The organism is Pseudomonas sp. GWSMS-1, from assembly GCF_049847425.1.
Taxonomy (GTDB): Bacteria; Pseudomonadota; Gammaproteobacteria; order Pseudomonadales; family Pseudomonadaceae; genus Aquipseudomonas.
In genome coordinates this window covers 2,393,336-2,508,287 of sequence record NZ_JBMHHV010000005.1, presented here as the reverse complement: position 1 = coordinate 2,508,287, position 114,952 = coordinate 2,393,336, and the positions used below count along the sequence as shown (strand labels likewise).

At 58.3% G+C, this 114,952-nt stretch carries 101 protein-coding genes and 8 pseudogenes (2 of these 109 cut by a window edge); 82 read left to right on the top strand and 27 right to left on the bottom strand.

Annotated elements, in window-relative coordinates; translation table 11 throughout:
* From bamA to ispD, 15 genes are all read left to right on the top strand, one after another.
* Positions 1-351: the end of an outer membrane protein assembly factor BamA gene (gene bamA, locus ACEPAJ_RS15400; protein ID WP_425915882.1), read on the top strand. 1,998 nt of this gene lie to the left of the window's left edge; 351 of the gene's 2,349 nt are visible here — the last part of the coding sequence; the start codon falls outside the window, past its left edge; its stop codon occupies positions 349-351.
* Positions 352-394: 43 nt separating this feature from the next.
* Entirely contained in the window at positions 395-898 is a 504-nt protein-coding gene (locus tag ACEPAJ_RS15395; protein WP_090238860.1) for an OmpH family outer membrane protein, read from the top strand.
* Positions 898-1,959, top strand: a complete 1,062-nt coding sequence (gene lpxD / locus ACEPAJ_RS15390; protein ID WP_425918060.1) for a UDP-3-O-(3-hydroxymyristoyl)glucosamine N-acyltransferase — start codon at positions 898-900, stop codon at positions 1,957-1,959. Before ACEPAJ_RS15395 ends, lpxD begins: the two co-directional genes overlap by 1 nt.
* 48 nt (positions 1,960-2,007) lie before the next feature.
* Positions 2,008-2,448 carry a 3-hydroxyacyl-ACP dehydratase FabZ gene (fabZ, locus tag ACEPAJ_RS15385; protein ID WP_425915880.1) on the top strand — a complete coding sequence of 147 codons (441 nt, stop codon included), beginning with the start codon at positions 2,008-2,010 and terminating at the stop codon, positions 2,446-2,448.
* Positions 2,445-3,221 (top strand): acyl-ACP--UDP-N-acetylglucosamine O-acyltransferase, encoded by a 777-nt coding sequence (gene lpxA / locus ACEPAJ_RS15380; protein WP_425915878.1) that lies wholly within the window; start codon positions 2,445-2,447, stop codon positions 3,219-3,221. The genes fabZ and lpxA overlap by 4 nt, the downstream gene beginning before the upstream one ends.
* Positions 3,222-3,224: 3 nt before the next feature.
* Positions 3,225-4,358, top strand: coding sequence for a lipid-A-disaccharide synthase (lpxB, locus tag ACEPAJ_RS15375; protein WP_425915876.1), 1,134 nt, complete (start codon positions 3,225-3,227; stop codon positions 4,356-4,358).
* Positions 4,358-4,954, top strand: a complete 597-nt coding sequence (gene rnhB / locus ACEPAJ_RS15370; RefSeq protein ID WP_425915874.1) for a ribonuclease HII — start codon at positions 4,358-4,360, stop codon at positions 4,952-4,954. The genes lpxB and rnhB overlap by 1 nt, the downstream gene beginning before the upstream one ends.
* Before the next feature lie 157 nt (positions 4,955-5,111).
* Positions 5,112-8,633, top strand: coding sequence for a DNA polymerase III subunit alpha (gene dnaE / locus ACEPAJ_RS15365; protein WP_425915872.1), 3,522 nt, complete (start codon positions 5,112-5,114; stop codon positions 8,631-8,633).
* Positions 8,634-8,801: 168 nt separating this feature from the next.
* Entirely contained in the window at positions 8,802-9,752 is a 951-nt protein-coding gene (locus ACEPAJ_RS15360) for an acetyl-CoA carboxylase carboxyltransferase subunit alpha (RefSeq protein WP_425915870.1), read from the top strand.
* Positions 9,753-11,066 (top strand): tRNA lysidine(34) synthetase TilS, encoded by a 1,314-nt coding sequence (gene tilS / locus ACEPAJ_RS15355; protein WP_425915868.1) that lies wholly within the window; start codon positions 9,753-9,755, stop codon positions 11,064-11,066.
* A 167-nt stretch (positions 11,067-11,233) separates the two neighbouring features.
* Positions 11,234-12,865, top strand: coding sequence for a CTP synthase (locus tag ACEPAJ_RS15350; protein ID WP_274086784.1), 1,632 nt, complete (start codon positions 11,234-11,236; stop codon positions 12,863-12,865).
* Between the two features lie 4 nt (positions 12,866-12,869).
* A complete protein-coding gene (gene kdsA, locus ACEPAJ_RS15345) occupies positions 12,870-13,715 on the top strand; it encodes a 3-deoxy-8-phosphooctulonate synthase (RefSeq protein ID WP_425915865.1) in 846 nt (281 codons plus the stop codon).
* Between the two features lie 145 nt (positions 13,716-13,860).
* Positions 13,861-15,150 carry a phosphopyruvate hydratase gene (eno, locus tag ACEPAJ_RS15340; RefSeq protein WP_425915863.1) on the top strand — a complete coding sequence of 430 codons (1,290 nt, stop codon included), beginning with the start codon at positions 13,861-13,863 and terminating at the stop codon, positions 15,148-15,150.
* Positions 15,151-15,334: 184 nt separating this feature from the next.
* Positions 15,335-15,616, top strand: coding sequence for a cell division protein FtsB (gene ftsB, locus ACEPAJ_RS15335; RefSeq protein WP_090238823.1), 282 nt, complete (start codon positions 15,335-15,337; stop codon positions 15,614-15,616).
* Positions 15,613-16,323: a 2-C-methyl-D-erythritol 4-phosphate cytidylyltransferase gene (gene ispD, locus ACEPAJ_RS15330; protein WP_425915861.1), complete on the top strand. Its 711-nt coding sequence runs from the start codon at positions 15,613-15,615 to the stop codon at positions 16,321-16,323. The genes ftsB and ispD overlap by 4 nt, the downstream gene beginning before the upstream one ends.
* A 1-nt stretch (position 16,324) precedes the next feature.
* On the opposite strand, the pseudogene ACEPAJ_RS15325 reads toward ispD, so the two are convergent.
* Positions 16,325-17,217, bottom strand: a pseudogene (locus ACEPAJ_RS15325) (LysR family transcriptional regulator).
* Positions 17,218-17,347: 130 nt separating this feature from the next.
* Between ACEPAJ_RS15325 and ACEPAJ_RS15320 the strand changes: the two are divergent.
* The 9 genes from ACEPAJ_RS15320 (at position 17,348) to rpoS (ending at position 25,362) form a co-directional block, all read left to right on the top strand.
* Positions 17,348-18,460, top strand: coding sequence for an S-(hydroxymethyl)glutathione dehydrogenase/class III alcohol dehydrogenase (locus ACEPAJ_RS15320; protein WP_274086779.1), 1,113 nt, complete (start codon positions 17,348-17,350; stop codon positions 18,458-18,460).
* Between the two features lie 39 nt (positions 18,461-18,499).
* Positions 18,500-19,345 (top strand): S-formylglutathione hydrolase, encoded by an 846-nt coding sequence (fghA, locus tag ACEPAJ_RS15315; protein WP_425915859.1) that lies wholly within the window; start codon positions 18,500-18,502, stop codon positions 19,343-19,345.
* 99 nt (positions 19,346-19,444) lie between these two features.
* Positions 19,445-19,918: a 2-C-methyl-D-erythritol 2,4-cyclodiphosphate synthase gene (gene ispF, locus ACEPAJ_RS15310; RefSeq protein ID WP_274086777.1), complete on the top strand. Its 474-nt coding sequence runs from the start codon at positions 19,445-19,447 to the stop codon at positions 19,916-19,918.
* Positions 19,915-20,973, top strand: coding sequence for a tRNA pseudouridine(13) synthase TruD (truD, locus tag ACEPAJ_RS15305; protein WP_425915857.1), 1,059 nt, complete (start codon positions 19,915-19,917; stop codon positions 20,971-20,973). The genes ispF and truD overlap by 4 nt, the downstream gene beginning before the upstream one ends.
* The gene (gene surE, locus ACEPAJ_RS15300) at positions 20,961-21,710 is read left to right on the top strand and encodes a 5'/3'-nucleotidase SurE (RefSeq protein WP_425915855.1); all 750 of its coding nucleotides are present in this window, start codon (positions 20,961-20,963) and stop codon (positions 21,708-21,710) included. The genes truD and surE overlap by 13 nt, the downstream gene beginning before the upstream one ends.
* Before the next feature lie 38 nt (positions 21,711-21,748).
* Complete coding sequence (locus ACEPAJ_RS15295) at positions 21,749-22,384, top strand: protein-L-isoaspartate(D-aspartate) O-methyltransferase (protein WP_425918059.1); 636 nt, start codon at positions 21,749-21,751, stop codon at positions 22,382-22,384.
* Between the two features lie 25 nt (positions 22,385-22,409).
* Entirely contained in the window at positions 22,410-23,348 is a 939-nt protein-coding gene (locus ACEPAJ_RS15290) for a DUF368 domain-containing protein (protein ID WP_425915853.1), read from the top strand.
* Between the two features lie 56 nt (positions 23,349-23,404).
* Entirely contained in the window at positions 23,405-24,250 is an 846-nt protein-coding gene (locus ACEPAJ_RS15285; protein ID WP_425915851.1) for a peptidoglycan DD-metalloendopeptidase family protein, read from the top strand.
* Between the two features lie 101 nt (positions 24,251-24,351).
* A complete protein-coding gene (gene rpoS, locus ACEPAJ_RS15280; RefSeq protein WP_425915849.1) occupies positions 24,352-25,362 on the top strand; it encodes an RNA polymerase sigma factor RpoS in 1,011 nt (336 codons plus the stop codon).
* 502 nt (positions 25,363-25,864) lie between these two features.
* Here rpoS and fdxA read toward each other — a convergent pair.
* Complete coding sequence (gene fdxA, locus ACEPAJ_RS15275) at positions 25,865-26,188, bottom strand: ferredoxin FdxA (RefSeq protein WP_274086771.1); 324 nt, start codon at positions 26,186-26,188, stop codon at positions 25,865-25,867.
* Between the two features lie 140 nt (positions 26,189-26,328).
* Entirely contained in the window at positions 26,329-28,902 is a 2,574-nt protein-coding gene (gene mutS, locus ACEPAJ_RS15270) for a DNA mismatch repair protein MutS (RefSeq protein WP_425915847.1), read from the bottom strand.
* 78 nt (positions 28,903-28,980) lie between these two features.
* On the opposite strand from mutS, the gene ACEPAJ_RS15265 reads away from it, so the two are divergent.
* From ACEPAJ_RS15265 to recX, 3 genes are all read left to right on the top strand, one after another.
* Positions 28,981-29,493, top strand: coding sequence for a CinA family protein (locus ACEPAJ_RS15265; RefSeq protein ID WP_425915845.1), 513 nt, complete (start codon positions 28,981-28,983; stop codon positions 29,491-29,493).
* Between the two features lie 90 nt (positions 29,494-29,583).
* Positions 29,584-30,627 carry a recombinase RecA gene (gene recA / locus ACEPAJ_RS15260; RefSeq protein ID WP_322948521.1) on the top strand — a complete coding sequence of 348 codons (1,044 nt, stop codon included), beginning with the start codon at positions 29,584-29,586 and terminating at the stop codon, positions 30,625-30,627.
* Between the two features lie 11 nt (positions 30,628-30,638).
* Entirely contained in the window at positions 30,639-31,103 is a 465-nt protein-coding gene (gene recX / locus ACEPAJ_RS15255; protein WP_322948522.1) for a recombination regulator RecX, read from the top strand.
* A gap of 194 nt (positions 31,104-31,297) precedes the next feature.
* Here recX and ACEPAJ_RS15250 read toward each other — a convergent pair whose 3' ends face one another.
* Complete coding sequence (locus ACEPAJ_RS15250) at positions 31,298-32,377, bottom strand: LOG family protein (RefSeq protein ID WP_425915842.1); 1,080 nt, start codon at positions 32,375-32,377, stop codon at positions 31,298-31,300.
* 122 nt (positions 32,378-32,499) lie between these two features.
* Entirely contained in the window at positions 32,500-33,903 is a 1,404-nt protein-coding gene (locus ACEPAJ_RS15245) for an MBL fold metallo-hydrolase RNA specificity domain-containing protein (protein ID WP_425915840.1), read from the bottom strand.
* A gap of 209 nt (positions 33,904-34,112) precedes the next feature.
* On the opposite strand from ACEPAJ_RS15245, the gene ACEPAJ_RS15240 reads away from it, so the two are divergent.
* The gene (locus ACEPAJ_RS15240) at positions 34,113-36,515 is read left to right on the top strand and encodes a xylulose 5-phosphate 3-epimerase (RefSeq protein ID WP_425915838.1); all 2,403 of its coding nucleotides are present in this window, start codon (positions 34,113-34,115) and stop codon (positions 36,513-36,515) included.
* A gap of 61 nt (positions 36,516-36,576) precedes the next feature.
* Here ACEPAJ_RS15240 and ACEPAJ_RS15235 read toward each other — a convergent pair whose 3' ends face one another.
* Positions 36,577-36,975, bottom strand: coding sequence for a quorum-sensing-regulated virulence factor family protein (locus ACEPAJ_RS15235; RefSeq protein WP_425915836.1), 399 nt, complete (start codon positions 36,973-36,975; stop codon positions 36,577-36,579).
* A 217-nt stretch (positions 36,976-37,192) separates the two neighbouring features.
* Here ACEPAJ_RS15235 and ACEPAJ_RS15230 point away from each other — a divergent pair, with 217 nt between their 5' ends.
* Positions 37,193-37,903, top strand: a complete 711-nt coding sequence (locus tag ACEPAJ_RS15230; RefSeq protein ID WP_425915834.1) for a tRNA-uridine aminocarboxypropyltransferase — start codon at positions 37,193-37,195, stop codon at positions 37,901-37,903.
* Between the two features lie 63 nt (positions 37,904-37,966).
* Here the strand turns inward: ACEPAJ_RS15230 and ACEPAJ_RS15225 are convergent, their stop codons facing one another.
* A complete protein-coding gene (locus tag ACEPAJ_RS15225) occupies positions 37,967-38,869 on the bottom strand; it encodes a DMT family transporter (RefSeq protein ID WP_425915832.1) in 903 nt (300 codons plus the stop codon).
* Positions 38,870-39,068: 199 nt separating this feature from the next.
* On the opposite strand from ACEPAJ_RS15225, the gene erdR reads away from it, so the two are divergent.
* Together erdR and ACEPAJ_RS15215 are read left to right on the top strand one after the other, a co-directional pair.
* Complete coding sequence (erdR, locus tag ACEPAJ_RS15220; RefSeq protein WP_322948528.1) at positions 39,069-39,719, top strand: response regulator transcription factor ErdR; 651 nt, start codon at positions 39,069-39,071, stop codon at positions 39,717-39,719.
* Between the two features lie 53 nt (positions 39,720-39,772).
* Positions 39,773-40,144: a diacylglycerol kinase gene (locus ACEPAJ_RS15215; protein ID WP_425918057.1), complete on the top strand. Its 372-nt coding sequence runs from the start codon at positions 39,773-39,775 to the stop codon at positions 40,142-40,144.
* An 8-nt stretch (positions 40,145-40,152) separates the two neighbouring features.
* On the opposite strand, the pseudogene ACEPAJ_RS15210 reads toward ACEPAJ_RS15215, so the two are convergent.
* Positions 40,153-41,078 (bottom strand): annotated as a pseudogene (locus ACEPAJ_RS15210) (LysR family transcriptional regulator).
* Positions 41,079-41,200: 122 nt separating this feature from the next.
* Between ACEPAJ_RS15210 and fpr the strand changes: the two are divergent.
* Positions 41,201-41,980, top strand: a complete 780-nt coding sequence (gene fpr / locus ACEPAJ_RS15205; RefSeq protein ID WP_322948529.1) for a ferredoxin-NADP reductase — start codon at positions 41,201-41,203, stop codon at positions 41,978-41,980.
* Positions 41,981-42,005: 25 nt separating this feature from the next.
* Here the strand turns inward: fpr and ACEPAJ_RS15200 are convergent, their stop codons facing one another.
* From ACEPAJ_RS15200 to ACEPAJ_RS15150, 11 genes and pseudogenes are all read right to left on the bottom strand, one after another.
* The gene (locus ACEPAJ_RS15200; RefSeq protein ID WP_425915829.1) at positions 42,006-43,376 is read right to left on the bottom strand and encodes a diguanylate cyclase domain-containing protein; all 1,371 of its coding nucleotides are present in this window, start codon (positions 43,374-43,376) and stop codon (positions 42,006-42,008) included.
* Between the two features lie 215 nt (positions 43,377-43,591).
* Positions 43,592-44,005 carry a VOC family protein gene (locus tag ACEPAJ_RS15195; RefSeq protein ID WP_425915827.1) on the bottom strand — a complete coding sequence of 138 codons (414 nt, stop codon included), beginning with the start codon at positions 44,003-44,005 and terminating at the stop codon, positions 43,592-43,594.
* A gap of 110 nt (positions 44,006-44,115) precedes the next feature.
* Positions 44,116-44,811 (bottom strand): tRNA (N6-threonylcarbamoyladenosine(37)-N6)-methyltransferase TrmO, encoded by a 696-nt coding sequence (tsaA, locus tag ACEPAJ_RS15190; RefSeq protein ID WP_425915825.1) that lies wholly within the window; start codon positions 44,809-44,811, stop codon positions 44,116-44,118.
* Positions 44,812-44,850: 39 nt separating this feature from the next.
* Entirely contained in the window at positions 44,851-45,621 is a 771-nt protein-coding gene (locus ACEPAJ_RS15185; RefSeq protein WP_425915823.1) for an SDR family oxidoreductase, read from the bottom strand.
* Positions 45,622-45,733: 112 nt separating this feature from the next.
* The gene (locus ACEPAJ_RS15180; protein WP_425915821.1) at positions 45,734-46,198 is read right to left on the bottom strand and encodes a DUF1456 family protein; all 465 of its coding nucleotides are present in this window, start codon (positions 46,196-46,198) and stop codon (positions 45,734-45,736) included.
* Between the two features lie 48 nt (positions 46,199-46,246).
* A pseudogene (locus ACEPAJ_RS15175) lies at positions 46,247-46,956 on the bottom strand (rRNA pseudouridine synthase).
* Between the two features lie 177 nt (positions 46,957-47,133).
* Positions 47,134-47,835, bottom strand: a complete 702-nt coding sequence (locus ACEPAJ_RS15170) for an ABC transporter ATP-binding protein (protein WP_274086750.1) — start codon at positions 47,833-47,835, stop codon at positions 47,134-47,136.
* Complete coding sequence (gene livG / locus ACEPAJ_RS15165; RefSeq protein WP_425915819.1) at positions 47,835-48,602, bottom strand: high-affinity branched-chain amino acid ABC transporter ATP-binding protein LivG; 768 nt, start codon at positions 48,600-48,602, stop codon at positions 47,835-47,837. The genes ACEPAJ_RS15170 and livG overlap by 1 nt, the downstream gene beginning before the upstream one ends.
* Entirely contained in the window at positions 48,599-49,867 is a 1,269-nt protein-coding gene (locus tag ACEPAJ_RS15160; RefSeq protein WP_425915817.1) for a high-affinity branched-chain amino acid ABC transporter permease LivM, read from the bottom strand. Before ACEPAJ_RS15160 ends, livG begins: the two co-directional genes overlap by 4 nt.
* The gene (gene livH, locus ACEPAJ_RS15155) at positions 49,864-50,787 is read right to left on the bottom strand and encodes a high-affinity branched-chain amino acid ABC transporter permease LivH (protein WP_274086748.1); all 924 of its coding nucleotides are present in this window, start codon (positions 50,785-50,787) and stop codon (positions 49,864-49,866) included. Before livH ends, ACEPAJ_RS15160 begins: the two co-directional genes overlap by 4 nt.
* Positions 50,788-50,904: 117 nt before the next feature.
* A complete protein-coding gene (locus ACEPAJ_RS15150) occupies positions 50,905-52,026 on the bottom strand; it encodes a branched-chain amino acid ABC transporter substrate-binding protein (protein ID WP_274086747.1) in 1,122 nt (373 codons plus the stop codon).
* Positions 52,027-52,338: 312 nt separating this feature from the next.
* Here ACEPAJ_RS15150 and ACEPAJ_RS15145 point away from each other — a divergent pair, with 312 nt between their 5' ends.
* From ACEPAJ_RS15145 to ACEPAJ_RS15130, 4 genes and pseudogenes are all read left to right on the top strand, one after another.
* Positions 52,339-52,656: a DUF2288 family protein gene (locus ACEPAJ_RS15145; RefSeq protein WP_274086746.1), complete on the top strand. Its 318-nt coding sequence runs from the start codon at positions 52,339-52,341 to the stop codon at positions 52,654-52,656.
* A gap of 73 nt (positions 52,657-52,729) precedes the next feature.
* Positions 52,730-53,098: a DUF5064 family protein gene (locus ACEPAJ_RS15140; RefSeq protein WP_425915813.1), complete on the top strand. Its 369-nt coding sequence runs from the start codon at positions 52,730-52,732 to the stop codon at positions 53,096-53,098.
* 165 nt (positions 53,099-53,263) lie between these two features.
* Positions 53,264-54,169, top strand: a complete 906-nt coding sequence (locus ACEPAJ_RS15135) for an NAD(P)-dependent oxidoreductase (protein WP_322948536.1) — start codon at positions 53,264-53,266, stop codon at positions 54,167-54,169.
* Positions 54,166-54,947 (top strand): annotated as a pseudogene (locus ACEPAJ_RS15130) (hydroxypyruvate isomerase family protein). Before ACEPAJ_RS15135 ends, ACEPAJ_RS15130 begins: the two are co-directional and overlap by 4 nt.
* A 46-nt stretch (positions 54,948-54,993) precedes the next feature.
* Here the strand turns inward: ACEPAJ_RS15130 and ACEPAJ_RS15125 are convergent.
* Positions 54,994-57,180 (bottom strand): hypothetical protein, encoded by a 2,187-nt coding sequence (locus ACEPAJ_RS15125; RefSeq protein WP_425915811.1) that lies wholly within the window; start codon positions 57,178-57,180, stop codon positions 54,994-54,996.
* A gap of 309 nt (positions 57,181-57,489) precedes the next feature.
* On the opposite strand from ACEPAJ_RS15125, the gene ACEPAJ_RS15120 reads away from it, so the two are divergent.
* Positions 57,490-58,821: a spinster family MFS transporter gene (locus ACEPAJ_RS15120; RefSeq protein WP_425915809.1), complete on the top strand. Its 1,332-nt coding sequence runs from the start codon at positions 57,490-57,492 to the stop codon at positions 58,819-58,821.
* A gap of 66 nt (positions 58,822-58,887) precedes the next feature.
* On the opposite strand, the gene rapA is transcribed toward ACEPAJ_RS15120, so the two are convergent.
* Complete coding sequence (gene rapA / locus ACEPAJ_RS15115) at positions 58,888-61,731, bottom strand: RNA polymerase-associated protein RapA (RefSeq protein ID WP_425915807.1); 2,844 nt, start codon at positions 61,729-61,731, stop codon at positions 58,888-58,890.
* Positions 61,732-61,906: 175 nt separating this feature from the next.
* Here rapA and ACEPAJ_RS15110 point away from each other — a divergent pair, with 175 nt between their 5' ends.
* The 4 genes from ACEPAJ_RS15110 to ccoM all read left to right on the top strand — a co-directional run bounded on the left by ACEPAJ_RS15110 (position 61,907) and on the right by ccoM (position 63,280).
* Positions 61,907-62,206, top strand: a complete 300-nt coding sequence (locus ACEPAJ_RS15110) for an aspartate-semialdehyde dehydrogenase (RefSeq protein ID WP_425915806.1) — start codon at positions 61,907-61,909, stop codon at positions 62,204-62,206.
* 41 nt (positions 62,207-62,247) lie between these two features.
* Entirely contained in the window at positions 62,248-62,850 is a 603-nt protein-coding gene (locus tag ACEPAJ_RS15105; protein WP_425915804.1) for an alpha-ketoglutarate-dependent dioxygenase AlkB family protein, read from the top strand.
* Complete coding sequence (locus ACEPAJ_RS15100) at positions 62,847-63,008, top strand: hypothetical protein (RefSeq protein WP_274086738.1); 162 nt, start codon at positions 62,847-62,849, stop codon at positions 63,006-63,008. The genes ACEPAJ_RS15105 and ACEPAJ_RS15100 overlap by 4 nt, the downstream gene beginning before the upstream one ends.
* A 155-nt stretch (positions 63,009-63,163) precedes the next feature.
* Entirely contained in the window at positions 63,164-63,280 is a 117-nt protein-coding gene (gene ccoM, locus ACEPAJ_RS15095; protein ID WP_276605876.1) for a cytochrome c oxidase subunit CcoM, read from the top strand.
* Positions 63,281-63,364: 84 nt separating this feature from the next.
* Here the strand turns inward: ccoM and glpD are convergent, their stop codons facing one another.
* Together glpD and ACEPAJ_RS15085 are read right to left on the bottom strand one after the other, a co-directional pair.
* On the bottom strand, positions 63,365-64,906 hold the full coding sequence (glpD, locus tag ACEPAJ_RS15090; protein ID WP_425915802.1) for a glycerol-3-phosphate dehydrogenase: 1,542 nt from the start codon (positions 64,904-64,906) through the stop codon (positions 63,365-63,367).
* Between the two features lie 135 nt (positions 64,907-65,041).
* Positions 65,042-65,800, bottom strand: coding sequence for a DeoR family transcriptional regulator (locus tag ACEPAJ_RS15085; protein ID WP_425915800.1), 759 nt, complete (start codon positions 65,798-65,800; stop codon positions 65,042-65,044).
* Between the two features lie 245 nt (positions 65,801-66,045).
* On the opposite strand from ACEPAJ_RS15085, the gene ybaK reads away from it, so the two are divergent.
* The 3 genes from ybaK to ACEPAJ_RS15070 all read left to right on the top strand — a co-directional run bounded on the left by ybaK (position 66,046) and on the right by ACEPAJ_RS15070 (position 68,995).
* Entirely contained in the window at positions 66,046-66,516 is a 471-nt protein-coding gene (gene ybaK, locus ACEPAJ_RS15080; RefSeq protein WP_425915798.1) for a Cys-tRNA(Pro) deacylase, read from the top strand.
* Positions 66,517-66,552: 36 nt separating this feature from the next.
* A complete protein-coding gene (gene glpK / locus ACEPAJ_RS15075) occupies positions 66,553-68,040 on the top strand; it encodes a glycerol kinase GlpK (protein ID WP_425915796.1) in 1,488 nt (495 codons plus the stop codon).
* 154 nt (positions 68,041-68,194) lie between these two features.
* Entirely contained in the window at positions 68,195-68,995 is an 801-nt protein-coding gene (locus ACEPAJ_RS15070) for a PhzF family phenazine biosynthesis protein (RefSeq protein ID WP_425915794.1), read from the top strand.
* A 5-nt stretch (positions 68,996-69,000) separates the two neighbouring features.
* Here ACEPAJ_RS15070 and ACEPAJ_RS15065 read toward each other — a convergent pair whose 3' ends face one another.
* Both ACEPAJ_RS15065 and argF read right to left on the bottom strand, forming a co-directional pair.
* Positions 69,001-70,107: an ABC transporter ATP-binding protein gene (locus ACEPAJ_RS15065; RefSeq protein ID WP_425915792.1), complete on the bottom strand. Its 1,107-nt coding sequence runs from the start codon at positions 70,105-70,107 to the stop codon at positions 69,001-69,003.
* A complete protein-coding gene (gene argF, locus ACEPAJ_RS15060) occupies positions 70,104-71,024 on the bottom strand; it encodes an ornithine carbamoyltransferase (protein ID WP_425915790.1) in 921 nt (306 codons plus the stop codon). Before argF ends, ACEPAJ_RS15065 begins: the two co-directional genes overlap by 4 nt.
* A gap of 331 nt (positions 71,025-71,355) precedes the next feature.
* Between argF and ACEPAJ_RS15055 the strand changes: the two genes are divergently transcribed.
* The 3 genes and pseudogenes from ACEPAJ_RS15055 to grxD all read left to right on the top strand — a co-directional run bounded on the left by ACEPAJ_RS15055 (position 71,356) and on the right by grxD (position 74,482).
* Complete coding sequence (locus ACEPAJ_RS15055; protein WP_425915788.1) at positions 71,356-71,787, top strand: hypothetical protein; 432 nt, start codon at positions 71,356-71,358, stop codon at positions 71,785-71,787.
* Between the two features lie 143 nt (positions 71,788-71,930).
* Positions 71,931-74,038 (top strand): annotated as a pseudogene (locus ACEPAJ_RS15050) (molybdopterin oxidoreductase family protein).
* A gap of 117 nt (positions 74,039-74,155) precedes the next feature.
* Positions 74,156-74,482: a Grx4 family monothiol glutaredoxin gene (gene grxD / locus ACEPAJ_RS15045; protein ID WP_274088290.1), complete on the top strand. Its 327-nt coding sequence runs from the start codon at positions 74,156-74,158 to the stop codon at positions 74,480-74,482.
* A gap of 63 nt (positions 74,483-74,545) precedes the next feature.
* Here grxD and bfr read toward each other — a convergent pair whose 3' ends face one another.
* Entirely contained in the window at positions 74,546-75,016 is a 471-nt protein-coding gene (bfr, locus tag ACEPAJ_RS15040) for a bacterioferritin (RefSeq protein WP_425915786.1), read from the bottom strand.
* A gap of 196 nt (positions 75,017-75,212) precedes the next feature.
* Positions 75,213-75,431 (bottom strand): bacterioferritin-associated ferredoxin, encoded by a 219-nt coding sequence (locus ACEPAJ_RS15035; RefSeq protein WP_425915784.1) that lies wholly within the window; start codon positions 75,429-75,431, stop codon positions 75,213-75,215.
* A 459-nt stretch (positions 75,432-75,890) separates the two neighbouring features.
* On the opposite strand from ACEPAJ_RS15035, the gene flgB reads away from it, so the two are divergent.
* From flgB to ACEPAJ_RS14860, 35 genes and pseudogenes are all read left to right on the top strand, one after another.
* Positions 75,891-76,298 (top strand): flagellar basal body rod protein FlgB, encoded by a 408-nt coding sequence (gene flgB / locus ACEPAJ_RS15030; RefSeq protein WP_425915782.1) that lies wholly within the window; start codon positions 75,891-75,893, stop codon positions 76,296-76,298.
* A 15-nt stretch (positions 76,299-76,313) separates the two neighbouring features.
* Positions 76,314-76,757, top strand: a complete 444-nt coding sequence (gene flgC, locus ACEPAJ_RS15025) for a flagellar basal body rod protein FlgC (protein WP_425915780.1) — start codon at positions 76,314-76,316, stop codon at positions 76,755-76,757.
* Positions 76,758-76,782: 25 nt separating this feature from the next.
* Positions 76,783-77,451 (top strand): flagellar hook assembly protein FlgD, encoded by a 669-nt coding sequence (gene flgD, locus ACEPAJ_RS15020; protein WP_425915778.1) that lies wholly within the window; start codon positions 76,783-76,785, stop codon positions 77,449-77,451.
* Between the two features lie 43 nt (positions 77,452-77,494).
* Positions 77,495-78,817 carry a flagellar hook protein FlgE gene (gene flgE / locus ACEPAJ_RS15015; RefSeq protein WP_425915776.1) on the top strand — a complete coding sequence of 441 codons (1,323 nt, stop codon included), beginning with the start codon at positions 77,495-77,497 and terminating at the stop codon, positions 78,815-78,817.
* A gap of 205 nt (positions 78,818-79,022) precedes the next feature.
* A complete protein-coding gene (locus tag ACEPAJ_RS15010) occupies positions 79,023-79,763 on the top strand; it encodes a flagellar basal body rod protein FlgF (RefSeq protein WP_425915774.1) in 741 nt (246 codons plus the stop codon).
* A gap of 46 nt (positions 79,764-79,809) precedes the next feature.
* Positions 79,810-80,595, top strand: a complete 786-nt coding sequence (gene flgG / locus ACEPAJ_RS15005) for a flagellar basal-body rod protein FlgG (protein WP_425915772.1) — start codon at positions 79,810-79,812, stop codon at positions 80,593-80,595.
* 123 nt (positions 80,596-80,718) lie between these two features.
* Positions 80,719-81,438: a flagellar basal body L-ring protein FlgH gene (flgH, locus tag ACEPAJ_RS15000; RefSeq protein ID WP_274088299.1), complete on the top strand. Its 720-nt coding sequence runs from the start codon at positions 80,719-80,721 to the stop codon at positions 81,436-81,438.
* An 11-nt stretch (positions 81,439-81,449) separates the two neighbouring features.
* Positions 81,450-82,553 (top strand): flagellar basal body P-ring protein FlgI, encoded by a 1,104-nt coding sequence (locus ACEPAJ_RS14995; protein ID WP_425915770.1) that lies wholly within the window; start codon positions 81,450-81,452, stop codon positions 82,551-82,553.
* A gap of 14 nt (positions 82,554-82,567) precedes the next feature.
* On the top strand, positions 82,568-83,740 hold the full coding sequence (flgJ, locus tag ACEPAJ_RS14990; RefSeq protein ID WP_425915768.1) for a flagellar assembly peptidoglycan hydrolase FlgJ: 1,173 nt from the start codon (positions 82,568-82,570) through the stop codon (positions 83,738-83,740).
* A gap of 6 nt (positions 83,741-83,746) precedes the next feature.
* The gene (flgK, locus tag ACEPAJ_RS14985; RefSeq protein WP_425915767.1) at positions 83,747-85,786 is read left to right on the top strand and encodes a flagellar hook-associated protein FlgK; all 2,040 of its coding nucleotides are present in this window, start codon (positions 83,747-83,749) and stop codon (positions 85,784-85,786) included.
* A gap of 36 nt (positions 85,787-85,822) precedes the next feature.
* Positions 85,823-86,398, top strand: a pseudogene (gene flgL / locus ACEPAJ_RS14980) (flagellar hook-associated protein FlgL); the annotation flags it as partial.
* A 95-nt stretch (positions 86,399-86,493) separates the two neighbouring features.
* A complete protein-coding gene (locus ACEPAJ_RS14975; RefSeq protein ID WP_425915765.1) occupies positions 86,494-87,495 on the top strand; it encodes a hypothetical protein in 1,002 nt (333 codons plus the stop codon).
* Between the two features lie 340 nt (positions 87,496-87,835).
* A complete protein-coding gene (rfbF, locus tag ACEPAJ_RS14970) occupies positions 87,836-88,606 on the top strand; it encodes a glucose-1-phosphate cytidylyltransferase (RefSeq protein ID WP_425915763.1) in 771 nt (256 codons plus the stop codon).
* Positions 88,597-89,661, top strand: a complete 1,065-nt coding sequence (rfbG, locus tag ACEPAJ_RS14965) for a CDP-glucose 4,6-dehydratase (protein WP_425915761.1) — start codon at positions 88,597-88,599, stop codon at positions 89,659-89,661. Before rfbF ends, rfbG begins: the two co-directional genes overlap by 10 nt.
* Positions 89,658-90,983: a lipopolysaccharide biosynthesis protein RfbH gene (gene rfbH / locus ACEPAJ_RS14960; protein WP_425915759.1), complete on the top strand. Its 1,326-nt coding sequence runs from the start codon at positions 89,658-89,660 to the stop codon at positions 90,981-90,983. The genes rfbG and rfbH overlap by 4 nt, the downstream gene beginning before the upstream one ends.
* Complete coding sequence (locus tag ACEPAJ_RS14955; protein WP_425915757.1) at positions 90,983-91,675, top strand: sugar phosphate nucleotidyltransferase; 693 nt, start codon at positions 90,983-90,985, stop codon at positions 91,673-91,675. The genes rfbH and ACEPAJ_RS14955 overlap by 1 nt, the downstream gene beginning before the upstream one ends.
* Positions 91,675-93,039, top strand: a complete 1,365-nt coding sequence (locus tag ACEPAJ_RS14950) for a CBS domain-containing protein (RefSeq protein WP_425915755.1) — start codon at positions 91,675-91,677, stop codon at positions 93,037-93,039. The genes ACEPAJ_RS14955 and ACEPAJ_RS14950 overlap by 1 nt, the downstream gene beginning before the upstream one ends.
* Positions 93,018-93,772, top strand: a pseudogene (locus ACEPAJ_RS14945) (N-acetylneuraminate synthase family protein); the annotation flags it as partial. The gene ACEPAJ_RS14950 and the pseudogene ACEPAJ_RS14945, both read left to right, overlap by 22 nt.
* Positions 93,746-94,930 carry a TIM barrel protein gene (locus ACEPAJ_RS14940; RefSeq protein WP_425918055.1) on the top strand — a complete coding sequence of 395 codons (1,185 nt, stop codon included), beginning with the start codon at positions 93,746-93,748 and terminating at the stop codon, positions 94,928-94,930. The pseudogene ACEPAJ_RS14945 and the gene ACEPAJ_RS14940, both read left to right, overlap by 27 nt.
* A gap of 141 nt (positions 94,931-95,071) precedes the next feature.
* Entirely contained in the window at positions 95,072-96,862 is a 1,791-nt protein-coding gene (locus ACEPAJ_RS14935) for a thiamine pyrophosphate-binding protein (protein ID WP_425915753.1), read from the top strand.
* 2 nt (positions 96,863-96,864) lie between these two features.
* On the top strand, positions 96,865-97,746 hold the full coding sequence (locus tag ACEPAJ_RS14930) for a sugar phosphate isomerase/epimerase family protein (RefSeq protein WP_425915751.1): 882 nt from the start codon (positions 96,865-96,867) through the stop codon (positions 97,744-97,746).
* A complete protein-coding gene (locus tag ACEPAJ_RS14925; RefSeq protein WP_425915750.1) occupies positions 97,743-98,798 on the top strand; it encodes a Gfo/Idh/MocA family protein in 1,056 nt (351 codons plus the stop codon). Before ACEPAJ_RS14930 ends, ACEPAJ_RS14925 begins: the two co-directional genes overlap by 4 nt.
* The gene (locus tag ACEPAJ_RS14920) at positions 98,791-99,621 is read left to right on the top strand and encodes an SDR family oxidoreductase (protein ID WP_425915748.1); all 831 of its coding nucleotides are present in this window, start codon (positions 98,791-98,793) and stop codon (positions 99,619-99,621) included. The genes ACEPAJ_RS14925 and ACEPAJ_RS14920 overlap by 8 nt, the downstream gene beginning before the upstream one ends.
* A complete protein-coding gene (locus tag ACEPAJ_RS14915; protein ID WP_425915746.1) occupies positions 99,615-100,445 on the top strand; it encodes a class I SAM-dependent methyltransferase in 831 nt (276 codons plus the stop codon). Before ACEPAJ_RS14920 ends, ACEPAJ_RS14915 begins: the two co-directional genes overlap by 7 nt.
* A gap of 37 nt (positions 100,446-100,482) precedes the next feature.
* The gene (locus ACEPAJ_RS14910; RefSeq protein ID WP_425915744.1) at positions 100,483-101,541 is read left to right on the top strand and encodes an NAD-dependent epimerase/dehydratase family protein; all 1,059 of its coding nucleotides are present in this window, start codon (positions 100,483-100,485) and stop codon (positions 101,539-101,541) included.
* A gap of 11 nt (positions 101,542-101,552) precedes the next feature.
* Complete coding sequence (locus ACEPAJ_RS14905; RefSeq protein WP_425915742.1) at positions 101,553-102,509, top strand: FkbM family methyltransferase; 957 nt, start codon at positions 101,553-101,555, stop codon at positions 102,507-102,509.
* 13 nt (positions 102,510-102,522) lie between these two features.
* Complete coding sequence (locus ACEPAJ_RS14900) at positions 102,523-103,827, top strand: polysaccharide pyruvyl transferase family protein (protein WP_425915740.1); 1,305 nt, start codon at positions 102,523-102,525, stop codon at positions 103,825-103,827.
* A gap of 123 nt (positions 103,828-103,950) precedes the next feature.
* A complete protein-coding gene (locus ACEPAJ_RS14895; protein ID WP_425915738.1) occupies positions 103,951-108,999 on the top strand; it encodes a glycosyltransferase in 5,049 nt (1,682 codons plus the stop codon).
* Positions 109,000-109,290: 291 nt separating this feature from the next.
* Positions 109,291-110,774, top strand: a pseudogene (locus ACEPAJ_RS14890) (flagellin).
* Between the two features lie 72 nt (positions 110,775-110,846).
* Positions 110,847-111,239 carry a flagellar protein FlaG gene (locus tag ACEPAJ_RS14885; RefSeq protein WP_425915736.1) on the top strand — a complete coding sequence of 131 codons (393 nt, stop codon included), beginning with the start codon at positions 110,847-110,849 and terminating at the stop codon, positions 111,237-111,239.
* 75 nt (positions 111,240-111,314) lie between these two features.
* A complete protein-coding gene (gene fliD / locus ACEPAJ_RS14880) occupies positions 111,315-112,772 on the top strand; it encodes a flagellar filament capping protein FliD (protein ID WP_425915734.1) in 1,458 nt (485 codons plus the stop codon).
* The gene (gene fliS, locus ACEPAJ_RS14875) at positions 112,772-113,164 is read left to right on the top strand and encodes a flagellar export chaperone FliS (RefSeq protein WP_425915732.1); all 393 of its coding nucleotides are present in this window, start codon (positions 112,772-112,774) and stop codon (positions 113,162-113,164) included. The genes fliD and fliS (ACEPAJ_RS14875) overlap by 1 nt, the downstream gene beginning before the upstream one ends.
* Positions 113,165-113,236: 72 nt before the next feature.
* The gene (gene fliS / locus ACEPAJ_RS14870; RefSeq protein WP_425915730.1) at positions 113,237-113,617 is read left to right on the top strand and encodes a flagellar export chaperone FliS; all 381 of its coding nucleotides are present in this window, start codon (positions 113,237-113,239) and stop codon (positions 113,615-113,617) included.
* A 29-nt stretch (positions 113,618-113,646) separates the two neighbouring features.
* Entirely contained in the window at positions 113,647-113,943 is a 297-nt protein-coding gene (locus tag ACEPAJ_RS14865) for a flagellar protein FliT (RefSeq protein WP_090238591.1), read from the top strand.
* Between the two features lie 228 nt (positions 113,944-114,171).
* Positions 114,172-114,952, top strand: the 5' portion of a protein-coding gene (locus tag ACEPAJ_RS14860; protein ID WP_322948561.1) for a sigma-54 dependent transcriptional regulator. Its footprint extends 692 nt past the window's final position; 781 of the gene's 1,473 nt are visible here — the first part of the coding sequence; its start codon is at positions 114,172-114,174; its stop codon lies off the right edge, out of view.

The following is a 114,952-nucleotide window of genomic DNA, read 5'->3' as shown; positions in this document are numbered from 1 at the left end:
ACTAACCCAGGTACAGCATTCGATCCGGACCAAGATCCGCTGCCATTCGGCGGTAATGTGCTGATTCAAGGCGGCGCCGAATTGCTGTTCCCAATGCCGTTCGTGAAAGATCAGCGCTCCCTGCGTACCGCGCTGTTCTGGGACGTGGGCAACGTGTTTGACACCAATTGCGGCAGCTCCCAGGATGATTGCAGCAGCATTGATCCGGGTAACTTGGCCAGCTCGGTGGGCGTTGGTCTGACGTGGATTACCGCACTGGGGCCGTTGAGCTTTAGTTTGGCCATGCCAATCATCAAGCCGGATGATGCCGATACGCAGATTTTCCAGTTCTCTCTCGGTCAGACGTTCTAAGCGTCAGATTATTGAATATCAACAGTTTTGCAGGAGTTGCACCGTGCGTAAGTTGACTCAGCTGGTTTTGTTAAGCGTTGCCCTGCTGGCGACTCCGGCGTTTGCCGAGATGAAAGTCGCGGTATTGAACTATCAGATGGCTTTGCTGGAGTCTGATGCGGCCAAGCGTTATGCGGTGGATGCCGAGAAGAAGTTCGGCCCGCAGCTGAACAAGCTGAAAACCTTGGAAAGCGATGCCAAGCGCATTCAGGATCGTCTGGTCAAAGACGGTGAAAAAATGCAGACCGCTGAGCGCGAGCGCTTGGAGCTTGAATTCAAGCAAAAGGCCCGTGATTTCCAGTTCCAGTCGAAAGAGCTGAATGAGTCCAAGGCTGTAGCGGATCGTGAAATGCTCAAAAAGCTCAAGCCGAACCTGGACAAGGCGGTGGAAGAAGTCATCAAAACCGGTAACTTCGACCTGGTGCTGGAGCGCGGTGCGGTGATTGATGTCAAACCTCAGTTTGACATCACCCGTCAGGTTATCGAGCGCATGAACAAGCTGCGCTGATCATGAGCATGCCGGTTTATACCCTTGGCCAGTTGGCCGAGCGCTTAGGCGCCACACTGCGTGGCGCCGAAGACCAACCGATCAGTGGTTTGGCCACCTTGCAGGAGGCGGGCCCTGAGCAGTTGAGTTTTCTTGCCAATGCGCAATACCGTAAGTTTCTCTCCGGCTGTCAGGCGGGTGCGGTGCTGTTAACTGCAGCCGACGCCGAAGGCTATGCCGGTAATGCACTGGTTGTGGGCAATCCCTACCTGGCGTATGCCGAACTCTCTCATCTGTTTGATCGCAAGCCGCGGGCTCTGTCGGGTGTGCATCCGACTGCTGTGGTAGCGGCGGATGCGCAGATCGATGCCAGTGCCAGCATTGGTGCTTATGCGGTGATCGAGAGTGGTGCAAAGATTGCCGCTGGCGTGACTGTCGGCGCGCAGTGCGTTGTCGGCGCGCGCTCACTGATTGGCGAGGGCGGCTGGTTAGCCCCGCGCGTCACGCTGTATCACGATGTGTGTATCGGCAAGCGTGTGGTGATTCAATCCGGCGCCGTGATCGGTGGTGAGGGCTTCGGCTTTGCCAACGAGAAGGGCGTTTGGCAGAAAATCGCGCAGATCGGTGGCGTCACCATTGGCGATGATGTCGAGATTGGTGCCAACACCACCGTAGACCGTGGCGCGTTGTCAGACACGCTGATTGGTAATGGGGTCAAGCTGGATAACCAGATCATGATCGCGCACAACGTGCAGATCGGTGATAACACCGCCATGGCCGGCTGTGCGGGTATTTCTGGCAGCACCAAAATTGGCAAGAACTGCATGATCGCCGGCGGTGTCGGCATGGTTGGGCATATTGAGGTGTGCGACAACGTGTTCGTCACCGGCATGACCATGGTCACCCGCTCAATCACCGAGCCCGGTTCCTATTCGTCGGGTACTGCCATGCAGCCAGCGGCTGAGTGGCGCAAGAGTGCGGCACGGATTCGTCAGTTGGATGACATGGCGCGACGCCTGCAACAGTTGGAAAAGCAGCTGGCCGCCGTGACCTCTGCCGCTGACACTTCATCTGATGCCTGAGCCGGTATTTACCGGCTTCTCTTTTTTCTCTTACAGGCTTCTCTGCACATGATGGACATCAACCAGATTCGTGAATACTTGCCGCACCGCTATCCGTTCCTGCTGGTGGATCGGGTGGCTGAGCTGGATCTTGAAGGCAAGCGTATTCGTGCCTTCAAGAATGTCAGCATCAATGAGCCGTTTTTCAACGGGCATTTCCCCGAGCACCCGATTATGCCGGGCGTCCTGATCATCGAGGCCATGGCTCAGGCCGCCGGTATTCTCGGCTTCAAGATGATGGATCTGAAGCCTACCGATGGCACCCTGTATTACTTTGTTGGCTCGGACAAACTACGCTTTCGTCAGCCAGTGGTGCCGGGTGATCAACTGATCCTCGAAGCCCGCTACCTGAGCAGCAAGCGCAGCATCTGGAAGTTTGAGTGCAAGGCCAGCGTCGACGGCAAGGAAGTCTGCTCGGCAGAAATCATCTGTGCGGAACGCAAACTATGAGTTTGATTGACCCTCGCGCGATCATCGACCCCAGTGCCAAGCTGGCTGACGACGTTGTCGTTGGCCCTTGGTCGATAGTCGGGGCCGATGTAGAAATTGGCGAAGGTACAGTGATCGGCCCCCATGTGATCCTCAAGGGGCCGACGCAGATCGGTAAACATAACCGCATCTATCAGTTTTCCTCAGTCGGTGAAGACACCCCTGATCTTAAGTACCACGGCGAGGCGACTCGTCTGGTGATCGGTGATCACAATGTGATCCGTGAGGGTGTGACCATCCATCGCGGCACCGTGCAGGATCGCAGCGAAACCACCCTTGGCGACCACAATCTGATCATGGCCTATGCCCATATCGGCCATGACAGCGTGATCGGCAACCATTGCATTCTGGTTAACAACACCGCGCTGGCCGGGCATGTGTGGGTCGATGACTGGGCGATTCTTTCTGGTTACACCTTGGTGCATCAGTTCTGCCGCATCGGTGCGCATAGCTTCTCCGGCATGGGCACGGCGATTGGCAAGGATGTGCCGGCATTTGTCACGGTATTTGGTAACCCGGCAGAAGCCCGCAGCATGAACTTCGAGGGCATGCGTCGTCGTGGCTTCAGCCCTGAGGCTATTGCGGCTCTGCGTCGCGCCTACAAAATTGTCTACCGCCAGGGGCTGACGGTTGACCAGGCGATGAGCGAGCTGGGCGAGTCGGCAAGCGCATTCCCCGAGGTCGCGATTTTTCGCGACTCCATTCTGGCCTCGAGCCGCGGTATTACCCGATAATTTATGACTGACCTGATGCGTGTCGCGCTGGTCGCCGGCGAGGCGTCTGGCGATATTCTTGGTGCCGGGCTGATGCAGGCCCTTAAAACGCAGCACCCCGCGATCGAATTTATCGGTGTCGGTGGCCCGCTGATGCAGGCCCAGGGGCTGAATTCCTATTTCCCGATGGAGCGCTTGTCGGTGATGGGGCTGGTCGAGGTACTGGGCCGCCTTCCCGAATTGCTGTCGCGGCGCAAACGCCTGATCAATACCTTGATCGCAGCCAAGCCAGATGTGTGTATTGGCATCGATGCGCCGGACTTCAACCTGACGCTGGAACTCAAGCTGCGTCAGGCCGGAATCAAGACCGTGCATTACGTCAGTCCATCCGTGTGGGCCTGGCGGCAGAAGCGCGTGCTGAAAATTCGTAAAGCCTGCGACCTGATGCTGACCCTGTTTCCGTTCGAGGCGCAGTTCTACCAAGATCATCAGGTGCCGGTGCGGTTTGTCGGTCATCCGCTGGCCGATACCATTCCGCAGCAGGCGGATCGTGCGGCTGCCCGTGAAGCGCTGGAGCTGGCACACGATCAGCCGGTGGTCGCCTTGATGCCGGGCAGTCGTGGCGGTGAAGTGTCGCGTCTGGGCAGTTTGTTTCTTGATGCCGCGGTGCGGTTGCGTACCTTGCGCCCCGGTATTCAGTTTGTGTTGCCCTGCTCCAGCCCAGAGCGCCGTGCACAGATTGAGCACATGCTGGTCGGCCGCGATCTACCGCTGACGCTGCTCAACGGTCGCTCCCATGAGGCGCTGGCTGCTTGCGATGCAGTGTTAATCGCCTCCGGTACGGCAACCCTCGAGGCGCTGCTGTACAAGCGCCCCATGGTGGTGGCTTACAAGGTGGCGCCGATGACCTATCGCATCCTCAAGCGCCTGGTGAGCAGTGCTTATATCTCGCTGCCGAATTTGTTGGCTGAGCGTTTGTTGGTGCCTGAATTGATTCAGGATGCGGCGACTCCTGAGGCGCTGGCGCAATTGCTTGCTCCGCTGCTGGACGGCGGCGAAGTACAGACTGAAGGCTTTGATGTGATTCATCGCGCGCTGCGACGTGACGCTTCGCTACAGGCTGCCCAGGCTGTCCTGCAGCTGACAGGTCGCGGCTGATGCAGCTGGGACTGGATTTCACCTTGGTGCAAGAGCTTGTCGCTGGGGTCGATGAAGTGGGCCGTGGCCCGCTTTGTGGTGCGGTGGTAACCGCGGCGGTGATTCTCGATCCGGCGCGGCCGATTCTCGGCCTCAACGACTCGAAGAAGCTGACCGAAGCGCGCCGCGAAAAGCTCTTCGATGAAATTTGCGAAAAAGCCTTGTCCTGGTGCATTGCCCGGGCGGAGGTGGAAGAGATCGACCAGCTGAATATTTTGCAGGCCACCATGCTGGCCATGCAGCGCGCGGTCGAGGGCTTGAGTGTTACGCCCAAACTGGCGCTGATTGATGGCAACCGTTGCCCGGTATTGCAGGTGCCCAGTGCTGCTGTGGTCAAGGGTGATAGCCAGGTGCCCGCTATTGCTGCGGCCTCGATCTTGGCCAAGGTCAGCCGTGACCGTGAGATGCAGCAGCTTGATCAGCAATACCCGGGCTACGGGATTGCTGGGCATAAGGGCTATCCCACGCCGGTGCACCTAGAGGCGTTACGTCGCCTGGGGCCAACGCCGATTCATCGCCGCTCGTTTGGCCCGGTGCGTGCACTGCTTGAGGAGTAGGGTGGATCACGCCTTATCGATCCACCGAGTGCAGGGGCGGTGGATGTAAAGAACGACATCCACCCTACGCCGCGATGCCTGATCCACATGCTGCTGTTTGCACCTAGGCCCGGTACAATCCGGGCCTTGTCGTTTTTGTGTTTTGTATAGGACTGCCATGACCGCCTCGTTCGTCCACCTGCGTTTGCACACCGAGTTTTCCCTGGTCGATGGCTTGGTGCGGGTCAAACCACTGATCAAGTCGGTGGCGGCTGCCGGCATGCCGGCCGTAGCAGTGACCGACATGAGCAATATGTGCTCGTTGGTGAAGTTCTATAAGGCCGCCATGGGCGGTGGCATCAAGCCGATCTGCGGCGCCGACATCTGGCTGGCCAGCGCCGAGGAAGATGGCCCGCTGAGCCGCATGACCCTGCTGGCAATGAATGCGAAGGGCTATCGCAACCTCACCGAGCTGGTTTCGCGCGGCTGGAGCGAAGGGCAGAGCAATGACCTGGTGATCATTCAGCGCGATTGGGTCAAGGCTGCCGCCGAGGGCTTGATTGCGTTGTCCGGCGCCAAGGAAGGCGAGGTCGGTCATGCCTTGCTCGATGGCGAGCACGCCACCGCCGAGGCGTTGCTGCAGGAGTGGATGGCGGTGTTTCCCGAGCGCTTCTATCTCGAAGTGCAGCGCACCAACCGGGTCAACGATGAAGAGCATGTCCATGCAGCTGTAGCGTTGGCCGACAAGCTCGGTGCGCCGCTGGTGGCGACCAATGATGTGCGCTTTGTCAAAGAAGATGATTTTGCCGCCCACGAAACCCGCGTGTGTATTGGCGAAGGCCGCAGCCTGGACGACCCTCGCCGGCTGCGTACCTACTCCGACCAGCAGTACCTGAAAAGCCCGGAGGAAATGGCCGCGCTGTTCAGTGATTTGCCGGAAGCGCTGGAAAACACCATCGAGATTGCCAAGCGCTGCAATATCGAGGTGCAACTGGGCAAATACTTCCTGCCGGACTTCCCCGTACCGGCTGGTTTGACCATGGACGAGTACTTCCGTCAGGTCTCCTTCGAAGGGCTGGAGGAGCGTCTGGCGGTGCTGTGGCCGAAAGACACCACACCGAACTATGAAGAAAAACGTCAGATTTACATCGATCGGTTGAATTTCGAGCTGGATATCATCATCCAGATGGGCTTCCCCGGTTACTTCCTGATCGTAATGGACTTCATCAAGTGGGCGAAAAACAACGGTGTGCCGGTCGGCCCTGGCCGTGGGTCGGGTGCCGGTTCGCTTGTGGCCTATGTTCAAAAGATCACCGACCTTGATCCGCTCGCCTATGACCTGCTGTTCGAACGGTTCCTCAACCCGGAACGGGTCTCCATGCCCGACTTCGATGTCGACTTTTGCATGGACGGTCGTGACCGGGTGATCGACTACGTGGCCGAAAAATACGGCCGCAACGCGGTAAGCCAGATCATCACGTTCGGCACCATGGCGGCTAAGGCGGTGGTGCGTGACGTGGCGCGGGCCCAGGGCAAGTCCTATGGCTTGGCAGATCGGCTGTCGAAGATGATCCCCTTCGAAGTCGGCATGACCCTGGAAAAAGCCTACGAGATGGAGGAGCCGCTGCGCGACTTCCTCAAGGTTGATGAAGACGCCCGCGAAATCTGGGAGATGTCGCTCAGGCTCGAGGGCATTTGTCGTGGTACCGGTAAACACGCCGGTGGTGTGGTGATCGCGCCGACCAAGCTGACTGACTTCTCGCCGATTGCCTGCGATGACGAAGGCGGTGGCCTGGTCACCCAGTTCGATAAAGATGACGTGGAATCTGCCGGCCTGGTGAAGTTCGACTTCCTCGGCCTGCGCACCCTGACCATCATCAAGTGGGCGATGGAAACCATCAACCGCGAGCAGGCCAAGCAGGGCCTGCCTGACCTGAATATCGACTTTATCCCGCTGGACGACAAACCGACGTTCAGCATGCTGCAGAAAGCTGAAACCACCGCGGTATTCCAGCTTGAATCGCGCGGCATGAAGGAGCTGATCAAAAAGCTCAAGCCGGACTGCTTGGAAGACATGATCGCTCTGGTGGCCCTGTTCCGTCCGGGGCCGCTGCAGTCGGGCATGGTGGACGACTTTATCAACCGTAAGCACGGTCGCGAGCCGATTTCCTATCCGCATCAAGACTACCAGTACGCGGGCCTGGAACCGGTGCTCAAGCCGACTTACGGCATCATCCTGTATCAAGAACAGGTGATGCAGATCGCCCAGGTGATGGCCGGTTACACCCTCGGCGGTGCGGACATGCTGCGTCGTGCCATGGGTAAGAAAAAACCCGAGGAGATGGCCAAGCAGCGCGGCGGCTTTATCGAGGGTTGCGCCAATAACGGTATCGACGCGAACCTGGCGGGCAACATCTTTGACCTGGTGGAAAAATTCGCCGGTTACGGTTTCAACAAATCTCACTCCGCCGCCTACGGCTTGCTCTCGTATCAAACAGCCTGGCTCAAAGCGCACCACTCGGCGGCCTTTATGGCAGCGGTGTTGTCGGCGGATATGCACAACACCGATAAAGTGGTCACCCTGATCGAGGAATGCCGCAGCATGAAGCTGCGCCTCGATGCGCCGGATGTGAACATTTCCGAGTACAAGTTCACGGTTAACAACGAAGGCTGGATTGTTTACGGCCTGGGTGCGATCAAGGGTGTCGGCGAAGGGCCGGTAGAGGCCATCGTCGAAGCACGTCAGGAAGGGCCGTTTAAGGACCTGTTTGATTTCTGCTCACGGGTTGACCTCAAACGCATCAACAAACGCACCCTCGAAGCGTTGATTCGCAGCGGCGCACTGGATCGCCTAGGGCCGCACTTCCATGAAGAGCTGAAGGCTTATAAGGCGAACATCGACCGTAACCGCGCGGTGCTGTTGGCAGCGATGGAAGAAGCGGTGCAGGCTGCCGAGCAGACCGCGCGTAGCCATGACAGTGGCCATATGGACCTGTTCGGCGGAGTGTTTGCCGATGCCGAGGCGGATGTCTATCTCAATCATCTGCGGTCCCGTGATCTAACGCTGAAAGAGCGTCTAAAGGGCGAGAAAGACACCCTGGGTCTGTACCTCACAGGCCACCCGATCGATGAATATGAAGGTGAGGTGCGGCGCTTTGCCCGTCAGCGCATCGTCGACCTTAAGCCGGCGCGGGGTGATCAAACGATTGCCGGCCTGGTGGTGAACCTACGGGTGATGAAGAATAAAAAAGGCGACAAGATGGGCTTTATCACCCTCGATGACCGCTCCGGACGGATTGAGGCCTCGCTCTTCGCCGAGGCGTTCAACACCGCACAAGCGCTGCTGCAGACCGATGCCTTGGTGGTGGTTGAGGGTGAGGTGAGCAATGACGACTTCTCCGGCGGCCTACGTCTTCGCGCTAAGCGGGTGATGAGCCTGGAGGAGGCGCGAACTGGCTTGGCTGACAGCTTGCGGATTAAAGTCGCCAGTAGCGCCTTGCAGGGTGATCGCCTGCGTTGGTTGGCCGAGTTGTGTGGCCGCTACCGTGGCGCGTGTCCGATCACCGTCGACTACAGTGGCATCGATGCCAAGGCACAATTGCAGTTTGGCGAGGGCTGGCGAATCGAGCCGGCTGACAGTCTGATTCAAGCATTGCGTGACCAGTTCGGCCGCGACAACGTCTTTTTGCACTACCGCTGATTTGCGAGGCTTAGGCTTCGCCGGTTGGTCGTGATGCCCAGTGGGTTCTGTATTGAAAAATTTCGTGCAGAACCGGGTGTCGACCTGAATGCGCCTGCTGCTATAAGGTAGGGCGCGATAACGGATACAGCTCCCGGCCACTTGGCCGTCGACGCAAGACGGATGACTATGAACCCGAACTTTCTCGATTTCGAACAGCCGATCGCCGACCTGCAAGCCAAGATCGAAGAGCTTCGCCTGGTCGGTAACGACAACTCGTTGAACATCACTGATGAAATCGCTCGCCTGCAGGATAAGAGCAACTCGCTGACCGAAAGTATTTTCGGCAACCTGAGCAGCTGGCAAATCGCCAAGCTGGCGCGCCATCCGCGTCGCCCTTATACCCTGGATTACTTGCAGCACATCTTTACTGAATTTGATGAGCTGCATGGCGATCGCCACTTCTCTGATGACGCTGCTCTGGTGGGTGGCGTGGCGCGTCTGGACGGTGAGCCGGTGATGGTGATCGGTCACCAGAAAGGCCGCGAAGTCCGCGAAAAAGTACGTCGCAACTTCGGCATGCCGCGTCCAGAAGGCTACCGCAAGGCCTGCCGTCTGATGGAAATGGCCGAACGCTTCAAAATGCCGATCCTGACGTTTATCGATACGCCGGGTGCCTACCCGGGTATCGATGCCGAAGAGCGTAACCAGAGCGAAGCGATTGCCTGGAACCTGCGTGTTATGGCACGCCTGAAAACCCCGATCATCGCCACGGTGATCGGTGAGGGCGGCTCCGGCGGTGCGTTGGCAATTGGTGTGTGTGACCAACTGAACATGCTGCAGTACTCCACCTATTCGGTTATCTCGCCGGAAGGTTGTGCCTCGATTCTGTGGAAAACCGCAGATAAGGCGCCGGATGCTGCTGAGGCGATGGGCATCACCGCAGAGCGCCTAAAAGGTTTGGGTATTGTCGATCAGGTTATTGGCGAGCCGCTTGGCGGTGCGCACAGTGATCCAGCGGCTGCCGCTGAATCGGTACGCCAGGCATTGCTCGGTCAGCTAGACATGCTCAAGACGTTCGATACCGAGGCACTGCTCAAGCGTCGTTATGAGCGCCTGATGAGCTACGGCATCGCTTAAATGACCTTGAGCGCCAGGTTGCTGGAATCTCTGGCGCCCTGGCGCAACGCGCCGGCTTGGCATATCGCCTTGTCCGGCGGGTTGGATTCCACGGTGCTGTTGCACCTGCTCGCGGGTCTCGCGCAACGCGAGGCATTGCCGCCACTTTCCGCTATTCATATTCATCATGGCTTACAGGCTGCGGCTGATGCCTGGCCCGCACATTGTCGTGAGCTGTGTGCGGAGCTGTCTGTGCCGTTGCAGGTCGAATATGTGCAGGTCGCACCGGGCGCCAGCCTTGAACGGGCGGCGCGCGATGCCCGTTACGCCGCTCTGGTTGCGCGTCTTGCGTCTGGCGATGTCGTGCTGACCGCACAGCATCGCGACGATCAAGCAGAAACCCTGCTGTTTCGTCTGTTGCGCGGTGCTGGCGTGCAAGGTCTGTCAGCCATGCCGGTGAGTCGTGGATTGGGGGCGGGGCGCCTAGTTCGACCGTTGCTGACCTGTTCGCGTGCTGAGCTGTTGGCGTATGCCCGCGAGCAGCAATTGAGCTGGGTCGAAGATCCGTCAAATGCCGATGAGCGGTTCTCGCGTAATTATTTGCGTCGTCAGGTGCTACCGCCATTGCTCAAGCGTTGGCCGCAGGCGTTGGTCAGTCTGTCGCGTAGCGCGGCGCACCTAAGTGAGGCTGGGCAGTTACTGGATGAGTTGGCGCAGCAGGATGTCGCTGCCGCTGAGGCGTCTAATGAGTTTGCCTGGCTGGCATTGCCAAGTCTGGCGCTGCCAGCTCTGCGTGACTTGAGTGAGGCACGCCAGCGTAACGCTCTACGTTACTGGTTGCGGCCGTTGACGCCGATGCCCGATAGCGAACACTGGGCGGGGTGGCAGGCGCTGCGTGATGCGGCGGTGGATGCCGCGCCAGTATGGAGGCTCGCGGCGGGGGAGTTACGCCGCAGTGATCAGCGTTTGTGGTGGCTGGCGGGAGACTGGTTGCGATTACCTGGCGTGCCCAAGATTACGATCCAGGATGGCCAGAGTGTGGTGTTGCCGGGTAATGGCAGCGTGCGCATTAATGGGGCGTTGCCAGCGGGTGCGTGGCAGTTGGATTACCGGCGCGCAGGCGATCAGCTTCAGGTGCTCGGGCGCGGGCATCGCGACTTAAAACGTTTATTCAATGAATTGCGGGTGCCGGTTTTTGTCCGTGATCGCCTGCCATTGATGCGCTTGGATGGTCGTGTGGTGGCGGTCGCCAATCTGCCGGGACTGCAAGGTGCGCATGATGATAGCTGGCAATTAAATTGGCAGCCGCCGACGAGCGATCAAGGTTTGAGCTGATAAGCCCTTTCCGGTAGACTACGCTCCCGTCTTACTAGTGCTTTTGTTGACTCCCTTGGGAATCGACAGGGCTAGCTTATTGCAGTTGCTGCAACAAGTGGCTTGGGTACTCCTTCGCTTTTCCTTGGCGGCACTGGCCGCTTAAACGCAGACTTCTAGGGTTCTTCATGACGCGCTACATATTCGTCACGGGTGGTGTTGTTTCTTCATTGGGGAAAGGCATCGCCTCGGCTTCATTGGCGGCTATCCTGGAGGCGCGGGGCCTGAAGGTCACGATGCTCAAGCTGGATCCCTACATCAACGTCGATCCGGGCACCATGAGCCCGTTCCAGCACGGTGAGGTGTTCGTCACCCACGACGGGGCTGAGACTGACCTTGATCTGGGCCACTATGAGCGGTTTATCCGCACCACGATGACCAAGAGCAACAACTTCACCACTGGTCGCGTCTACGAAGACGTGCTGCGCCGCGAGCGCCGTGGTGATTATCTGGGGGCGACCATTCAGGTCATTCCGCACATTACCGACGAGATCAAGCGCCGCATCATCAAGGGTGCGGGTGACGCTGACGTGGCCATGGTCGAAATTGGTGGCACGGTCGGCGATATCGAGTCGCAGCCATTCCTTGAGGCGATCCGCCAGTTGCGTGTGGAAGTTGGTGCCAAGCGCGCCATGTTGATGCACTTGACGCTGGTGCCTTATATCGCCACCGCTGGCGAGACCAAGACCAAGCCAACTCAGCATTCTGTAAAAGAGTTGCGCTCCATCGGCCTACAGCCGGACGTGCTGATTTGCCGTTCTGACCACCCGATTGATGTGTCCTCGCGCCGCAAGATTGCGCTGTTCACCAACGTTGAAGAGCGTGCGGTGATTTCTCTGGAAGATGTCGACACCATCTACAAGATTCCGGGTGTTCTGCATGCCCAGGGATTGGATGATTTTGTCATCGAGCGCTTTGGTCTGGAATGCAACAGTGCTGATCTGTCCGAGTGGGATCGCGTGGTGGATGCCAAGCTGAATCCAGAGCACGAAGTCACCATCGCCATGGTCGGTAAGTACATGGAGCTGCTCGATGCCTATAAGTCACTGATCGAAGCGATGAGCCATGCCGGTATTCAGAACCGTACCAAGGTTAATCTGCGTTATATCGACTCCGAAGATATCGAAAACAAAGGCACCTCGCTGCTTGAAGGTGTCGATGCGATTCTGGTGCCGGGCGGTTTCGGCCTGCGAGGCGTGGAAGGCAAAATAACCACGGTTCAATACGCTCGCGAAAACAAAATTCCTTACCTGGGCATCTGCCTGGGTATGCAGGTCGCGGTCATCGAGTTTGCACGTAATGTGCTGGGCTGGAGCGATGCCAACTCTTCTGAGTTCGACACCACGAGCCAGCATCCAGTGGTCGGCTTGATCACCGAATGGCAGGACGCGACCGGTGTAACCGAGCAGCGTACCGATGCTTCTGACCTCGGCGGCACCATGCGTTTGGGGGCTCAGGACTGTCAGCTGGAGGCAGGCTCGCAAGTGCGCGCCTGTTACGGCAAAGATGTGATCGTCGAGCGTCATCGTCATCGTTATGAAGTGAACAACAACCTGTTGCCGCAGCTTATTGAAGCAGGGCTCAAGGTTACCGGTCGCTCCGGTGACGGTGCGCTGGTTGAAGTGGTCGAAGCGCCGGATCATCCGTGGTTCGTAGCCTGCCAGTTCCACCCGGAATTCACCTCCACACCGCGTGACGGTCACCCGCTGTTCAGTGGCTTCGTCACTGCCGCGTTGGCCCAGAAAGCTAAGAAGGCATAAGGATATGGCGCAGAAAATCATCAAGGTTGGCGACATCGAGATCGCCAACGACAAGCCCTTCGTGCTGTTCGGTGGCATCAATGTCATCGAATCCCGCGATCTGGCCATGCGTGCCTGTGAAGAGTATGTGCGAGTTACCGAGAAACTAGGCATTCCCTACGTGTTCAAGGCCAGCTTCGACAAGGCCAACCGCTCGTCCGTGACCTCATTCCGTGGCCCTGGTCTGGAAGAAGGCATGAAGGTCTTTGAGGAAATCAAAAAGACCTTCGGCGTGCCGGTGATCACCGACGTACATGAGCCCTATCAAGCCCAGACCGTGGCTGATGTCTGCGACATTATTCAGTTGCCGGCGTTTCTTTCACGGCAGACCGACCTGGTCGTGGCTATGGCAAAGACCGGTGCTGTGATCAATATCAAGAAGGCCCAGTTTCTCGCCCCCCAGGAGATGAAACACATCCTGGCCAAGTGCGAAGAAGCCGGTAATGACCAGCTTATTCTCTGCGAACGCGGTTCAAGCTTTGGCTACAACAACCTGGTGGTGGACATGCTCGGCTTCGGCATCATGAAGCAGACCCACTACCCGGTATTCTTCGACGTAACCCACGCGCTGCAAATGCCGGGTGGTCGCGCCGATTCTGCCGGTGGTCGTCGTGCTCAAGTTACCGACCTGGCCAAAGCCGGCATGAGCCAGGGCCTGGCGGGTCTGTTTTTGGAAGCCCATCCGGACCCGGATAACGCCAAATGCGATGGCCCTTGCGCCCTGCGCTTGGACAAGCTTGAGCCGTTCCTCACTCAGCTCAAGCAGCTGGATGATTTGATAAAGAGTTTTGCGCCGATTGAGACTGCCTGAAACGGTAATTCTCCGGTAAAGTGCGCTTTGTATACAATCTGACTGAATAGTCGGTACATGTTGTGCGCTGGATTAGCCTTCAGCGCGCAACGAGTGTGCATCTCAGTACTACCCTTTTCGTCAATTTTTTGGAGTGCTACACGCAATGGCAAAGATCGTCGACATCAAAGGCCGTGAGGTTCTCGATTCCCGTGGTAACCCGACTGTGGAAGCCGATGTAATTCTTGATGGCGGTATCGTTGGCAGCGCCTGTGCGCCGTCCGGTGCCTCCACGGGTTCGCGTGAAGCGCTGGAACTGCGTGATGGCGACAAGAGCCGTTACATGGGCAAGGGCGTACTGAAGGCCGTGGCCAATATCAATGGCCCGATCCGCGAGCTGCTGCTGGGTAAAGATGCCATCGACCAGAAAGCGCTGGATCAGGCCATGATTGCGCTCGACGGTACTGAGAACAAAGCCACCCTGGGTGCCAACGCCATCCTCGCGGTATCCCTGGCCGCGGCCAAGGCAGCTGCTCAGGCCAAAGGCGTGCCGTTGTATGCGCACATCGCTGACCTGAACGGCACTCCAGGCGTTTACTCGATGCCGGTCCCGATGATGAACATCATCAACGGCGGCGAGCATGCCGATAACAACGTTGATATCCAGGAATTCATGGTGCAGCCGGTCGGTGCTAAGACATTCTCTGACGCACTGCGTATGGGTACCGAGATTTTCCACCACCTCAAAGCGGTACTCAAAGCCCGTGGCCTGAGCACCTCTGTCGGTGATGAAGGTGGTTTCGCACCGAACCTGGCTTCTAACGAAGACGCCCTTGCTGCCATAGCCGAAGCTGTGGCCAATGCCGGCTACACCCTGGGTGATGACGTTACCCTGGCGCTTGACTGCGCTTCCAGCGAGTTCTTTAAAGATGGTCAGTACGACCTGGCTGGCGAAGGCAAAGTCTTCAACGCCGAAGGTTTTGCTGATTACTTGGCCGGTCTGTCCGAGCGTTACCCGATCATTTCCATCGAAGATGGTATGGACGAGTCTGACTGGGCGGGCTGGAAAGTCCTGACCGACAAGATCGGTGACAAGGTTCAGCTAGTTGGCGACGACCTGTTTGTGACCAATACCAAGATCCTCAAGCGCGGTATTGACGAGTCAATCGGTAACTCGATTCTGATCAAGTTCAACCAGATCGGCACCTTGACCGAGACGCTGGAAGCCATTCAGATGGCCAAAGCAGCGGGTTACACCGCTGTTATCTCGCACCGCTCGGGTGAAACCGAAGACAGCACCATTGCCGACTTGGCCGTGGGTACTGCTGCTGGCCAGATCAAAACGGGTTCGCTGTGCCGTTCGGATCGTGTATCCAAGTACAACCAGCTGCTGCGTATCGAAGAGCAACTGGCGGGCAAGGCACCTTACAACGGTCGCGCTGAGTTCCGTGGCTAAACGCCGCTGCGCTTGACGTTACAGCGTTGCGCCTTGTGGCCCATATGGATGTGGCTGACGCCGTTGCCCGCCGGGAGCGGGTTCGGCACTAGTCTTCGCTCGCGATGTTTTCAGTGATCACTCAAGGCATGGTAAAAGGGGGCGGCGCGAGTCGCCCCCTTTTACGTTCGGAAGCTTTTTCGCTATGCGCAATAATTTTTACTGGGTGTTTATCGTGCTCATTGCCGTGCTGGCAGGCCTGCAGTATCGCCTGTGGGTGGGTGATGGAAGCTTGGCGAAGGTGGCCCAGTTACAGCAGCAAATTGCCGATCAGCAAGGTGAAAACCAACAGCTGCAAGAGCGTAATCGGATTCTCGAGGCTGAGGTTATGGAGTTGAAAAGCGGTATGGAGACCGTCGAAGAGCGTGCGCGACACGAGTTGGGCATGCTTAAAGAGGGTGAAACCCTCTATCAGTTGGCTGAATGAACAACAACGAATTTCCCCCTTTCTGGGCGCTGATCCCAGCTGCTGGCATCGGCAGCCGGATGCGTGCCGATCGGCCCAAGCAGTACCTGCAGCTTGCCGGCAAAAGCATTATTGAACACACCCTGATGTGCTTTCTTGAGCACCCACAATTACGCGGTGTGGTGGTCAGTCTGGCGATCGACGATCCCTATTGGCCAACGCTGGCGTGTGCCAGTGACCCGCGCATTCAGCGGGCTGACGGTGGTGCCGAACGCGCTGATTCAGTACTCAACGGTTTGCTGCGCTTGAATGAATTGGGCGCTGAGGATCAAGACTGGGTATTGGTGCATGATGCCGCGCGGCCGAATTTGGCCCTCAGTGACCTGGATCTATTGCTCGCCGAGTTGGCCGATGATCCGGTGGGTGGGTTGCTCGCTGTGCCCGCCCGCGACACGCTTAAGCGGGCGGGTGCTGATGGTCGTGTGCAGGCTACAGTTGATCGTTCGACCATCTGGCAGGCTTTTACCCCGCAGATGTTCCGCCTAGGTGAGTTGCAGCGCGCGCTGGCTGATGCGCTGATTGCCGGTGTGGCAATTACCGATGAAGCCTCTGCTATGGAGTGGGCGGGGCAGGCGCCGCGGCTGATTGAAGGCCGTGCAGATAACCTCAAAGTCACCCGCCCAGAAGACCTGCAGGGCCTCAGCTTGCTCTGGCAAGGGCGCTGCTAGCTCAGTCCTTGCGGTATTCGCGGCGCTCGCCGAGCCCTTGCTTAAGAAAGTCCACCAGCTGCCGTACTTTGGGCGATAGGTGCCGCTGCTGGGGGTAGATTGCCCATACGGCGGTGTCGGGTGGCTGCTGGTTATCCAGCAATGAAACCAGTGCGCCGCTGCGCAGATGTTCGAGTACGTAGTAATCCGGCAGTTGGCACAAGCCCACCCCGCGCAACGCGGCTTCCAGCACCGCCTGGCCGCTGTTGCAGCGCCAGTTACCCTGTACCCGGATGCTGGTATCCCGGTCGCTGGTCTGAAAGCTCCACATATCCGAACTACCGATCAGGCAATTATGTTGGCTCAGCTCGGACAGCGAGTGTGGCCGGCCATAGCGCTGCAGGTAGTCGGGGCGGCGCACAGGTACAGTTGTCGCGAAGCCAGCCTTGCAGCCACCAAGCGCGAATCCTGCAAGCGCCCCAGGCGGATAGCCAGGTCCAGGCCATCGTGCAGCAGGTCGAGGGTGCGGTTCGTCAACTCGATATACACCCGCAATTGCGGGTGCTGGATCATAAACTCGGTGACCAGCGGCACAATAAAGCGTTCGCCGTAGGCTACTGCGCAGGTCATGCGCAGCAGGCCCTTGGGTTCGCTGCCCAAATCGCCGACGGCGCGCAGCGCTTCTTCGCGGGCATCCTGCAGACGCTGGCAATGTTGCAGGAAGGTTTGCCCTGCTTCCGTCAGTGCTACGCGGCGGGTGCTGCGGTAGAACAGGCGTGTCTGCAGGCGTTCTTCGAGGCGGGCGATCTGCCGGCTGACCTGGGATGATGACAGGCTCAGGCGTTCGGCCGCGGCGGTGAACTGGCCACATTCGGCGACGGCGACAAATTCATCGAGGCCTTCCCAGCGGTTCATAACGGTTTCTCTCAAGGGTTTACCGGCAGATTATCCCTGTGCAGCAAGAATGTTTTATTTTTTGGCGGATTAATCTTTTTAAGGCACTGATCTAGACTCCCCGCACTGTTGAACCCCCTGGAGAACGATCATGATCAAATCCCGCGCCGCTGTAGCCTTTGCTCCAAACCAGCCACTGCAAATCGTTGAAATCGATGTCGAGCCGCCCAAGGCCGGTGAAGTGTTGGTGCGTATTGTCGCGACCGGCGTGTGCCACACGGATGCGTACACTTTGTCCGGTGAGGACTCTGAAGGCGTGTTCCCGGCAGTGCTGGGCCACGAAGGCGGTGGGATTGTTGAAGCCATTGGCGAGGGCGTGACCTCGGTGCAGGTCGGCGACCACGTGATTCCGCTGTATACCGCCGAGTGCCGTACGTGCAAATTCTGTACCTCCGGCAAGACCAACCTGTGCAGCTCGGTACGCGCGACGCAGGGCAAGGGCCTGATGCCGGATGGCACCACTCGCTTCTCCTACAACGGCGAGCCGATTTATCACTACATGGGCTGCTCGACCTTCTCCGAATACACCGTGCTGCCGGAAGTTTCCCTGGCTGTGATCCCGAAAGAAGCACCGCTGGAAAAGGTCTGCCTGCTCGGTTGCGGCGTCACCACCGGCATCGGTGCGGTGCTCAATACTGCCAAGGTGGAAGAGGGCGCCACTGTGGCGATCTTCGGCCTCGGTGGCATCGGCCTGGCGGCCATCATCGGCGCGAAAATGGCCAAGGCCTCGCGGATCATCGCCGTCGATATCAACCCGGCTAAGTTCGAGGTCGCCCGTGAGCTGGGCGCGACTGATTTTGTTAACCCAAAGGATTTCGCCAAGCCGATCCAGGAAGTTATCGTCGAAATGACCGACGGCGGCGTGGATTATTCCTTTGAGTGTGTCGGCAATGTGCAGCTGATGCGCGCGGCGCTGGAGTGCGCACACAAGGGCTGGGGCGAGTCGGTAATTATCGGTGTGGCCGGTGCCGGTCAAGAAATCAGCACGCGGCCGTTCCAACTGGTAACCGGGCGCGTCTGGCGCGGTTCGGCTTTCGGCGGCGTTAAGGGTCGTACCGAATTGCCGGGCTATGTGGAAAAGGCGCAGAAGGGCGAAATCCCGCTGGATACCTTTATCACCCACAACATGCCGCTCGAAGACATTAACAAGGCCTTCGATCTGATGCATGAAGGCAAGAGCATCCGCACCGTTATCCACTTCTGATTACGCTGGGCGGCTGCATGGCCGCCCAATGGAGGCCTCATGACCTTGGAAAATATTTCCTGCCAGAAGAGTGCGGGCGGTTGGCACAAGCGCTATCGGCACCGTTCTGCGGTGCTGGGCTGTGACATGGTGTTTGCCGTGTACCTGCCGCCGCAGGCCGAGCAGGGCGGCAAACTGCCGGTGTTGTATTGGCTGAGCGGGCTGACCTGCACCGATGAGAATTTTATGCAGAAGGCCGGCGCGCACAAGCTGGCGGCCGAGCTGGGGATGATCATTGTCGCGCCGGATACCAGTCCGCGTGGCGCGGATGTTCCGGATGATCCGGATAAGGCCTGGGACTTCGGTTTGGGTGCCGGGTTCTACCTGAACGCCACCCAGGAGCCTTGGGCACGGCATTACCGCATGTACGACTATGTGGTGCAGGAGTTGCCAGCACTGATCGAAGCGAACTTCCCGGTATCCGACAAGCGCGGCATTAGCGGTCACTCCATGGGCGGGCATGGTGCGCTGGTCTGCGCACTTCGCAATCCGGGGCGCTATCAGTCGCTGTCGGCGTTTGCGCCGATCAGCAATCCGAGTAACTGTCCCTGGGGTGAGAAGGCATTCTCGCGCTACCTGGGCGACGAGCGTTCGCGCTGGCGTGAATGGGATGCTTGCGTCTTGCTGGCTGAGGCGACGGAAAAGCTGCCGATTCTGGTTGATCAGGGTGATCGCGATGATTTCCTGGAAAATCAGCTCAAGCCGGATGCCCTCAAGGCCGCGGCGCAAGCGGCAGGGCATCCGTTAACCCTGCGTCTGCAGCCCGGTTACGACCACAGCTACTACTTTATCGCCAGCTTTATTGACGACCACCTGCGTCATCACGCCAAGGCGCTGTTGGGCTAAGGCCCCGCTGGCGAGCGATGCTGCTTCGCCAGCTAGCCGGCTTCTGCCTGCTGCTTTCAGTTAGAATCACGCCCTGACTTTTTCAGGGCGTTGTTCTTTATGCGTATTGGCCACGGCTACGACGTGCACCGCTTTACCGAGGGTGCCTTTATTACCCTGGGCGGCGTGCAAATCCCCCATCAGTTTGGCCTGTTGGCCCATTCCGACGGCGACGTGCTGCTGCACGCGTTGAGTGATGCCTTGCTTGGCGCGGCGGCTCTGGGCGACATCGGCAAACACTTCCCCGACACCGACCCGACCTTCAAGGGGGCAGACAGTCGCGCCTTGCTGCGTCATGTGCTCGGGCTGATTCACGCAAAAGGCTGGCAGGTCGGCAATGTCGACGCCACCATCGTCGCCCAAGCGCCGAAGATGGCCCCGCATATTGAAACCATGCGCGCACGCATTGCCGAGGACCTACAAGTGAGCCTGGATCAGGTCAACGTCAAAGCCACCACGACCGAGAAGCTTGGTTTTACCGGGCGTGAAGAAGGCATTGCGGTGCATGCGGTCGCGCTGTTGGTCGCGCAATGAACGAACTTCAATTGCTGGGCCCGCGCGCCCATGGTGAGCCTTGCGGCACGGCAGTACTCAAGGCCGTGGCGGAAGATTTTCAGGTCGATGAGGTGCTGGATATCCCGCTGGCCGGCGAGGGTGAGCACCTGTGGCTGTGGGTAGAAAAGCGTGAGCTGAATACGGAAGAGGCCGCCAAGCGTATTGCCCGCGCCGCTGGTGTACCGCTGCGGCTAATCAGCTATGCCGGCCTCAAAGATCGCCAGGCGCTGACCCGTCAGTGGTTCAGCTTGCACCTGCCGGGCAAGGCTAATCCGGACCTGAGCGCTGCCGAAGATGCCAGCCTGAGCATCCTCAAGCAGCAGCGCCATACACGTAAGCTGCAACGCGGTGCCCATGCGGCCAATGGCTTTACCCTGCGCCTGACACAGCTTGCCGCTGACCGCGAAGCGCTGGATCAGCGTCTGACGCAGATCGTCGCTCAAGGTGTGCCCAACTATTACGGCCTGCAGCGCTTCGGTCATGAGGGCGGTAATGTCGCCCATGCCCGGCATTTTGCGCAGGGTAAAAGCTTGCCGGAAAAACGCAATGTGCGCTCGCGGGTGCTCTCGGCGGCGCGCAGTTATCTGTTCAATCAAGTGTTGGCTGAACGGGTCAAAGCCGGTACTTGGAATCAGGCATTGCTGGGTGATTTACTGGCCTTCACCGACAGCCGCAGTTTTTTTCCTGCCGGTGAGGCCGAGTGCGCTGACCCACGCTTGGCCATACTTGATCTTCACCCTACCGGGCCGTTGTGGGGTGCCGGTGTTTCGGCGGCTGAAGGGAGTGCCGAGGTACTGGAGCAGGACTTGGCGGCACGCGAGGTTGTCTTGGTCGACTGGTTGGCAGAAGCGGGCATGACCCATGAGCGGCGCATCCTGCGCCTCCCCATTGGCGGCCTGTCGTGGCATTATCCCGAGCCTGACATTTTGCAACTGGAATTCGTCCTGCCGGCTGGATGCTTCGCCACCGTCTTGGTGCGCGAGCTTGTCGATCTGTTGCCTGCAGGGCAGACGGACAACCCATGCGTATTCTGATTTCCAATGATGATGGCGTTGCTGCGCCAGGCCTGTCTGCGCTGCATGCAGCGTTAGCGGACTACGCCGAGTGCGCAGTGATTGCACCCGATCAGGACAAAAGCGGCGCCAGCAGTTCGCTGACCCTTGATCGTCCTTTGCACCCGACGACCTTGCCTAACGGCTACATCAGCTTGAACGGCACCCCGACCGATTGTGTGCACCTGGGCCTCAATGGCTTGCTACCGCACGTGGCGGACCTGGTGGTGTCGGGTATTAACCTAGGAGCTAACCTGGGTGATGACGTGCTGTATTCCGGCACGGTGGCTGCTGCTCTGGAGGGACGCTTTCTGGCGCGTCCGGCGTTTGCCTTTTCTTTGCTCTCACGTTTGCCGGATAACCTGCCGACTGCCGCCTATTTCGCCCGTAAGTTGGTCGAGGCGCATGAGCAGCTCGACCTGCCGCCGCGCACCGTGCTCAATGTGAATATCCCCAACCTGCCGCTGGAGCATATCCGTGGTATCCAGCTGACGCGTCTGGGTCACCGTGCGCGGGCTGCTGCGCCGGTGAAGGTGGTTAACCCGCGCGGTAAAGAGGGCTACTGGATCTCGGTAGCCGGTGATGCGGAAGACGGTGGCCCAGGCACAGATTTTCATGCGGTGATGCAGGGCTACGTCTCTGTCACGCCGTTACAGTTGGATCGTACGTTTCAAGAAGGGTTCACCAGCCTGCAACCCTGGTTGGAGGGGCTGCTGTGATCTTCCGTGAACAGGATGACTTGCACCGCGGTATTGGCATGACCTCGCAACGCACCCGCGAGCGCCTTATTCAGCGTCTTTACGAGGAAGGCCTGTCCAACCCCCATGTACTCGAAGCTATTCGCCGTACGCCGCGCCATCTGTTTGTAGACGAAGCCCTGGCGCACCGTGCCTACGAGGACACGGCGCTGCCGATTGGCAGCAATCAGACCATCTCGCAGCCGTATATGGTTGCACGCATGAGTGAGCTACTGCTGGCCGCGGGCCCCTTGGACAAGGTGCTGGAAATCGGTACGGGCTCGGGCTACCAGACTGCGATTCTGGCTCAGCTGGTCGAGCGGGTGTTCAGTGTCGAGCGTATCCAGAATCTGCAGGACAAGGCCAAAGAACGGCTGCTTCAGCTAAACCTACGCAACGTCGTGTTTCGCTGGGGTGACGGCTGGGAAGGTTGGAATGCCCTGGGGCCATACAACGGCATCATCGTCACTGCGGCGGCGGCCAATGTGCCACAGGCCTTGCTTGATCAACTGGCTCCAGGCGGACGCTTGGTTATTCCGGTTGGTGCGGGTGATGAGCAGGAACTCATGCTGATCATCCGTGAAGAAGACGGCTTCTCGCGGCACGTGCTCGATGCTGTGCGTTTTGTGCCTTTGCTTAACGGGCCCCTGGCCTGACTTTAGATTGCTCGCGGATGGACCCATGAAGAAGTATTTCCTGCTTTACGCCAAAGGCATTGCCATGGGCGCGGCCGACGTAGTGCCCGGTGTTTCGGGCGGCACCGTAGCCTTTATTAGCGGTATCTATGACGAGTTGCTACGTTCTATTTCGAGCATACCGGTGGCGCTCGGCCTGTTGCTGCGCGGGCGCATTGTCGAGGCTTGGAAAGCCGCCAATGCGACCTTTCTGTTGGTGTTGCTGCTGGGCGTCATGACCAGCGTGCTCAGCCTTGCGCGGTTGATTACCTACCTGTTGGTCGAGCAGCCGATCCCCGTGTGGTCGTTTTTCTTTGGCTTGATTCTGGTTTCCACTCACCTGGTCGTGCGCGAGATTAAGCACTGGAATTGGACGCGGATTGTCAGTCTGGCGTTAGGGGCGGCATTCGCCTACTGGATTACCGTGGCGTCGCCGCTGCAGTTGGGGCATGACCCCCTTAGCCTGTTCTTTGCAGGCGCTATCGCTATTTGCGCAATGATTCTGCCAGGTGTTTCCGGCAGTTTTATTCTGGTTCTGCTGGGCTTGTACAGCTTTGTGCTGACGGCGGTGAAAGGCCTGGATATCACTGTATTACTGATTTTTGCCGGCGGTTGCCTGGTTGGTCTTGTCAGCTTTGCCGGGATTCTGCGTTGGCTGCTGTCGCGCTGGCGCGACCTGACTCTGGCGTTTCTTACCGGGCTGATGATCGGCTCACTGAACAAAATCTGGCCCTGGAAGGAAACCCTGACGTGGCGCACTGACAGCCATGGCGAGCAGGTGCCGCTGCTACAAACGAACCTCTGGCCTGAGCGCTTCGCTGAAATTAGCGGGCAGGACCCGCAGCTTCTTCTGGCCATTACCTTGGCTATTGTCGGCATCATGCTGGTGCTGGCACTGGAGTGGTTGGCCGGGCGCAGCCCGCAAAGCGCTGGCGAGAACCCATAATTGCGGCACAATGCCCGCCTGTTAAATGCAGTCAGTTTTACCCAAGGGAGATGCAGGTGAGTTTCACAGCCATTCAATTGCCGATTCGCGGCAGCGGTGCTCGTAACCTGCTGGGTGGCCTTGTCCTGGGTGTGCTGCTGAGTGCCTGCGCGAGCCCGCCACCCGGTGGCGTCAAAGTGGTTGATCGTACTGCCAGCCAGGCCCCGCAGCGTCAGCCGGTTCGCAGCGGTCAATACCAGGTGAAGCGTGGCGATACGCTGTATTCCATTGCCTTCCGTTTTGGTTGGGATTGGAGGGCGTTGGCCGCACGCAATGGTATTGCGCCGCCGTATTTGATTCGCGTTGGCCAGATTATTCGCTTTGACGGGCAGCCTGCCAGTCGCCCGCCGGTGGTGGCCAGTGCGCCCGTAGTTGTGGCACCGGCCCGCCGGCCGAGCACGCCGATTAGCAGCAACCCTGCGCCAACCCAAGCGCCAGTCCCGGTCAAGACTATGCCAAGCATCAGCGCGTTACCGCCCACGCAGCGCTCTGCATCGGGCTGGTTGTGGCCATCGAATGGCGCGGTTATCGGACGTTTTTCCTCAAACGGCAGTTTGAATAAAGGCATTGATATAGGCGGGGAATTGGGCCAGCCTGTTTTAGCTGCGTCTGATGGTTCAGTGGTCTACGCCGGGAGTGGTTTACGGGGCTACGGCGAGTTGATAATCATCAAACATAGCGATACCTATGTAAGCGCCTACGGTCATAACCGCAGGTTGTTGGTGCAGGAGGGGCAACAGGTCAAAGCCGGGCAGAAAATTGCCGAGATGGGTTCCACGGGAACTGACCGTGTCAAACTTCACTTTGAAGTGCGCCGCCAAGGTAAACCTGTAGATCCGCTGCAATACCTGCCTAAACGTTGACCTTGCGCTAGCCTGTCCCCACTCGTAGGAGGACGGGCCCGGTGCAACCAGGGAGTTGGTGCGCTAGGGCTTGCTGTCGAACTCAGCAAGGAATAATAAAAATGGCTCTCAATAAAAAAGAAGCGCCGGGGTTTGATGTCGATGATGAAGTGCTCCTGATGGAGCCGGCTATTGTCCTTGACGACGACTCAATCGATAGCTCGCAAGCGCCACTTTCCCGCAGCACCGCTAAGGCGTCCACCGCCAGCAGCAAACAGCACAAATACATTGATTACACCCGCGCGCTCGACGCCACTCAGCTGTACCTCAACGAAATTGGCTTCTCGCCTCTGCTGACGCCCGAAGAAGAAGTGTTCTTTGCGCGCTTGGCGCAGAAGGGCGACCCCGCGGGTCGCAAACGCATGATCGAAAGCAACCTGCGCTTGGTGGTGAAGATTGCTCGCCGTTACGTTAACCGTGGCCTGTCGCTGTTGGATCTGATTGAAGAGGGCAACCTCGGCCTGATTCGCGCGGTAGAGAAATTCGATCCAGAGCGTGGTTTCCGTTTTTCGACCTATGCCACCTGGTGGATCCGCCAGACCATCGAGCGGGCGATCATGAATCAAACCCGTACCATTCGGTTACCCATTCATGTGGTTAAAGAACTCAACGTATACCTGCGCGCCGCGCGCGAACTGACTCAAAAACTCGATCACGAACCTTCGGCAGAAGAAATTGCTAATCTGCTGGAAAAACCGGTGGGTGAAGTCAAACGCATGCTCGGCTTGAACGAGCGTGTGTCCTCGGTGGATGTGTCGCTGGGCCAGGATTCGGACAAAACCCTACTCGATACCCTAACGGACGATCGTCCGACCGACCCTTGTGAGTTATTGCAGGTTGAAGACCTTTCACAGAGCATCGATCAATGGCTCTCGGATCTGACCGATAAGCAGCGTGAGGTGGTGATTCGCCGCTTCGGCCTGCGTGGTCACGAAAGCTGCACGTTGGAGGAGGTGGGGCAGGAGATCGGCCTGACCCGTGAGCGCGTTCGGCAGATTCAGGTCGAAGCCCTCAAGCGCTTGCGCGAGATCTTGGAAAAGAACGGCCTGTCGAGTGACTCGTTGTTCCAATAACTCTGATGACAAATACCAAGCCCGGCTTCTGCCGGGTTTTTTATGGGCTTCTATTCTGGGCGGCCATCGAGTTAGTGCTGTATTTGCGCCCAGCCGGATGGTGTTCTTTGTCACTTATACGAGAGTACCTGTAAGCCATTGCTTACAGGTTGCGTAAGTGTTTGGTGCGTGGTTCGGTCAGGTGAACGCCTGTTAATTACCTAATTACTTGATTTATATGAGTTATATATTTTTTGTTTGGTGGTTTCAGGTGGCGCCAGCAACATTTCAGGCGCTTGTTAGGCCGGTAAAGATCGCTATTATTAGCCCTGTGCAGACGGATAAGCACAGGTTGTCAGGATGACAATCAGGACATCGCAAGGCGCGATTCATCAGGATGATGGGCTGGGAAATACAGGGACTAGGGACAAAAGAGTGGGCGGTTAATACCGCCCCTTTTTTTGTCTGCAGAAAAGTAAAAACCCGCGCAAGGCGGGTTTTTATGCAATCGAGGAGCCGGTAACTAGCGCTCTAGGTATTGCAGTTTGTCCTTCACGCCATCCCACTCTTCGGCGTCCGGCAGGGACTCTTTCTTCTCGGTGATGTTTGGCCAGATTTCCGCCAGATCGGCGTTCAGCTCGATGTACTCCTGCTGATCTTCTGGTACTTCATCTTCAGAGAAAATCGCTTGTGCAGGGCACTCAGGCTCACACAGTGCGCAGTCGATGCACTCATCCGGGTGAATCACCAGGAAGTTCGGGCCTTCGTAGAAGCAGTCCACCGGGCAGACTTCTACGCAGTCGGTGTATTTGCATTTGACGCAGTTGTCGGTAACGACGAAGGTCATGTCTGATTCTCTCCTCGGGCGCCAGCCTGCCCCGTTCTATGCGGGCTTTAGCGGCTAGGGGGTGGTGTGGCCACGGCTCAGGCTTTAAGTCGGGCAGTCGTAAAAATGCGCGCGATTCTAACAGTTCGCGCGCAATAGCGTTAGAAGCGTGTCTTCCATGTATATAACAGTTCCAGTGCTTTGCGCGGAGTCAGATCATCGGGATTGATCTTGCGCAATTCCTCCTGCAGTGGATGCGGCAGGCTGGCAAACATATCGCTCTGCATTGGCGCCGCAGTCTGACCTGGCTGCGTGGGCGGCAGTTCGTGGGGCAGGCTGGTGGTTTCTAAACGCGCCAGGTGTTCGCGTGCGCGTAGGATCACCTCGCTCGGCACGCCGGCCAGTTGCGCAACGGCGAGGCCATAGCTCTGGCTGGCAGGGCCGGGCAGCACGTGGTGGAGGAACACAATGCGCTCATTATGCTCGGTGGCGTTGAGGTGCACGTTGGCCACGATGGGCTGGCTTTCCGGCAGCACGGTCAGTTCAAAGTAATGGGTGGCGAACAGGGTGTAGGCGCGCAGCTTGGCCAGCTGTTCAGCCGCGGCCCAGGCCAGCGATAAACCGTCGAAGGTGCTGGTACCGCGACCGACTTCGTCCATCAATACCAGGCTGCGCTCTGTGGCGTTATGCAGGATGTTGGCGGTTTCGCTCATCTCCACCATAAAGGTCGAGCGGCCACCGGCCAGGTCATCGCTCGAACCGATGCGGGTAAAGATGCGGTCGACCAGCGATAGCTCGCAGCTTTTTGCCGGGACGAAGCTGCCGATGTGCGCGAGCAGCACGATCAGCGCGGTCTGGCGCATGTAGGTGGATTTACCACCCATGTTCGGCCCGGTGATGATCAGCATACGCGTGTCATCGTCCAGGCTCAGGTCGTTGGCCACAAATGGCGTGGTCAATACTTGCTCAACCACCGGGTGACGACCCTGGTCGATGCGCATGCATGGCTCATCAACAAAGCGCGGACGGTTGAGGTCAAGGTTAAGCGCACGCTCGGCCAGGTTGCTCAGTACATCCAGCTCGGCCAATGCAGCGGCGCTGTCCTGCAGTGGGCCCAGGTGGCTGATCAGACGTTCGAGCAACTCGTCATAGAGTAATTTCTCGCGGGCCAGGGCGCGGCTCTTGGCCGATAGCGCCTTGTCCTCGAACTCTTTGAGCTCGGGGGTGATAAAGCGCTCAGCGCCTTTCAGGGTTTGGCGGCGGATGTAGTCAGCCGGGGCTGACTCGGCCTGCTTGCTGGGTAGCTCGATAAAGTAGCCGTGCACGCGGTTGTAGCCGACCTTGAGGTTGGCCAGCCCGGTGCGGGCTTTTTCGCGGGTTTCTAGGTCCATCAGGTACTGGCCGGCGTTTTCGCTGAGCGACTGCAATTCGTCCAGCTCAGCGTCGTAGCCGGTTTTCAGCACGCCGCCATCACGAATCACCGCCGGCGGATTGTCGATAATCGCTTTTGCCAGCAGCTCGGCCAGTTCCGGATAGGTACTGACGCACGTCGCCAGGCTGGTCAAATGAGGCGCTTCTAGATTGGCCATGGCCATTTGCAGGGTTGGTAACGCGGCCAGGGCATCACGCAGGCGTGCGAGGTCGCGTGGGCGGGCGTTGCGTAGGCCGATGCGAGCCAGAATACGCTCTAGATCACCGATTTCTTTGAGTTGTGGCTGAAGGGTTTCGAAGCGATAGCGCTCCAGCAAGCAGGCGATCGATTCCTGCCGCGCTTCCAGAATAGATTGGTCGCGCAGCGGACGGTTTAGCCAGCGGCTCAGCAGGCGGCTGCCCATGGCAGTCTGGCAGCGGTCAACGACCGACTGCAGGGTGTTTTCACGCCCACCGGCCAGGTTGATGTCCAATTCAAGATTGCGCCGGCTGGCGCCGTCGAGAATTACCGTGTCGTCCAGGCGCTCATGACGCAGGCTGCGCAGGTGTGGCAGGGCAGTGCGTTGAGTTTCCTTGGCGTACGCCAGCAGACAGCCCGCTGCGCCGATGGCCAGCGTCAGGTTTTCACAACCAAAGCCCTTGAGGTCCTGGGTGGCGAATTGTTGGCAGAGGCTTTTGTGCGCAGTGTCGCGTTCGAAGTCCCACGGTGCACGACGTTTTGCGCCCCGGCGCTTTTCGGCTGGCAGGTTTTGTGGCCAATCATCGGGGATCAGCAGCTCAACCGGGTTCAGGCGCTCAAGTTCGGCCAGCAGGTTCTCCCAGCCCTTGATCTCCAACACGCTGAAGCGGCCACTGGTGATGTCCAGTACCGCCAGGCCGAACAGCCGCTCATCACCCAATACTGCCGCCAGCAGGTTATCGCGCCGCTCATCGAGCAGCGCCTCATCACTGATGGTGCCAGGGGTGATAATGCGCACCACCTGGCGCTCTACCGGTCCCTTGCTGGTGGCTGGGTCGCCAACCTGCTCGCAGATCACCACGGACTCGCCAAGTTTGACCAGCTTGGCCAGGTAGCCCTCCAGTGAGTGGAAGGGAATGCCGCACATAGGAATCGCTTGGCCCGCGGATTGGCCGCGTGCGGTCAGGGTGATATCCAGTAGTTTGGCGGCCTTTTTTGCGTCCTCGTAGAAAATCTCGTAGAAGTCGCCCATGCGGTAGAACATCAGTTGATCTGGATGCTGATTTTTCAGTCTCCAGTACTGTTGCATCATGGGCGTGTGAGAACTGAGGTCGCTTTGGCTCATCGTTTTAACTGTCCGGCTGAATCGCAAAAGCGCCTAGTGTACGGTATCGGCCTAGCTGGCTTTAACCCCGGAGTGCAGATGACTGTGAATGAGCAAACCCTGACCCGCCTGGCGACCGAGTTGGGCGAGCAACTGCTGGCTGCTAAGGCTCAGGTGACGACGGCGGAGTCTTGCACCGGCGGCGGCATTGCTGAAGCTATTACCCGGGTTCCGGGCAGTTCGGCCTGGTTTGAGGCTGGCTTCGTAACCTATTCCAATAAGCAGAAGAGCCGACAGCTCGAGGTGCCTGAAAGTCTGTTCACCACCGTTGGCGCGGTGAGTCAGGAGGTTGTCGAAGCCATGGTGCGCGGGGCTCAGGCCAATAGCGGGGCGCGTTTCGCCGTGGCGGTCAGCGGTGTAGCTGGGCCCGATGGCGGCACGCCGCAGAAACCGGTTGGGACTGTATGGTTGGCTTGGGGCGATGGTGCGCAGTTTTTTAGTGTGCGCCGGCAGTTTTCCGGTGACCGTGGCGAAGTTCGCCGACAAACGGTTGAGGCCGCTCTGGGTGGGCTGTTGCGCCTGCTGGCGCAAGAAAATCCAAGCCCGGGGTAGGCGGGCGACTTGCCCTGTGGAATAATACTGTCTACTTATACAGTTGTTGGTGGCCGCTAGCTGGCCCTTCTTGATTACGTGAGGACTTAAATGGACGAGAATAAGAAGCGCGCCTTGGCGGCTGCCCTAGGCCAGATTGAAAAACAATTCGGTAAAGGCGCAGTGATGCGTATGGGCGATCACGATCGCCAGGCCATTCCAGCCATCTCCACTGGCTCGCTGGGTCTGGATATCGCGCTGGGCATTGGCGGTCTGCCGAAAGGCCGTATCGTCGAAATCTACGGCCCTGAGTCCTCGGGTAAAACGACGCTGACCCTGTCGGTTATCGCCGAAGCACAGAAGCTCGGTGCCACCTGCGCCTTCGTCGATGCCGAGCATGCGCTCGATCCCGAATATGCCGGCAAGCTGGGTGTGAATGTTGACGACCTCTTGGTGTCGCAGCCGGATACCGGTGAGCAGGCCCTGGAAATCACCGACATGCTGGTGCGTTCCAACGCCATCGACGTAATCGTTATCGACTCCGTGGCAGCACTGGTACCGAAAGCCGAAATCGAAGGCGAGATGGGCGATATGCACGTCGGCCTGCAGGCTCGTCTGATGAGCCAAGCGCTGCGCAAGATCACCGGTAACATCAAGAACGCCAACTGCCTGGTGATCTTCATCAACCAGATCCGCATGAAGATCGGCGTGATGTTCGGTAGCCCGGAAACCACCACCGGTGGTAACGCGCTGAAGTTCTACGCCTCGGTTCGTCTGGACATCCGCCGTACTGGCGCGGTGAAAGAAGGCGACGAAGTGGTCGGCAGCGAAACGCGTGTCAAAGTGGTGAAGAACAAAGTCGCACCGCCTTTCCGTCAGGCTGAATTCCAGATTCTTTACGGCAAGGGCATCTACCGTAACGGCGAAATCATTGATCTGGGTGTGCTGCACGGTTTCCTCGAAAAATCCGGGGCCTGGTACAGCTATCAGGGCAGCAAAATTGGTCAAGGTAAGGCCAACTCGGCCAAGTACCTGGAAGACAACCCGGAAATTGCACGCACCGTTGAAGGCTTGATCCGCGAGAAGTTGCTGGTGGCAAGCCCTTCGGTTAAGGCCAACTCGACAGCCGGTGACTTGGCTGACGCTGACGCCTGATTGGTTTGTCCATGTCCACTGTTCTGGATAACCCCGTCGCAGTGCGACGGGCGGCCATGGATCTACTGGCGCGGCGCGAACATGGTCGCGTCGAGCTGACCCGTAAGCTGCGCAGCCGTGGTGCAGCAGATGAATTGATTGACGCGGCCCTCGACCGTCTTGCGCAAGAGGGCTTGTTGTCTGAGGCGCGCTACCTCGAAGCGTTTGTCAGTTATAAGGCGCGTGCCGGCTATGGGCCGCTGCGTATCCGCGAAGAACTGACGCAGCGCGGCTTGAGCCGCGGCGATGTCGAGCAGGCCTTGCGTGACAGTGGTATCGACTGGCGTGAACACCTGCAGGAAACCTGGCAGCGCAAGTTTGCCGGTGAACTGCCGCGTGATGTGCGTGAGCGTGCCAAGCAGGGGCGTTTTCTCAGCTATCGAGGTTATCCGCCCGAGTTGATTGGGCGTTTGCTGCGAGGGGCTCTGGACGATTAAGCGGCAGCTAGTTTTGCTCGGTCAGCCTGTATCAATCCTTACGTTTCCCCATTACCTATTCTACACGCCGATGATGCAGCAGTACTGGAGGCAAATGCTTTCTGGACTGAAATCCGTGTTGCTGATTTTTCCTGTTAGCCGGCTGAGCCGCGATTACCGACAGCCTGCATGCAGGCTATCGGCTGGGCGACAGATCAGGCGTTTTCAGCCCAGTTCTGGGACTGATTAATCACATCCAGTAGCTCGCGCAAGCGCCCGTGATTGCGGCCGTTGAAGGCAAAGGCCAGGCGCGTCATGTGGCAAAGCTCGGGTTCGTCCTGCTCCGATTCACAGTACGCCTGCTGTTGGAAATCACCCTCCGTACACAGGTCGTGAAACGCTTTATTGAGCTGCTGCATGGCGGCTTCACTCAGTGCATGGTTGAGGCGGATAACAAAGCGTTCCTCGAGCCAGCGGCTGGAGTGGAAGTTGCTGTAGAACTGAGCGATTTCTTCAGCCGCCTCTTCGGCGCTGTGCACCAGGCGCACGAGATGCATATCACTGGGCAGGATGTAACCGTTGCCCTGCAGCTGTTCGCGGATAAACGTCAGGGCGCTGGTCCAGAAGGTGCCGCCAGGCTGGTCGAGTAACACCACGGGTACCAGTGGGCTTTTACCCGTCTGGATCAACGTCAGCACTTCCAGTGCTTCGTCGAGGGTGCCGAAGCCACCGGGGCAAAGCACCAGGCCATCGGCTTCCTTGACGAAGAACAGCTTGCGCAGAAAGAAGAAGTGGAAGGACAGCAGGTTGTTGCTGCCTTGCACGGTGGCGTTGGCGTTTTGCTCGAAGGGCAGGGTGATGTTAAACCCCAGGCTGTTTTCCAGGCCTGCGCCCTCATGGGCGGCCGCCATGATGCCGCCACCCGCGCCGGTGATGACCATCAGGTTGTGCTTGGCGAGCGTCGCGCCAAGGTCGCGGGCCAGGCTGTAAATCGGGTGATCGGTTGGTGTGCGTGCCGAGCCGAATACGGTCACCTTGCGCCGCCGTTTGAACTGCTCCAGCGCGCTGAAGGCCTGCTCCATTTCGCGCAGGGTTTGTTGCATGATTTTGGCATCCCAGCGGTTACGATCCGCTTGGGCCATGCGCACAACCGTGCTGAGCATGGCCTGGTAGAGCTTGATGTTGGGGCTGTTGGGGGGGGCGGCCAAGCTCGCCAGCTCTTGCACTTTACTGTTCAGGTCGACGCCGCTGATCTGAAAATGCCGGGACAGGTAATCGTCCGATTCATCGGGCATACAACTTCTCCTTTTGGTTGCCGGCTGAGGCTCGCGTTACCGCTTCAGCCATGCCCCGAGTATGCCTGGCAGCTAACGGTTTGTGCGCCGAACACCGCGTGGACTGTCTGGGTCTGCTCGCATCAGAGGGCGATTTGTTCGCCAGGCTCTGGAATATTCGCGATCCAGTTCAGGCGCTCACGCAAGGCTAGCTGCAAAGCCTGCGTCTTCTCCAGCTCACCGTGCACCAGATACAGCTCTGGGTGGTGCTCAAAATGACTGACCCAATCAATGAGTTGCGATTGCCCGGCGTGCGCCGAGAAGCCGCCCAGGGTGTGCACCTTGGCTTTTACTGCGATGCGCTGATGGAGGACTTTGACGCTCTGTGCACCATCGACAATGCTGCGCCCGAGGGTGCCCTTGGCCTGGAAACCGGGAAAAATCAGGTGGCAGTCTTCACGCCAGAGGTTGTGCTTGAAGTGGTGGACGATACGCCCGCCGGTACACATACCGCTGCCTGCGATGATGATCGCGCCGCTTTTAATCCGGTTGATTGCCATTGAGTCTTCCGGGGTTGGCGTGCAATGCAGGATGGGCAGCCAGTCTTCAATGCGCTTAACCTTTTTGGCCGCCAGCGCCGCGCGGTCTTCGGCGGCGAACTGGTCCTGGAAGCGTGAGTAGATGGCATTCGCCCTTATGGCCATGGGGCTGTCGAGAAATACCGCCTGCTGCGGCAGGCGCCCCTCTTGATAAAAGCGCCCCAGGTAATAGATCAGGTCCTGGGTGCGGCCAACGGCGAAGGAGGGAATCAGCACGTTGCCGCCATCGCGATGGGCTTGCTGGAGGATTTCTGCCAGTTCGTCCAGGGTGTCTTCGCTGCAGCGGTGATCGCGATCGCCGTAGGTTGATTCCAGCAGCACCACATCAGCCTGCGTCAGCGTGCTGGGGTCTTGCATCAACGGCGAGCAGGTGTTGCCCAGGTCACCGGAGAACACCAGACGGCGAGTCAGGTGATGGTCTTGCACTTCTATTTCGACAATCGCCGAACCGAGAATATGTCCAGCATCGTGGAAGGTCACGTTGACCCCCTTGGCCACTTCGCGATTTTCGCCGCAGACCATCGGGCGGCGCTGGCTCAGGGCTTGCTCGGCGTCAGCGGTGGTATACAGCGGGCGTATCGGGGTTTTACCCATGCGCGCCCGCCATTTGTTTTCCCACTCAGCGTCTTTCTCTTGGATAAACGCGGCGTCGAGCAGCATCAGCTCCATCAGCTCACAGGTCGCATCAGTCGCGAAGATCGGCCCGCGGTAACCCTCTGCCGCCAGCTTGGGCAGTAAGCCGGTATGGTCAATGTGCGCGTGGGATATCACCACAGCGTCTAGCGTGTGCGGGTCAAAGGCAAACGGCGCGCGGTTGCCGTCTTCCTCTTCGCGGCGCCCCTGGCGCATACCGCAATCGAGCAAAACCCGTGCACCGTCACGGCTTTCAATCAGGTAGCAGGAACCGGTGACTTGTTGAATCGCGCCGAGGAAGTTGAGCAGGGCCATGGCTAATCCTTGAACGAGTTGAATGGGTCGTGCGTAACGCTGTCCTATCCAGCGAGCGAGGGTTTTGATACAGGTCAGCATCTACCCAAATCCCTTGCGCTACGGTCTGTTGCCGTTTCATCGCGAAGTACGTTGCTGCTCCGGCGCGACCGCGACCGCGACTGTCACGGGAACAACGCCTGAACGTTGTCAAACTATCGGAGCCGTATATGACCCAGCTATTCCCCAGCGCCAGCGAGTTGGCCGAGCATGCATGCCTTGAGCCGGACTTTGCCGCCTGGCAGCGCGGTTATGGCCCGTTACAGCATAGTCCGCAGACGTGTGCGGCGGTCTACCGCATGGCCCACCAATTGGTGCAGGCGGGGCTGCAGATGGACCTGGCGAGCGTCTACCGGCACTTTCATGCGCTGGATCGGCTGAGCGCAGCGGGGATGTGGCTGGTGGTGCATATGACCTATGCCCAGCGCGTGCGCCTCGATGGTGTGGCGTTGGCTGCAGAGGATTTTAAGGTGTCGCCTGAAGGGCATACCGGGGGCGCGCTGAATATGGTGCCGGCCTATGCCGGCTACCTGGCGCTGAATAACCTCACTGGGGAAACTCGCGGCTGGTTGATGGGGCAGGGCCATTGTGTCGCGGCCATTGAGGCGCTCAACCTGCTGACGGCTAATCAGCATCCAGAACAGGCCGAGCGTTACCCCTGTGATGAGGCCGGCATGAGCCAGCTGGTGGCGGATTTCTACAGCTATGCGCAGAACGCGGCCGGTCAGGTCAGCGCGCCGCTGGGCAGCCACGTTAACCCGCACACGGCGGGTGGCATCGCTGAGGGCGGCTATCTGGGCTTTGCCGAGTTGCAATACGCCCACCTGCCGTTGCCGGGTGAGAAGCTGGTGGCATTTCTCTCCGATGGCGCGGCCGAGGAGCAGCGCGGCAGTGATTGGATGCCACGTTGGTGGCGCGCTGAGGATTGTGGCTTAGCGCTGCCAGTGATGATTGCTAATGGCCGGCGTATCGAACAACGCACTGAGCTGGTGACACCTGCCGGGCTGGATAATTTCCGCGAGCACCTGCGTCATTGCAGCTTTGACCCTGTGAGTTTCGATGGGCGCGACCCGGCGGCTTTTGTTTGCGCGCTGTGGGAAATGGAGCAGCGCACGAGCCGCCGGGTGCAGGAACTGCGCGATGGTGTGCTGAATTATCCGCTGCCGATGCCCTATGGCATTGCTGAAACACTAAAAGGCTTCGGCTTTTATGGGGCCGGCAGCAATGCCGCGCATAACTTGCCGTTGCCGGCCAGCCCGCATAGCGATGAGGCCGCACGCGAGCTATTCAATCAGCATGCGGCGCCGCTTTGGGTTGCCCCGGATGAGCTACGTGCCGCCTGCGCGCTTTTTGCGGCGCGAGGCGCGCGTGCGCTGGAGCGGGACAATCCCTTGGCGCAGCGCCAGCCGTCGTTGGCGCAGCTGCCTGCGCTGCAGTATCAGCAGCGCGCCTGCTCGCCGATGCTGGCCTTGGACCGATTTTTTGTCGATCTGGTGCGGGCTAACCCGCAGCTGCGCCCACGGGTCGGTAACCCCGATGAGCTGGCCAGCAATCGTCTTGGTGGTGTGCTCGAGGCACTCAAGCACCGCGTTATCGCGCCGGAAAGCCAGCTGGAAGCGATCGATGGCGCCATCATCACCGCGCTCAACGAAGAAGCGGTGGTGTCTGCCTGCCTGGCCAATCAGGGTGGCCTGAACCTGGTGGCGAGCTATGAGGCCTTCTGCGTGAAGATGCTCGGCGCAGTCCGTCAGCGCATCATCTTTGCCCGGCAGCAGAAGGAGGCCGGGCGTCCGGCTGGCTGGCTGGGTTGGCCACTGGTGGCCACTTCACATGCCTGGGAGAACGGTAAGAATCAGCAGTCGCATCAGGACACCACCTTCTGCGAGGCATTACTCGGTGAAATGAGCGACATGGTCCGGGTGGTGTTTCCGGCCGACCATAACTCGGTATTGGCGCTGTTGCCGGGCATCTATCAGGCACGGGGTCAGCTGGCGTGCATGGTGATTGCCAAACGTGAGCAGCCTTGTGTCTTCAGCCCTGAGCAAGCCGAACAGCTGGCGCAGGACGGCGCTCTGCTCTTGGCCGAGAACCCCGGCGCGCAACCTGTGCTCTTGATCGCCACCGGCAGTTACCAGCTGACGGAAATGCAGCGTGCCGCTGCTCGTCTCAGTGAGGCCGGTTGCGCCTGGCGTTTGGTCTATCTGCAGGAACCCGGGCGTTTCCGTGAGCCACGTGACCATTGGGAAGCGGCTGGGATCACCGCTGCCGAGCGGGTTGAGCAGTTATTCCCCGCCGCCTGTTCACAGCGTGTGCTCCTCACCCATATGCGCCCGGAAGTGGCGCGCGGGCATCTCTGGCCGCTGCTGGGTAATGGTGGCCAGAGTCGTGTGTTGGGTTACCGCAATCGCGGCGGCACGTTGGATGAACCGGGCATGTTGTTCGCCAATCAGGCCAGCTGGGGGCATGTGCTGGAGGCTACTGCAGGGTTACTGGATAAACCACTGGGCGAGCTGCTCAAGGCTGAAGAGCTCGCGGCGGTGCAGGGGCATGGTGACCCGCGCTGCCTGCGTTAGCCCTGGGGGGGGCGCGACGCTGGCTGATTGAGCTGTGTCGCGCGAAGTCAGCGTTTGCGGCTTAGAGGCCGCAATCGGCTTTGCTGAAGCGCTCGGTGGTCACCGGGCGGTTGCTCTTGTATTCGCTGAACTCATAACGCAGCACCGCACCGCGTGTCAGCAGCTGGCGATAACCGTTATTGCGGCACACGCTGTTGGCCAGTTGTGCGCGCACCACATCGGGGTTGCCGCGCATCTTGGCGGCATGCTCGCTGCGCACGCTGAGGTGGTTGACCAGCTCACTGCCGTCAACGGTATAGCCTTGATCGAGAATGTCTTCATTGATTGCCCGTGGTGTACCCACGCTGCTTTCGCGCGCCACTTGTTCCAGGGCTTTACTCAGTTCAAAGTTTTTCAGGGTGGCCGCATGGGCAAACAGCGGCAGGCTCAAGGCCAGGGTCAGGCTGGTCAAACGCAGCATGGGATTCTCCAAAGTCGTCTCGACACCTCTGACCGGCAGTCGCTGGTAGAGGTTCAGTGGCGCCTATCTTACTCGTCCGCAGGCTCTTGCGCTGTTGCAGGCGCTGGCGGCGCAAGACGTATGGTTGAATATGCCGTGGCGGGCTTTGTTAGACTGCCGCGCTTGTCGACCCAGGATCACCCATGCCGTCCTTTCTCTTTTGTCAGGTGAATGCCTGATGAGCCACGCTGTCGCGCGTTTGCGTGCTGCGCGGATTGCCCGCAGTGCCAAACCTTTTCTCGCCCGTGGCAGCCGCTCGGTGCGCTGTGATAATTGCCGCTTGGCGGTGACCCACTGTCTGTGCGCCTGGCGGCCACGTATCGCGGCCCGCTCTGCGGTGTGCTTGTTGATGCATGATGTCGAGGCGCTCAAACCGAGCAATACCGGTTGGCTGATTGCTGATGTGCTGGCCGATACCTCGGCGTTTGGCTGGTCACGCGTTGAGGTCGATGCCGACCTGCCAGCATTGCTGCGCGACCCGCAGTGGCAGCCTTATCTGGTGTTTCCGGGTGAGTATGTGGCCGCCGAGCGGGTGGTCAGCGAGGTGCGCCCGGATACCGGTAAGCGGCCGCTGTTTGTGCTGTTGGATGCCACTTGGAGCGAGGCGCGCAAGATGTTTCGCAAAAGCCCTTACCTCGACAGCCTGCCAGTGCTTAGCCTGCAGGCCGAGCAGCTGTCACGCTACAAACTGCGGCGCTCTAAACGCGACGATCACTTCTGTACTGCGGAAGTCGCGGCCCTGTGCTTGGAGCTGGCGGGTGACCAGCGCGCCGCTGATGGTTTGAATGCCTATCTGGATGTTTTCAGCCAGCACTACCTGGCCGCCAAGGCGCCACGGGCGGTAACGCTGGATGATCCACTGCACGATCGCCTGCGCGAGTTTCTCTAGCCGCTCGGCGATATCGAGCGGCCTTGTCGAGCCTGGCTAACCACAGGCTCGGCAGCGTAGGGTTTAAGCAGCCTGATGCGTGGCCAGTTTTCTTGGCCACAGCTGCGCCAGTAGCATGCCGGCGAACATCAATGCACAGCCGAAGTAGCCGCGCAGCTCCAGTGATTCACCTAACAACCAGGCCCCGGCGATGGCGGCGAATACCGCCTCCAGCGAGAGAATGATGGCGGCGTGGGAGGCTATGGCGTCTTTCTGCGCCACCACCTGCAGGGTAAAGCCGACGGCCACGCCAATGACCCCACCGTAGAGAAGTGCAGGACCTGCCGCGATGATCGCTTGCAGTTGAATCTCCTCGAAGATCACCGCCAATACCAGGCTGATCACCGCGCAGGTGACGAACTGCACCAAGGCCAGGCGCAATGGGTCATGACGGCCGGCAAAGAACCCCACCAGCAGCACATGCACGCCCCAAACGAAGGCGCCAGCCAGTTGCAGCCAATCGCCGGACGCCACCTGAAAGCCCTCACCGACACTCAGCAAGAACATGCCAACTACCGCCAGGCAAGCCCCCAGCCAGATACCCAGGCCGGTCTTGTGGCCGATAAACAGCCCCAGCAGCGGCACAACAATCACGTACAACCCGGTGATAAAGCCGGAGTTAGTCACGCTGGTGAACAGCAGGCCAACCTGCTGCAGGTTGATCCCCAGCGCCAGGGCCAGGCCCATCAGTACGCCGCCGCGCAGCAGCTGACGGTTTAACGGTACGACCGCTACTGTGCTGCTGGTGCGGCTCTCCAGCAGGCGCAGCACGGGCAGCAGAATCACGGCGGCCAGCGTAAAGCGCAGACCGGTATAGAGGAACGGGCCGATCGAATCCATGCCCAAGCGCTGGGCGACAAAGGATGAGCCCCAAATCATGGCGGTCACTAGCATCAACAGGTCAGCGCGCAGGGCGTGGCTTCGCATTTCAGGCTCTCGTCGGCAAAGCTGCGAACTGTGCCGCAAAGCATCGTACTTGACCACCCCGTCAGCGCTCGGCATGCTGGTGCGCTTTTCTGCGATATCAGGTTTGCTTGCGCGGCAACCCTGCGCCCTGCACCTACTGTTTACCGAGCCCTGGACATTACCCCTGGCGGGTATCCACATAACAAAAACAGGATTCACCATGGCCGCATTTGAAATCCTTATTGCTGATGATCACCCCTTGTTCCGCAGTGCCTTGCAGCAGGCCCTGACGCTGGGGCTGGGCCCGGATGTAAAGCTGGTTGAAGCGGCTAGCATTGCCGAGCTTGAGGCCTGCCTGGCAGAGAAAACCGATTGGGATCTGGTCCTGCTTGATCTCAACATGCCGGGGGCCTACGGTTTTTCGGGTTTGGTGTTGCTGCGTGGGCAATACCCGCATATCCCGGTGGTGATGATTTCTGCCCAGGAAGAGCCGACCATCGTTGCTCGTTCGCGGGAGTTTGGGGCCAGCGGCTTTATTCCCAAGTCCAGCCCGCTGGAAACCATTCAGCAGGCCGTACGCTTGGTACTCGACGGTGAGGTTTGGTGGCCGCAGCAGAGTCCGGAAGCCATTGCCTTGTCGGCCGAGGCGAAGGCGGCCAGTGCCGGCTTGGCCAGCCTCACGCCGCAGCAGTTCCGTGTGTTGACCATGGTTTGCGACGGTTTGCTGAACAAGCAGATCGCTTATGAACTGAGCGTGTCTGAAGCCACGGTGAAAGCCCATGTCACGGCGATTTTCCGCAAGCTGGGTGTGCGCACTCGCACGCAGGCGGCGTTGCTTTTGCAGCAGTTGGAATCGATACCCTCTAACTGAAGTGCTTTTATCCACGGCTTGGCGTAGCCTGCCGGGCTTCTCCGCACATGGTCGTGATGATGTCGCCATTCAAAGGCCAAACGGGCTTTAAACGTATCCTTAATGCCACCGGTTATTCGTTGGCCGGCCTGCGTGCTGCATTCACTGGCGAAGCCGCATTCCGCCAGTTGTTGTTAATCAACCTGGTGCTGGTGCCTGTGGCGTTCTATCTGGATGTCAGCCGCGTCGAGCGTGCGCTAATGGTCGCTGTATGCCTGCTGGCGCTGATCGTTGAGTTGCTCAACTCGGCGGTAGAAGCGGCGATTGACCGCATCTCCCTGGAACTGCACCCGCTGTCGAAGAACGCCAAGGACATGGGCAGCGCCGCCCAATTCATTGCCCTCAGCCTGATTGCTCTGGTGTGGGCGATTATCCTGCTCGGTTAATTTTCAACTCAGGCGATGCTCGGCAGAACAATCTGATCGCTGCGCGTTACACCGGCAGTCAGGGCGCGGCATAGCTCGATAAACTCACGCATGGCGGCAGTCTGGTACTTCTGTTTGTGCCAGATAAAGTAGAACTGCCGGCGTAGGTCCAGCTCAGGTGTTTCCACCGCCACCAAGCTGCCACGGCGAAATGCATCACGCAGCGCTAGGCGGGAAATACAGCCAATCCCCAGGCCCGATTCCACCGCCCGTTTGATCGCTTCAGTGTGTTCCAGCTCCAGGCGGATATTCAGGCCGCTGCGGTGGTGACGCATGGCCTGGTCAAAGGTCAGGCGGGTGCCAGAGCCTTGCTCACGCAGTATCCATGCCTCGTGCGTCAGTTCTTCCAAACTCGCCTCGCGGCGTTGCGCCAGCGCATGCTGCGGCGCACAGAACACCACCAGTTCATCCTCGACCCAGGGCTGCACCTCGATATCCGGGTGCTGGCAATCCCCTTCGATCATGCCCATGTCCAATTCGTAGTGGGCAATCTGCTGCACCACATAGGCGGTGTTATGTACTTGCAGTTTGACCCGGCACTCGGGTGGCGCTGCATGAAATTACCTATCAGCAGCGTGGCTAAATAGTTGCCGACGGTCAGGGTCGCGCCGACATTCAGTGAGCCAAAGCCGCTCTTGCCGCCCAGCAGGCGTTCGATCTCCTTGGCCTGGTCGAGCAAGGCGACGGCCTGGGGCAATAACTGCAGGCCTAGGGCATTGAGGCGCAGACGTTTGCCGGCGCGGTCGAACAGTTGGCAGTCGGACTGACGCTCTAGCTCGCTCAGTGAGGTGCTGGTCGCCGATTGCGACAGGGCCAACGAATCGGCTGCGCGCGAAACGCTTTCCTGTTGGGCTACGGCGACGAAAATTTGCAGTTGCCTGAGGGTAAATCGCATATCTATATAATCGATAACCTATATCTTGATAATCAAGTTAACAGATATTGAGTCGCTCATTACAATGCCATGCAATTGCGCCAACGCGCGCTGGCTACATTACCTTCTGCGGAGCCCCGAGCATGAGCAACCTTAACGCTGAGCGTATTCTGAGTGTTCATCACTGGAACGATACGTTGTTCAGCTTCAAGTGCACCCGCGACCCGGGTCTGCGTTTCGAGAATGGTCAGTTTGTGATGATCGGCCTGCAGCAGGATAACGGGCGTCCGCTGATGCGCGCCTACTCGATTGCCAGCCCGAACTGGGAAGAGCATCTGGAGTTTTTCAGCATCAAGGTGCCGGACGGCCCGCTGACCTCACAGCTGCAGCATCTGAAGGAAGGCGACGAGATCGTCATCAGCAAGAAACCCACCGGCACCCTGGTGCTTGATGACCTCAAGCCTGGTAAGCACCTGTACCTGCTCAGCACCGGTACCGGTCTGGCGCCTTTTATGAGCGTGATTCAGGACCCGGAAACCTACGAGCGCTTCGAAAAGGTCATCCTGGTTCACGGCGTACGCTATGTGAATGAAGTGGCCTACCGTGAGTTCATCACCGAGCACCTGCCGCAAAATGAGTTCTTTGGTGAGGCGCTGAAAGACAAATTGATTTACTACCCAACGGTGACCCGCGAGCCGTTCGAGAATCAGGGCCGTCTGACTGATCTGATGCGCAGCGGCAAGCTGTTTCAGGACATCGGCCTACCACCGATCAACCCGCAGGATGACCGCGCGATGATCTGTGGCAGCCCAAGCATGCTCGACGAAACCAGCGAGGTGCTGAACGAGTTCGGCTTGCAGGTTTCTGCGCGTATGCGCGAGCCCGGCGACTATTTGATTGAGCGTGCTTTCGTCGAAAAGTAAGCACTTAACCACAGTAAAAAGCCCGCTAATCAGCGGGCTTTTTACTGTGTGTTCCACTCACTTGCAGGGCGCTGTGAGCGCGGTTGCCGCCTTTCTGCTTGGCCATATACATGGCGTTGTCGGCATGCTGCAGCAATTGCTGCTCATCCAGGGCGTGCTGCGGATACAGGGCAATGCCGATGCTCGGCAGGATGGTCTGGCTTTGTTCATGCAGGTCGAAGGGGTGATTGAGGCTTTGGCGAATTTTCTCGGCCACTGCACTGGCATGTTCGGCTGAAGAAAAGTCCTCAAGCAATATGACAAATTCATCGCCGGCAAAGCGGGCTACCGTATCGACCTCACGCAGGCATTGCTGGATGCGCTGCGCCACGCCCTGTAGCAAGAGGTCGCCGGCGGCATGGCCGAGGGTGTCGTTGACCTGCTTGAATTTGTCCAGATCAAGAAACAACACCGCCACCTGTGACTGCTCGCGGCGTGCGCGTGCCAGCGCGGTCTGTAAACGGTCGCGCAGCAGTTCGCGATTAGGCAACTGAGTCAGCGGGTCGTACTGCGCCATAAACTGCAAGCGGTTGAGCATTTGCTGGCGCTCTATGGCCGTTGCGACCTGAGTCGAGACGAACTGCAGGAGTTCTTGCTCATCGCCGTTGTAACCGTCGCTCAGTGCAGTATTACGGACGATTAATGCGCCTATCACGCCTTTATGCGATTGCAGTGGCACGCCCAGCCAGTATTGCGTCGGTGAGTCGCTTGCAAGCGCTTCGGTGGCCGAGGTGCGCAACAGGGTTTTACCCGTCTGGATGACTTCAGCGCTCAGTGTGGCGACATGCACGTGAGCAGCGTCGTGGGGCTGTTCATTAGGAATAGCGGGGTAGGGGAAGGTCAGGGCGTCGTGCTGTTCATCGTAGAGTGCAACTGAGAAGTTAATAGCAGGCAATAACTCGTCGATGATTAAGTGCACCTGCTGAAACAGTGCTAGCAAGTCTTTTGCCGAGTGCGCGACCTCCGCGATGCCGTACAGCGCCGCCTGGATCGCTTCGCTGCGCTTGCGGGCGGTAATGTCATGGGCGACTGCAATGCGCACCTGGTCATTGTCCGACCAGCGTGCAGACCAGAGAATGTGCACCGTTTGCCCATCTTTGCGCAGGTAGCGATTCTCGAAATGCGGTTTGTGTACCCCCTCCATAATCTCCGCTGCGGCCTGTAGCGTTTTTACCCGGTCATCAGGGTGCACCATGTCGATCATGGGCTTGCCGATCATTTCGTCTGCGCGGTAGCCAAAAATACGCTGGCAGGCCGCGCTGACGAAAACAAAGCGCCCGCTTTTGTCCACGACACAGATGGCATCGAGGAGCAGGTCAACAAGGTTCTCGGTGGGGACGTAACGGCTGAGTGGCATACGTTCACAATAAGTCGGTGCGTGGTGGTATAGGCGGGGTAAGCCGGTTACTGGCCTTTTGGCAGTATAGCCAGCATGTCCAACTTACCTGCAAGGCGCATGACAGGGAACGCTTTTTTATCCGGCGAGTGCAATGTCGGTAAACATTGGCCCGTTTGGCCTTAACTGAGCATGAACTCAGCTAAGGCGCATCGCGTAAACAACCCACTACGGCGCTAATGCGCGTTGCTGAAACGCTGTCCGGAGACTGCCGGATGGTAGATCGGCTGTACCTTATTACCGGCGGGATCGAGCAGGTGGAAGCTGTGCGCACCATCACCATGGGCGAATGGCCGGTCAAGCAAGGTCACGCCCTGTTCGTTGAAGTAGTGATACCAGGCGTGGAGCTCCTCGATGCTGTCGACGATAAAACCGTAATGATCGACGGCTTGTTCGCCACTGCTGGGGGCAAAGGCGCGGCCCAGGGAGAGGTTGTCATTGCCGCAGGTCAGGTAAACCAAGTCTGGATTGGCGCGGTGCAGCACCTGCATGCCGAGGATGTCCACGTAAAAGCGTTCGCAGGCTTCCAGGTTGGGCACGAGCAGGGCGATATGGCGTAAGCCATTGAGGCGACCGGGGCGTTCGAGCATCAGTGATTCCTTTTTTGTATACATTTAGACTTCAAATATAAGACAAAATAAGCATCTGCTGCGAGTCTTCCGGCTCCTGGCGCAAAGAGGCACGGCCCGGTCTATAGCTGTTAGTCGGCCAGCACCACATCCAGCACGCGGATGCAGCCGGGCTGCGGGTAATGCCAGTGCACATCGACGTCCCAGAAGCGCACACCGTAGCGGCGCTCGGGGGAAGGCTGCTGATAGGCCGGGCGCGGGTCTTGGGCCAGGCATTGTTCGATCAGCTCTACCAGGGGCTCAGCCAGGCGTTTGCCGTGATCGTGGGCCTGGGTGAGTGCGCTGTCCTGCCAGCTGACGTCGATCAATGCTGGCGCACTGTCGGCAATGCGGTTGTAGGCACCTGTCACGCTATCGGCATAGGGCACGTAGGGTTTGATATCCAATACCGGGGTGCCATCGAGTAGATCAATACCGGAGAGCCAGAGCTTGCCCGGTTCGACTTTATCCAGCTTAACCACGGACTGGCCGATGCCGTTGGGCCGATGGGTGGCGCGGGTGCTGAATACCCCGACCGATTGGTTACCGCCCAGCCGCGGCGGGCGCACCTTGAGCCGTGGTTTGTCTTCCAGTGCCTGATGAAACAGGAACAGCAGCCAGACATGGCTGACCTGCTCCAGGCCTTGTACCGCATCGCCGTTATCGAAAGGTGAACACAGTTCCAGCACGCCGCGGGCGGCGGGGGCGAGTTGCGGCTGGCGGGGGATGGCGAACTTCTCCTTGAAGCAGGAGCGCACAAAACCGATGGGCGAAACAGAATAAGACATGGCGGCGTGATCGAGTGAAAACGCCGTCATAGTACCTGACTAGAGGCTAAAACCACCGTCGATGGGGATGATTGCGCCAGTCATATAGGCGCCGGCGGTGCTGGCCAGACTGATCGCCAGGGCGGCCATTTCTTCTTCACGGCCCCAGCGCTGCATCGGAATTAATGCCGTGTCCTCGGCCATGGCCGCCTCATCGCCGGCAATGTGTTTGGTCATCTTGCTGGGGAAGCGTCCCGGCGCGATGACGTTCACGTTGATGTGATCGCTCACCAGTTCGCGCGCCAGCATCCGTGACAACTGGTGGAGTGCGGCTTTGCTCGGGCCGTAGGCGTAAGCGTTTTCGCCATGCGAGGTGATGCCTGCGACCGAACCAATGTTGATCACCCGCGCCGGGTTGGCGGCGCTGCCGGCCTTGCGCAGCAGTGGCAGTAATTGCTGGATGCAGCTGAATACCGACGTGACGTTGAGTTGCATGACCTTTTCCCAGCCCTTGGCTGGGTAGCTCTCCAGTGGCGCGCCCCAGGTGGTGCCAGCATTGTTGACCAGAATATCCAGGCTGCCGATCTTCTCTGCCAGTTGCTCGGCCAAGACCTGCACGCCTGTTTCGCTGGCCAGGTTGGCGGCGATGCCATGGCAGGTGCCAAAGGCTGACAACTCGGTGGCGGTTTGTGCGCAGGCTTCGCCGTCACGGGCGCATACGTAAACGGTTGCGCCCGCTTCAACAAAGGCTTTGGCGATCATCTTGCCGATGCCGCGGGTGCCGCCAGTAACCAGGGCGGTGCGACCTTGCAGATCAAAGTAGGGGTGCATGGCAACTCCTCAGGGGGATGAATGCCACCAGCCTAATCGTGCGCCTGCCGTGCGGCAGGCACTATTGCTCTTGGAAATACGCTGCCATGCAGGGCGCATGGCAAAAACTGAGTTATTCGCCGCGTACGCGCAGGGTCAGGCCCTTGAGGAAGTTACGCAGGAATTGATCACCGCAGGCGCGGTAATTGCTGTGGCCGACTTTGCGGAACAGTGCGCTCATTTCTGGCTTGGAAACCGGGCAGTCGACGCTGTTCATGACCGCATGCATGTCGTCTTCTTTCAACTCGAACGCAACGCGCAATTTTTTCAGCACGATGTTGTTGGTGATCGGCAGCTCGAAAGGTTGGCCCGGACGGCTGTCATCTTTGCCGCGCTTGAAGTACACCAGGCCATCAAGAAAGTGCGCCATCAGCTCATCGTCGCAAACGGTAAAACCCTCTTCTTCATCTTTTTTCAGCAGGGGGCTGAGCTCCGCTACGCTGATTTTTTTGCCGCTCAGTTGGATGATATCGGCCATCTGCGCATCGCTGATGTTGAGGGTGTAGCGCAGGCTGCGCAGTACGTCGTTATTAAGCATGGGGTGGTCCTGAAAAGGGCTGATGCACAAAACGCATCAGCTAAAAAATTAGAAACGTTCTTTGCCGGCCAGGTAGCGCCACTGCCCAGGCGTTACCTTACCCATCGACACGCCACCGATGCGGATGCGCTTCATGCTCAGTACCTTGAGGTCGACACTGTTGCACATAAAGACTAGCTGGCCGGGCAGCGGATTCTTCAAGGCGAAGCGCAGGCGCGTTTCGTTCTGCCAGCTGACTTTGCACGGCGGCAAGGCCAAGCCGTTAAAAATCAGGCCCTGAGCCAAGCGCTTGAGTTGGCTGGCGCTCAAGGTGCCGATGACCTCGACCACATATTCCTGCTCAAGCTTGTTCAGGTCTTCTTTGAGCTTGCGCTCGATGCGCCAGTCCTGGGTCAGCACGTGCAGTCCATCAGCACCGGCTTGCAGCGGTGCGCAGCTATTGAGGCGGGCGAAATGACTTTTCAGCGGGCGGATGCCGCTAGCGTCGTCTGCCCAATGGTTAGCCGCGCCGATGCTCTCGATGGCGCGATCCGGGTAGTGCCCGGCAGGTACGTTGAGCAACAGGGTGACCGGCTCGCTGGGGTGAGCACGGCATCGGCGAGTAATTCGACGCGTTGCTCGCCAACTTTGAACTGCGGCTCTTCGACGACCACGCCGTCCACCGTGACCCAGCCACCCTCGATATACAGCTCGGCCTCGCGGCGCGAACAGCCGATCACTTCAATCAGGCGTTTGGACAGGCGAACAGGCTCGGTCATAAAAAGCAGTCATCAAAAAACAAAGGGCCGCTATTGTAACTGTCCGTAGCGGCTATGCACGGAAGATCAGGCGAGTGGCGATGATAAATCTGCTGCCCAGTGGAAATGATCGAGGCCAGGCTTTGTGCTCGCCCATAAAAAACCGCCCCTAGGGGCGGTTTTTTATGGCGCGGGTGTTTAGCCGCCTAGGTACGCATCGCGCACTTTCGGGTTGGTTAGCAGTTCTTCACCGCTGCCCTGCATAACAATTCGGCCGTTTTCCAGCACGTAGCCACGGTCCGCGAGTTTGAGCGCCTGGTTGGCGTTTTGCTCGACCAGGAACACCGTCACGCCATCTTTGCGCAGCTGTTCGATGATGTCGAAAATCTGCTGGATGATGATCGGTGCCAAGCCCAGCGACGGCTCATCGAGCAGCAGCAGGGTCGGCTTGCTCATCAGCGCACGGCCGATGGCGAGCATTTGCTGTTCACCACCAGACATGGTGCCGGCGCGCTGGGCAAAGCGTTCCTTCAGGCGCGGGAAGAGCAGCAAGACTTTGTCCATTTGCTCCTGGTTATCGGCTTTGCTACCGAAGAATCCTCCCATTTCCAGGTTTTCTTCCACGGTCAGGCGGGCGAACACGCGGCGACCTTCCGGGACCACGGCAATGCTCTTGCGCATGATCTCGGGGGTGTCCATGCCGATCAGTTCTTCGCCTTGGTAGCGAATACTGCCGCTGCTGGCCTGCGGGTTGCCGCACAGGGTCATCAGCAGGGTCGACTTACCGGCCCCGTTGGCGCCGATCAGGGTGACGATCTCACCCTGACGCACTTCAACGTTGACGTCGTGCAGTGCCTGGATCTTGCCGTAGAAGGTGGAAACGTTCTCGAAATACAGCATCACGCTTCCCCCAGGTAGGCTTTGATTACGTCCGGGTTCTCGCGGATTTGCTCCGGCGTACCGTCCGCCAGGGGCGTGCCCTGGTTGATCACGTAAATGTGGTCGGAAATGCTCATGACCAGTTTCATGTCGTGCTCAATCAGCAGCACGGTCACGTTGTGTTTATCGCGCAGCATGCCAATCAGCGCCTTGAGGTCGTCGGTTTCGCGCGGGTTGAGGCCGGCAGCGGGTTCGTCGAGCATCAGGATGCGCGGGCGGGTCATCATGCAGCGGGCGATTTCCAGGCGGCGTTGCTGACCGTATGCCAGGGTGCCGGCCGGGCGGTTGGCGAACTCGGTCAGGTTGACCTGGTCCAGCCAATGCGCGGCGTAATCCATAGCCTCGCGCTCGCTTTTGCGAAACGCCGGGGTCTTGAACAGTCCGGAGAGGAAGTTGGTGTTGAGATGGCGGTGTTGCGCCACCAGCAGGTTTTCCACTGCGGTCATGTCTTTGAACAGGCGCACGTTCTGGAAGGTGCGGACTACGCCTTTGCGGGCGATCTTATGACCCGGCAGGCCCTCGATGCGCTCGCCATCCAGGCTAATGCTGCCCGCGGTGGGCTGGTAGAAGCCGGTCAGGCAGTTGAACACGGTGGTCTTGCCGGCACCATTTGGGCCGATCATCGACACCACTTGCTTCTCTTGCACGGACAAACCTACGCCGTTGACGGCCAGTAGGCCGCCGAAGCGCATGGACAGGCCGCTTACTTCTAGAATCGAGCGGCTCATCGTTTCAGCTCCAAGTGCGGACGTTGCATGGGCAACAAGCCCTGCGGACGCCAGATCATCATGAATACCATCAGTGCACCGAACATCAGCATGCGGTACTCGCTGAACTCACGCATCAGCTCGGGCAGCAGGATCATCACCACGGCGGCGAGGATAATCCCCAGTTGCGAGCCCATGCCGCCCAGCACGACGATGGCCAGAATGATCGCTGACTCGATAAAGGTGAACGATTCCGGTGTCACCAGCCCTTGGCGTGCGGCGAAGAAGCTACCGGCGAAACCGGCGAAGGTCGCGCCCAGGGTGAACGCCGAGAGTTTGATGATGGTTGGGTTCATACCCAGCGCGCGGCAGGCAATTTCGTCTTCACGCAGGGCTTCCCACGCGCGACCAATCGGCATGCGCAGCAGGCGATTAATCACAAACAGGGTCAGCAACACCAGCAGCAGGGCGATCAGGTAGAGGAAGATCACCTTGTTGATCGAGTTGTAGGCGACGCCGAAATACTCGTGGAAGGTTTGCATGCCTTCGGCCGCGCGGCGCTCGAACGACAGACCAAACAGGGTCGGTTTGTCGATGTTGCTGATGCCGTTGGGGCCGCCGGTCAGCTCGGTCATGTTGCGCAGCAGGATGCGGATGATCTCGCCGAAACCGAGGGTGACGATGGCTAAATAGTCACCGCGCAGGCGTAGCACCGGGAAACCGAGGATAAAGCCGAAGAACGCTGCCATCAGGCCGGCAATCGGTAGGCACACCCAAAAGCCCAGGCCGTAGTAGTGCGACAGCAGTGCATAGCTGTAGGCACCGACCGCGTAGAACCCGACGTAACCCAGGTCGAGCAAGCCGGCCAAACCGACCACGATGTTCAAGCCGAGGCCGAGCATCACGTAGATCAGGATCAGTGTGGCGATATCCACCGCGCCGCGCGAACCAAAGAACGGCCAGGCCAGGGCGACCATGATCAGGCCAAGGATGATCCAGCGTTGTGTCGAGGGCAGGGTGAGGAAGTTGCTCGCCTTACTCGGCACGCTCGGCAGGCTGGGTACCTGGCTCCAGGCCGCACTCAGTTGGCTGCGGAACAATTGCCAAAAGAACATGGCGATGGCGCAGCCGGCGATGGTCCAGATAATCGCCGGGCTGGCGCCTTGCACTTCGAGCTTGATGCCTACAGTCGTCAGCTTCAGACCGAGCACCGGATAGGCCACGGCCAGCACCAGCAGGGCGCTGAAGATAGCGGTCTTGAGGTTTTTGGTGATGGCAGTACTCATACTTTTTCAACCTCCGGACGACCGAGGATGCCCGTAGGACGGAACAGCAACACCAGAACTAGTAGGCTGAAGGCCACCACATCCTTGTATTGGTCGCCGAAAATGTCGGCACCAAACGCCTCGGCCAGGCCGAGTAGCAAGCCGCCCAGTACTGCGCCTGGAATGCTGCCGATGCCGCCCAGAACCGCGGCGGTGAAGGCCTTGATGCCGGCGAGGAAGCCCAAGTGTGGGTTGATCACGCCGTATTGCATGCCCAGCAGCACGGCAGCGACACCGGCCAGGGCAGCGCCGATGACGAAGGTCAGGGCAATGATGTTGTTGGTGTTGATGCCCAGCAGGTTGGCCATCTTCAGGTCTTCGGCGCAGGCGCGGCAGGCGCGGCCCAGGCGGGAGCGTGAGATGAACAAGGTCAGGCCGAGCATCACGAAGAAGGTGACGACGAAAACCAGCACCTGCATGTAGGAAATCACTACGCCATTCATCGCGCTTTCACCAAACACGAAGTTGCCGGGTAGCAGGTTAGGGATGGCTTTGTCTTTTGAATCCTGGGCCAGCAGCACTTCGTTTTGCAGGAAAATCGACATGCCGATGGCGGAAATCAGCGGGATGAGACGGTTACCGCCGCGCAAGGGTCGGTAGGCGACCCGTTCGATGCTATAGCCGTAAGCACTGGCAATAATGATGCTGCCGGCAAAGGCGGCGATCATCAGCAGTGGCAGGCTGTCGAGCCCCAGCATGGTCAGGCCGGCAATCGCGATAAACGCGACGTACGAGCCAATCATGTACACCTCGCCGTGGGCGAAGTTGATCATGCCGATGATGCCGTAAACCATGGTGTAACCGATGGCTATCAGGGCGTAGGTGCTGCCGACGGTCAAGCCGTTAACCAGCTGTTGCAGGTAGTGATACAGATCAGGCATTGCCTAACTCCTGGGTGGCACGCAAGGCAGCGCTTAGGGCGCAGCATGCAACCGGAATTCTTCTAATAAGCAAAGCCCACGGCATCTGCAGTGGGCTTTGGGTTCAGGCGGGGAGGCTTACTTGGCTTCGGACTTGGTGCCGTCCTGGTGCCATTCGTACACCACGAAGCTGAAGTCCTTCAGGTCACCCTTCTCATCGAAGCTCAGGCTGCCCGTTGGGGTATCAAAGCTGTTGGCGCGCAGGGCGGCGGCCACTTTCGCGGTGTCGGTACCACCTGCTTTAGTGATGCCTTCAGCGATTACCTGAACAGCGGCATAGGCAGGGAATACGAACGGGCCGCTTGGGTCTTCGTTCTTGGCTTTGAACGCATCAACCAGCGCCTGGTTGCGTGGGTCCTGGTCGAACGACTTCGGCAGGGTTACCAGCATGCCTTCGGAAGCCGGGCCTGCAATGGCCGAGATTTCCTTGTTGCCCACGCCTTCAGGGCCCATGAACTTGACGCTCAGGCCTTTCTCGGACGCTTGGCGCAGCAGCAGGCCCAGCTCTGGGTGGTAGCCGCCGTAGTAAACGAAGTCGACACCGGCTTGCTTAAGCTTGGAGATCATCGAGGAGAAGTCCTTATCGCCGGCGTTGATGCCTTCGAACAGAACAACCTTGGTGCCTTTGCTTTCCAGGGTCTGCTTGACCGCGGTGGCAATGCCTTCGCCGTACTGCTGCTTGTCATGGATCACGGCAACAGCTTTGGGCTTGACGTGGTCAGCGATGAAGTTACCCGCGGTTGGGCCCTGCAGGCTGTCCAGGCCGATGGTGCGGAAAATCAGTTCATAACCGCGCGAGGTGATGTCCGGGCTGGTGGAGGCCGCGGTAATCATCAGGATGCCTTCGTCTTCGTAAATATCGGACGCGGGCTGAGTAGAGCTGGAGCACAGGTGGCCAACCACGAATTTAACTTCGTCGTTGACGATCTTGTTGGCCACGGCAACCGCTTGTTTCGGGTCGCAGGCGTCGTCATAAACCACGCCTTCGAGCATGGCACCGTTTACGCCGCCGGCTTTGTTGATCTGCTCGATGGCCATTTTGGCACCGATGAACTGCATCTCACCGTATTGCGCGACGGCGCCGGTGACGGGGCCTGCCAGGCCAATTTTGATGGTGTCTGCTGCTACCGAGTAGCTGGCAACGCCAGCCATGGCCATGGCGGCAAACAGTTTGGAAATCTGCTTAGTAGCCTTGTTCATAGTGCTCCACTCTTATTGGTTTTGATTGTTGTAGTTCTGGCGGCCAAAGCTGCAGAACCGGGTTGTTTCCCCGGCCATCCCCCCGGCAACTGTACCGGTGCAGTGTAGAGCGCGGCTTCGCGGCTTGGAAAGCAGCTTGCTGGGGGCAAAACCTTGGGGTGTCGCTTTAACACAACAAATGTATAGAAAAACGGCGTGTCTTTCTCGTCGCTGGCGACGTCGCGAATTTGCCAGCAGGCGGGTCGACGCTATCATGGCGGCCGATTTCTAATACAGCCATCACTAACAGGGCAACCCATGTCTGAGCTACCCATGACAGAACAACCTAGCACCCTCTATGCCAAGCTGCTTGGCGAAACAGCGCCGATTACCTGGCAGGAGCTGCAACCGACCTTCGCCCGCGGTGCGTTGTTGCTGGTAGACGCTGCGCTGGACCTGATCGATGTCGCGCAGGCGGTGGCGCAGAACGACCAAGCCAAGGTTTCCGCCTGGCTGGCGGCAGGGCAGTTGAGCCGGGTTGATGACAGCCAGGCTGAAGACCTGCAAAAGCGCGATCCAGAGCTGTGGGCGGTGGTCGTCGCGCCCTGGGTGCTGGCGCAAGAACGACTCGCGCGCGCACCGCTGCACTGAGTTGGCGCGTGCGCCTACACAAGCTGAGCAACTATGCTGGCAGCACCACGGACTGATAAGGGGAACCATCAGCATGTTTGAGCCCGGTCATTTGCATCGCGCCAACAGCATCGCTACGGCTGAGATGCCGCTCTTCAGCGTCGACCTCTATTACGAGGTGCGCCAGGACCCGAGTGAAGGCGCGATGCTACATATGCGCATGCAAGGGCAGGTGGACGGCAAAGCCTTTGAAGAAGTCTTCGAGTTGCACCGTGACACCGCCTACAACTTCGCCAGTGTGGCCAGCCGTCTGGCGCATAAACATGGTTTGCCCACCAACAGCAGCCTGATTATGCGTAGCCATAGCGAGTTCGATCAGATGTTCGAGGACATTCGTGCCAAGCTCGGCGCCCACAGCGGCGAGCCGGTTAATCTCGATCACCTGCAAAAGGATGGTTTGTAAGCCGCTTCACGGCAGCCAGTGCAGCAGGTCTTCGCCAACCGGTTTTCAGTCAATTCTGTGTTGGCGTGCAAAACCGTACGCCATTGTGCGGACGTTGACGGGGCAAGGCGGATGCCGGTGCAACCTAGGCTAAGATAGCGGCCTTGATTGATTTGGAGTCTGCTTATGTCTACAGCCCTTCCTGCTTTGGCCTTTGCCGGTATTGGCCTGATGGGCCTGCCCATGACCCAGCGCCTGCTGGCCGCTGGTTTTGCGCTGACGGTCTGGAACCGTTCGAGTGAGAAGTGCGCCCCGCTGCAGGCGCTGGGCGCGCACGCGGTAGCGAGCCCGGCGCAGCTCTGCGCCCAAGCCGATATCGTGATGCTTTGCTTGGCCAACACTGAGGTGGTGCGCGAGGTGGTGTTCGGCCCGGGTGGCATTGTTGAAACGGCCAAGCCAGGGCAGTTGCTGGTGGACTTTTCCAGCCTGGAACCGGCAGCCACTCGTGCGATGGCTGCCGAGCTGCACGCTCGCTGTGGCATGCATTGGGTCGATGCGCCGGTGTCCGGCGGTACCCCAGGTGCGGCCAATGGCACCTTGGCGATCATGGCCGGTGGCCGGGTCGAGGATGTTGAGCGCGTGCGGCCGATTCTTGCGCATCTTGGGCAACGCCTGACGCGCATGGGCGATGTAGGCGCAGGCCAGGTCACCAAGGTGTGCAACCAGATGATTGTCGCCTGTAACGCGCTGGTGATCGCCGAAGTGGTGGCCCTGGCCGAACAAGCAGGTGTCGATGCCAGCCTGATCGCCCCGGCGCTGGCCGGCGGTTTTGCCGACTCCAAACCGCTGCAAATTCTCGCGCCGCAAATGGCCGAGAGTCAGTTCGAGCCCGTCAAATGGCATGTGCGCACCCTGCTGAAGGACCTGGATACGGCGGTGAAGCTGTCGCAGCAAATCGGCTCGGCCACGCCGCTCAGTGGTTTAGCTGCGCAACTGATGCGTCAGCACGGCAGCCAGGGCAATCTGGAACGTGATCCTGCAACTCTGGTGCAGCTGTACCGGGCGCCAAAGCATCAAGAGTCACAGTCATGAAAATCGCCGCTAACCTGTCGCTGCTGTTTACGGAATTACCACTGATCGAGCGGGTAGTGGCTGCGGCGGCCGCCGGCTTTGATGGCGTGGAAATTCAGTTTCCTTACGAGCTGCCGGCCATCCGTTTGAAGGAGGCGCTGGAGGCCGCAGGCATGCCGCTGCGCCTGATCAACCTGCCGGCGGGTGATCTGATGAACGGCGGTGTGGGCTTGGCGGGGGTGCCTGCGCGCCAGGCCGAGTTTGAGGCGGCGCTGCAGGAGGCGCTGAGCTACGCCGCCCTAGTGCGCCCAGCGCTGGTCAACGTGCTGCCGGGACGGCTGGCCGAAGGTGTTGAGCCTGAACAGGCGCTGGCTTGCCTGATCACTAACCTGCGCAGGACCGCCGAAGCGTTCCAGTTATTGGGCATTGGTGTGGTGGTCGAGGCAGTCAACCCACTGGATATGCCAGGGTTTCTGATCAATACCCCGAGCAGCTCGATGCCCTACTCAACGCCGTGGCGCACCCTAATCTGAGCGCGCAGTACGACTTTTATCACATGGCTCGTCAGGGCTTGGATATCGCCGCGGGGCTTGCTCTGCTGGCCGGGCGTATTGGCCATGTGCAGTTTGCCGATTATCCAGGGCGCGGCGCGCCGGGTACTGGCGAGCTGCAGTTTGCGCCGTTACTGACTGCTTTGCGTGACAGTGGTTATCAGGGCTGGCTGGCGGCCGAGTATCGGCCGGGAGAGGCTGGCACCCAGGCCAGCTTGGGCTGGTTGAGTGAGTGGCGAGCAACCTGAGGCGCCAACCGGCAACCCAATTGCTCGGGTTGCCGGCTGCAATGGCTTACTCGGGTTTGTCTTCAGCGTACTTGTTGAGCGAGATAACCCGGGTTTTGCCAATGCGGTGCCTGTAAATTTCGCGCAGGTACTTGATGGCTTTCTTCACGCTGTCGCGTGACAGGCGAATATCGTTGATCGAGACGAATTTTTCCGGGTCATGGATTAGCTCGCGGTATTTCTTCTCGTACATTGGCTTGATCGCGTACCAGTTGGTGTCGAGGATTTTTGCTGGGTTCTCGTACTCGTTGAGCATGGCGTCGACCTGCATCTCGTCGAACTCATCGCTCATGATGAAGTCCAGAATGGCATTGTCCAGACTCTCGTCGAAGCGGTGTGGGTCGCGCGCAAAGCAGCGCTTAATAAAGGCCACGATCAAGGTTAAGAAATCATCCGACAAGCACGGGCTCTTGGCGATCAGTGTGGTTAGCGAAAGGTTGGCCGAGGCGCCGATGACCAGCGCGTAGCGCTTCAATGTGGTGTTGGGGAACAGGCTGTTGAGGTGGGTCTTGAGCCGATTCAGGTCCATGTAGGAGAGTTTGTAATCCTTCGGCAATGAAACAATCGACACCACCGAGGAGCAGTTCTTGAAGAAGTGCAGGTCGCTAAGTTTGGTGGCGTTGTAGTCAGACGTTTTGTATTCATCCAGCGCCTCGCGGTAACGCTTAGATTCGATGGGTAAGAGGCTAATGCCCTCGATGGCCTGGGTGACCTTGTTAAAGTGCGGCAGGTCGATGGAGCGAAAGAACAGGTCGTCTATATTCAAGCGCGACGGCTCTTTGTCCAGCACACGGTACTTGTCGAGTATGGCGGCATTTTGCTCTGGTACCACCGACTCGGCGTAGGCCACTGCGACCGGCCCCGCCAGGCTCATAAACAGATCGTTGGCGTCCAGCCGGATGGTTTCGCCGATGTCGATGCCGGCACGGCGGAAGTAGTTCTGATCGTAGTCGGTGGTGACCGCCTGGGCGGTGAGGATGTTGAAGATTTGCTGCGAGATGTACTGGTTGGCGTGACGCTCCATGGCGTTGACGTCGATATTCTGAATATTGCCGTCATCGCTTGCTTCGGCATAACGCATGATGTCGTTGGAGATCAGCATCATTGCGTTCCATGGGCGGATGCGACGCATCACACTGGCTTCGCTGTTCTCTTCATTGTCAAAGTTGTATGAGAAGTCCCATTCCTCGGCGAGGTACTTACAGAGCAGCCGCCCGGCATTGATGTGCAGGGCTTCGGACATTTCGCTGCGCTGGTCGGAGATGTTCGGCAGGATACAAATGCCGCTGGTGAAAATCGGCTCGAAGACAAAGCTGTGGTCGCGGTTCTCTGGGCTTTCGTCAAAGTTCTTGGTGTCGAAAGTCTTACTCATGTAGGCGAATTGCTGCGCCAGCCCGAACTCCGATGCCATGCCCGAGCCGGTGCCGCCGCCGGCGCTGAAGATGTAGAAATACAGGCGTGACTGGTTGGCTTTGATACCGCACGAATCGATCAGGTAACTGTGGATAAATTTCCAGTCTTCGTTAGTGAAGCGCTGGGTGTCCTTGTTGAGAATAATTTTTGCCAGATACTGCCCGAGAATCGGTGCATTCCCTGCACCACCCGCATGCACCTCGGACAGGTCCATGATCTTCATCTTGCTGTAGTCGCTGAGGAAGCCGCTGGTTTCGCCCTTGCGCGAGAAACGGATGCGTCCCTCGATGTCCTTATCCAGGTCGCCTAGCATCACCAGCGGTTCGATCAGAAATACCGGCTTGGTGTCTTTGCTCGGGGCACGCAGCAGGTTGCTGCGAATCCAGCGCGTGGGGCGGAAGTCCTGCTCGGCCACGGCTTTTTCTTCGTTGTTGAATTCACTCAGGTAGAACTGTCGAGCGTTGTAGACCAGTGAAGCGACATCCAGCGCGATGTTAGAGCCGCAGCGGCCCAGGCCAATCAGACAGACAGAAGGGAAGTGCTGCACCCTTCGCTCGTGGTCGTCATCCTGCGGAGCTGGGGGGAACACCAAGCTTCTCAGTCCGTCGAGGTTGTCGAGGATGCGATCTATATCGCGCTCGGTGAAATACATGTACTGCTCACAGTTTTTATCGAGCCTCACTCTGGGCGGAAGTGGGGCCGAGGCTGATAAGGTATCAGCCAAGTCAGCCAGAGTGGCTTCGGTAGCGGGAGTGGTCACAGCGTCTTTTTTTGTTTTCATTTAGAGACATTCCGACAGCTAACGAGGTGGTTGGGCAAAGGGCCACATTGCGCTCAGTAGGCTTGTTTGTAGCATGAAAAATGGAAAATCTCCTGTTATGCACGGTATTGCTCCGGGGCGTCCTGTGTTCCAGTGCGGGATTTTGTGAACGCTATGCTTGCCAAGGGCGTCCATTACCCGGCATACACACCGCCAATAGTCACAGACAGCCCAGTTGCAAGGCTCTAGATTGGCCTTGTAGGTGCTGGACACGGCAGCTGGCTAAACGCAGCTGGCGTGCTTCGATAACAATAATTAGAGATGGATCCCATGCAGCAGCAGTCCCTTCAAGCGACGAATGCCTGGCGCATTTTGTGCCTGCTTTTTCTCGCCAACCTGTTCAACTTCTTCGACCGTACCATTCCGGCGATCATCATCGAGCCGATCCGCATGGAGTGGGACCTCAGCGACCTGCAGCTAGGGTTGATCGGTACCGCCTTTACCATCGTCTATGCCATTGCCGGTGTGCCGCTGGGGCGCATGGCTGATACGGGCGCGCGGCGCAAGATCATGGGCTGGGGCTTGGCGGCCTGGAGTGGCCTGACCGCCCTTAATGGGCTGGCCTGGAACTTCTGGAGCTTCCTGCTGATTCGCATGGGTGTAGGAATTGGCGAGGCCAGCTATGCGCCGGCCGCGAACTCGCTGATCGGCGATTTGTTCCCGGCGCACAAACGCGCTCGCGCCATGGGCATCTTTATGCTCGGGTTGCCGCTTGGTTTGCTGTTGGCGTTCTTCACTATCGGGGCGATGGTGACGGCCTTCGATAGCTGGCGCGCGCCGTTCTTTATTGCGGCGGTACCGGGGGTGATTCTGGCGCTGTTTATGTTCTTCATTAAAGAGCCGACGCGCGGCGCGGCTGAACAGGTGAAGTCGCTGACGACGCCGGTAGATAAGCCGGTGCGCAAGGTGCTGGCGATTCGCACCTTCTGGTGGCTGGTGGTTGCCGGGCTGACGTTCAACTTCGCCACCTATGCGTGTAACTCATTTATGGTGCCGATGCTGCAGCGCTACTTCCTGCTGCCGTTGGAGCAAGCGGCGATGGCCACCGGCGTTATTGTCGGTTTGACGGGGTTGTTGGGGCTGACCTTGGGCGGCTGGTTGGCAGATAAAATTCATCAGCGCTGGCAAACTGGGCGTCTGCTGTTTGCTGCGCTGAGCATGTTGATTGCAGCTGTGGCGACGGGCTGTGCTTTGTTTATTGGGCGGGTTGAGGTCGCCGTCTTTGTGGCGTTGTTCAGCATTGGCTGGTTGTTTTCCTACAACTTTTACACCTGCGTTTACACCGCGATTCAGGATGTGATCGAGCCGCGCCTACGCGCGACGGCCATGGCGTTGTTCTTTGCTGGCCTGTATCTGCTCGGCGGTGGTCTGGGGCCCGTGGCGGTTGGGGTGCTCTCGGATCATTATTCGCAAGCGGCGATGCTCGCTGCGGGTGCGAGTGAGATGAATGAGTCCTTTAAGGCTGTTGGTCTGCATAACGCCATGTTCCTGATTCCGGTGGCCTTGTTTATGACCATGCTGGCGCTGGTGCAAGCCTCGCGGTGCTTTGTCAGCGATGCTGCGCACATGCAGCGGGGCATGGCTGAAGCCGTACCGGCCTGACGCCTGACCCAGACAGCAAAAGGCCCGCAATTGCGGGCCTTTTGCTGTCTGGGGTAAGCCTTGGGCTTATCCGGCGACCAGCACACGGATGGCTTCCAGGCGCAGTGCCGCCTTGTCGAGCATGGCCAGGCCTTGCTCGCGCAGCTGGCGCAGGGCGTCGAGTTCACTGTCACGCACGCTGGGGTTGACCGCTTGCAGGGCGATCAGGCGGGCCAGTTCCTCGTCGGTCTCGGCGGCCAGGCGCCGTTTGGCTTCTTCTACGCGTTCGTTATGGCGCGGCGCGACCTTGCTTTCGCCCGCATTAATCAGCGGGTTGAGGCTGTCGCGTTGGGCCTGGACGAACTTGTTGGCACTGGCGCGTGGCACGCTTTCCAACTGATCGTTGAGGGTTTCAAAGGCCACTTTGTGCGCCAGGTCGTTGCCATTGGCATCGAGCAGGCAGCGCAGGGCGATTGGCGGCAGATAACGGCCCAGTTGCAGCGCGCGTGGCGCTACCACCTCACTGACGTAGAGCATTTCCAGCAGCACGGTGCCGGGTTTCAGCGCCTTGTTTTTGATCAGCGCGACGCCGGTGTTGCCCATCGAGCCTGAGCGCACCAGGTCCATGCCGCCCTGCACCATGGGGTGTTCCCAGGTGAGGAACTGCATGTCTTCACGTACCAGTGCCATGTCGCGGTCGTAGGTGATGGTCACGCCTTCGTCGTCGCCAAGCGGGAAGCTGGCATCCAGCATCTTCTCGCTGGGGCGCAGGATCAGGGCGTTGTCGGAATGGTCTTCGCTGTCGATGCCAAAGGCGTCGAACAACTGCTCCATATAGATCGGCAGGGCGAATTGGTCGTCCTGTTCGAGAATGGCTTCAACCAGCGCCTCGCCCTCGCCGGCACCGCCGGAATTGAGCTCCAGCAGGCGGTCACGACCGGCATGCAGTTCGTCTTCCAGGCGCAGGCGCTCGGCTGTGGCTTCATCAACCAGTGCTTGCCATTCGCCATCGTCGCCGCTTTCCAGCATGGGCAGCAGGCGGCTACCAAACTGGTGCTGCAAGGCATTACCGGTCGGGCAGGTGGCGAGGAAGGCATTGAGTGCCTGGTGATACCACTGGAATAGGCGCTCTTGCGGGCTGTTTTCCAGGTACGGCACATGGAGCTGGATGCGGTGCTTCTGACCAATACGGTCGAGACGGCCGATACGCTGTTCGAGCAGGTCCGGGTGTGCCGGCAGATCGAACAGCACCAGGTGGTGGGCGAACTGGAAGTTGCGACCCTCGGAGCCGATTTCCGAGCAGATCAGCACCTGGGCGCCGAACTCTTCATCGGCGAAGTAGGCGGCTGCGCGGTCGCGCTCAAGGATGCTCATGCCCTCATGGAACACGGTGGCGGGAATGCCTTTGCGCACGCGCAGGGCGTCTTCCAGGTCCATGGCGGTTTCGGCGTGGGCGCAGATCACCAGGACTTTGAACTTTTTGAGCATCTTCAGCGTGTCGATCAGCCATTCGACGCGTGGGTCAAACTTCCACCAGCGCTGGTCTTCATCAACATCGGTCTGCGCCTGGTAGCTGACTTCCGGATAGAGGTCAGCATGCTCGCCAATGGGTAGCTCCATGTATTCGTCGGGGCTGGCCAGCGGGTAGGGGTGCAGTTCGCGGTCCGGGAAGCCCTGCACGGCGGCGCGGGTGTTGCGGAACAGCAGACGGCCGGTGCCGTGGCGATCCAGCAGCTCACGTACCAGGCGCGCCGACGCGTCGCTGTCGCCGGCATTGACCACGTTGAGCAGTTCCTCACCGCTGTCGCCAAGGAAGTCGTGGATGGTTTTGTGCGCGGCGTCGGACAAGTGCCCTTTATCCAGCAGCTCCTGTACGGCTTCGGCAATCGGCTTGTAATGCTCGCTCTCAGCGCGGAAGGCTTCGAGGTCATGGAAGCGGTTCGGGTCGAGCAGGCGTAGGCGCGCGAAGTGGCTGTCCTGACCCAGTTGCTCGGGGGTAGCGGTGAGCAGCAGCACGCCGGGGATTATCTCGGCGAGTTGTTCGACCAGCGCGTATTCGGAGCTGGCGTGTTCCGGGTGCCAAACCAAGTGGTGGGCTTCGTCGACCACCAGCAAGTCCCAACCGGCAGCAAACAGCGCGTCCAGGGCCTTTTCGTCTTCACACAGCCATTCCAGCGCGACCAGCGCCAGTTGGCAGTCTTCGAACGGGTTGCTGGCGTCGCTTTCGATAAAGCGCTCTTCATCAAACAGCGCGACATCCAGGTTGAAGCGTCGGCGCATTTCGACCAGCCATTGATGCTGGAGGTTTTCCGGCACCAGGATCAGTACGCGGTTGGCGCGCCCGGAGAGCAGCTGGCGATGGATCACCAGGCCGGCTTCGATGGTTTTACCCAGGCCCACTTCGTCGGCCAGCAATACGCGCGGGGCGATACGGTCGGCGACTTCGCGGGCGATGTGCAGCTGGTGCGCAATCGGTTGCGCACGCACGCCGCCCAAGCCCCAGAGGCTGGACTGCAACTGGCGGCTGGTGTAATCCAGGGTGTGGTAGCGCAGGGCGAACCACGGCAGTGGGTCGATCTGTCCGGCAAACAGGCGATCACTGGCCAGGCGGAACTGGATAAAGTTCGACAGCTGGGTTTCTGGCAGGGTGACGCTTTCGTGCTGCGCATTGAGGCCGTGATAGACCAGCAGGCCGTCGATGTCGTCGACTTCCTGTACGGTCAGCTTCCAGCCTTCGAAGTGGGTGATTTCATCGCCCGGTGAGAAGCGTACGCGGGTCAACGGCGCACTGCGCATGGCGTACTGGCGGGTTTCGCCGGTGGCCGGGTAGAGCACGGTGAGCATGCGGCCGTCCTGCATCAGAACGGTTCCCAAACCCAGCTCCGCTTCGCTGTCACTAATCCAGCGTTGCCCCGGTTCATACTGCGCCATGCTTGTCTCCCGCGTGAAAAAGCCGACTATCTTAACGCAGCGTCGGGCCTGACCAAAGGCGCAATGCTGCACGTCGGGCACTTTGTGTGGTTTGGTTGCTCAAAAGTGTAGCGAGGCCGCGCTCAAGTCGCGGCTCCGCTGGCCGACAGTCTGACCAAAGGAGGGCTGAAAAAAAATGCTGCCACCCATCCCCCATAGCCTGGTCCCCGTGACCGTGCAGAACGATGTGGTTAAGCCGCGCCCGGAAATTCCGCCGGTCACGGCTGCCGCCGAAAGCGCCAAGGAAAGTGCTGTGAGCCTGGACAAACGGCATCCTCAGGAGGCCGAGATGCTGCTGCGCGAAGAGCAGCGCCGGCGCCAGCGTCGACATGGCTACACGCCCGAGGAACTGGCCGAAGGCGAGGTGGATGAAGCCGATGAGGCGGCCATTGAGGAGTTACCGCGTCAGGGGCTATGGGTGGATGTGGAGGTCTGAGGTGTGCACACTGAGTTGTCCCTTCCCGCAAGTGTGGTCCCGTGGATCTATTTGACGACAGCCCCTTAGCGCTACCCAATGCTGAGCTGGAACTGCATGCGCAGTGGTTAGACAGGCCAACCGCTGACCATTGGCTGGCCGAGCTCAGTGCACAAACCCCCTGGCAGCAACCGCAGGTGCAGATTTACGGGCGGCAACTGCCGGTGCCAAGGCTGGTGGCTTGGTATGGCGATGCCGAAGCTGCTTATCGCTACTCGGGCTTGAGCCATCAACCTTTACCCTGGACACCTTTACTGGAGCAGATTCGCGAACGGGTGGTCGCCGCGGTAGGGCAGCCACTCAATGGTGTACTGCTCAACTATTACCGTGATGGTCAGGACTCTATGGGTTGGCACAGTGATGATGAAGCTGAGTTAGGCGTTAATCCGTTGATCGCCTCGCTTAACCTAGGCGGCACCCGGCGTTTTGATCTGCGCCGCAAGGGGCAGGGGCGTATCGAACACTCGTTGCCGTTGTCGCATGGATCACTGCTGGTCATGCGCGGGCCAACCCAGCATCATTGGCAGCACCAAGTGGCGAAAACGCGCAGCGCCTGTGCGCCGCGCCTGAACCTGACCTTTCGTTTGATCAAGCCGAGCCCATGAGCAAAGACGACAAGCTGATTGATTTCGCGGCCGAACGCGACAAGCGCATCCACGATCTGCGGGATAAAAAGCTCAATGAAATGCGCGACGCATTCGAGCAGGCCCTGCCATTGCCCAAGGGCAAGAAAAAGCCGGGCGGCAAACCGAAAAAGCGTTGATTTGACTCGGCGACAGGCTGATTCGTTGACCTGGGTCAGTTAATCACGGTGCCATGCAGGCAGCGCCGGCCCATTGTTGATCTGGATCAATTGCAGCCAACGTCCCCCTGTTACCTTGAAGCCATTCCCACACAGGCTTCAAGCAGGAGGCAACCATGTTTATCGATGTCGTAGTTCTCGCTGGTATCGGCACCGTCGGTCTGATGGTTGCCTTCTTCGTCGGTGTTGGTTATTTCATCTGGCAGGATTCGCACAAGCGCAAGCAGGGCTGAATCCGTTAGAGCAAGGGGCACGCAAGGCAATTTGGGCGACTTCGGTCGCCCTTTTTTATGGCCTGCAATTTACCCTCTAGCGGCTCAGAGCGCGTACGCCTCTTGCGGGCTGCGCGCAGATTCGACCTGCAGGTAACTGCCGAGTTTGGCTTGCTGCGATGCCGTGGTGAACAGGCCAAGTTTGCTGCGTCGCCAGAGAATATCCTCGGCCTGCACGGCCCATTCTTCTTGGCATAAATAATCGACTTCACGGGTGTAGAGGCTGCCGCCCAGGTGCTCACCTAAATCGCCGAGGCTGCTCACGCCCTTGAGCATCACCCAGCTGCGGCTGCCGTAGCTGCTGGCCCAGCGCCGTGCCAGTGAGGTGGGCAGCCAGTCAAAACGTGCGCACAGCGCTTCGATCAACCCGCTTTGGCTGTCCAGTTGTTCTGCGCCGGGCAGCAGGCTGCTGGCCGTCCAGCGTGGGCCCATCTTCGGGAAGAAGGGCGCCAGTTGCGCCAGCGCCGACTCAGCCAACTTTCGGTAGGTGGTGAGCTTGCCGCCGAACACCGACAGCAGCGGTGCTTCGCCAGGGTGGCCGGAGAGTGACAGGGTGTAGTCGCGGGTGACCGCCGATGGGTCATCCGATTCGTCGTCGCACAACGGCCGGACGCCGGCATAGGTGTGGAGGATGTCGTCGTGGGTTAACTGCTTTTTGAAGTGAGCGTTGACCACGTTCAACAGGTAATCGGTTTCTTCTGCGCTGATCGCCACCTTGGCTGGGTCGCCCTGGTATTCGCGATCAGTAGTGCCGATCAGGGTGAAGCGCTCCTGATACGGAATGGCGAAGACAATACGGCGGTCTTCGTTCTGCAGGATGTAGGCCTGCTCGCCCTCGAACAGGCGCGGCACGACGATATGGCTGCCCTGGATCAGGCGAATGCCGTACGGCGATTCCTGCTTGAGGTCTTCACGGATAAAGCGCGCCACCCAGGGGCCGGCGGCGTTGACCAGTGCGCGGGCGCGAATCGAAAACAGGCTGCCGTCGCTGCGCTCCAAGTGGATATGCCACAGGCCTTTGCTGCGCCGGGCACTGACACAACGGGTACGGCTGTGCACGTGCGCGCCTTTTTCGCGGGCGGCCATGGCGTTGAGTACCACCAGGCGGGCGTCGTCGACCCAGCAGTCGGAATATTCAAAGCCGCGGCTAATCTCAGCTTTCAGTGGGCTGCCTGCGCCGAAGCGCAAGCTACGTGACCCTGCCAGCTGCTCGCGCTTGCCCAGGTGGTCATAGAGGAACAGTCCTGCACGGATCATCCAGGCCGGGCGCAAGTGGGGCCGGTGGGGCAGGATAAAACGCATGGGTTTGACGATGTGTGGCGCCATATTCAGTAGCACTTCGCGCTCGGCCAATGCTTCGCGTACCAGGCGAAACTCGTAATGTTCGAGGTAGCGCAGGCCGCCATGGATCAACTTGCTGCTGGCCGATGAGGTGTGCTGCGCCAGGTCGTCCTTTTCACAAAGGAACACGGACAAACCGCGCCCTGCTGCATCGACGGCGATCCCGACACCATTGATACCACCGCCTATCACGGCAAGGTCATAGACTTCAGCGAGTGGTGTGTTGCTGGCGAGACGAGTAGGCATAATGGCACCGAAAGTCAGTATTGAACTTTTAATGTTCACTTTCGAAAATATGCTAGTCGAATATGCACAGCTTCGCCACCCCGGAATGCGCTTTCGCGCCCAGTGGTCGTCGATGTTTAACGTGCGAGTGTTGGCTTACACCAGGTCGAGCTGCACCTTGTGTTCGGCCAGCAGGCGGTTGACTGAGATAGAGGGTGCTGCATCGGTGAACAGCCGATCGACCAGCGCGATCGAGCCTAAACGCACCACGGCATTTCGGCCGAACTTGCTGGAGTCGACGGCTAAAAACACCTGGCGGGCGTTACTGATGATGGCCTGGGATACCCTCACTTCCTGGTAGTCGAAGTCGAGCAGGCTGCCGTCTTCATCAATGCCGCTGATGCCAACCAGGGCGAAATCGACCTTGAACTGCTGGATGAAATCAACCGCCGCCTGGCCCACCACACCGCCATCGCTGCGCACTGTGCCGCCGGCCAGCAGCACTTCGAAGTCGGCCTTGGTGCTGAGTTGAGCCGCCACGTGCAGGTTGTTGGTGATGATTTTCAGGCCCTTGTGGCCCAGCAGTTCACGGGCAATTGCCTCTGTTGTAGTGCCGATGTTGATAAACAGCGAGGCGTGGTCGGGGATCTGCGCAGCGACGGCGGCGGCGATGCGCTGCTTCTCATCGCGCATCAGGCCGGCCCGCATGCTGTAAGCGGTGTTTTGGATGCTTGAGCTTTCACTCGCAGCACCACCGTGGGTGCGGCGGAGTAAACCCTGCTCGGCGAGCTGATTGATGTCGCGACGAATGGTTTGCGGCGTCACGGCAAAGGCCTGAGCCAGCTCGTCAATGCTGACATAGCCGCGCTCGCGGGCAAGCTCGAGAATATCGTGTTGGCGGGGCGGCAGGGTCATAAGGGCTCCTTGAGAGTGCGCGCCATTATAGACTGGCTCGGGTGAATGTTATGTCCGCCATCCATGGCAGGCCACCCTGCGGGCCGTCGCTGCGCGACGTTAAAAATGATTCCCGATCATTTTTTATGGCCACACATCCACAACGGCCACCCTGCGGGTCTGCGCTGTACGACGTTAATAACTGCCATAAGCCGATTTTTCGGCTAAGGTACGCCAAATTTTTCAGATTGTTTTCACATTCGAACATGACCCCAGCCATTGATCTGCTGAAAAAAGCCAAAGCGGTGCATCAGGTGCACAGCTACCACCACGACCCCAAGGCCGCTTCCTATGGGTTGGAGGCGGCGGAAAAGCTCAATCTGCCACCTGCTCAGGTGTTCAAAACCTTGCTGGCCGCCAGCGAGAAGGGTGAGTTGTTGGTCGCGGTGGTGCCCGTAGTCGGCACGCTAGACTTGAAAGCGCTGGCCCAGGCCGCAGGCGTGAAGAAAGCCGACATGGCGGACCCGATTGCGGCGCAACGGGCCACCGGTTACTTACTCGGCGGCATCAGTCCGTTGGGGCAGAAGAAGCGGCTACGCACCTTTATCGATGAGTCCGCTCAGCAGTTCCCCAGCCTCTACGTCAGTGCCGGGCGGCGCGGGCTGGAAGTGCAGCTGGAGCCTGCCGTGTTGGCGCAGCTTACGCAGGCGCTGTTTGTGCCGATTGGTCGCGGCTAGCCGCCGTTTAATAACGTGTAAAAGAAGGAAGTCTGCATGTCTCATTACCTGCTTGCCATCGACCAGGGCACCACCAGCAGTCGTGCCATTGTGTTCAGTGCCCAGGGCTTACCCGTGGCGCGCGCGCAGCAGGAGTTCAAACAGTATTTTCCTCAGGATGGTTGGGTCGAGCATGACGGTGAAGAGCTGTGGCTGAGCACCCTCAAGGTTTGCCGCGAAGCCCTCAACCAGAGTGGTTTGTGCGCCAGTGATGTGGCCGCGATCGGTATCACCAACCAGCGTGAAACCACGTTGGTGTGGGATGCGCAGACCGGTACGCCGATCCACCCGGCGATTGTCTGGCAGGATCGACGCACTGCCGATTACTGCGCTGAGCTTAAGGATGCAGGCCATGAAGCGGCGGTGGCGGCCAAAACGGGCCTGTTGATCGATCCGTATTTCTCCGCCACCAAGCTGCGCTGGATCCTGCACAAAGTACCCGGTGCCCGTGAGCGGGCCGAGCGCGGTGAGCTGCGTTTCGGCACCGTGGATTCTTTTCTGCTGTGGCGTTTGACCGGTGGTAAGTCGCACAAGACGGATGCCAGCAACGCCTCGCGCACCTTGCTGTTCAACATCCATACCCAACAGTGGGATGAAGAACTGCTCAAGTTGTTTGAAATTCCCGCCAGTCTGTTGCCTGAAGTGCTCGACTGCGCCGCTGATTTCGGCACCACCGACGCCAGCCTGCTCGGCGCCTCTATTCCGGTGTTAGGCATGGCTGGTGATCAGCAGGCCGCGTTGATCGGCCAGGCCTGCTTTGAGCCGGGCATGGTGAAAAGTACCTATGGCACGGGTTGCTTCATGATTCAGAACACCGGCAGCACGCCGGTGACATCGAAGAATCGCCTGCTCACCACGGTTGGCTATCGCCTGAATGGCCAGGTCACCTATGCGGTGGAGGGCAGTATCTTTGTTGCCGGTGCCGCCGTGCAGTGGCTGCGTGATGGCATCAAGCTAATCAGCCATGCCCGCGATACTGAAGCGCTGGCCGAGCAGACTGGCGATGCCTGCGGGGTGTACCTGGTGCCGGCCTTTACCGGCCTTGGTGCGCCGTACTGGGACCCGAAAGCCCGTGGCGCTATATTCGGCCTGACCCGCGATACCGGGATTAAGGAGATCGTCACTGCCGGCCTGCAGTCGGTGTGCTACCAGACCCGTGACCTGCTCGAAGCCATGCGCCAGGACGGCGCTGTAGAGCCCAGCGCGCTGCGGGTGGATGGCGGCATGGTGGAGAACAATTGGGTTATGCAGTTCTTGGCCGACATCCTGGGTGTGCCAGTTGAGCGCCCTGAAGTCACTGAAACCACTGCACTGGGTGTCGCCTATTTGGCGGGTCTGCAGGCCGGGATCTATCCGGACCTGGCGAGCATCGCCCGCCACTGGCATCGTCAGCAGCGTTTCGAACCACGCATGGCCGATAGCCATCGCAGTAAGCTGTATGACGGTTGGCTGGATGCAGTGACCCGGGTGCGCAGCGAGAGCTAACTCCCCTTATGCAGGCCCGGTTCGCCGCCGGGCCTGTGTCTAAATGATTGACCCCTTGGTTGTGCTGTACGGCCCATTTCATGCTCGGCTGTAGCGGCGTTCGCGTGCCTGTTTGCGGCATGCTTGGGCATGACTAAATGATGAGGGTGGTTTTATGCAGCTCGACTTTTACCAGATTGATGCCTTCGCCCAACACGCCTTCAGCGGCAACCCGGCGATGGTTTATCGCTTAGACCGCTGGCTTGATGATGCCTTGATGCAGCAGATTGCCGCCGAACATAACCTGGCGGAAACCGCGTTTGTGGTGAAGGAGGGCGCGGCCTGGCATATCCGCTGGTTTACCCCGTCTGCTGAAGTGCCGCTGTGCGGCCATGCCACCCTGGCGGCGGCCTATGTGCTGTTTGAACAATATGACGAGCCGGGTGAGGTGATCAACTTCAGCTGCTTGTCGGGCGCGCTGCGTGTCAGTCGCGCAGGCGCCAGGCTGGTGCTGGATTTCCCTGTACGTCGAGCACAGCCCTGTGAGCTGTGCGCAGAGGTAGAGCAAGCTTTAGGTCTGCCTGTGGAGCGAGTGCTGGCGTTGCACGAAGGGCCAGGTATTCAGGAGCTACTGGCGATATTGCCCAGCGAGGCGGCTGTGCGGGCCTGTCAGCCCGACCTGCCAGCGCTGGCGAAATTGCCGGGGCTGGGCCTGTTGATCAGCGCGCCCGGTGAGCAGCACGATTTTGTCTCGCGCTACTTTGCGCCTGCCATCGGCATCAATGAAGACCCGGTCACCGGCTCGACCCACTGCATCCTCACGCCTTATTGGGCCGAGCAACTCGGCAAGAATGCCTTGAGTGCTTACCAATGTTCTGCGCGCGGTGGCGAGCTGCAGTGTGAGCTGGCGGGGGAGCGGGTAAAGATTGCCGGCCAGGCGGTGATGGTCGCCAGTGGCCGGCTATTGCTGCCGTGAGCTGATTAGCTGTCGCTGCTGTAGCGGCGTACACCCGATTCGCCCAGGCTGGCCTGTGTGGCAATACTGCCGGGCACTGCAAACGCCACCAGGTGATCAGCTTCCACACGAATGCCAACCTGCTGCCCGGGTTGGTGGTCGGCGTGACTGGGGAAAATCGCTTCCAGCTGGCTGCCCGTGGGCAGTTGCAGGCGATACAGGGTGGCTGCGCCGAGGAAGGTTTTGCCGACAATTAAGGCTTTTTGCGTGCTGTCTGGGTCGTAAATGATGTCATCCGGGCGCAGTAAAACATCCACAGCACTGCCGACGGGCCAGGTGTAGGCACGGTTACCACGAATTAACCCCAGTTCGGTTTGCACGGCTTCTGGGCTGAGCATCTGGCCACGAATGAAATAGCCCTGGCCGATAAAACTGGCGACGAAGGGTGTGAGCGGTTCGTGGTAAAGGTTGAACGGGGTGTCCCACTGCTCCAATTTGCCTTCCTTGAATACGCCGACCTGATCGCTGACGGCAAAGGCTTCTTCCTGGTCATGGGTGACCAAAATCGCGCTGGTACCTCGGGCCTTGAGGATGTCACGCACCTCATGGCTCAAGCGCCGACGCAATTCACCGTCAAGGTTGGAGAAGGGCTCGTCGAGTAGCAGTAACTGTGGTTCCGGTGCCAGCGCGCGGGCCAGCGCGACACGCTGTTGCTGGCCGCCGGACAATTCATGTGGGTAGCGTTTCGCCAGATGACTGAGCTTGACCATTTCCAGCAGCTCACCGGTAATGCGCTCACAGTTCGGGTGCTTGCGGATGCCGAAAGTGATGTTCTCCGCCACGCTGAGGTGCGGGAACAAGGCGTAATCCTGAAACACCATGCCGATCCGGCGTTTTTCCGGTGCCAGGGTGTAACCCGTTTTGGAGATGATCTGATCGGCCAGCTGGATCTCGCCCTCTAGCACGGGCTCGAAGCCGGCAATAGCGCGCAGCGTCGTGGTCTTACCGCAGCCCGAAGGGCCGAGCAAACAGCCGATATCGCCCGCATTCAGGTGCAGATTAAGGTGCTGCACCACTTTATGTTCAGGGTAGCCGCAGCTCAGTTCGCGCAGGGTTAGCAGGGCTGGATTCATGCGTGGTGGTACGCCGGCTCAACCAGAAATTCGAGCAGCGCTTTTTGCGCATGCAGGCGGTTTTCTGCCTGATCCCAGGCCGCCGAGCGTGGGTCGTCGAGCAAGTCTTCGCTGATTTCCTCGCCGCGGTGCGCCGGCAGGCAATGCAGGAACAGCACGTCATCGGCCGCGGCATCGAGCAGGGCGCGTGTGACCTGGTAGCGTTTGAACTGGCGCATGCGCTCGGCGGCTTCTTCTTCCTGGCCCATGGAGGCCCAGACATCGGTGCTGACCAAGTGGGCGCCGACAACAGCTTGCGACGGGTCACGCAGCACCTGTACGCGCTCGCCAGCCAGTGCCAGCAAGCTGGCGCTCGGCTCGTAACCCGCGGGGCACGCTACGCGCAATTGGAAATCGAACTGGATGGCCGCTTCTATATAGGAGTTGCACATGTTGTTGCCATCGCCGATCCACACCACGGTTTTGCCTTTGATGCTGCCGCGCTGCTCCTGGTAGGTTTGCATGTCGGCCAGCAACTGGCAGGGGTGCAGGTCATCGGACAGGCCGTTGATCACGGGTACCCGCGAGTTGGCCGCAAATTCTGTCAGGGTGCTGTGGGCAAAGGTGCGGATCATCACCGCATCGAGCATGCGCGACATGACAATAGCCGCGTCGCCAATCGGCTCACCGCGGCCTAACTGGGTGTCGCGCGGCGAAAGAAAAATCGCCTGGCCACCGAGCTGAATCATCCCGGCTTCGAACGACAGGCGGGTTCGCGTCGAGGCTTTCTCGAAAATCATACCCAGCACGCGATTTTTCAGCGGCTCGAACAGCACGCCGCGGTTACGCAAGTCTTTGAGCTCCATGCCTCGGCGGATCAGCCCCACCAGCTCATCGGGGGTGCAATCCATCAGCGAGAGAAAGTGTCTTGCGCTCATCGTTAACTACCTTTTGACAGCGAGGCGCAGGTTCAATGGCCGAGTGAAATAGAAGAAACGGCAGAACCTACGGCTTAGGGCCGCACCATGCGACGAAACGGGGAAGGCGCGATCTTATAAGTAAATGGCGAGCAGGCGCAAACCACTCGCGACTACACCAGCGTTATTCGATTTGTAAGCCTGTACCTATAATCGTTGTGAGAGATGTCATAAAAACGACATCTGCGGTTGAAGTCGAAATGCCTGGAAATTAGGATGCGCCCGCCTTTCCGAGGCAATGCATTGCCCCGCAACGGGGTGTCCATGGAACGTTTATGAAACGGAGTTTCATATGAAACATTTTGCATCTATCGCCGCTATCTCTGCTTTTGCCCTGCTGACCGGCTGTGCCAGCCAGAACGTCAGCCAACCAACTCTGCCGCTGGGCGGCTTAGTTGAAACAGGCCTGAAAGCTGATGTGAAAGTGGGCGAGACCATCTCCGGTGAGTCTTCGGTGAACATTCTGTTCAACGTGTTCAAACTGGGTGGTGATACCCAGTTCGCCGACGGCGTAACCTACGGTGGCAGCGAAGGTGGTTTTGCTCTGGGTCTTGACCCAGTTGCTTCCGCTAAATCCGCAGCTGCATACAAAGCTGTCAAGGCCTCGGGTGCTGACGTAATCGTCGCCCCACGTTACGTAGTAAACGTGCAAGATTACTTCGTATACAAAACCGTTAACGTCAAAGTGACTGGTAACAAAGGTACTGTCACTTCGATCCGTTAAGGTCTCGACGCTATAGTGAATCGGTGGGCATGATGCCCTCCGATTCATAAGACAAAGCCTACTGGTGCCTTTCTTTGGCCGGCACCATAGTTCGATTCTGGCGACCTGTGCGGTCGTTTCGAATCAGAACAAGAGGCCAGGCCATGAGCAAGTCCCTCCACCACCGTGCATGTCATCTCTGCGAGGCCATTTGCGGCCTGACCATTGAAACTGAAGTACAGGTTGATGGCTCCACGCAGATCCGCTCGATCAAGGGCGACCCCCAAGACACCTTCAGCCGCGGTCATATCTGCCCCAAAGCAGTGGCCCTACAAGATATTCAAAGTGATCCCGACCGCCTGCGTCAGCCGATGCGCCGCGTGGGTAGCGAGTGGCAGGCGATTGACTGGGACGCAGCTTTCGAGCTGGTAGCCGAACGCTTCAGCGCGGTCCAGGGCGCACATGGGAAAAACGCCGTAGCGGTGTATCAGGGCAATCCGAGCGTGCATAACTACGGCCTGATGACCCACAGCAATTATTTCCTCGGCTTGTTGAAAACCCGCAACCGTTACTCCGCCACCTCGGTTGACCAGCTGCCCCATCACCTGACCAGTCATTTGATGTATGGCCATGGCTTGCTGATTCCGATTCCGGACATCGATCACACCGACTTTATGCTGATCCTAGGCGGTAACCCGCTGGCCTCTAACGGCAGCATCATGACCGTGCCGGATGTGGAAAAGCGCCTGAAAGCCATCCAGAAACGGGGTGGAAAATTGGTTGTGGTCGATCCGCGACGCAGTGAAACTGCCGCGATTGCCGACCAGCACGTATTCGTGCGCCCGGGGCAGGATGCCGCGCTGTTGTTTGGCTTACTCAACACCCTGTTCGAGGAAAATCTGGGGCGCAGCAGCCACTTGGCCGTCAGCGGATTAGAAGAGGTGCGTCAGGCCATTGCCGGTTTTAGCGCCGAAGCCATGAGTGCGCGCTGCGGCGTGCCTGCGGCGACGATTCGCCAGTTGGCCCGCGACTTTGCCGCCGCTGAGTCGGCGGTGTGCTACGGCCGTATGGGCGTATCGACCCAAGCCTTTGGCACCTTGTGCCAGTGGCTGGTGCAGTTGATCAATTTGCTGACCGGTAACCTGGACCGGGTGGGTGGGGTGCTCTGCACTGAGCCGGCTGTGGATCTGGTGGCCTCGACTTCGGGTGGGCATTTCAATCGCTGGCAGAGCCGCGTATCTGGTTTGCCGGAATACGGCGGTGAGTTGCCGGTATCCGCCCTGGCTGAGGAAATGCTCACCGGCGGTGAAGGGCAGATCCGCGCACTGGTGACGGTGGCCGGCAACCCGGTGCTGTCCACGCCCAATGGCCGCCAGTTGGAGCAGGCGCTGGAGGGGTTGGAGTTTATGCTCAGCATCGACTTCTATATCAACGAAACCACCCGCTATGCCGACTTGATCCTGCCGCCGACCGGGCCGTTGGAGCACGACCACTATGACACCACCTTTAATATGTTCGCCGTGCGCAATGTCACCCGGTTTAACGAGGCCGTTCTGGCCAAACCCGCCAATGCATTGCACGACTGGGAAATTTTCATTGGCCTCGCTAAGGCGTTTGCCGGCAAGAATGGCCTGGAACTCAAGCCGACCATGGCCCCGAGCAGATGATCGACATGGGCCTGCGTATGGGGGCTTACGGTGACAAGTCAGCACATAAACTGTCCCTGGCGAGATTGCGTGAGCACCCGCATGGCCTCGACCTGGGTGCACTCAAGCCAAACCTGGGCGCACGGCTGAAAACCGTCAATCAGCAGGTGCAGGCCGCGCCGGCGGTGATCATGGCCGACCTGCAACGTTTTGCCGCGCAGCCGGTGGCCAAGGCTGATGAGTTGCTGTTGATTGGTCGTCGTCATGTGCGCAGCAATAACTCCTGGATGCATAACTACCACCGGTTGGTGAAAGGTAAGCCGCGCCATCAACTGTTGATGCACCCGGCCGACCTGCAACAGCGTGGGCTGAGCGATGGCCAGCGGGTGCGGGTGCGCTCGCGGGTTGGTGAGATAGAGGTTGAAGTCGCTGCCAGCGACGAAATGATGGCCGGCGTGGTCAGCCTGCCACATGGTTGGGGCCATGCGCGGCCTGGCGTGCAGATGGCAATTGCCAGCGCGCAACCGGGCGCCAGCGCCAACGACCTGACCGATGAGCGGCAGCTCGACAGCCTGTCCGGTAATGCCGCGCTCAACGGTGTGCCGGTGCAGGTGGAGGCGGCCTAGCGAGCCTTGTTTGACCTATGGGCGTGACAGGGAAGGCCGAGCATTGCGCTCGGCTTTTCGCTACAATGCGCCACCGCGCCGACCCGAGAGTCGGAAAGTTAAGTCCTGAGGTGCCCAATGGATATCATCGAAACCATCAAAGAGCAGATCGCCGCCAACACCGTTCTGCTGTACATGAAAGGCTCGCCGAACGCTCCGCAGTGCGGCTTTTCCTCCAAGGCTGCACAGGCTGTAATGGCGTGTGGTGAGAAATTCGCCTACGTCGACATCCTGCAAAACCCGGAAATCCGCGCCAACCTGCCGAAATACGCCAACTGGCCAACCTTCCCGCAACTGTGGGTTGGCGGTGAGCTGGTCGGCGGTAGCGACATCATGGCGGAAATGTTCGACAAGGGTGAGCTGCAGACCCTGATCAAAGACGCTGTGCAAAAAGCCGACGCGTAAGCCGGTGCTGCACAAACAACAAACCCCGCACTTGGCGGGGTTTGTTGTTTATTGCGCGGATGTTTATTCGTCCATTTGCGACTGCAGGTAGTTCTGCAAGCCTACCGACTGGATCAGGCTGAGTTGAGTTTCTAGCCAATCAATGTGCTCTTCTTCGGAGCAGAGGATGTCTTCCAGTAGTTCGCGGCTGGCGTAATCACCGATGCTTTCGCAGTAGGCAATCGCCGCTTTCAGGTCAATGTGTGCCTTGTGTTCGATCTTAAGGTCACACTCGAGCATTTCCTGAGTGTTCTCGCCGATCAGGATTTTGCCGAGGTCTTGCAGGTTAGGCAGGCCTTCGAGGAAGAGGATGCGTTTGATCAGCTTGTCCGCATGCTTCATCTCGTCGATAGACTCGTGGTACTCATGCTCACCGAGTTTCTTCAGGCCCCAGTCTTCATACATGCGTGCATGCAAGAAGTACTGATTGATCGCGACCAGCTCGTTGCCGAGGATCTTGTTCAGATGCTGAATGACTTTCTTGTCGCCTTTCATGTCTGCGTCTGCCTTGCAGGGGAGTTAGCGCTTGATTCTGGGCTGCGGGTTTTTGGCTGTCAAACCTAAGTGCCTGAATTCAAAGTTAAATCCAATCTGAGTAAGAATGCTTAAGTTCTGCATTTTGCTGCTAAGGCATTGAATTACAGCCATAAAAAAACCGGACGCAAGGCCCGGTTCTTGATCGCGCAGTCAATCAGGCGGCAGTAAAGCTGGCCGGGTAGGCCATGACCGCCTGGCTGCTTTGCACGTCGCTTAACGTTTCGCGTACCACTTGCTTGGCCAGGCAGGCGCACTTGCCACACTGGCTGGCAACGCCGAGTGCCGCACGGACATCACGGTAACTGCAGCAGCCCTCATAGATGGCTTCGCGGATCTGACCGTCAGTTACACCTTCGCAGAGACAGACGTACATAGTTAAGGCTCGTGGTGGGGCAGTGGTTCGTGTGAAGGATAGTAATGATAATGAGAATGCTTGTCAAAAATGTGTATGGTTGACTGACGAGCGGTGGCCGCCGGCAGGCCCGCTTCGCTTCTCTCTCTGTGCGGGCCTAATTCGGCTGAGGATTCGGCGCCTATCTGTAGCCGCGACGTGGCATCGGTGTGGGTGAAAAATCGCCGTCGAGGTTTGTCGATCATGGATGCCCCTGGCTGGCTTCTGCCCCGGTCGTATTTATTGCCGGGTGGGCGGCAAAGGGCTGGGCGTGATTGCCGCTGGCATGCCCATGGGCGGAAAGCCTTTGCCGCTTTGCCGCCTATAACACCCTATTTATTGGTTAAATTATTGATAAGTAAGTAAAAAATAAAATGGCACAGCCTTTGCTTATGGTCATGCACGGAAAACAACAACGCCAATTGGCAAAGGTTTCTGACCATGAGCATCAGTTTCGATCGGGCACTCGGCATACATGAAAAGGCACTCGGCTTTCGCACTCAGCGTGCCGAGGTGTTGGCCAATAACATCGCCAACGCTGATACGCCTAACTACAAGGCGCGTGATCTGCAATTCGCCAACGTATTGGCGGAGCAAAGTGCCCAGAACCAGCGCGGCCCGGTCAGTCTGAATCGTACTAACAGCCAGCATATTCCTGCCGATGGTGTGATGGGCGGCGATGCCAGTCTGGAATACCGCAACTCGATGCATCCCTCGATTGATCAGAACACCGTAGACCTGCAGATCGAGCAATCCAACTACGCAGAGAACTCTGTGCAGTTCCAAGCCAGTTTCACCCTGCTCAACAGCAAATTCAAAGGGCTCGTCAGTGCCCTGCGCGGCGATTAATAGGAGCCTGAAGCTATGTCACTTTCCAGTGTTTTCAACATCGCCGGAATGGGTATGAGTGCCCAGAGTACTCGCCTGAATACCATTTCCAGCAACATTGCCAACGCAGAAACGGTCTCATCAAGTATTGATCAGACATATCGCGCGCGGCATCCAGTATTCGCCACCGTGTACCAGTCAGCGCAAGGCGGTGATCGGGGTTCGTTGTTTGCCGATCAGGACAATGCCGGTGCGGGCGTACAGGTATTGGGCGTGGTCGAGGACCAGAGCAGCCTGATGCCGCGCTATGAGCCGAACCATCCGGCGGCCGATGAGGGTGGCTACGTTTACTACCCCAACGTCAACGTGGTGGAAGAGATGGCCGACATGATTTCCGCCAGCCGGGCCTTCCAGACCAACACTGAAATGATGAACACCGCCAAGCAGATGATGCAGCGCGTATTGACCCTGGGTCAGTAAGCCAACGAATAAGGAGTGCAGAGTGATGAGTGTTGTTGGCGATGTCAGTGGTTCGGCGCTGGACCAATACCAGATCAAGCAAGGCAGCAGCCAGAATAAAGAGCTCGGGAAAAACGAGTTTCTCAACTTGCTGGTGGCTCAGTTGAATAACCAAAATCCGCTGGAGCCGCAAGGCAATGGCGAGTTTATCGCCCAGTTGGCGCAGTTCAGCCAGGTTGAGGGGATTGAGAAGCTCAATACCAGCATGGGCTCTTTGCTGAGCGGTTACCAGTCATCCCAGGCGCTGCAGGCTTCTTCGTTGGTCGGACGTAAGGTCATCGTGCCTACGGATAAGGCGGTGGTTGATACCAGTGAGAGCTTTAAGGCGAGCCTCGTTCTGCCAGCCAGCAGCAGTAACGTCTACGTCAATATCTATGACAAGGCCGGTGCTGCTGTGGGGCGGGTCAACCTCGGTGAGCAGGCGGCCGGCAATGTCAGCTTTATCTGGGATGGCAAAGACAGCAGCGGCAACCTTTTGCCGCCGGGTACCTACAAGTTTGAGGCGCAGGCTACTTATGCCGATGGGGCTAAAGGCCTATACACCATGCTACCGGCCAACGTTGACAGCGTGACGCTGGGTGGCAGCGAGTTGATGTTGAATCTGGCGGGGCTTGGCAGTGTGCCTATGTCGCAAGTACAGGTTATCGGTCAGTAACTAACAGGTTTAAGCCGCCGGCTGTCCGGCAGAGGAGTTTTCCATGGGTTTCAATATCGGTCTTAGTGGTTTGCGCGCCGCGACCAGTGACCTCAACGTAACCGGTAATAATATCGCCAACGCCGGTACTGCTGGGTTTAAACAGTCGCGTGCCGAATTTGCCGATGTGTATGCGGCGTCTGTGCTGGGCTCCGGTGCCAACCCGCAGGGCAGTGGTGTGCTGCTGGCCAGCGTGTCTCAGCTGTTTAACCAAGGCAATATCAACACCACGCAAAATGCCTTGGACCTAGCAATCAATGGCGCTGGTTTTTTCCAGACCAGCAATAACGGCGAAATCAACTACACCCGTGCCGGTTACTTTGGGACGGATCGCGACGGCTTTATGGTCAATAATTTCGGCTATAAGCTGCAAGGCTATGCGGTGGATGCCAACAATAACCTGCAGAATGGCGTGGTTACCGATTTGCAAATCCAGTCGGCCAGTCAGGCGCCGTTGCCGACCAGTAATCTGGATCAGGTCTTTAACCTCAATTCGACCAATACCGTGCCGACCACGGTGCCGTTCGATCCTGCGGACCCGACGTCTTACAACTCGTCGACCTCGACCAATATCTACGATAGCCAGGGTAACTCCCACGTTTTTACTCAGTACTTCCTTAAGACCGGGCCGAATACCTGGCAAATGAATGTGCTGATCGATGGGCGCAACCCGGATGATCCGGCGTTGACCACGCCATCTTCGGTCGATCTGCAGTTCACCACGGCGGGTCAGTTGGATGTTCCCGCTTTGATTGCCTCAGCGCCCACCGGTTTTGCCGTAGAGTCTGATGGCACTATCAGTCTTACCACCTGGGTGCCTGCTGCTCCCGATAGTTCGGTGCCGCCGGTATGGTCTGGTAACGGTGCGGACCCCGCACCTCTTCCCGCAGGGATGAATATCGATCTGCGCCAGGCGACTCAATTCGCTAGTACCTTTGCGGTCAGTAGCGTCAGTCAGAATGGCTACACCACGGGTCAGTTGGCTGGGTTGGAGATTGACGATGCCGGGGTGATTTTCGCGCGTTATACCAATGGACAGTCAAACATTCAGGGTCAGGTGATCTTGGCTAATTTTGCTAACGTACAGGGTTTGACTCCTGTCGGAAAAACCGCTTGGGCGCAGTCCTTTGCCTCGGGCGAGCCGGTTGTTGGTACCCCACGCAGCGGCACTCTGGGTGCTTTGCAGTCCGGCGCACTGGAAGACTCCAACGTTGAGCTGTCCGATCAGCTGGTTAACCTGATCGTGGCGCAGCGCAACTACCAGGCCAACGCGAAAACCATCGAAACCGAAAGCGCGATCACCCAAACCATTATCAACCTACGTTGATAATGGCTGCCTGCGGCAGGCAAGTGCTTGTCGCCGGCGGCAAAAATACGCCGCCGCGGTTTTTAAAAGGCTCCCTTATGGAGCCTTTTTGTTTTTAAAATCGATATTTATCAATGGCTTATGAATATTTTCCGGATGCTGGCATAGGCATTGCTTTATACCTTGTATAGAGCAGCGGGCGACACGCCCAACTCGGAGAATAACCATGGACAAGATGCTGTACGTTTCCATGACTGGCGCCCATAACAACACCCTGGCCCAGCGTGCCCACGCCAACAACCTGGCAAACATCACCACCAATGGTTTTCGCCGGGATTTTGAACAGGCGCGTTCCATGCCGATTTTTGGTGACGGTTTACCGTCGCGGGTCTACGCCATGAGTGAGCGTCCCGGTACCGACTTCACCCCGGGCTCGTTGCAGGAAACCGGGCGTGATCTGGATGTGGCAGTGGGCGGCAAAGGCTGGCTAGCAGTGCAGGCCCCCGATGGTACTGAGGCCTACGTGCGCACTGCCAGCTTGAACGTCGATGCCCTCGGTGTGCTGCGTACCGGCAACGGCTTGCCGGTGATGGGCAACGCCGGGCCGATTGCAGTCCCGCCTGAGCAGAAAATCGAAATCGGTAAAGACGGCACCATCAGTATTCGTGCCCTCGGTGAGGCGCCAAACGTGTTGGCTGAGGTTGACCGGCTAAAGCTAGTCAACCCAGATCTTAAACAGATGGAAAAGGGCACCGACGGCCTGATCCGCTTCAAGGGCCAAGGTCCTGTGCTGGCGGATGCCAATATGGAAATCACCTCGGGTTTTCTCGAGTCAAGCAACGTCAACGCCGTGGAGGAGATGACAGCGATCCTCTCTTTATCCCGCCAATTCGAGCTGCAAGTGAAGATGATGCGTACCGCCGAAGACAATTCGTCGGCTATGGCGCGCGTCTTGCAAATGACCTAATTATCAGCACGCGGCGTCGGTAAATCGACGCCCGAGGAGAATCGATATGCTTCCGGCACTGTGGGTCAGTAAGACGGGCCTTACCGCTCAGGACATGAACCTGACCACCATTTCCAACAACTTGGCCAACGTCTCGACCACCGGCTTTAAGCGTGATCGTGCCGAGTTTGAAGACCTGCTGTATCAAATCCGCCGTCAACCCGGCGGCCAGTCCAGCCAGGACAGCCAATTGCCCTCTGGTTTGCAGTTGGGTACCGGTGTGCGTGTCGTCGGCACGCAGAAAATTTTCACTGCCGGCAGCCTGCAAACCACCGAACAGCCGTTGGATATGGCGATCAATGGTCGCGGTTTCTTCCAGGTGTTGCTGCCTGACGGCACCGTTTCCTATAGCCGCGACGGTAGCTTTCACCTCAACTCCGATGGCCAGGTGGTGACCTCCAACGGTTACGCGCTGGAGCCCGCCATCGTACTGCCCAACGAAGTGCGCACGTTTACCGTGGGCGAAGACGGCACCGTGTCGGTGACTACGTCCGGCAACCCGCAGCCGCAGATCGTTGGCAACCTGCAGACCGCCGACTTTATCAACCCGGCGGGCCTGGAAGCGATCGGCAACAACCTGTTCCTGGAAACCGCTTCCAGCGGCGCGCCGCAGGTCGGTACACCGGGCTTGAATGGCCTGGGTACCACGCTGCAGAACACCCTGGAAAACTCCAACGTCAGTGTGGTCGAGGAACTGGTGAACATGATCACCACCCAGCGCGCCTATGAAATGAACTCCAAAGTCATTTCCACTGCGGATCAGATGCTTGGCTTTATTTCGCAGAACCTTTGATAGCTAAGGCCCGTTAGTCGCGTGACGGCTGGCGATGTCTTGAGCGCAATCAGTAAACGCTTGATCGGGTATTGCTGGCGAACGTTACACACGCCACCCCACGCAACGCATGAGGTAGTAAATATGAACCGGCTGATTATCATAAGTGCACTGCTTGGCCCTCTGGCTTTGAGCGGCTGCATGGCGCCCGCGCCTAAGCCGGACGACCCCTATTACGCACCGGTCATGCCGCGTACTCCACTGCCCGCCGCGCAGAACAATGGCTCGATTTATCAGGCAGGCTTTGAGAATGGTCTGTTCAGTGACCGCAAGGCTTATCGGGTCGGCGACATTATCACCATCACCCTGAACGAGCGCACCCAGGCCAGCAAGAACAGCAGCAGTCAGATCAGCAAAGACAGCTCGGCCAACCTGGGCGTACCTAATCTGTTCGGCATGGCCGTGTCGCCGAAAAACCCATTGGCCGGTATTGGCGCTTTGGGCATGACCAATGACAACCTGGGGCTGGATGCCAGCTTTGATGCCACGCGTTCGGCTGACGGCTCAGGTGCTGCGGGGCAGAGCAACAGCCTGACCGGCTCGATTACCGTATCGGTGGCCGAGGTGATGCCCAACGGTATTTTGCTGGTGCGCGGTGAAAAGTGGATGACTCTTAACACCGGCGATGAGCTGGTGCGGATTGCCGGTCTGGTGCGTGCCGATGACATCGCCACCGACAACACCGTGTCCTCGACCCGTATTGCCGATGCGCGCATCACTTACTCGGGTACCGGTGCCTTTGCCGATGCCTCGCAACCGGGCTGGATGAGCCGTTTCTTTCTTAGCCCAATGTGGCCGTTCTGAGGATGGCCAACATGACGCTTAGTAAATACCTGATTACCGCTGTCGCCCTGTTGCTGGCCTCTGTTGCTCAGGCCGAACGGCTCAAAGACCTGGCTAGCATCCAGGGCGTGCGTACGAACCAGCTGATCGGCTACGGCCTGGTTGTTGGGCTTAATGGCAGCGGCGACCAAACCACCCAGACGCCCTTCACCGTGCAAACCTTCAACAACATGATGGCGCAGTTTGGCATCAAGGTGCCGGCCGGCGGCAACGTACAGCTGAAGAACGTCGCGGCGGTATCGATCCATGCTGACCTGCCGGCGTTCGCCAAGCCTGGCCAGACCATCGACATCACCGTTTCTTCTATTGGTAACGCCAAGAGCCTGCGTGGCGGCAGCCTTCTGATGACGCCACTTAAAGGGATCGACGGTAACGTTTATGCCATCGCCCAGGGCAACCTGGTGGTCGGTGGTTTTGACGCCGAAGGCGGCGACGGCTCGCGTATCACCGTTAACGTGCCGTCGGCGGGGCGCATTCCCGGTGGTGCAACGGTTGAGCGGCCAGTGCCGAGCGGTTTTGATCAGGGCAATAGCCTAACCCTCAACCTCAATCGCCCCGACTTCACCACCGCCAAGAATATTGTTGATCACATCAACGAGTTGCTCGGCCCAGGCGTCGCCCAAGCCGTCGATGGCGGCTCAATTCGCGTCAGCGCACCCCTTGATCCCGGTCAGCGGGTGGACTACCTGTCGATTCTGGAAAACCTCGAAGTCGAGGTCGGTCAGGCGGTGGCCAAGGTCATTATCAACTCGCGCACTGGCACCATTGTGATTGGCCAGAATGTTCGGGTGCAGCCCGCCGCCGTGACCCACGGCAGCCTGACTGTGACCATTACCGAAGATCCGATTGTCAGCCAGCCAGAAGCCCTTTCCGGCGGTCAGACGGCCGTGGTGCCTCGCTCCAAGGTCAATGCTGATCAGGAGCTAAAACCCATGTTCAAGTTCGGTCCTGGGACCACGCTGGATGAAATCGTCCGCGCGGTGAATCAGGTTGGCGCGTCGCCTTCCGACCTAATGGCCATCCTGGAGGCGCTCAAGCAAGCCGGCGCTCTGCAGGCTGACCTGATTGTGATTTAAGAGGAGGGCAGGCTATGGACTCTCAACTCTCAGCGGGTTTGCTTGGCGGTCAAAGCACCGTAGACAGCGGTGCCTACAACGACTTGGGCCGTTTGCAGCAGTTCAAGGTTGGTGGCGACAGCGAAAAGAACATCAAGAAAGTCGCTCAAGAATTTGAGTCGCTGTTTCTCAATGAAATGCTCAAAGCCATGCGCTCGGCCAACGAGGCGTTCGGTGAAGGTAACTTCATGAACAGCAATGAGAGCAAAACCTACCAAGACATGCACGACCAGCAGCTGTCGGTCACCTTGTCCAACCACCAGAACGGTATTGGCCTGGCCGATGTGCTGGTGCGGCAGATGTCGCAAATCAAAGCCGCCGACACCCGCCCCAACCCCTTTGCCCAAGTCAATGAGCCGGTGCCAAGCGCGCCGAGCAAACCACTGGCTAACGTCGAGAGCAGCCGTGATGACAGCTCGCTGCTCAACCAGCGGCGTTTGTCGCTGCCGGGCAAACTTACCGACCGTTTGCTCGCCGGCATCGTGCCGCCCACGGCGGCTGCCGATAGCCAGCCGCTGGCGCAGAACAACTGGATCCCGGCTAAAGCCTTCGCCGCGCCCGCCGATACTGCGCAGGGCTTGAGCGGTACGGACGCCATCACCGGTCGCCGCATTGCCCAGCCGCCACTGGCACCGAGCAAGGCCGCGTTTGGTTCGAAAGATGAATTTATTGCGGCCATGTTGCCGATGGCCGAACAGGCCGCTGACAAGATTGGCGTCGATCCGCGCTATCTCGTGGCTCAGGCCGCGTTGGAAACCGGCTGGGGCAAGTCAATTATTCGTCAGCAGGACGGTTCCAGCAGCCACAACCTGTTTGGCATCAAAACCCACAACACCTGGGAAGGCGACTCGGCGCGCGTGTTGACCACTGAATTCAAGGGCGGCAAGGCGGTTAAAGAAGCGGCGACCTTCCGCGCCTACGAATCCTACGCCCACAGCTTTGACGATTACGTGAGCTTCCTGCAGGGCAACGGCCGTTACGAGAAGGCCCTGGCCACCACCGACAAGCCTGAGCAATTCGCCCGCGAGTTGCAGAAAGCCGGCTACGCCACAGACCCGCAATACGCTCGCAAGATCGCTCAGATTGCCCGGCAAATGCAGACCTATCAAACAGTCGCGGCCGTTAGTACGCCGTCCACTAGCGGATGATGAATCATGGCTGACTTACTCAACATTGGCCTGTCCGGGCTGTCGGCGAACAAGACTTCGCTGGCAGTCACCGGCCACAACATCACTAACGTCAACACGCCGGGCTTCTCGCGCCAGGAGACGATCCAGGCTACGCGCGTTCCGCAGTTTAGCGGTGCCGGCTATATCGGCTCGGGTACCACGCTGGTTGATGTGCGGCGCATCTATAACGAATTTCTCAATACCCAGGTGCGTAGCAGTACGGCGCTCAACAGTGATACTCAGAGCTATCTGGGACAGATCAATCAGCTCGACTCGTTGCTGGCTGGCAGCACCACAGGGGTAAACCCTGGGTTGCAGAAAGTCTTCGCTGCACTGCAAACCGCCGCCGAAGACCCGGCCAATATTCCTGCTCGGCAGCTGGCATTGTCCGAAGCCGAGGGCTTGGCCAAGCGCTTTAATACTGTGTATGACCGTTTGTATGAACAGAACGCCTTTATCAACAAACAGTTGTCGGCGGTGACCGATCAGGTCAACCAGCTCGCCGGATCGATTGCCGGTTACAACGAGGCTATTGCGGTGGCTGCGTCCAACGGCCAGCAGCCCAACGACCTGCTTGATGCTCGCGAAGAAGCGGTGCGTAAGTTGTCGACCTTTATTGGTGTGACGGTCGTCCCCCAGGATGACAACAGCTACAACCTGTTTGTGGGGTCAGGTCAGCCCCTGGTGGTGGGTAGCCAGGCCTCGCGTCTGGAGGTGGTGCCGGGCTTGTCCGACCCGCTGCGTAGTGAGGTGCAGTTTGTCAGCGGCAACTCGCGCCAAGGCATTACCTCGCTGATTACCGGCGGCGAGATGGGCGGGCTCATTCGCTACCGCGAAGATGTGCTAGATACTACGTTGAATGCTGTTGGCCGTTTGGCCCTGTCGGTTACCGATCAGGTCAATCGTCAGCTGGGGCAGGGTCTAGATCTTAATGGCCAGTTCGGAAATGGCCTCTTTCGCGAGCTGAATGACCCGCTGCTGATTGGTCAGCGCAGCCTGGCACGTGTCGGTAACAGCGACACTACCGCCAACCTCAATGTACTGATCGAAGACACCACGCAACTGACCACCAGCGATTATGAAGTTGAGTTCACCAACGCCACAGACTACACCGTGCGACGTGTTAGTGACGGCACCAGCTTTGGTCCGTTCGACATCACCGTAGTGCCGGCTGCAGAGTTCGATGGCATCTCGCTGAATGTTGCCAGTGGCACTTTTGCCGCCGGTGACCGCTTTCGGGTGATGCCAACGCGTAATGCTGGCGAGTATATCCGTGCGGATATGAAACGCCCTGAAGAGCTGGCCTTTGCCGCGCCGCTGAAATCGCAGACCAGCCCGGCGAATATCGGCACCGGGGTGATCAGTCAGCCAACCCTGCAGACTGAAATCGATATCTATGACCCAGTGGCTCAGGCCGATCTGGAAACCAGTCTGCGCAATGCACCGCCGCTGCGTATCGTCATGGGCGCCGGCGGCGGGGCCACTCAGGGTTATGACGTTGTAGATATAAACGGCAACGTGATCGATACCGGGGTGATTGTCCCAGGGCAGAACAATTCCCTGACCATCACAGTGCCGGCGACAGCCGGTCCACCTGCTGTGCCGGCACCGTTCGATTATGAAGTGACCATCAGTGGTCGGCCGCAGGAAGGTGATAATTTTTCGGTTTCTTTCAATACCGATGGGGTGTCCGATAACCGCAACGCCCTGAAGCTGATCGATCTGCAAAACCGCACGACTATTGGTATCAACCCACTAGCGCCGGCGACCACTGGTTCAAGCTTTACCGATGCCTACGGCGATCTAGTAGAGCGGGTTGGCACCCTGACCAGCCAGGCGCGGGTCGATGGTGAGGCCACCGGCGCTATTCTCAAGCAGGCCACCGATAACCGTGATTCGATTTCGGCGGTCAATCTGGATGAGGAAGCGGCCAAATTGATTCAGTTCGAACAGTACTACCAGGCGTCGGCACAGATCATTCAAGTTGCCCGCAGCCTGTTCGATACACTGATTAATACGTTCTGACGCGCCGTCTAGAACTTCGAGGTTAGTTTTATGGTGATGCGCATCTCTTCGATCCAGGCCTTCAATAACGGTGTCAGTGGCCTTGGGCGCAATTATTCCAACCTGATCCGCACTCAGGAGCAGATCAGCAGTGGTAACCGTATTCTTACGCCGGCCGATGACCCGGTAGCATCGGTGCGTCTGCTACAGCTCGAACAGCAGCAGGCAATATTGGGCCAATACAAGGAAAACCTCACCGCTGCGAAGAACAGCCTTACGCAGGAAGAAACCACCATCACCTCGGTGGTCAACGTATTGCAGCGTATACGCGAGCTGGCGGTGCAGGCGGGTGGCGGTGCGTTGTCAGCCGATGACCGTAAATCGATTGCCAAGGAGTTGAGCGAGCGTGAGGGTGAGTTGCTTAATCTCATGAACAGTCGCAACGCCCGTGGTGAGTACCTGTTCAGTGGTTTTCTCGGTAAAACCGAACCTTTTCTGCGTAACCCCGACGGCACTTATTCCTATCAGGGCGATGAAGGGCAGCGCAGCCTGCAGGTAGCTGGCTCGAGTAACGTGGCGATCAACGATAACGGCAAGCGGCTGTTTGAAGACGTGGCCAACGCCAATCGAATTGTAAATGGGCTTGGCGTGAATAATCCTGCATTGCCTACCCCCCTTTACCTGCCACAACCATTCCGGCGCTGCCGACGGCTGATCAGCGGGTATTTATGTCGCCCGGCCTGGTGCAGGACAGTCAGGCTTTTAACAGTGATTTCCGCGCAGGCGAGCCGTATTCGCTGGCCTTCGTCAGCGGTACTGAGTTTCGTATCTATGACAGCGCCGGTGCTGACGTAACGTCTGAAATACCGGGCGGAGGAGCGATTGATCCTCTGGTCGGCGGCGGCAATGCCATCAATTTCCGAGGCATGCGTTTCCAGTTGGATGTGGTGCTGCAGCCAGGGGACAATGAACTGGACTTGGATAATCTATTGGCGGATACCGCTACTGCTGGAACGCCAGGCATCAATACCCATAGCTTCACATTGCAATCTGCACCTACAGACTTTGCCGTCAACCGTTCATCAACCAACAACTCGGCTGCAATCGTCGCTCCGGCAGGCATTAGCAACCAGGCAACCTTTGACAGTCAGTTTCCAACGTCTGGGGTGGTCCTGCGCTTTACCGACGACACCAACTACGAGGTCTATTCCCAGCCAGTGGGCCCGGGTAGTCCAGTGCTCACCACTGGCACAGTGGTTGCGCCTTACCCGGCAACCTTCAGTGTGTTCGGGGCTGACTTCACCCTGTCGGCGCCGGCTGCGGTTACCGGTGGCGATGAGTTCGGCGTGCAGCCGCAGTTTCAGGAGCAGCGCAGCATTCTCAACACCATCAGCCGACTGCGTCAGTCGCTGGAATCATCACCGACCTCTCCGGCCGGTAACCTCGGTGTGCGTAATGAAGTGGCGATCGCCCTGACCAACCTGGACAGCGGTATGGGCAAGGTGCTGGAAGTGCAGACGGAAATTGGCGCCCGGATGAACCTGATCGAAACCACCGAAGTTGATAACGAAGACGTCACCTTGGTCAACAAGGCCGTGCAGGCTGATCTACGTGAGTTGGATTACGCTGAAGCGCTTTCACGCCTGTCATTTCAAACCATCATTCTTGAAGCCGCGCAGCAGAGCTATGTAAAGATCGCCGGGTTGAATCTGTTTAATCAGTTGCGCTGACGCTCTTTGAGTGTTGCCGTGTAGCCAGTCTTAGGACTGAACGGATGGGCATCTACTCTGTTCATTGCTTTATGCGAAACCCCAGCTTGCTGGGGTTTCGCGTTTCTGGCGAATGGGTGGGACTAACTAGCTAATCTTTGCCGTAACGTTGGGTCGAAAGATGCGAGTCAGATTTTTATCTGGCTGTGGCGTTGCCGCTGTTTAATCAAACCTGGTTGGCCAAGGTTTTGCATAATCGGTAGTAGACTGGGTAATGTGCTGTTTTATTGGCAGTTTCCAATACTGCTAGGATTTTGGCCTGCAGGTATTTCTCATTGATGCCCTGTTTGAGGTTTGACATATGAAGGCAGTGATTTTGGCTGGCGGTTTGGGTACTCGCATCAGCGAGGAATCCCACCTCAAGCCAAAGCCCATGATCGAGATCGGCGGTAAGCCGATCATTTGGCACATCATGAAAATCTACTCCCACTATGGCATCAATGATTTCTTGATTTGTCTGGGCTACAAGGGCTATGTGATCAAGGAGTACTTTGCCAACTACTTCCTGCATATGTCGGATGTCACATTCGATATGGCTGAGAACCGTATGCATATCCATCAACGTCATGCTGAACCGTGGCGCGTGACCTTGGTTGATACAGGCGAGGCCACTGGTACTGGTGGGCGTCTTAAGCGCGTGCGTGATTACCTAGGCGATGAAACCTTCTGTTTTACCTATGGCGATGGCGTCTCTGATATTGATATTCCCGCCCTAATTGCTTTCCACAAGCAGCACGGCAAGTTGGCCACTGTTACCGCAGTGCAGCCACCGGGGCGCTACGGTGCTCTTGATGTGCAAGGGCAGGTGGTTAGCGGTTTTCAGGAAAAACCACTCGGCGATGGTGGGTGGATCAATGGCGGTTTTTTTGTGCTTGAGCCTGCCGTGATCGATTACATCGAGAATGACACCACGACCTGGGAGTTTGAGCCCATGCGCGCGCTGGCCAGCGAGGGGCAGTTGATGAGTCATCTGCACCTTGGCTTTTGGCAACCAATGGACACTTTGCGTGATCGGGTGTTGCTGGAAGAACGCTGGAAAAGCGGCGAGGCGGAGTGGCAGTTATGGCGGTGAACCCGGTTTTCTGGAAAGGACGCAAGGTTCTGTTGACTGGGCATAGCGGTTTCAAAGGCGGTTGGCTGGCGTTGTGGTTGCGTCAGCTCGGGGCTGAGCTGCGTGGTTTTGCCTTGCCGCCTGCCACTACTCCGTCGTTGTGGCAGGCGGCACAACTTGATCAGCAGATCACCGGTGAGTTCGCTGATATTCGCGACGCTGCCAGATTGAGTGCAGCTGTGCAGGCATTTCAGCCTGAACTGGTTCTGCACCTGGCTGCTCAGCCGCTGGTACGTGAATCCTACCGAGCTCCTGCGGAGACTTACGCCACCAATGTCATGGGTACAGTGAATCTGCTTGAGGCTGTTCGCTCTACCGATTTTGTGCGCGCCGTGCTGGTGGTGACCACTGACAAGTGCTACGAGAACCACGAGTGGCCGTGGCCTTATCGGGAGCAAGATGCTCTCGGAGGCTTTGACCCTTACAGCAGCAGCAAGGCATGCGTCGAATTGCTTTGCGCCAGTTACCGCGACTCCTTCCTCAGGGCTTCTGGTGTGGCGTTGGCAACCGCTCGTACGGGTAATGTACTGGGTGGTGGTGACTGGTCTCCGGAGCGCTTGATCCCCGATATATTTGGCGCCTGGCAGCAAGGGCGTGAAGTGGTTCTGCGCTATCCCCATGCGACTCGACCTTGGCAGCATGTACTTGATCCGCTGATGGGTTACTTGCAGCTGGCGCAGGGGCTGCTGACTGAGCCTGATCGTTATGCCGCTGCCTGGAATTTCGGACCTGACAGTGCTGGGCTGGCGACAGTCGAAGCGGTGGTGGGGCGTCTTGCTGAGCTCTGGCCAGGTCAGGCTCGCTGGTCTACTTCAAACGACGCCCAGCCGCATGAAGCGGGGTTGCTGGCGCTGGATTCCAGTAAGGCCCGACAGTTGCTGGGCTGGGCGCCACGCTGGTCACTGGACACTACTCTGAAGCGCACGCTGGACTGGCAGTTGGCTTGGCAGGACGGCCGTAATATGGAAGACGTTACCCGCGATCAGATCGCGGTTCACCAAGGCGAAATTCAATGAGTGACAGCACCGCGCAACAGCTGCGCCAACAAATTGCCGAGTTGGTCGGACGCTATGCCGAGCTGCAGATGGCGCCCAAGCCGTTTGTGGCTGGGCAAAGCTCGGTGCCGCCTTCGGGCAAGGTAATTGGTGCGGGCGAGTTGCAGTCAATGACCGAAGCGGTGTTGGATGGTTGGCTGACCACCGGGCGTTTCAACGAGGCGTTCGAGAAGCGTCTGGCCAAATATTTGGGGCGCCGCTGCGTCCTCACCACCAACTCGGGTTCATCGGCTAATCTGCTGGCATTCTCCGCGTTAACCTCGCCGCGTTTGGGTGATCGTGCGATCAAACCGGGCGACGAGGTAATTGGCGTCGCGGCGGGCTTCCCCACTACCGTCAACCCAATCCTGCAGTTTGGTGCGGTGCCGGTATTCGTGGATGTCGAGTTGCCGACATACAACATTGACCCGGCGAAGATTGAGGCGGCGATTGGCCCGAAAACCAAGGCCATCATGCTGGCTCATACCCTGGGCAATCCCTTCGATCTGAGTGTGGTTCGTGCAATATGCGACAAGTACGGCCTGTGGCTGATTGAGGACTGCTGTGATGCTCTAGGGGCGACCTATCAAGGTCGTATGGTCGGCACATTTGGTGACATCGGCACGCTCAGTTTCTACCCGGCGCACCACATAACCATGGGTGAGGGCGGCGCCGTATTTACCAATAATCCGGCGCTAAAGCGCATCATCGAGTCCTTCCGTGACTGGGGGCGAGACTGCTACTGCGCGCCAGGTGAGGACAACACCTGTGGCAAGCGTTTTTGTTGGCAGCTAGGTGAGCTTCCTGAAGGTTATGACCACAAGTACACCTACTCGCACCTGGGCTACAACCTCAAGATCACTGATATGCAAGCTGCCTGTGCGTTGGCGCAGATGGATCGTGTGGATGATTTTATCCGCGCCCGTAAGCGCAATTTTGCTTGGCTTAGTGAGCGCCTGAGTGGGTGTCAGGATTTTCTGATGCTGCCGCAGGCCACACCGGGGAGTGCCCCTTCCTGGTTTGGCTATCCCATGACCTTGCGCGATGGTTGCGGTATCCGCCGCGTTGAATTGCTGCGGTACCTGGATGCGCAGGGCGTCGGTACACGGTTGCTGTTTGCCGGTAACCTGGTGCGTCAGCCCTATATGCAAGGCCGCAACTTTAGGGTTTCAGGTGAGTTGTCGGTCACCGATAAAGTGATGCGCGATACCTTCTGGATTGGCGTATGGCCGGGTCTTGGCGAGGCACATCTGGAACACGCTGCGCGTTGTCTTGAGGTTTTCTTCGGCTTGAGGGCAGGCTGATGAATGCTTATATCCTCTGCGGTGGCTTTGGCACACGTCTGCGCAGTGTGATTGACGACACGCAGAAGGCCGTGGTGGATATTCACGGTCGTCCATTCCTGGCTCTGGTGCTGGCGCAATTGCGTGAAGCCGGTATCCGTCGCGGGGTGCTTTGTGCTCATTATCGCGCTGACCAGCTGGCTGCATTGCTACCTTCGTTGGAAGCTGAATCCGGTTTGTCGTTGCAGTTGGTGATTGAGGAAACCCCGCAGGGAACCGGTGGCGCGGTATTGAATGCCTTGTTTCATGTGCCACCAGAGGGGCGTTACTTGGTGCTAAACGCAGATACATTTCTTGATTCAGATGCTTATCGTCTCGCCCTGGACGCTGAGCACGAAATGCTAGTCGGGGTGCAGGTTGAGGATCGTTCGCGCTACGGCAGTCTGCGCTGTTCCGCACAAGGTGAAGTGCTTGGTTTCGAAGAGAAGGGCAAGTCTGGCCCTGGTTTGGTGAATGCGGGCGTTTATGGTTTTAGCGCCGGCGCATTAGAAGGGCTACCGATTATCAACTGCTCTATGGAACAGGACCTGCTGCCATCATTGATACGTCAGCACCGCTTGTATGTCCGTCAGTACACTGGGTTTTTTTTGGATATAGGGACACCAGACTCTCTGGATGCGTTCAAGTCTGATTTGCGCGGGAGTGCAATCTGATGAGTTTGCTGGTCAAGGAACTCACGATCGATATGCAACGAACCATTCTCGATGCCATTAAATGCATCGAGTCGGGCAATTTGCAGATTGCTTTTGTGCTCGCGGATAACATGCGTCTGTTGGGTGTTGTGACAAACGGTGATATACGCCGCTACCTGCTGCAGGGTGGTCTGACCGATCAGCCAGTGACGGCCTGCATGAACCGTGAGTTTCGCAGCGTGTCAGTCTCGACCCCGCGTGAAGATCTGTTGAAGGCGTTCGATCTTGGGCACAACGCTTTGCCTGTTCTGGATGACGAAGGACGCTTGGTCGATGTCTATACCCGGCAGATGGCCGCGAGTGCAGAAGTACCGGTACTGGCGCGTGCGCGCGCACCAGTACGGATGAGCTTCTGTGGCGGCGGAGCAGATCTGACGTATTTCTTTATTGACCACCCGGCGGCGGTTCTTAGTTGTACTGTAGGCCTCTATGCGCATGCGACTCTGGTGCCGCGCGATGATAGGCAGATTCATATCTACTCCGAAGATCTGGGCCGCGAAGAACACTTCCATTCTTTGCCGGCTCTTTTGTCGGCAGCCGAGAAGAGTTTGCTCGCAACTATCGTTTCGGTGATCAAGCCCAAGTACGGTTTTGATCTGTACCTGCGTTCAGACTTTCCAGTGGGGTCTGGGCTGGGAGGGTCTTCGGCAGCCACCATCGCCAGCATCGCGGCGTTCAATGAATTGCGCCAAGATCGTTGGAACACTTATGAGATTGCTGAACTCGCTTTCCAGGCTGAACGCCTGTGTTTCGGTATCGCTGGCGGCTGGCAGGATCAGTACGCTTCAGCCTTTGGCGGCTTTAATCTTATTGAGTTCGAAAACCAGCGCAATCTGGTTCATCCAATACGACTGGAAGAGGCCATCCGCAATGAGCTGGAGTCCTGTCTGGTGCTGTGTGATACAGGCATTTCCCATGACTCCGGGCGTTTGCATGAGTTGCAGCGCGAGGAGATAGAAGCGGAGTCTTCACAGACGGAGCTGCTTAGTGCCAGCGTAGCCCTGTGCCTGCGTATGCATCGTTACCTCATGCGCGGTGAGTTGCGTGACTTTGGGCTTTGCCTGGATGAAGCGTGGCAGTTGAAGAAGCGCTTCTCCTCAGCGATCAGCGATAGTCGTCTCGATGATATTTACGATGCGGCACTGGCTGCAGGCGCCTTAGGGGGCAAACTGCTCGGCGCCGGTGGCGGTGGCTTCTTCTTATTTTACGTACAGCCTCAGTATCGGCAGCGGGTAGTGCATGCAGTGCGTGCGCAGGGCTGTCAGACCCAGAACTTCCGCTTTGAATCCAGCGGCGTAACCTCATGGCGAACGAAAATCCAATGACTTCTATTTTTCTCGACGGTATCGCGCTGGGCGGTGACAGTGTCTTCGTGATTGCCGAGGCAGGCAACAATCACAATGGCTCGCTGGAGCTGGCCAAGCGCCTGGTGGATGCTGCGCTTGAGTCCGGTGCCGATTGCGTCAAGTTCCAGTTGCGCAACCGTGATGCGTTGTACCGGCGCAAGGCTGACGGATCGCGGGCTGAAGACCTTGGCGTGGAATATATTCAGGACCTGCTGGATAAGGTTGAGTTGGGCCTAGAACAACACCGCGAGGTGCGTGAGTACTGTAAGCAGAAGGGCATCATTTACTTGTGTACACCCTGGGATGAACCCAGTGTCGACGTGTTGGCGGATTTTGATGTCGCAGCGCTGAAGATCGCCTCGGCTGATCTGTGCAACCCCTACCTGATTGCCAAAGCCGCGAGTTTGGGCAAGCCCCTGATCCTTTCTACCGGCATGTCCTTTGAGCACGAAATCGTACGGGCCATTGAACAGTTGAATGCGCTGGGTACACCATTCGCGCTGCTGCATTGCAACAGCGCCTATCCTGCCCCGAGTCTGATATTCAGCTTGGTTACCTGCGTCGGCTGCAGGAGTTGCATGATCTGGTCGGTTACTCCGGTCACGAGCGCGGCATCGCCATTACGCTCGCGGCGGTGGCGCTGGGGGCCAAGCTGGTTGAACGTCATATCACCCTGGATCGCAGCATGGAGGGGCCTGACCATCTGGCCAGTCTCGAGCCACAGGAGTTCCGCCAGTTGGTTGAGGGTATCCGCCAGTTGGAGCTTGCGCTGCCGTGGCAAGGCCCTGATCGGCACGCCAGCCAGGGCGAACTGCTCAATCGCGAGAACCTCGGGAAAAGCGTTATCGCCGCCTGCAATATTGCCCGTGGCACCGTTCTCGACGAGTCCATGCTACGGGTTGCCAGTCCTGGCCAGGGCTTGCCGCCGTATCGGTTGCCAGAGTTGCTGGGCAAGCCGGCGACCCGCAATGTAGTTCAGGGCGATTTCTTCTTCGACAGCGACCTCGATGAGCAACAGGTCGAACAGAGACTGACCTTTGACCTGCCCATTCGTTGGGGCGTGCCTGTGCGCTATCACGATTTTTGCGATTACCGCCGGCGTATCGAGCCCGACCTCTACGAGTTCCACCTGTCCTATCGTGACCTCAGCCTGAAGCCGCAACCCTTTCTCAGCGAAGTGGCCTGCTCGCGTTTGGTGGTGCACGCGCCGGAGCTGTTCGAAAACAGCGAGTTGCTTGATCTGGTCGCCGACGATCCGGCTTATAGGCAGCGCTCGATCGACAATCTGCAGCGTGTGGTTGATGCAACCCTGCAGATTAGTGAGTTCTTCCCCAAGGCGGATGCTCGCCTGATCGTGGCCAACATCGGTGGTTTTTCCGCTGACGAGCCGCGCCCGCTGGCCATGCGCCCGGAACTCTACGAGCGCTTCCACGAGGCCTGCCGCCAGGTGGATTTCGCCGGCACTGAGCTGATTCCGCAGAACATGGCGCCGTTCCCCTGGCACTTCGGCGGCCAGCGTCACCAGAATATCTTCATGATGCCCGAGGAATTGGCCGCTCAGGCGCGCGACCGTGGTCTGCGCCTATGCCTGGACCTGTCGCACCTGCAGATGACCTGTTTCCACTTCGGCCTCGACTTCCAGCAAGCGCTGGCCCTGTTGCTGCCGCATTCCGCGCACCTACACGTGGCCGATGCCAAAGGCACCAACGGTGAGGGCGTGCTGATGGGCACCGGCGACATCGGCTGGCCGGCGACTTGGGCGCAGATTCGCCAGCACCCGCAGGTCAGCTTCATCCCCGAGGTTTGGCAAGGGCACAAGGACCACGGTGCAGGATTCTGGTCGGCTTTACGGTATTTGCAGTCGCTATGAGAAAGCTGGCCATGAGTGGTTCTTGTGCCCGGCAGTCGCCTTACGTCTTTCTGGACGGTGTTCTGCTGCCCGTAAGCCAGTTCAAGGCTCGGTCGCTTAATGTTTGTCTTCTTTTTCAATCCCGCTACGAGTAACGATTTCATGCGCGTCGCTGATTACATCTTCGAATTCATCTCCAGCCAGGGTGTCGGGCATGTGTTCTTCCTGCCGGGTGGCGGGGCCATGCACCTCAACAACGCCTTGCAGCGTCAACCACGGCTGACTGCAGTGAGCATGCTCCATGAGCAGGGCGCCGCGATCGCCGCCGAAGGCTATGCGCGTACCAGCGGTAAATTCGGTGCTTGCCTGGTCACTTCCGGCCCCGGCGCGACCAATGCCATTACCGGCCTGGCTGGTGCCTGGTTCGAGTCGACACCGGCGCTGTTCGTTTCCGGACAGGTCAAGCGTGCCGACCTCAAGGGAGATAGCGGCCTACGTCAGCTCGGCACCCAGGAGCTGGATATCGTCAGTGTGGTCACGCCACTGACCAAGTATGCAGTGTGCTTGCTCGATCCGCTGCGGGTGCGCTATGAGCTGGAGAAGGCGCTACACTTGATGCTCAGCGGGCGCAAGGGCCCGGTGTGGCTCGATGTGCCGCTGGACGTGCAGGCTACCGAGATCGCGCCGGAGCAGTTGGTCGGCTTTACCCCTGAAGCGGATGAACAGTCGCCAGTGCCGGACGAAGCCGCCGTGCACAGACTGGTGCAACGCCTGCGTCAGGCCAAGCGCCCTGTGCTGCTGGTGGGCAATGGCGTGCATGCTGCCTGGGGCGAAGCCGCCATGCGCGAGCTGATCGAGACGCTGGGACTGCCGACGCTGACCACCTGGATTGGCGCGGATCTGCTCGAATACGAACATCCGCTTTACGTCGGCCGCTGTGGCACTGTGGCGCAGCGTGGTGCCAATTTCAGCGTGCAGAACGCCGACCTGGTATTGGCCATCGGTTGCCGCATGGATTTTTCCATTACCGGCTTCAATCGCAGCCACTTCGCGCGTCAGGCCGAGATCGTGGTGGTGGACATTGATCCGGCGGAAATCGCCAAACTGGGCGACATGCCCGACGAGCGCTTCGTCTGCGATGCGCGCGCGTTCATGCAGCAACTTCTTGCCGCCAATGGTGTGCAGACGCTGGATTGCCAGAGCTGGCGCGAGCGTTGCCAGGCCTGGAAGGCTGCTTACCCAGTGGTACTGCCTGAGTACCGCAAGCCCAGCGACTACGTGAACACCTACGTGTTCAGCGAAGCCCTGTCCGAGGCCATGGCCGAGGGCGACCAGATCATCCCCGGCAGTTCCGGCGCCGCGTTGGACACCTTTTGGCTGTCGGTGCGCCTCAAGCGCGGTCAGCGCGCGGTGGCGACTGGTGGGCTGGGCTCAATGGGCTATGGCCTGCCGGCGTCCATCGGTGGCTGCCTGGGCAGTGGCAGCCGCCGCACCATCTCGGTGGATGGCGACGGCGGTTTCGTCATGAATATCCAGGAGCTGGAGGTGGTGCGCCGCCTGCGTCTGCCGATCAAATACTTCGTGCTCAACAACAACGGCTATGCCTCGATCCGCGCTTCGCAAGGTGGCTACTTCAAGCAGACCATCGGTTGCGACCCTGATTCTGGGCTGACCCTGCCGGACATCTCCGCCCTGGCTACTGCCTTCGGCCTGCCGGTGTGTCGTATCGATGGTAAGTCCGACCTGCGTCAGGCCATCGATGAGGCGCTGGCGCTGGAAGGCCCGGTACTGTGCGAGGTGATGGTCGAACCCGACCAGGCCATCGGCCCACGCATCACCTCGAAGATCGGCCAGAACGGCGCCATGGTATCCAGCCCGCTGGAAGACCTCTTCCCCTTCTTGGAGCGCGACGAGTTGCGCGCCAACATGCTGATTCCGCTGGTGGACAACTGACGATGAGCGACTACCTGAGCCAATACGCTGACGCCGGCCTCTACACCATGCAGGGCCGTCTGGGCGCGCCGGAGGAAGGGCGCTTTCAGTCGTTCCCGCGTCAGGGCTGGCGCCTGGAAATCGCTCGCGCCGCCGAGATCGGCCTGCGCGGTATCGAATGGATCTATGACCTATTCGGCGAAGCCGCCAACCCGCTGGAAACGTCCGAAGGGCGTGAGGAGCTCCGTGGCTTGCTCGCCCAGCACGGGGTCGCCGTGGTGTCGATCTGCGCCGACTATTTCATGGACCGTCCGCTGCTGCGTTGCAGCCAGGCTGAGAACGCCGAACTGCTCGATCGCCTGCACTGGCTGCTGGGCATCTGTCCGGAAATGGGCGTGGGCCGCGTGGTATTGCCTTTCGTCGACGCCTCGCGTATTCGCGACGAAAGCGAGCGTGATCAGGTGGTGGCTAATCTGCACCAGGTGCTGCCGCAGGCCGAGCGCCATGGCGTTGAACTACACCTGGAAACCGACCTGGCGCCGCAGGCGTTTCGTGAGCTGCTCGACCTGCTCGATCACCCGCTGGTCAAGGTCAACTACGATGCTGGCAACAGTGCGTCGCTGGGCTATCGCCCGGCGGATGAATTTGCCGCCTATGGCGCGCGTGTCGGCAGCGTGCACATCAAGGATCGTCGCCTGGGCGCCACGACCGTGCCGTTGGGGCAGGGCGATACCGATTTCCAAAGCTTGCGCGAGCAATTGATCCAGTACGACTACCGTGGCGACTTTGTCCTGCAGGTCGCCCGTGGCGAGGCCGGTGACGAACCGCGCTGGCTAGCCGGCATGGCCGCACGGGCAGCCGACTGGCTGCGCGGTACGGCCTTGAATGAGAGAAAGACATCGTGAAGATTCTGTTCTGTGGCCTGGGCGGCATTGGTCAGCGCCACTTGCGCAACCTGCGTCAACTGCTTGGTGATGAGCTGCAGGTGCACGCCTACCGGGTGCGCGGCCAACGCATCAAACTGCGCGACAACCTGACCGTCGACGAAGGCGCCGACCTCGAACGCGACTATGGCATCGTCGTGCATCACGACCTGGCCGAGGCGCTGGCTGAAAAGCCGGCTGCCGCCTTCATCTGCAACCCTAACTCGCTGCATGTTCCGGTGGCGCTCGAGTGCGTGCGTGCCGGCGTACCGGTGTTCATGGAAAAACCGCTGGCCAGCGATCTTGCCGGCATCGACCAGTTGCTGGCCGAGGTGGAGCAGCGCCGCCTGCCGTTCCATGTCGGCTACAACTTCCGCTTCCACCCCGGTTTGCAGCGCCTCAAGGCGCTGCTAGAGAGCGGTTTCTTCGGCCGTCTGCTGAGCGTCCGTTCAGAGATCGGTGAGTACCTGCCCAACTGGCACCGTTACGAAGATTACCGACAGATGTACGCTGCCCGTTCCGACCAGGGGGGCGGTGTGGTTCTTTCGCAGATTCATGAGATGGACCTGATCTATTGGTTCTTCGGCCTGCCGCGAAGCATCGTTACCCACGGCGGCCAGCTCAGCCACCTAGAGATTGATGTCGATGACACCGCATCATCTTTGATGCGGTGCGACGGCGTCGCAGGTAGTTTCCCCATCCTGCTGCATCAAGATTACCTGCAGCGCCCGTCGGTGCGCTGCTTCAAGATCGTCGGCGACGCCGGCTACGCCGAGATCGACCTGCTGGCCAACCGCTTGCGCGTTTACGGCGCCGAGGGCGAGTTGAGCGAGGAAAACGACTTTGCGGGGTTCTTGCGCAACGACATGTTCCTGGCCCAGGCCAGGCATTTTCTCGATTGCGTGAACGGCTTGGCCACGCCGCAGGTGAGCCTGCACGATGGCCTGCAGAGTCTGCGCCTGGCGCTGGCGGCTTTGCGCTCGCTGAAAGAGGGCAGGGAAGTGGCGCTGAGCGAGGTGAACGTGCATGGCTAGCGTGGAAAGCCTGTTCCGTCTTGACGGACGCTTGGCCGTTATAACGGGCGGTGCCGGTCTGCTGGGGTACCAGCATGCCGCAACCATCGCCGGGCTCGGCGGCATCCCCATGCTGCTGGATATCAACGACGAAGCCCTGGCCACCAACGCCGCCAGGCTGGCCGAGGAAACCGGCTGCCTGGCCCCGACCTACGTGGTCGACATCACCGAACTGCAGGCACTCGAGGCCGTTGGGCAGCAACTCTTGGCCGAGCATGGCCGGGTGGACATCCTGATCAACAATGCCGCGCGCAACCCCAAGGTGGAGAGCGCCGGTGACAAGGACTTCTCCCGTCTGGAGCACTTTCCCTGGGAGCAATGGCAACTCGATCTCAACGTTGGCCTAGGCGGTGCCTTCAACTGCGCCAAGATCTTTGGCACGCAGATGGCGCGGCAGGGGCGTGGGGTGATCGTCAATATCGCTTCAGACTTGGGTGTGATTGCGCCTGACCAAAGGCTGTACCGGATCGAGGGGCGTGAGGCCGAGCAGCAGCCGGTCAAACCGGTTACCTACTCGGTGGTCAAGCATGGCCTGATCGGCCTGACTAAGTACCTGGCCACCTACTGGTGCGAACAGGGCGTACGTTGCAATGCGCTCTCGCCTGGTGGCGTCTACGCCGGGCAGAACGATGTATTCGTCAGCAAACTGACGCAACTGATCCCGCTGGGCCGCATGGCCGAGGCCGACGAGTACCGTGGCGCCATCGCCTTCCTCTGCTCGGATGCCTCCACCTATATGAATGGCGCGAATCTGGTGATGGATGGAGGGCGTAGCACATGGTAAGTCGTGAACTGATCGCCAGACATTGTATTTGCTGCAGCAGCGATCAATTGCAGCGCTCGCCTGCGGTGCTGATGCCTTTCGTTGCGCTGCGAGTGTTCGGCCACGAACCCGTGGAGATCACCGCTGATTGGGGCCTACGTGATCTTCGGCAAGGTACGGCGTATACCCTTTGTGCATCTTTGCAGTGTCAGGAATGCGGGGCGCTGTTTCTCGATTACCGCTTCACTGATGAGCAGATGGCCGCGCTATACTACAACTATCGCGATGATATCTATTACGACCAGCGAATCCGCTTCGAGCCAGGTTTCGCCAGTTCCCGGCAGCACTTCACTTATCGCTCGGCGTACCTGAGTGCGGTCGAGGCCTGGCTGGCGCCTCGGCTGCCAGAGGCGCCTGCAGTGCTGGACTGGGGTGGTGACACGGGGATCAATAGCCTGTTTCGCGGTAAAAACCGTCTACTGCATATCCACGATATTTCCGGGGTGGAGTTGGTAGTAGGCGCCGAGCGCGTCGATCTTGAGCACGTGGCGCAGAACCAATATGACCTGGTGACCTGCAGTCAGGTACTGGAGCACGTTCCCTATCCGATGGAGTTGGTAGAGCAGATCCTTCCTGCGCTTGGCCCGGAAACACTCTTCTTTCTTGAGGTGCCCAGCGAGGCTCTGATGCGTGAGAATCCGGGTAGCCTGGCGCTGGCACCGCTGAAGCGGCATTGGCATGAGCATGTTAATTTCTTTACCGAAACGTCCATTCGCCGCCTGTTGGAGCGTCTTGGGCTCGAGGTCGTCGATGTGCTGCACCTGCCGGTTGATCTGGGTGGATAAAGGGTCAGGTCATGGGCGTTCTGACGAGGCGCCCCTGATGACCAAAGTCGCCTGCAAGCGCCACCCGGTGATCGTAGAAGACGTGGAGTCTATCTTCTCCTACCCGGAAGATTGGGCGCGTTTCGCGGACAGCCATGTGCTGATAGCGGGCGCCACGAGTTTTCTGGCCGCCTATCTGATCGAGTTCTTCGCTTCTTTGAGTGAGCGTTGGCCTGAGCGGCCGGTTGTCATTCATGCATTGGCGCGTGATGCGGACAAACTACGCCGACGTTTTCCGCATCTTGTGCACTGCCAGTGGTTCCGGCCAATCATTCAGGACGTCTGCGATCCGCCCCCTGAGTTCGAACGTGTGGATTTCATCGTTCATGCAGCAGGTGCGGGAAGCCCAAAGCATTATCTGGCTGATCCGATTGGCACCGTGCGTTCCAACGTCATTGGCACGCTCAACTTGCTCGAAGTGGCCCGTCGGCACCATGCCCGCCTGCTGTTCATGAGCAGTGGCGCTGTCTATGGCCATGGTGAAAGTGACCAGCCCATCGGTGAGGGCGATTTTGGAGTGCTTGATCCGCTGGATGTATCTGCCTGCTATGGCGAGGGTAAGCGGGTTGCCGAAACCCTTTGCGCCGATTATTACCGCCAGCATGGCGTCGAAACCATTATGGCGCGGATATCACACACCTATGGCCCCGGTATTGCCCTTGATGATGGGCGCTCGTTTGCCGACTTTGTCGCCGACTCTCTGGCTGGACGAGATATTGCTCTTAACAGTGATGGTTCCGGCAGTCGCCCGTTTTGCTATGTGGGGGATGCCACTTTGGCGTTCCTGATGTTGCTTCTGCGAGGCGAGGGCGGTAATGCCTATAACGTCGGTCTGGATCAGGAAACCACGATCCTTGAATTGGCAAGGCTGATCGCGCGACTGTCACCAACCCCAGGCTTGAACGTAACACATCAACCTCCGAGTGCAGCGCGGCAAGCATTGTTCCGAGCGCATGGCCACTGTGATATTTCCAAGATGGAAAGATTGGGATGGCGGCCTAGGATTCCTCCCGAGGCAGGATTCGCAAGAACCCTTCGCTACTTCATCCAATCTTGAACGGTAGACCTATGGAAAAGACTATAAAAAATCCTCTCGTAAAGGCTCGGGAGCAGTTCAAGACAGGTGAAGTCGACAAGAATGCGTATGTCGAGTACGTCAACAATCGGCATCAAGGACTTTTCGATTATCCCGCGTTCATTTCTGGCACTGATGTGGCAGAAATCCGCATCACCCAAGAGGGGGTCAGGGTAACGTCTGCAGCACATGATATTGCCATGTCGATAGATGCCGTGGATCTTCACGCGACGCCTTATACGCTTCTCGATTTTGGTCGTTACGAGGCGGACGAAACCCATTTTCTCAAATCGGTATTTCGAGATGGCGATGTGTTTCTCGACATCGGTGCGAATCTGGGGTGGTACTCACTTGTGTTGGGGCGCAATTGTCCGAACTCGCGAATCTTCGCCTTCGAGCCCATTCCTGCAACTGTCGGGGTGCTGGAAAAAAATATCCAGCTTAATAAGTTGAATAACATCGAGCCTATTTGTATGGGACTGTTTAACGAGGAAGCCGAGCTCAGCTTCCTCTTTGCACCTGATGTGTCGGGTGCAACATCGCTGAAACTGACCGGACAATCGCGTGGCGCTTCGGCCATCCAGAATGTCGTGTGCAAGACCACCATCCTCGATAACTTCTGCGTTTCGCGTGATGTCGTTCCCACTTTGTTGAAGGTCGATGTCGAAGGGGCGGAGCTGATGGTGCTGCAGGGTGGCGAAAAGACGCTGCAGTACACCCCCATCATCCTGATCGAGCTATTGCGCAAGTGGTCGCGAGAATTTGGCTACCACCCCAACGACGTATTTACTCTTCTCGAACGCTACGGCTACCGTGCCTGGGTGTTCGCAGCAGACGGCAAATTGGAGCCTTGTGCGGAAGTCACGGAACAAACCGTTCAGACCAACTACCTGTTCATGCATCCGCAGCGTCACGCCGAAGTGATTGCCCAGTGGCAATCATCTGTCTGATAGAGGTTTTACCATGTCTGTTCCGATGGCCGTGAAGTACGGCCTTATCACCAATGTCATGACTTTCGGCCACCTCACGGCAGGCAGCCGGAGCAATCTCGGTGACGACATTCAGACCCATGCCGTCGAGCACCTCTATGCCTGCATGGACATTCCAGACGAGCAGATCGTCCGGCTCAACCGCTATGAGTTTCCTGATTACGACGGTCACCACGGCTATCTGCTGATGCCGATGTGCGGTTATTTCACGCTCGGCAATGCACAGAGTCCACTACCGCTCTCGCCTTATATCATTCCAATCTACTTCAGCTTCGGGCTCTCCAGTGATGTGGATGATCCGCTGGATCTGGAGCATTTTCGTCGACACGAGCCCATTGGCGCCCGTGATGAGCGGGTCATGCAGATGTTTCGTTCTCGGGGGGTGACAGCATTTCTCTCAGGGTGTCTGACCATCACGTTTCCCCGTCGCGAGCGTGCTCTGGTGGATGGCAAGGTGTTTCTTGTCGATGTGCCTGATGAAGTGCTCGAACATATTCCTCGTCATCTTCTCGACAAGGCGGAGTGCCTAACGCATGTACATCCCTACGAGCGAATTCCCTCCGATCAACAAGAGGCAGATCGCTTGGATGCCCTCGCTCGGGAATATTGCAGGCGTTATGCCGACGAAGGGGCGCTAGTGGTGACTAGCCGCCTGCATTGCGCAGCGCCTTGTATCGCGATGGGGGTGCCGACCATTGTCGTGGCACATAACATCAGTGATCGCTTCGCATGGTTGGACCGCTTCGTGAAAATCCATACTCGGGACACCTTCGCCGAGATTGATTGGAACCCCGAAGTGCCGGACATCGAAGAGGTCAAACAGAAAATCCGCAGTGCGGCCGCCAAACAGATAGAGCTCGCTCGCGAGCGCTGGGCGCCTTGGGCCGAAATCAGTGCGTTCTACGAGTCGCGTGAACGTAGCCGCTACAACCATCTGATGGAGCATGCGTTATGCCGTTTGCTGCCCGATGATTCGACACCTCTGCGTTTTGCGTTCTGGGGCGCCAATACTCATGGTGTCCGTTTGAGTCGTGCACTACGGGAGCTACGCCCCGGCAGTGAGTTGGTGGTGGTGGTGGATGAATACCTGCAGGCCGAACAGTTCTGTGGCGTGGCGGTTGTGCGTTCGGATCATCTGGCGGCTTTGCAGCGTGATGGCGTATATGTATTCATTACCACGTTCGCGGGTCGTGACTATGCCGAGCAGCATCTGCAGAGGGCAGGTGTCACGCATGGCTGTCTGTTCCACGATCAGCTCACCTTTCACGCGCTCTCGTAAGCCTCAAGGCCAACAGGAATAATCTACCCGGCAAGCCCGGGAACGCTTCGGACAAGGACTCAATCTCTCGGCAAATCTGCCGATTTCTGTACCTTGCAAGGGCGCTACACAATGACAGGGGACATGATGCAGAGTGATGTGATGGTCGGTGGGCGTTGCCTCGGTAAGCCATGGCGAGTGGGTATTGCAGGTATTGCCTATGATAATCCCGAGCAGTTGTTCGTCCTCAATGACTCATCCTGGGAGTCTCTACGGCGCGAGCTGCCATTGCCGCAGCTCAGGGCCTATTGCGATGCCCATGGCCTGATCATCGAGCGGGTTGTAACCGAGCACAAGGCCAGCTATGACGCCCTCCTGCTGGTGTCAGATGCCCATGGCGGTGTACCACTGGTCACCTCGAACCTGCAAGCACGTCGCTACCTCTTGCTGCGTGGCCAACAGTCACGCTTTTCCGCTGAGCAGGAAGCGTCGTTCGCCCGCATCTTCCTTCCACTCGGCGAACCCTTCACTGACGGTCGACTCGTCTGCCTCAACCCACCGCTGAATCTGCCCGCAACGCCAGCGAGCGTGCCGCTATGGAGAATTTGCGCTGACACGCCTGAGTTGCCGGGCCTGCTCTCGCTGCAATGGCGTGAGTGCCTTGAAAGCGGCAATGTGCCTGTCTATGTGGGGGATTGGAGCGTTCCCGCATGGTTGCCGCCAGGTAGCTACATCGACGCGCGCGACTGCGATGATGATGACCGAGAGGCTTACTGCAATGAGCAAGTTGCGGCTGCCGCGGCAGTACTGGCGAGCTACTGCATCGACAAGCGCAGTTATCCCTATTCCGCAGAGTGCTGGGTTGCTGCGCTTACTGCTGCTATCGCGGGCGATGCCGCCTCAGTTCGTGAGAACAGGCCGTTACTCAGCGTTATAATCCCGGCCTACAACTACGGGCGCTTCCTGAAGCAGACCATCTCGTCCGTATTGGATCAGGGGTATGACGATATCGAGATTCTGGTTCTCGATAACGCTTCAACGGACGGTACACCCGAAGTCGTCGCTTCGTTCGCTAAAGAGTCTTGCGTACGCTATCTGCGCAACTCGCGCAATGTGGGCCCCAGCTACAATGTACTCAACGGCATTCAGATCGCTCAGGGGCGCTATCTGTCTATTTTGATGGCAGATGACTATTACAACCCAGGCTACTTATCTCGTCTGTTGCCTCGTTTGCAGCAGAAGCCCAAAGCGGTCGTGGGATACACCTCAATCCGCTGGGTGAACGAGCAAGGGCAGGCTCTCGTTGCGCCCAGGCATCCTGGCTACCGTTCTGAAGACTACGACGGTGGCCGCAACGAAGTCGCTGAGCTGCTGATTCATGACAACTACATTCCTCCATCGGCGGCGCTGATCCAACGCGAGCCATTTCTGCAAGTCTGGCGCAGAGATCCTCAGCTCAACGGGGCTGGCGACTGGCTATCCATGCTGCAGGTGGCGGAGAAATACCCAGACTTCATCTTCCTGAGTGAGCCCGGTGTCACCTACAGGTCACATGCTGCGCAACTCTCTACCGAGTTCTATTCTTCTAGTGCGCCGTTGGCCGATCATATTCGCTTGGTTGAGGGGGTGTTCGAGCGCAACGCCGAGGGCAAGTTACGGGGCCGAGAGCTCGATGTCGCTGCACACCTTCGCCGCCGGCTCGCCCTGTACCCGAGCGAAGTGGGCTCACCTTTGGGGGTGCGCGTACGCAATCTCTGTGAGCGGCTTGAGGCGCTCGCGGCATTGGGCGAGAGTTCCCTGCTCTCGATCATCCTCACCACCTACAACCGCCCGGGTCTGCTCAAGGACGCCCTGGCAAGTGTGGGTTGCCAGACCCTGCGCGATTTTGAAGTCATCCTGATCAATGACAACGGCGAGCCGGTCGAGCACCTGCTGGCCGCCTATGACTTCCCCATCACCTACATCCGCCAGGGGCGCAACCAGGGCCTCTCAGCGGCGCGCAACGCGGGGCTGGCGCTGGCGCGTGGGCGCTACATCGTCTACCTCGACGACGATGACATCTACCTGCCCAATCACCTCGCTGTTCTGGCCGAGGCCTTCGAGCAGCATCCGGGCAGCGTCATCTATACCGGCGTGGAATACGTTAATGAAAAGTTGGAAAACGGGCAGCGCCTCGAGTTGGGCCGTGGCCAGCCGTTCAAGCATGAGGTGTTCGACCGCGACCGTTTGTTCGTGCAGAACTACATCCCGGTTAACACCTGGGCGCATCCAAGGCAGATGCTGGCGACCGTAGGCGAGTTCGACACCAGCCTCGCCGCGTTCGAGGACTGGGACATGCTCCTGCGTCTGGCCACGCGCTACCCCTTTGTTCATGTGCCGGTTGTGACCAGTGAAGTTCATACGCGTGAGCAGAGCACCAGTGACGATCACATGCTGGGCCGGGAGCGGAAGAACTTCCCGGCGCTTTATCAACTGCTATATCAGCGTTATCCCGGCTCGGACAGTGAGGTATTGAAGCGCGAACGTGGGGATATGCTGCAACGTTTAGGTATCTCGGTAGACGAGTGCGCCGATGTACCCACTTTGCAGCGTTGGTTGGCGGAGCGTCTGCCGACCGAGCCTGAAAATCGCTTGATTAATCAGTACCTGCAAGAGCACGACGGTGGACCGATGATCGGCATCATCGTGCTTGATATAGATGGGCAATCGCCACTGTTGATGCAAACGCTGAAGAGCCTGATCGGCGAGCGCTGCTTGTATGCCACCCTGAAGATCGTGGTGTTGACCAGTGGCGGTGATGTACCGAAGACCTCTGCGGGAGAAAAGTTGCACTTCGTTCGATTGAGCGATGAACACTTGGCGTCACAGATTAACCGCGTAGTGAACGAAAACGACTTCTCCTGGTTCATGCTGGCCCGCGCCGGCGATGAGTTCACCCCCAGTGGTTTGATGGTCGCCGGGCTTGAGCTGGCGGCAAATCCGGAGTGCCGTGCAATTTACGGCGATCAGTTGCAGCGTTTGCCTGATGGCAGCCTGGGTGGGGCATTTCTGCCGAGCTTCAACCTTGATCTGCTGCTTAGCTTCCCACTGATCATGGCGCGTCACTGGTTGTTCCGGCGCGATGTGTTTCTGGGCGTCGGTAGTTTTGATGCACAGTTCGCCGAGGCCCTGGAGTTCGACCTGCTCGTCCGCTTGATTGAGGCGCAGGGCCTACTTGGGTTGGGGCATGTTGATGAGCCACTGCTGATCATTGATGCGCCCGCACTGCAGGATAACCCCGATGAGCGGCGAGTGATTGAGCGTCATCTGGCCCAGCGCGGTTATCAGGCGCGGGTTCTTCCGGGGCTGCCTGCACGTTACCGCATTGATTACGGTCATTCGAGTACGCCGCTGGTCTCGATCATCATTGCGGTCGATGCTCCCTTGGCCTCTTTGCAGCGCTGCCTGGATAGCCTGCTCGAGAAAACCCTTTACGCACATTACGAAATCCTGCTCGGTGCCCATGATGGATTGGATGCTGATACTCAGGCGTGGTTGCAGGGTATTGCCAGTCTTGCTAATGCCCGGCTTAGGGTAGTCTCTGCGGGCGATATCATGCTGGCCCAGAATCAGGCGGCTATGGCCGCTCAAGGTGAATACCTGCTGCTGCTGTCTGGTGAGTCGGTGGCGGTGAGTGAGGCCTGGCTGAACGAGTTGCTTAATCATGCGCAACGCCCTGAAGTCGGTGTTGTCGGCGGTAAACTACTGAGCGGCGACGGACGTATTGATCAAGCCGGTTTGCTACTTGGGCTGCGTGGCCCTGCTGGCCGGGCTTTCGCCGGTGAGGCAATGGACAGCGCGGGGTATCTGCAACGCCTGCAGGTCGACCAGAACTACAGCGCCGTAAGTGATGCCTGTCTGATGGTGCGCACCGATATCTTTCGTCAGCTTGGCGGGCTTGATGTCACGCTGAGCGCATACCGCGATATCGATTTCTGCCTGCGCGTGCGTGCTGCAGGCTACCTGACCGTATGGGCCGCCCATGCGGTGTTGATGCATGAGCATGTATATCGAGAGCCTGACGTTGGCGAGCAAGACGCACTCTACGAGCGTCACTTGCCAGACATCGCGCGTGACCCTGCCTATAACCGTAATCTGGCATTGAGTGGTCGTGGTTTTGATCTGGAGATCGACTCTGGCCTGACCTGGCGACCGCTCAGCTGGCGACCGCTGCCTGTGGTGCTGGCTCATCCGGCAGACCCCTTTGGTTGTGGTAACTACCGTGTGATCAAGCCGTTCTCGGCGCTCAAAGAGAGCGGTATGGCTGATGGCATGATGTCCATTGGCCTGCTGCAGGTGCCAGATGTGGAGCGCTTTGACCCGGACATTATCGTGCTGCAGCGCCAGATCGGTGACGAGCGCCTGGACGCCATGCGGCGGATCAAGAAGTTCTCTCGCGCATTCACCATTTATGAGCTGGATGATTACCTGCCCAACTTGCCGCTCAAGAGTGTGCACCGTGCACAAATGCCGAAGGACATACTCAAGTCGCTGCGCAAGGGGTTGAGCTTTGTTGATCGCTTTACGGTATCCACGGCGCCGTTAGCTGAGGCCTTTGCCGGGTTGCATAGTGATATTCGGGTAATAGAGAACCGCTTGCCGGTGGATTGGTGGAGTGGCCTGTCATCCAAACGGCAGCGAGGCAGGAAGCCTCGCGTCGGTTGGGCCGGTGGCGTGAGCCATACCGGTGATCTGGAGTTGATCGCTGATGTGGTCAAGGCGCTGGCCGGCGAGGTCGAGTGGGTGTTTATGGGCATGTGCCCGGAAATAATCCGTCCTTATGTGCATGAGATGCATGCGGGTGTTGCAATTGATTTGTACCCGGCCGCATTGGCCAGGCTGGATCTGGACCTTGCTTTGGCTCCGGTCGAACAGAACCTCTTCAATGAATGTAAAAGCAACTTGCGCCTTCTTGAGTACGGCGCCTGTGGCTTCCCGGTGGTTTGCAGTGATCTAGTTTGTTATCAGGGCGTACTGCCTGTAACTCGGGTAAAGAACCGTTTCAAGGACTGGGTCGACGCAATCCGCATGCACATCAGTGATCTGGACGCGAGTGCGAAAATGGGTGACGAACTGCGTAAGCACGTGCAGGAAAGTTGGATGCTCGAAGGGGTAAATCTTGAAGCATGGAGGGCCTCATGGTTGCCTGATTGATGCCGACACAGTGCTATGAAGGTATAAGGGCTGAAGGGATAGGCTGCTTTTGTATGTGGGAAACTCGGTATTTGCCGTCGGAATGTCGGCAGATACCTGGTTTTTCACGGGTTTGCCGCTTAAGTGTTTGTTCTGTTGGTGGAAAAAAAAATAGAACGAGTTGCTAAAGCTGCACCCGAGACCGCCGATATAAAGATCGAATGCGAACTTTATGGGGCGTCTGAGCAAAGCAGGCCCGAAGCTCGCAGGCTCAGACAATCTCAGTAGCACGGTCCTTTGGAGGCAAACACCATGGCCCTTACAGTCAACACAAACGTAGCGTCACTCAACACTCAGCGTAACCTCAACAGCTCGTCCAAAGGCTTGGATACCTCGTTGCAGCGCCTGTCCACAGGTTTCCGCATCAACAGTGCCAAAGATGACGCCGCCGGGTTGCAGATTTCCAACCGTCTGACTAGCCAGATTAACGGCCTGAACGTAGCGACTCGTAACTCCAACGACGGTATCTCCCTGGCGCAAACTGCTGAAGGTGCTTTGCAGCAGTCCACTGGTATTTTGCAGCGTATGCGTGACTTGGCTCTGCAGTCCGCTAACGGATCAAATGGCGCGACCGAACGTTCTGCTTTGCAGGGGGGGTTGCTCAGTTGCAGCAAGAGCTTAATCGTATTTCCGACACCACAAGTTTTGGCGGTCGTAAGATTCTTGACGGTTCATTTGGCTCTCAAGCATTCCAAGTTGGCGCTAATGCTTATGAAACTATTAACGTTTCGATTGGCTCGGCTGCTACTGACCGAATTGGCATCAATCGTGCGACCAGCGATAGTGCAACCGCAGTAGCCGCCGCTGCAGGTGCTTCAGGAGCTTCGGCTTACGGCGCTACCGCCAGCGGTATCAGTATTTCTTCACAGTTCACCACAAATGCCCCGGGTGGCTCCGTTGAAGTAAAATATGGTGCAAATTCTTCTGCCCGAGATATAGCATCTGCAGTTAATTCAAAAAGCGACGAAACCGGTGTTACTGCTAACGCTCGAACCGTAGCTTCCCTTGGCGGTGTGTCCGCATCTGGTACTGTTTCCTTTAAGCTGGAGGGTGCAAGTAGTGAAGCATCTGTTGTTTCGGCTGTTATTACTGATACAGGTGATCTTGGTGCCCTCGCGGATGCGATCAATAAGGAAACAGGTAAAACTGGGATATCTGCTGTTTCCAAAGGCGATACTATTGAGCTGGTGAGTAACTCTGGTGAGAAAATTGAACTTAGTGAGTTTTCTATCGGTACTGAGACGGGGAATCTTGCAACGCTTACTAACAAAAACTTTGATGGTAGTGAGGACGTAGGTACAGCTGTGGACGTTGCTGCTGGCGCAGGCGCTCGTGCGGATGGCCAAGTACAATTTGAGGCGGCTAGTGCCTTCGAGATATCTGGTGCGGGCGCAGGTTTAACTGATGGTTTCAGCTCATTAGATAGCGTTAAAGATATCGATATCAGCACAGCAACAGGTGCGCAGGATGCTCTCGGTATTGTCAACGGTGCGATCTCCAATATCGACAGTCAGCGCGCACAACTCGGTGCTGTGCAAAACCGTTTTGAGAACACTATCTCGAACCTGCAGAACATCTCCGAGAACTCCTCTGCTGCTCGCAGCCGGATCCGTGATACTGACTTTGCTGCTGAAACCTCTGAGCTGACCAAAAATCAGATCCTGCAGCAGGCTGGTACTGCGATCTTGGCCCAGGCTAACCAGTTGCCACAGGCTGTGCTCAGCCTGCTCGGCTAAGGGTAAACGCGCTAGACTGCGGGGAGAAGGGCTTAGCTCTTCTCCCCGTTCCCTCATTCTGAGGAGAAAATCATGGACATTAGTTCTATACAAGTTACGTCTGCACCGGTCGCTGCGGCCTCGAAAACAGAGCGTGCACCGGATTCAGCTGCAAAGGTTGTGGCTGAAGCTGTTGATCGCAAGCCATCAGGGAGCACTGCAACGGCTTCAGCAACGAAAACTGAGAGCGGTAGTCCAGCCTCCCGTGAAGACGTTGAAGCTGCTGTGGCGACGATTCAGGATTTTGTTCAATCGGTTCGTCGAAGTCTGAATTTTTCCCTAGAAGATGGGAGTGGGCGCGTAGTGGTCAAGGTCACTGATGCCGGTTCGGGCGATGTGATTCGGCAAATCCCATCTGAAGAAGCATTGCAACTGGCAGAGAATCTTTCGGAGGTTCGCAGTTTGTTATTCAAAGCTGAGGCCTAGCCAGCAGGGTTGGCACAGCTTTTGACTGTTAGCGCTATATAGCGTGTTGCAGTCATTATTTTGGCGAGGTGAAGCATGGTCGGGATTACGGGCATTGGCTCAGGAATCAATATCAACGAAATAGTCACAGCGATGGTTAATGCCGAAAGGGCGCCCAAGGCCAATCAGCTGGACAATCTCGAGAAGACCACTGTTGCGCGCATCTCAGCCATGGGCTCGCTAACCAGCGCGTTGAATAACTTCAAAACCGCTGTCGACTCGCTGAATAAGACCTCCTTGTTCGAGTCTCGAACGGCCAGTTCGTCTAATACCAGTGCACTAAAAGTAACTGCCTCGACTACAGCGCCTGCAGGTAATTACAGCGTTCAGGTGCAGCAGCTGGCCACTAGCAGTAAGGTTGCTTTGCAGTCGGTGGCGGGCGGTAACGCCGCCACGTTCAGCAGTGGTTCTCTGGCTATTTCGACTGGGAGCACGAGCTTTGACGTCGATATTACCGCGAGTAATAACACCCTTGCCGGTATGCGTGATGCCATCAATGAGGCCGGTAAGAGCAGTGGCGTAAGCGCCACCATTATTACGGACGACTCTGGCTCGCGCTTGGTGCTGAGCTCTACTAAGAGTGGTGCGAGCAATGATATTCAGGTTGCTGCGAGTGTCGATGGGGTGACCGCTGGGAACAATGCTCTGACGTCCCAGGCGTTTGCCATTGATCCTAATGATCCCGATGCTTTCTTACCTCCCAGCTCCAGCACTGGAGCCGGAGGCGTTATCACCAAGGCCCAATCAGCCAAGCTGACCATCGATGGTTTGCAGTTGGAGCGCAATACCAATCGTATCGAGGATGCTCTTGAAGGGGTGACCCTTGATCTGACTGCGGCGCAAAGCTCCACAGATCTGGCTGATGGAAAAACCATCAATCTGGCGGTTGGGGTCGATAAGGGCGGCGTGAAGGCCAATCTGCAAAAGTTCGTGGAAGCGTACAACGCCCTTATTAGTACAACATCTCAGCTGACCGCTGTTGTTCCAGTCGATGGCGGAAAGCCGGTAACCGGCCCTTTGCTCGGCGACTCTTCAATACGCAATGTGTTGTCTAGTTTGCGCAATGAAATGGTCAATATGACCGGCGAAGGTGGAGTGCGCGCACTGGCAGATTTGGGTATTACGTCTGATTCGAAAACTGGTCAGCTCAAGATTGACGACACTCAGTTAACCAAAGCGCTGGATGGCAATTTCGATCAGCTTGCCGGTTACCTCGCCGGCGATAATGGCCTGATGGGGCGTCTATCCAAATCAGTTGGTTCATATGTAGGAGACGCTGGTGTGCTGAAGCAGCGTACTGATGCGTTGCAAGCCACCAAGGTCGGCGTCGATGAGCAGCGCAAAGTATTGGCTGTTCGAGTAGAAAGTCTGCAGACACGTCTTTATGCTCAGTACAACGCCATGGACTCCCTGGTCGGCCGGCTAAAGCAAACCAGTGAAAGTCTGGCCAATCAACTCGCTAGCCTGCCAGGTTTTGTGAGAAAGGATAAGTAATGAGCAAGAAACCGATTGATACCTATAAGCAGGTCAAAACCAGTCACGATATTTCTCCTTATCGTACTGTGCAATTACTGCTAGAAGGGGCGCTGCAGCGAGTGATGTTGGCCAAGCATGCCCAAATTGAGGGGGATGCTGAGATTCGTGGCATGGCTGTCGGCAGCACCATCACTATATTAGGGGTATTGCAGTCTAGCTTGGACAAGGAGCAGGGCGGTGATATTGCCGAGAATCTTGATTCGCTCTATGACTACATGACACGCCGCCTGGCGGGCGTGGCGATCGATACCACGCCGCGTACCCTAGATGAGGTCCAGGCATTGCTTGAGCAGATCAAAAGTGCCTGGGATGCGATCGGTCCAGAGGTTGAACCGGCTGTAGGAAACTGATTTCGTTGCTAAAGCTTTGCTCTGTAGCGCCGATACCCAAGGTATCCAGTAAACAGAACAGCGAGAAAAGCGATGAACGCAATGGCGGCTCTCAAGCAGTATCAAACCGTAAACACCCAGGCTCAGGCAGTTGAAGCAAGCCCGCATCGCCTGATCCAGATGTTGATGGAAGGCGGGCTAACTCGTTTGGCTCAAGCTCGTGGAGCAATGGAGCGTAATCAAGTTGCTCTCAAAGGTGAGCTGATCAGTAAAGCGATTGGTATCGTAGGCGGCTTGCGTGAGGGGCTTGATCTTGAGCAGGGCGGGGAATTGGCTGCCAACCTGGATAGCCTTTATGAATATATGGCAACGCGATTAGTTGAAGCGAATGTTCAGAATGAAGTGGCACCGCTTGATGAGGTTGCAAGTTTGTTGCGCAACGTAAAAGCCGGCTGGGATGCTGTAGGTCATTGATTCAGTTTGGTGTTTAAAGGAATGTACCCATGACTTCGACAGTCCAGCGTCTAGAAAAAACCGGAAGTGCGCTGCGTAGCGCCTTGGCAAATCAAGACTGGGCCGCTATTGGTGAGTTGGATTTGCAGTGCCGTCAGGCTGTGGATGAAGCCATGGTTGAATCTGCCAGTGACGAAGATACGCTGCGCGCTCGCATGCAGGAGTTGCTGGAGCTTTATCGTGAGCTGGTCAGCGTTTGCCAGGCAGAGCAACAGCGTTTGGCCCATGAGTTGGTTCAACTCAATCAGTCGCAACAAGGCGCAAAAGTTTATCAGCTGTTTGGCTGACCCTCCCCGAGCGCGCAGCTGCGTGCTCGCATGATCTTCTGCTTTACCCCTCATGCATCTGTATGCTTTTCGAGCAAATTTCAGGCGGTTTGCTGAGGAATTGGAAAGTGCACGCCATAAAATTGACATTGAACAGAAAATTGACTTTACTACCGGCCAAATACCGGCGCTGGGGCGAGTTGTATTTAGCGGCGGGTGTGTTTTTCACTCCAGGATCAGAAATTAATTATGTGGCGTGAAACAAAAATCCTCCTGATTGACGATAACAGCGAGCGCCGTCGTGACTTGGCGGTCATTCTGAATTTTCTGGGTGAAGACCACATAGCCTGTGACAGCCAGAGCTGTCAGCAGGTTGTCGCAGGCCTGGAGTCGAGCCGTGAGGTGCTCAGCGTGTTGCTGGGCGACATTACCGCCAAGGGTGGCGTGTTGGGCATGCTGAAGCAGTTGGCCGAATGGGATGAGTTCTTGCCGACGCTATTGCTTGACGAACAGGTGGCTGCCGAGTGGCCGGAAGAGCTGCGCCGTAGTGTGTTGGCCTGCCTGGAGATGCCGCTGAGCTACAACAAACTGCTCGACTCGCTGCACCGCGCCCAGGTGTACCGCGAAATGTATGACCAGGCCCGTGAGCGTGGCCGTCAGCGCGAGACCAATTTGTTCCGTAGTTTGGTCGGTACCAGCCGTGCCATTCAGCATGTTCGGCAGATGATGCAGCAGGTGGCCGATACTGAGGCCAGCGTGCTGATTCTGGGTGAGTCGGGCACAGGCAAGGAAGTGGTCGCGCGCAACCTGCACTACCATTCCAAGCGCCGTGAAGGCCCTTTTGTGCCAGTCAACTGCGGGGCGATTCCTGCTGAGTTGCTGGAGAGCGAGTTGTTCGGCCACGAGAAAGGCGCGTTTACCGGCGCGATCACCACCCGTGCTGGGCGTTTCGAGCTGGCCAGTGGCGGTACGCTGTTTCTCGATGAAATCGGCGACATGCCGCTGCCCATGCAGGTGAAGCTGCTGCGCG

Coding starts and splice junctions, on each gene's coding strand:
- ftsB (WP_090238823.1), top strand. CDS start 15,335: ATGCGCAATAATTTTTACTGGGTGTTTATCGTGCTCATTGCCGTGCTG.
- tilS (WP_425915868.1), top strand. CDS start 9,753: ATGACCTTGAGCGCCAGGTTGCTGGAATCTCTGGCGCCCTGGCGCAAC.
- eno (WP_425915863.1), top strand. CDS start 13,861: ATGGCAAAGATCGTCGACATCAAAGGCCGTGAGGTTCTCGATTCCCGT.
- recX (WP_322948522.1), top strand. CDS start 30,639: ATGTCCACTGTTCTGGATAACCCCGTCGCAGTGCGACGGGCGGCCATG.
- ACEPAJ_RS14930 (WP_425915751.1), top strand. CDS start 96,865: ATGAGCGACTACCTGAGCCAATACGCTGACGCCGGCCTCTACACCATG.
- ACEPAJ_RS15135 (WP_322948536.1), top strand. CDS start 53,264: ATGTCTACAGCCCTTCCTGCTTTGGCCTTTGCCGGTATTGGCCTGATG.
- fliS (WP_425915730.1), top strand. CDS start 113,237: ATGAACGCAATGGCGGCTCTCAAGCAGTATCAAACCGTAAACACCCAG.
- ACEPAJ_RS15235 (WP_425915836.1), bottom strand. CDS start 36,975: ATGCTGCGTTTGACCAGCCTGACCCTGGCCTTGAGCCTGCCGCTGTTT.
- flgC (WP_425915780.1), top strand. CDS start 76,314: ATGTCACTTTCCAGTGTTTTCAACATCGCCGGAATGGGTATGAGTGCC.
- fpr (WP_322948529.1), top strand. CDS start 41,201: ATGAGCAACCTTAACGCTGAGCGTATTCTGAGTGTTCATCACTGGAAC.
- tsaA (WP_425915825.1), bottom strand. CDS start 44,811: ATGTCTTATTCTGTTTCGCCCATCGGTTTTGTGCGCTCCTGCTTCAAG.
- ACEPAJ_RS15185 (WP_425915823.1), bottom strand. CDS start 45,621: ATGCACCCCTACTTTGATCTGCAAGGTCGCACCGCCCTGGTTACTGGC.
- ACEPAJ_RS15140 (WP_425915813.1), top strand. CDS start 52,730: ATGTTTGAGCCCGGTCATTTGCATCGCGCCAACAGCATCGCTACGGCT.
- ACEPAJ_RS15070 (WP_425915794.1), top strand. CDS start 68,195: ATGCAGCTCGACTTTTACCAGATTGATGCCTTCGCCCAACACGCCTTC.
- ACEPAJ_RS15290 (WP_425915853.1), top strand. CDS start 22,410: ATGAAGAAGTATTTCCTGCTTTACGCCAAAGGCATTGCCATGGGCGCG.
- rfbH (WP_425915759.1), top strand. CDS start 89,658: ATGAGTGACAGCACCGCGCAACAGCTGCGCCAACAAATTGCCGAGTTG.
- ACEPAJ_RS14905 (WP_425915742.1), top strand. CDS start 101,553: ATGGAAAAGACTATAAAAAATCCTCTCGTAAAGGCTCGGGAGCAGTTC.
- flgE (WP_425915776.1), top strand. CDS start 77,495: ATGGGTTTCAATATCGGTCTTAGTGGTTTGCGCGCCGCGACCAGTGAC.
- ACEPAJ_RS14920 (WP_425915748.1), top strand. CDS start 98,791: ATGGCTAGCGTGGAAAGCCTGTTCCGTCTTGACGGACGCTTGGCCGTT.
- lpxB (WP_425915876.1), top strand. CDS start 3,225: ATGACTGACCTGATGCGTGTCGCGCTGGTCGCCGGCGAGGCGTCTGGC.
- ACEPAJ_RS15055 (WP_425915788.1), top strand. CDS start 71,356: ATGAAACATTTTGCATCTATCGCCGCTATCTCTGCTTTTGCCCTGCTG.
- grxD (WP_274088290.1), top strand. CDS start 74,156: ATGGATATCATCGAAACCATCAAAGAGCAGATCGCCGCCAACACCGTT.
- livH (WP_274086748.1), bottom strand. CDS start 50,787: ATGCCTGATCTGTATCACTACCTGCAACAGCTGGTTAACGGCTTGACC.
- fabZ (WP_425915880.1), top strand. CDS start 2,008: ATGATGGACATCAACCAGATTCGTGAATACTTGCCGCACCGCTATCCG.
- ACEPAJ_RS14910 (WP_425915744.1), top strand. CDS start 100,483: ATGACCAAAGTCGCCTGCAAGCGCCACCCGGTGATCGTAGAAGACGTG.
- recA (WP_322948521.1), top strand. CDS start 29,584: ATGGACGAGAATAAGAAGCGCGCCTTGGCGGCTGCCCTAGGCCAGATT.
- glpD (WP_425915802.1), bottom strand. CDS start 64,906: ATGCCTACTCGTCTCGCCAGCAACACACCACTCGCTGAAGTCTATGAC.
- fdxA (WP_274086771.1), bottom strand. CDS start 26,188: ATGACCTTCGTCGTTACCGACAACTGCGTCAAATGCAAATACACCGAC.
- dnaE (WP_425915872.1), top strand. CDS start 5,112: ATGACCGCCTCGTTCGTCCACCTGCGTTTGCACACCGAGTTTTCCCTG.
- livG (WP_425915819.1), bottom strand. CDS start 48,602: ATGAGCCGCTCGATTCTAGAAGTAAGCGGCCTGTCCATGCGCTTCGGC.
- flgB (WP_425915782.1), top strand. CDS start 75,891: ATGAGCATCAGTTTCGATCGGGCACTCGGCATACATGAAAAGGCACTC.
- flgJ (WP_425915768.1), top strand. CDS start 82,568: ATGGACTCTCAACTCTCAGCGGGTTTGCTTGGCGGTCAAAGCACCGTA.
- ACEPAJ_RS15120 (WP_425915809.1), top strand. CDS start 57,490: ATGCAGCAGCAGTCCCTTCAAGCGACGAATGCCTGGCGCATTTTGTGC.
- ACEPAJ_RS15250 (WP_425915842.1), bottom strand. CDS start 32,377: ATGCCCGATGAATCGGACGATTACCTGTCCCGGCATTTTCAGATCAGC.
- ACEPAJ_RS15125 (WP_425915811.1), bottom strand. CDS start 57,180: ATGAAAACAAAAAAAGACGCTGTGACCACTCCCGCTACCGAAGCCACT.
- ACEPAJ_RS14900 (WP_425915740.1), top strand. CDS start 102,523: ATGTCTGTTCCGATGGCCGTGAAGTACGGCCTTATCACCAATGTCATG.
- ACEPAJ_RS14940 (WP_425918055.1), top strand. CDS start 93,746: ATGGAGGGGCCTGACCATCTGGCCAGTCTCGAGCCACAGGAGTTCCGC.
- rapA (WP_425915807.1), bottom strand. CDS start 61,731: ATGGCGCAGTATGAACCGGGGCAACGCTGGATTAGTGACAGCGAAGCG.
- ACEPAJ_RS15240 (WP_425915838.1), top strand. CDS start 34,113: ATGACCCAGCTATTCCCCAGCGCCAGCGAGTTGGCCGAGCATGCATGC.
- ACEPAJ_RS15170 (WP_274086750.1), bottom strand. CDS start 47,835: ATGCTGTATTTCGAGAACGTTTCCACCTTCTACGGCAAGATCCAGGCA.
- ccoM (WP_276605876.1), top strand. CDS start 63,164: ATGTTTATCGATGTCGTAGTTCTCGCTGGTATCGGCACCGTCGGTCTG.
- ACEPAJ_RS15145 (WP_274086746.1), top strand. CDS start 52,339: ATGACAGAACAACCTAGCACCCTCTATGCCAAGCTGCTTGGCGAAACA.
- ACEPAJ_RS14895 (WP_425915738.1), top strand. CDS start 103,951: ATGATGCAGAGTGATGTGATGGTCGGTGGGCGTTGCCTCGGTAAGCCA.
- ispF (WP_274086777.1), top strand. CDS start 19,445: ATGCGTATTGGCCACGGCTACGACGTGCACCGCTTTACCGAGGGTGCC.
- ACEPAJ_RS15265 (WP_425915845.1), top strand. CDS start 28,981: ATGACTGTGAATGAGCAAACCCTGACCCGCCTGGCGACCGAGTTGGGC.
- flgD (WP_425915778.1), top strand. CDS start 76,783: ATGAGTGTTGTTGGCGATGTCAGTGGTTCGGCGCTGGACCAATACCAG.
- surE (WP_425915855.1), top strand. CDS start 20,961: ATGCGTATTCTGATTTCCAATGATGATGGCGTTGCTGCGCCAGGCCTG.
- ACEPAJ_RS14885 (WP_425915736.1), top strand. CDS start 110,847: ATGGACATTAGTTCTATACAAGTTACGTCTGCACCGGTCGCTGCGGCC.
- mutS (WP_425915847.1), bottom strand. CDS start 28,902: ATGAGCCAAAGCGACCTCAGTTCTCACACGCCCATGATGCAACAGTAC.
- ACEPAJ_RS15065 (WP_425915792.1), bottom strand. CDS start 70,107: ATGAATCCAGCCCTGCTAACCCTGCGCGAACTGAGCTGCGGCTACCCT.
- ACEPAJ_RS15010 (WP_425915774.1), top strand. CDS start 79,023: ATGGACAAGATGCTGTACGTTTCCATGACTGGCGCCCATAACAACACC.
- ACEPAJ_RS15225 (WP_425915832.1), bottom strand. CDS start 38,869: ATGCGAAGCCACGCCCTGCGCGCTGACCTGTTGATGCTAGTGACCGCC.
- erdR (WP_322948528.1), top strand. CDS start 39,069: ATGGCCGCATTTGAAATCCTTATTGCTGATGATCACCCCTTGTTCCGC.
- kdsA (WP_425915865.1), top strand. CDS start 12,870: ATGGCGCAGAAAATCATCAAGGTTGGCGACATCGAGATCGCCAACGAC.
- ispD (WP_425915861.1), top strand. CDS start 15,613: ATGAACAACAACGAATTTCCCCCTTTCTGGGCGCTGATCCCAGCTGCT.
- glpK (WP_425915796.1), top strand. CDS start 66,553: ATGTCTCATTACCTGCTTGCCATCGACCAGGGCACCACCAGCAGTCGT.
- ACEPAJ_RS15200 (WP_425915829.1), bottom strand. CDS start 43,376: ATGCCACTCAGCCGTTACGTCCCCACCGAGAACCTTGTTGACCTGCTC.
- ACEPAJ_RS15160 (WP_425915817.1), bottom strand. CDS start 49,867: ATGAGTACTGCCATCACCAAAAACCTCAAGACCGCTATCTTCAGCGCC.
- ACEPAJ_RS15195 (WP_425915827.1), bottom strand. CDS start 44,005: ATGCTCGAACGCCCCGGTCGCCTCAATGGCTTACGCCATATCGCCCTG.
- ACEPAJ_RS14975 (WP_425915765.1), top strand. CDS start 86,494: ATGTCGCCCGGCCTGGTGCAGGACAGTCAGGCTTTTAACAGTGATTTC.
- ACEPAJ_RS14865 (WP_090238591.1), top strand. CDS start 113,647: ATGACTTCGACAGTCCAGCGTCTAGAAAAAACCGGAAGTGCGCTGCGT.
- ACEPAJ_RS15350 (WP_274086784.1), top strand. CDS start 11,234: ATGACGCGCTACATATTCGTCACGGGTGGTGTTGTTTCTTCATTGGGG.
- ACEPAJ_RS15295 (WP_425918059.1), top strand. CDS start 21,749: ATGACCTCGCAACGCACCCGCGAGCGCCTTATTCAGCGTCTTTACGAG.
- ACEPAJ_RS14995 (WP_425915770.1), top strand. CDS start 81,450: ATGACGCTTAGTAAATACCTGATTACCGCTGTCGCCCTGTTGCTGGCC.
- ACEPAJ_RS15085 (WP_425915800.1), bottom strand. CDS start 65,800: ATGACCCTGCCGCCCCGCCAACACGATATTCTCGAGCTTGCCCGCGAG.
- ACEPAJ_RS14915 (WP_425915746.1), top strand. CDS start 99,615: ATGGTAAGTCGTGAACTGATCGCCAGACATTGTATTTGCTGCAGCAGC.
- lpxA (WP_425915878.1), top strand. CDS start 2,445: ATGAGTTTGATTGACCCTCGCGCGATCATCGACCCCAGTGCCAAGCTG.
- ACEPAJ_RS15035 (WP_425915784.1), bottom strand. CDS start 75,431: ATGTACGTCTGTCTCTGCGAAGGTGTAACTGACGGTCAGATCCGCGAA.
- flgG (WP_425915772.1), top strand. CDS start 79,810: ATGCTTCCGGCACTGTGGGTCAGTAAGACGGGCCTTACCGCTCAGGAC.
- argF (WP_425915790.1), bottom strand. CDS start 71,024: ATGAGCGCAAGACACTTTCTCTCGCTGATGGATTGCACCCCCGATGAG.
- ACEPAJ_RS14935 (WP_425915753.1), top strand. CDS start 95,072: ATGCGCGTCGCTGATTACATCTTCGAATTCATCTCCAGCCAGGGTGTC.
- ACEPAJ_RS15110 (WP_425915806.1), top strand. CDS start 61,907: ATGCTGCCACCCATCCCCCATAGCCTGGTCCCCGTGACCGTGCAGAAC.
- ACEPAJ_RS15320 (WP_274086779.1), top strand. CDS start 17,348: ATGATCAAATCCCGCGCCGCTGTAGCCTTTGCTCCAAACCAGCCACTG.
- flgH (WP_274088299.1), top strand. CDS start 80,719: ATGAACCGGCTGATTATCATAAGTGCACTGCTTGGCCCTCTGGCTTTG.
- rnhB (WP_425915874.1), top strand. CDS start 4,358: ATGCAGCTGGGACTGGATTTCACCTTGGTGCAAGAGCTTGTCGCTGGG.
- fliS (WP_425915732.1), top strand. CDS start 112,772: ATGAGCAAGAAACCGATTGATACCTATAAGCAGGTCAAAACCAGTCAC.
- ACEPAJ_RS15100 (WP_274086738.1), top strand. CDS start 62,847: ATGAGCAAAGACGACAAGCTGATTGATTTCGCGGCCGAACGCGACAAG.
- ACEPAJ_RS14950 (WP_425915755.1), top strand. CDS start 91,675: ATGAGTTTGCTGGTCAAGGAACTCACGATCGATATGCAACGAACCATT.
- ACEPAJ_RS15245 (WP_425915840.1), bottom strand. CDS start 33,903: ATGGCCCTGCTCAACTTCCTCGGCGCGATTCAACAAGTCACCGGTTCC.
- ACEPAJ_RS15150 (WP_274086747.1), bottom strand. CDS start 52,026: ATGAACAAGGCTACTAAGCAGATTTCCAAACTGTTTGCCGCCATGGCC.
- rfbG (WP_425915761.1), top strand. CDS start 88,597: ATGGCGGTGAACCCGGTTTTCTGGAAAGGACGCAAGGTTCTGTTGACT.
- rfbF (WP_425915763.1), top strand. CDS start 87,836: ATGAAGGCAGTGATTTTGGCTGGCGGTTTGGGTACTCGCATCAGCGAG.
- ACEPAJ_RS15230 (WP_425915834.1), top strand. CDS start 37,193: ATGAGCCACGCTGTCGCGCGTTTGCGTGCTGCGCGGATTGCCCGCAGT.
- ACEPAJ_RS14955 (WP_425915757.1), top strand. CDS start 90,983: ATGAATGCTTATATCCTCTGCGGTGGCTTTGGCACACGTCTGCGCAGT.
- truD (WP_425915857.1), top strand. CDS start 19,915: ATGAACGAACTTCAATTGCTGGGCCCGCGCGCCCATGGTGAGCCTTGC.
- fghA (WP_425915859.1), top strand. CDS start 18,500: ATGACCTTGGAAAATATTTCCTGCCAGAAGAGTGCGGGCGGTTGGCAC.
- rpoS (WP_425915849.1), top strand. CDS start 24,352: ATGGCTCTCAATAAAAAAGAAGCGCCGGGGTTTGATGTCGATGATGAA.
- ACEPAJ_RS15180 (WP_425915821.1), bottom strand. CDS start 46,198: ATGCTTAATAACGACGTACTGCGCAGCCTGCGCTACACCCTCAACATC.
- flgK (WP_425915767.1), top strand. CDS start 83,747: ATGGCTGACTTACTCAACATTGGCCTGTCCGGGCTGTCGGCGAACAAG.
- fliD (WP_425915734.1), top strand. CDS start 111,315: ATGGTCGGGATTACGGGCATTGGCTCAGGAATCAATATCAACGAAATA.
- ACEPAJ_RS15360 (WP_425915870.1), top strand. CDS start 8,802: ATGAACCCGAACTTTCTCGATTTCGAACAGCCGATCGCCGACCTGCAA.
- ybaK (WP_425915798.1), top strand. CDS start 66,046: ATGACCCCAGCCATTGATCTGCTGAAAAAAGCCAAAGCGGTGCATCAG.
- bfr (WP_425915786.1), bottom strand. CDS start 75,016: ATGAAAGGCGACAAGAAAGTCATTCAGCATCTGAACAAGATCCTCGGC.